The 115,343-nt window shown below is 53.8% G+C and carries 98 protein-coding genes and 4 pseudogenes (2 of these 102 only partly in view); 50 read left to right on the plus strand and 52 right to left on the minus strand.

The features are described 5' to 3' along the window. A protein-coding gene (locus tag CMR03_RS01370; RefSeq protein ID WP_063879758.1) for a crotonase/enoyl-CoA hydratase family protein crosses the window boundary here: on the plus strand, positions 1-459 show its 3' portion. It extends 408 nt beyond the left edge of the window; 459 of the gene's 867 nt are visible here — the last part of the coding sequence; the start codon falls outside the window, past its left edge; its stop codon occupies positions 457-459. A gap of 4 nt (positions 460-463) precedes the next feature. On the opposite strand, the gene pdeR is transcribed toward CMR03_RS01370, so the two are convergent. From pdeR to CMR03_RS01395, 5 genes are all read right to left on the minus strand, one after another. Continuing rightward, positions 464-2,449, minus strand: coding sequence for a cyclic di-GMP phosphodiesterase (gene pdeR, locus CMR03_RS01375; RefSeq protein ID WP_096010535.1), 1,986 nt, complete (start codon positions 2,447-2,449; stop codon positions 464-466). Between the two features lie 156 nt (positions 2,450-2,605). Then, positions 2,606-2,896 carry a YbdD/YjiX family protein gene (locus tag CMR03_RS01380; protein ID WP_063879756.1) on the minus strand — a complete coding sequence of 97 codons (291 nt, stop codon included), beginning with the start codon at positions 2,894-2,896 and terminating at the stop codon, positions 2,606-2,608. Continuing rightward, positions 2,889-4,955, minus strand: a complete 2,067-nt coding sequence (locus CMR03_RS01385) for a carbon starvation CstA family protein (protein ID WP_096010536.1) — start codon at positions 4,953-4,955, stop codon at positions 2,889-2,891. The genes CMR03_RS01380 and CMR03_RS01385 overlap by 8 nt, the downstream gene beginning before the upstream one ends. A gap of 191 nt (positions 4,956-5,146) precedes the next feature. Then, entirely contained in the window at positions 5,147-7,081 is a 1,935-nt protein-coding gene (locus CMR03_RS01390) for an exoribonuclease II (protein ID WP_096010537.1), read from the minus strand. 111 nt (positions 7,082-7,192) lie between these two features. Next, positions 7,193-9,496, minus strand: a complete 2,304-nt coding sequence (locus CMR03_RS01395; protein WP_063881188.1) for an FdhF/YdeP family oxidoreductase — start codon at positions 9,494-9,496, stop codon at positions 7,193-7,195. Positions 9,497-9,747: 251 nt separating this feature from the next. Here CMR03_RS01395 and CMR03_RS01400 point away from each other — a divergent pair, with 251 nt between their 5' ends. From CMR03_RS01400 to CMR03_RS01405, 3 genes are all read left to right on the plus strand, one after another. Further along, positions 9,748-11,334, plus strand: a complete 1,587-nt coding sequence (locus CMR03_RS01400; RefSeq protein ID WP_063879753.1) for a PTS transporter subunit EIIC — start codon at positions 9,748-9,750, stop codon at positions 11,332-11,334. Between the two features lie 251 nt (positions 11,335-11,585). Beyond that, positions 11,586-11,723: a hypothetical protein gene (locus CMR03_RS25170; RefSeq protein ID WP_164484309.1), complete on the plus strand. Its 138-nt coding sequence runs from the start codon at positions 11,586-11,588 to the stop codon at positions 11,721-11,723. 279 nt (positions 11,724-12,002) lie between these two features. Next, positions 12,003-12,899 carry a LysR family transcriptional regulator gene (locus tag CMR03_RS01405; RefSeq protein ID WP_063881185.1) on the plus strand — a complete coding sequence of 299 codons (897 nt, stop codon included), beginning with the start codon at positions 12,003-12,005 and terminating at the stop codon, positions 12,897-12,899. Here the strand turns inward: CMR03_RS01405 and CMR03_RS01410 are convergent. The 8 genes from CMR03_RS01410 to pspF form a co-directional block, all read right to left on the minus strand. After that, a complete protein-coding gene (locus CMR03_RS01410) occupies positions 12,896-14,011 on the minus strand; it encodes a CMD domain-containing protein (RefSeq protein ID WP_096010538.1) in 1,116 nt (371 codons plus the stop codon). The two genes, CMR03_RS01405 and CMR03_RS01410, sit on opposite strands and share 4 nt — an antisense overlap. Positions 14,012-14,200: 189 nt before the next feature. Continuing rightward, positions 14,201-14,989: an enoyl-ACP reductase FabI gene (gene fabI, locus CMR03_RS01415; protein WP_063879751.1), complete on the minus strand. Its 789-nt coding sequence runs from the start codon at positions 14,987-14,989 to the stop codon at positions 14,201-14,203. Positions 14,990-15,130: 141 nt separating this feature from the next. Further along, the gene (sapF, locus tag CMR03_RS01420) at positions 15,131-15,934 is read right to left on the minus strand and encodes a putrescine export ABC transporter ATP-binding protein SapF (protein WP_096010539.1); all 804 of its coding nucleotides are present in this window, start codon (positions 15,932-15,934) and stop codon (positions 15,131-15,133) included. Between the two features lies 1 nt (position 15,935). Next, positions 15,936-16,931 (minus strand): putrescine export ABC transporter ATP-binding protein SapD, encoded by a 996-nt coding sequence (gene sapD, locus CMR03_RS01425; protein WP_063879749.1) that lies wholly within the window; start codon positions 16,929-16,931, stop codon positions 15,936-15,938. After that, on the minus strand, positions 16,931-17,821 hold the full coding sequence (gene sapC, locus CMR03_RS01430) for a putrescine export ABC transporter permease SapC (RefSeq protein ID WP_063879748.1): 891 nt from the start codon (positions 17,819-17,821) through the stop codon (positions 16,931-16,933). Before sapC ends, sapD begins: the two co-directional genes overlap by 1 nt. After that, the gene (gene sapB, locus CMR03_RS01435; RefSeq protein WP_096010540.1) at positions 17,808-18,773 is read right to left on the minus strand and encodes a putrescine export ABC transporter permease SapB; all 966 of its coding nucleotides are present in this window, start codon (positions 18,771-18,773) and stop codon (positions 17,808-17,810) included. Before sapB ends, sapC begins: the two co-directional genes overlap by 14 nt. Further along, the gene (sapA, locus tag CMR03_RS01440; RefSeq protein WP_096010541.1) at positions 18,774-20,402 is read right to left on the minus strand and encodes an ABC transporter substrate-binding protein SapA; all 1,629 of its coding nucleotides are present in this window, start codon (positions 20,400-20,402) and stop codon (positions 18,774-18,776) included. Positions 20,403-20,951: 549 nt separating this feature from the next. Continuing rightward, positions 20,952-21,965 carry a phage shock protein operon transcriptional activator gene (gene pspF, locus CMR03_RS01445; RefSeq protein ID WP_096010542.1) on the minus strand — a complete coding sequence of 338 codons (1,014 nt, stop codon included), beginning with the start codon at positions 21,963-21,965 and terminating at the stop codon, positions 20,952-20,954. Between the two features lie 163 nt (positions 21,966-22,128). On the opposite strand from pspF, the gene pspA reads away from it, so the two are divergent. From pspA to tyrR, 7 genes are all read left to right on the plus strand, one after another. After that, a complete protein-coding gene (pspA, locus tag CMR03_RS01450) occupies positions 22,129-22,794 on the plus strand; it encodes a phage shock protein PspA (RefSeq protein ID WP_063879744.1) in 666 nt (221 codons plus the stop codon). 37 nt (positions 22,795-22,831) lie between these two features. Continuing rightward, positions 22,832-23,059, plus strand: a complete 228-nt coding sequence (pspB, locus tag CMR03_RS01455) for an envelope stress response membrane protein PspB (protein ID WP_063879743.1) — start codon at positions 22,832-22,834, stop codon at positions 23,057-23,059. After that, positions 23,056-23,406 (plus strand): envelope stress response membrane protein PspC, encoded by a 351-nt coding sequence (gene pspC, locus CMR03_RS01460; protein WP_096010543.1) that lies wholly within the window; start codon positions 23,056-23,058, stop codon positions 23,404-23,406. Before pspB ends, pspC begins: the two co-directional genes overlap by 4 nt. A 54-nt stretch (positions 23,407-23,460) precedes the next feature. Next, the gene (pspD, locus tag CMR03_RS01465; protein WP_063879741.1) at positions 23,461-23,709 is read left to right on the plus strand and encodes a phage shock protein PspD; all 249 of its coding nucleotides are present in this window, start codon (positions 23,461-23,463) and stop codon (positions 23,707-23,709) included. Continuing rightward, entirely contained in the window at positions 23,690-25,093 is a 1,404-nt protein-coding gene (locus CMR03_RS01470; RefSeq protein WP_096010544.1) for a YcjX family GTP-binding protein, read from the plus strand. Before pspD ends, CMR03_RS01470 begins: the two co-directional genes overlap by 20 nt. Then, the gene (locus tag CMR03_RS01475; RefSeq protein WP_096010545.1) at positions 25,090-26,151 is read left to right on the plus strand and encodes a YcjF family protein; all 1,062 of its coding nucleotides are present in this window, start codon (positions 25,090-25,092) and stop codon (positions 26,149-26,151) included. Before CMR03_RS01470 ends, CMR03_RS01475 begins: the two co-directional genes overlap by 4 nt. A 279-nt stretch (positions 26,152-26,430) precedes the next feature. Next, positions 26,431-27,996 carry a transcriptional regulator TyrR gene (tyrR, locus tag CMR03_RS01480; protein WP_063879738.1) on the plus strand — a complete coding sequence of 522 codons (1,566 nt, stop codon included), beginning with the start codon at positions 26,431-26,433 and terminating at the stop codon, positions 27,994-27,996. A gap of 41 nt (positions 27,997-28,037) precedes the next feature. On the opposite strand, the gene tpx is transcribed toward tyrR, so the two are convergent. After that, positions 28,038-28,541 carry a thiol peroxidase gene (gene tpx / locus CMR03_RS01485; RefSeq protein ID WP_063879737.1) on the minus strand — a complete coding sequence of 168 codons (504 nt, stop codon included), beginning with the start codon at positions 28,539-28,541 and terminating at the stop codon, positions 28,038-28,040. A gap of 150 nt (positions 28,542-28,691) precedes the next feature. On the opposite strand from tpx, the gene ycjG reads away from it, so the two are divergent. Further along, complete coding sequence (gene ycjG, locus CMR03_RS01490; protein ID WP_096010546.1) at positions 28,692-29,675, plus strand: L-Ala-D/L-Glu epimerase; 984 nt, start codon at positions 28,692-28,694, stop codon at positions 29,673-29,675. Here ycjG and mpaA read toward each other — a convergent pair. Next, positions 29,650-30,357: a murein tripeptide amidase MpaA gene (mpaA, locus tag CMR03_RS01495; RefSeq protein ID WP_063879735.1), complete on the minus strand. Its 708-nt coding sequence runs from the start codon at positions 30,355-30,357 to the stop codon at positions 29,650-29,652. The two genes, ycjG and mpaA, sit on opposite strands and share 26 nt — an antisense overlap. Positions 30,358-30,511: 154 nt before the next feature. Here mpaA and CMR03_RS01500 point away from each other — a divergent pair, with 154 nt between their 5' ends. Continuing rightward, positions 30,512-32,131, plus strand: coding sequence for a peptide ABC transporter substrate-binding protein (locus CMR03_RS01500; RefSeq protein WP_096010547.1), 1,620 nt, complete (start codon positions 30,512-30,514; stop codon positions 32,129-32,131). A gap of 116 nt (positions 32,132-32,247) precedes the next feature. Then, the gene (gene zntB / locus CMR03_RS01505) at positions 32,248-33,231 is read left to right on the plus strand and encodes a zinc transporter ZntB (protein ID WP_063879733.1); all 984 of its coding nucleotides are present in this window, start codon (positions 32,248-32,250) and stop codon (positions 33,229-33,231) included. Between the two features lie 477 nt (positions 33,232-33,708). Here the strand turns inward: zntB and ttcA are convergent, their stop codons facing one another. The 3 genes and pseudogenes from ttcA to CMR03_RS01525 form a co-directional block, all read right to left on the minus strand. Next, positions 33,709-34,644, minus strand: a complete 936-nt coding sequence (gene ttcA / locus CMR03_RS01510; RefSeq protein WP_063879732.1) for a tRNA 2-thiocytidine(32) synthetase TtcA — start codon at positions 34,642-34,644, stop codon at positions 33,709-33,711. 47 nt (positions 34,645-34,691) lie between these two features. Continuing rightward, positions 34,692-34,943: pseudogene (locus CMR03_RS25445) on the minus strand (site-specific integrase); the annotation flags it as partial. Positions 34,944-35,425: 482 nt separating this feature from the next. Continuing rightward, positions 35,426-36,118, minus strand: a complete 693-nt coding sequence (locus tag CMR03_RS01525; RefSeq protein WP_096010549.1) for a hypothetical protein — start codon at positions 36,116-36,118, stop codon at positions 35,426-35,428. 287 nt (positions 36,119-36,405) lie between these two features. Between CMR03_RS01525 and CMR03_RS01530 the strand changes: the two genes are divergently transcribed. The 4 genes and pseudogenes from CMR03_RS01530 (at position 36,406) to CMR03_RS01540 (ending at position 38,462) form a co-directional block, all read left to right on the plus strand. Beyond that, positions 36,406-36,705 (plus strand): DNA polymerase V, encoded by a 300-nt coding sequence (locus CMR03_RS01530; RefSeq protein ID WP_371874679.1) that lies wholly within the window; start codon positions 36,406-36,408, stop codon positions 36,703-36,705. Next, a pseudogene (locus tag CMR03_RS01535) lies at positions 36,621-36,821 on the plus strand (Y-family DNA polymerase); the annotation flags it as partial. The gene CMR03_RS01530 and the pseudogene CMR03_RS01535, both read left to right, overlap by 85 nt. Then, positions 36,800-36,898, plus strand: a pseudogene (locus CMR03_RS25830) (hypothetical protein); the annotation flags it as partial. The pseudogenes CMR03_RS01535 and CMR03_RS25830, both read left to right, overlap by 22 nt. A gap of 733 nt (positions 36,899-37,631) precedes the next feature. Further along, positions 37,632-38,462 carry a glycosyltransferase gene (locus CMR03_RS01540; protein ID WP_096010550.1) on the plus strand — a complete coding sequence of 277 codons (831 nt, stop codon included), beginning with the start codon at positions 37,632-37,634 and terminating at the stop codon, positions 38,460-38,462. Between the two features lie 637 nt (positions 38,463-39,099). Here CMR03_RS01540 and CMR03_RS01550 read toward each other — a convergent pair. Then, the gene (locus tag CMR03_RS01550) at positions 39,100-39,756 is read right to left on the minus strand and encodes an MgtC/SapB family protein (protein ID WP_063879730.1); all 657 of its coding nucleotides are present in this window, start codon (positions 39,754-39,756) and stop codon (positions 39,100-39,102) included. A gap of 182 nt (positions 39,757-39,938) precedes the next feature. Between CMR03_RS01550 and CMR03_RS01555 the strand changes: the two genes are divergently transcribed. Beyond that, the gene (locus tag CMR03_RS01555; RefSeq protein ID WP_063879729.1) at positions 39,939-40,214 is read left to right on the plus strand and encodes a putative hemolysin; all 276 of its coding nucleotides are present in this window, start codon (positions 39,939-39,941) and stop codon (positions 40,212-40,214) included. Between the two features lie 33 nt (positions 40,215-40,247). On the opposite strand, the gene CMR03_RS01560 is transcribed toward CMR03_RS01555, so the two are convergent. Further along, complete coding sequence (locus CMR03_RS01560) at positions 40,248-41,240, minus strand: 2-hydroxyacid dehydrogenase (RefSeq protein WP_096010552.1); 993 nt, start codon at positions 41,238-41,240, stop codon at positions 40,248-40,250. 155 nt (positions 41,241-41,395) lie between these two features. Between CMR03_RS01560 and CMR03_RS01565 the strand changes: the two genes are divergently transcribed. From CMR03_RS01565 to CMR03_RS01575, 3 genes are read left to right on the plus strand one after another with little or no spacing between them, the layout of a single operon-like run. Beyond that, on the plus strand, positions 41,396-44,017 hold the full coding sequence (locus CMR03_RS01565) for a YdbH family protein (RefSeq protein WP_164484310.1): 2,622 nt from the start codon (positions 41,396-41,398) through the stop codon (positions 44,015-44,017). Next, positions 44,014-44,202 carry a YnbE family lipoprotein gene (locus CMR03_RS01570; RefSeq protein ID WP_063879726.1) on the plus strand — a complete coding sequence of 63 codons (189 nt, stop codon included), beginning with the start codon at positions 44,014-44,016 and terminating at the stop codon, positions 44,200-44,202. Before CMR03_RS01565 ends, CMR03_RS01570 begins: the two co-directional genes overlap by 4 nt. An 11-nt stretch (positions 44,203-44,213) precedes the next feature. Continuing rightward, a complete protein-coding gene (locus CMR03_RS01575) occupies positions 44,214-44,534 on the plus strand; it encodes a YdbL family probable chaperone protein (protein WP_096010553.1) in 321 nt (106 codons plus the stop codon). A gap of 71 nt (positions 44,535-44,605) precedes the next feature. On the opposite strand, the gene azoR is transcribed toward CMR03_RS01575, so the two are convergent. Then, on the minus strand, positions 44,606-45,205 hold the full coding sequence (gene azoR, locus CMR03_RS01580) for an FMN-dependent NADH-azoreductase (RefSeq protein ID WP_063879724.1): 600 nt from the start codon (positions 45,203-45,205) through the stop codon (positions 44,606-44,608). Between the two features lie 247 nt (positions 45,206-45,452). On the opposite strand from azoR, the gene hrpA reads away from it, so the two are divergent. Then, positions 45,453-49,352 (plus strand): ATP-dependent RNA helicase HrpA, encoded by a 3,900-nt coding sequence (gene hrpA / locus CMR03_RS01585; protein ID WP_096010554.1) that lies wholly within the window; start codon positions 45,453-45,455, stop codon positions 49,350-49,352. A gap of 94 nt (positions 49,353-49,446) precedes the next feature. On the opposite strand, the gene CMR03_RS01590 is transcribed toward hrpA, so the two are convergent. From CMR03_RS01590 to rstA, 6 genes are all read right to left on the minus strand, one after another. After that, the gene (locus tag CMR03_RS01590; protein ID WP_096010555.1) at positions 49,447-50,256 is read right to left on the minus strand and encodes a trypsin-like serine peptidase; all 810 of its coding nucleotides are present in this window, start codon (positions 50,254-50,256) and stop codon (positions 49,447-49,449) included. 115 nt (positions 50,257-50,371) lie between these two features. Beyond that, positions 50,372-50,452: a small membrane protein YdgU gene (gene ydgU, locus CMR03_RS25970; protein WP_013025881.1), complete on the minus strand. Its 81-nt coding sequence runs from the start codon at positions 50,450-50,452 to the stop codon at positions 50,372-50,374. Between the two features lie 83 nt (positions 50,453-50,535). Continuing rightward, on the minus strand, positions 50,536-51,033 hold the full coding sequence (gene asr, locus CMR03_RS01595) for an acid resistance repetitive basic protein Asr (RefSeq protein WP_013025879.1): 498 nt from the start codon (positions 51,031-51,033) through the stop codon (positions 50,536-50,538). A 168-nt stretch (positions 51,034-51,201) separates the two neighbouring features. Continuing rightward, complete coding sequence (locus tag CMR03_RS01600; RefSeq protein ID WP_063879721.1) at positions 51,202-52,689, minus strand: carboxypeptidase M32; 1,488 nt, start codon at positions 52,687-52,689, stop codon at positions 51,202-51,204. 18 nt (positions 52,690-52,707) lie between these two features. Beyond that, positions 52,708-54,009 carry a two-component system sensor histidine kinase RstB gene (rstB, locus tag CMR03_RS01605; protein ID WP_063879720.1) on the minus strand — a complete coding sequence of 434 codons (1,302 nt, stop codon included), beginning with the start codon at positions 54,007-54,009 and terminating at the stop codon, positions 52,708-52,710. Next, positions 54,006-54,731, minus strand: a complete 726-nt coding sequence (rstA, locus tag CMR03_RS01610; RefSeq protein WP_063879719.1) for a two-component system response regulator RstA — start codon at positions 54,729-54,731, stop codon at positions 54,006-54,008. Before rstA ends, rstB begins: the two co-directional genes overlap by 4 nt. A gap of 174 nt (positions 54,732-54,905) precedes the next feature. Here rstA and CMR03_RS01615 point away from each other — a divergent pair, with 174 nt between their 5' ends. Continuing rightward, positions 54,906-55,316, plus strand: coding sequence for a hypothetical protein (locus CMR03_RS01615; RefSeq protein ID WP_063879718.1), 411 nt, complete (start codon positions 54,906-54,908; stop codon positions 55,314-55,316). On the opposite strand, the pseudogene CMR03_RS01620 reads toward CMR03_RS01615, so the two are convergent. Together CMR03_RS01620 and ydgH are read right to left on the minus strand one after the other, a co-directional pair. Beyond that, positions 55,313-56,701, minus strand: a pseudogene (locus tag CMR03_RS01620) (basic amino acid/polyamine antiporter). The gene CMR03_RS01615 and the pseudogene CMR03_RS01620 overlap by 4 nt on opposite strands. A gap of 210 nt (positions 56,702-56,911) precedes the next feature. Then, positions 56,912-57,865, minus strand: a complete 954-nt coding sequence (gene ydgH / locus CMR03_RS01625; RefSeq protein ID WP_063879716.1) for a DUF1471 family protein YdgH — start codon at positions 57,863-57,865, stop codon at positions 56,912-56,914. A 534-nt stretch (positions 57,866-58,399) separates the two neighbouring features. Here ydgH and pntA point away from each other — a divergent pair. After that, positions 58,400-59,932 carry a Re/Si-specific NAD(P)(+) transhydrogenase subunit alpha gene (pntA, locus tag CMR03_RS01630; RefSeq protein WP_096010556.1) on the plus strand — a complete coding sequence of 511 codons (1,533 nt, stop codon included), beginning with the start codon at positions 58,400-58,402 and terminating at the stop codon, positions 59,930-59,932. 3 nt (positions 59,933-59,935) lie between these two features. After that, positions 59,936-61,324, plus strand: coding sequence for a Re/Si-specific NAD(P)(+) transhydrogenase subunit beta (gene pntB, locus CMR03_RS01635; RefSeq protein WP_096010557.1), 1,389 nt, complete (start codon positions 59,936-59,938; stop codon positions 61,322-61,324). A 46-nt stretch (positions 61,325-61,370) separates the two neighbouring features. On the opposite strand, the gene uspE is transcribed toward pntB, so the two are convergent. Then, positions 61,371-62,324, minus strand: coding sequence for a universal stress protein UspE (gene uspE, locus CMR03_RS01640; RefSeq protein ID WP_063879713.1), 954 nt, complete (start codon positions 62,322-62,324; stop codon positions 61,371-61,373). Between the two features lie 119 nt (positions 62,325-62,443). Next, positions 62,444-63,184, minus strand: a complete 741-nt coding sequence (locus CMR03_RS01645; RefSeq protein WP_013025869.1) for an FNR family transcription factor — start codon at positions 63,182-63,184, stop codon at positions 62,444-62,446. Between the two features lie 318 nt (positions 63,185-63,502). Here CMR03_RS01645 and smrA point away from each other — a divergent pair, with 318 nt between their 5' ends. Next, positions 63,503-64,069, plus strand: a complete 567-nt coding sequence (gene smrA, locus CMR03_RS01650) for a DNA endonuclease SmrA (protein WP_063879712.1) — start codon at positions 63,503-63,505, stop codon at positions 64,067-64,069. Here the strand turns inward: smrA and CMR03_RS01655 are convergent. Further along, positions 64,066-64,986, minus strand: a complete 921-nt coding sequence (locus CMR03_RS01655; protein ID WP_063879711.1) for a LysR substrate-binding domain-containing protein — start codon at positions 64,984-64,986, stop codon at positions 64,066-64,068. The two genes, smrA and CMR03_RS01655, sit on opposite strands and share 4 nt — an antisense overlap. A 318-nt stretch (positions 64,987-65,304) precedes the next feature. Between CMR03_RS01655 and CMR03_RS01660 the strand changes: the two genes are divergently transcribed. After that, positions 65,305-66,645, plus strand: a complete 1,341-nt coding sequence (locus CMR03_RS01660) for an MFS transporter (RefSeq protein ID WP_096010558.1) — start codon at positions 65,305-65,307, stop codon at positions 66,643-66,645. Positions 66,646-66,712: 67 nt separating this feature from the next. Continuing rightward, complete coding sequence (gene hglS, locus CMR03_RS01665) at positions 66,713-68,053, plus strand: 2-oxoadipate dioxygenase/decarboxylase HglS (RefSeq protein ID WP_096010559.1); 1,341 nt, start codon at positions 66,713-66,715, stop codon at positions 68,051-68,053. A gap of 35 nt (positions 68,054-68,088) precedes the next feature. On the opposite strand, the gene CMR03_RS01670 is transcribed toward hglS, so the two are convergent. Next, positions 68,089-68,523, minus strand: coding sequence for a DoxX family protein (locus CMR03_RS01670; RefSeq protein ID WP_096010560.1), 435 nt, complete (start codon positions 68,521-68,523; stop codon positions 68,089-68,091). Positions 68,524-68,695: 172 nt separating this feature from the next. Here CMR03_RS01670 and CMR03_RS01675 point away from each other — a divergent pair, with 172 nt between their 5' ends. Both CMR03_RS01675 and CMR03_RS01680 read left to right on the plus strand, forming a co-directional pair. After that, positions 68,696-70,216: a carboxylesterase/lipase family protein gene (locus CMR03_RS01675; RefSeq protein WP_096010561.1), complete on the plus strand. Its 1,521-nt coding sequence runs from the start codon at positions 68,696-68,698 to the stop codon at positions 70,214-70,216. Between the two features lie 188 nt (positions 70,217-70,404). Then, entirely contained in the window at positions 70,405-72,075 is a 1,671-nt protein-coding gene (locus tag CMR03_RS01680) for a methyl-accepting chemotaxis protein (protein WP_096010562.1), read from the plus strand. Positions 72,076-72,136: 61 nt separating this feature from the next. Here the strand turns inward: CMR03_RS01680 and pepT are convergent, their stop codons facing one another. Then, complete coding sequence (pepT, locus tag CMR03_RS01685; RefSeq protein WP_063879705.1) at positions 72,137-73,363, minus strand: peptidase T; 1,227 nt, start codon at positions 73,361-73,363, stop codon at positions 72,137-72,139. 127 nt (positions 73,364-73,490) lie between these two features. On the opposite strand from pepT, the gene CMR03_RS01690 reads away from it, so the two are divergent. Beyond that, on the plus strand, positions 73,491-75,086 hold the full coding sequence (locus tag CMR03_RS01690; protein WP_063879704.1) for an ABC transporter substrate-binding protein: 1,596 nt from the start codon (positions 73,491-73,493) through the stop codon (positions 75,084-75,086). A 102-nt stretch (positions 75,087-75,188) separates the two neighbouring features. Beyond that, entirely contained in the window at positions 75,189-75,455 is a 267-nt protein-coding gene (locus CMR03_RS01695) for a DksA/TraR family C4-type zinc finger protein (protein ID WP_063879703.1), read from the plus strand. 2 nt (positions 75,456-75,457) lie between these two features. On the opposite strand, the gene CMR03_RS24915 is transcribed toward CMR03_RS01695, so the two are convergent. From CMR03_RS24915 to CMR03_RS01720, 6 genes are all read right to left on the minus strand, one after another. Next, on the minus strand, positions 75,458-75,556 hold the full coding sequence (locus CMR03_RS24915) for a YoaK family small membrane protein (RefSeq protein WP_015700245.1): 99 nt from the start codon (positions 75,554-75,556) through the stop codon (positions 75,458-75,460). A gap of 56 nt (positions 75,557-75,612) precedes the next feature. Beyond that, on the minus strand, positions 75,613-75,936 hold the full coding sequence (locus tag CMR03_RS01700; protein ID WP_063879702.1) for a hypothetical protein: 324 nt from the start codon (positions 75,934-75,936) through the stop codon (positions 75,613-75,615). A 614-nt stretch (positions 75,937-76,550) separates the two neighbouring features. Next, complete coding sequence (locus CMR03_RS01705; RefSeq protein ID WP_063879701.1) at positions 76,551-77,735, minus strand: sugar transporter; 1,185 nt, start codon at positions 77,733-77,735, stop codon at positions 76,551-76,553. 165 nt (positions 77,736-77,900) lie between these two features. Further along, entirely contained in the window at positions 77,901-78,446 is a 546-nt protein-coding gene (cybB, locus tag CMR03_RS01710; RefSeq protein WP_063879700.1) for a cytochrome b561, read from the minus strand. A gap of 203 nt (positions 78,447-78,649) precedes the next feature. Then, positions 78,650-78,907, minus strand: a complete 258-nt coding sequence (locus CMR03_RS01715; RefSeq protein WP_096010563.1) for a hypothetical protein — start codon at positions 78,905-78,907, stop codon at positions 78,650-78,652. Between the two features lie 165 nt (positions 78,908-79,072). Next, positions 79,073-80,320: an MFS transporter gene (locus CMR03_RS01720; protein WP_096010564.1), complete on the minus strand. Its 1,248-nt coding sequence runs from the start codon at positions 80,318-80,320 to the stop codon at positions 79,073-79,075. Between the two features lie 94 nt (positions 80,321-80,414). On the opposite strand from CMR03_RS01720, the gene CMR03_RS01725 reads away from it, so the two are divergent. The 3 genes from CMR03_RS01725 to bioD all read left to right on the plus strand — a co-directional run bounded on the left by CMR03_RS01725 (position 80,415) and on the right by bioD (position 83,467). Continuing rightward, the gene (locus CMR03_RS01725; RefSeq protein WP_096010565.1) at positions 80,415-81,299 is read left to right on the plus strand and encodes a LysR family transcriptional regulator; all 885 of its coding nucleotides are present in this window, start codon (positions 80,415-80,417) and stop codon (positions 81,297-81,299) included. 136 nt (positions 81,300-81,435) lie between these two features. Continuing rightward, positions 81,436-82,653 (plus strand): sugar metabolism global transcriptional regulator Mlc, encoded by a 1,218-nt coding sequence (gene mlc / locus CMR03_RS01730; protein WP_096010566.1) that lies wholly within the window; start codon positions 81,436-81,438, stop codon positions 82,651-82,653. Between the two features lie 115 nt (positions 82,654-82,768). Then, the gene (gene bioD / locus CMR03_RS01735) at positions 82,769-83,467 is read left to right on the plus strand and encodes a dethiobiotin synthase (RefSeq protein ID WP_063879695.1); all 699 of its coding nucleotides are present in this window, start codon (positions 82,769-82,771) and stop codon (positions 83,465-83,467) included. 148 nt (positions 83,468-83,615) lie between these two features. Here the strand turns inward: bioD and osmV are convergent, their stop codons facing one another. Genes osmV through CMR03_RS01755 form a run of 4 tightly spaced genes read right to left on the minus strand, consistent with a single transcriptional unit; the run spans position 83,616 to position 87,053 of the window. Then, the gene (osmV, locus tag CMR03_RS01740; protein WP_063879694.1) at positions 83,616-84,752 is read right to left on the minus strand and encodes an osmoprotectant ABC transporter ATP-binding protein OsmV; all 1,137 of its coding nucleotides are present in this window, start codon (positions 84,750-84,752) and stop codon (positions 83,616-83,618) included. Beyond that, entirely contained in the window at positions 84,752-85,399 is a 648-nt protein-coding gene (gene osmW, locus CMR03_RS01745) for an osmoprotectant ABC transporter permease OsmW (protein ID WP_096010567.1), read from the minus strand. Before osmW ends, osmV begins: the two co-directional genes overlap by 1 nt. A gap of 9 nt (positions 85,400-85,408) precedes the next feature. Then, positions 85,409-86,320, minus strand: a complete 912-nt coding sequence (locus tag CMR03_RS01750) for a glycine betaine ABC transporter substrate-binding protein (RefSeq protein WP_063879692.1) — start codon at positions 86,318-86,320, stop codon at positions 85,409-85,411. 16 nt (positions 86,321-86,336) lie between these two features. Further along, entirely contained in the window at positions 86,337-87,053 is a 717-nt protein-coding gene (locus tag CMR03_RS01755; RefSeq protein WP_063879691.1) for an ABC transporter permease, read from the minus strand. Between the two features lie 378 nt (positions 87,054-87,431). On the opposite strand from CMR03_RS01755, the gene CMR03_RS01760 reads away from it, so the two are divergent. After that, positions 87,432-88,898 carry an MDR family MFS transporter gene (locus CMR03_RS01760; protein ID WP_063879690.1) on the plus strand — a complete coding sequence of 489 codons (1,467 nt, stop codon included), beginning with the start codon at positions 87,432-87,434 and terminating at the stop codon, positions 88,896-88,898. An 89-nt stretch (positions 88,899-88,987) separates the two neighbouring features. Here CMR03_RS01760 and CMR03_RS01765 read toward each other — a convergent pair whose 3' ends face one another. Continuing rightward, positions 88,988-89,284, minus strand: a complete 297-nt coding sequence (locus CMR03_RS01765) for a DUF1161 domain-containing protein (RefSeq protein ID WP_063879689.1) — start codon at positions 89,282-89,284, stop codon at positions 88,988-88,990. 45 nt (positions 89,285-89,329) lie between these two features. Continuing rightward, positions 89,330-89,653: a DUF1283 family protein gene (locus tag CMR03_RS01770; RefSeq protein ID WP_063879688.1), complete on the minus strand. Its 324-nt coding sequence runs from the start codon at positions 89,651-89,653 to the stop codon at positions 89,330-89,332. Positions 89,654-89,786: 133 nt separating this feature from the next. Here CMR03_RS01770 and CMR03_RS01775 point away from each other — a divergent pair, with 133 nt between their 5' ends. Next, positions 89,787-90,113: a YnfA family protein gene (locus CMR03_RS01775; RefSeq protein ID WP_096010709.1), complete on the plus strand. Its 327-nt coding sequence runs from the start codon at positions 89,787-89,789 to the stop codon at positions 90,111-90,113. A 28-nt stretch (positions 90,114-90,141) separates the two neighbouring features. On the opposite strand, the gene ydfG is transcribed toward CMR03_RS01775, so the two are convergent. Then, positions 90,142-90,888 (minus strand): bifunctional NADP-dependent 3-hydroxy acid dehydrogenase/3-hydroxypropionate dehydrogenase YdfG, encoded by a 747-nt coding sequence (gene ydfG / locus CMR03_RS01780; protein ID WP_063879687.1) that lies wholly within the window; start codon positions 90,886-90,888, stop codon positions 90,142-90,144. Positions 90,889-91,272: 384 nt separating this feature from the next. Between ydfG and guaD the strand changes: the two genes are divergently transcribed. From guaD to dcp, 5 genes are read left to right on the plus strand one after another with little or no spacing between them, the layout of a single operon-like run. Beyond that, positions 91,273-92,601: a guanine deaminase gene (gene guaD / locus CMR03_RS01785; protein ID WP_096010568.1), complete on the plus strand. Its 1,329-nt coding sequence runs from the start codon at positions 91,273-91,275 to the stop codon at positions 92,599-92,601. Next, a complete protein-coding gene (xdhA, locus tag CMR03_RS01790) occupies positions 92,598-94,037 on the plus strand; it encodes a xanthine dehydrogenase small subunit (protein ID WP_096010569.1) in 1,440 nt (479 codons plus the stop codon). Before guaD ends, xdhA begins: the two co-directional genes overlap by 4 nt. Continuing rightward, complete coding sequence (xdhB, locus tag CMR03_RS01795; RefSeq protein ID WP_096010570.1) at positions 94,027-96,393, plus strand: xanthine dehydrogenase molybdopterin binding subunit; 2,367 nt, start codon at positions 94,027-94,029, stop codon at positions 96,391-96,393. The genes xdhA and xdhB overlap by 11 nt, the downstream gene beginning before the upstream one ends. Beyond that, positions 96,380-97,156 (plus strand): xanthine dehydrogenase accessory protein XdhC, encoded by a 777-nt coding sequence (gene xdhC / locus CMR03_RS01800; protein ID WP_096010571.1) that lies wholly within the window; start codon positions 96,380-96,382, stop codon positions 97,154-97,156. Before xdhB ends, xdhC begins: the two co-directional genes overlap by 14 nt. 60 nt (positions 97,157-97,216) lie before the next feature. Beyond that, the gene (gene dcp, locus CMR03_RS01805; RefSeq protein ID WP_096010572.1) at positions 97,217-99,259 is read left to right on the plus strand and encodes a peptidyl-dipeptidase Dcp; all 2,043 of its coding nucleotides are present in this window, start codon (positions 97,217-97,219) and stop codon (positions 99,257-99,259) included. Between the two features lie 37 nt (positions 99,260-99,296). On the opposite strand, the gene hpxO is transcribed toward dcp, so the two are convergent. Beyond that, entirely contained in the window at positions 99,297-100,454 is a 1,158-nt protein-coding gene (hpxO, locus tag CMR03_RS01810) for an FAD-dependent urate hydroxylase HpxO (protein ID WP_096010573.1), read from the minus strand. Positions 100,455-100,714: 260 nt separating this feature from the next. On the opposite strand from hpxO, the gene CMR03_RS01815 reads away from it, so the two are divergent. Together CMR03_RS01815 and ampC are read left to right on the plus strand one after the other, a co-directional pair. After that, positions 100,715-101,896: a glycosyltransferase gene (locus CMR03_RS01815; RefSeq protein WP_096010574.1), complete on the plus strand. Its 1,182-nt coding sequence runs from the start codon at positions 100,715-100,717 to the stop codon at positions 101,894-101,896. A gap of 333 nt (positions 101,897-102,229) precedes the next feature. Continuing rightward, positions 102,230-103,369, plus strand: a complete 1,140-nt coding sequence (ampC, locus tag CMR03_RS01825) for a class C beta-lactamase (RefSeq protein ID WP_279627522.1) — start codon at positions 102,230-102,232, stop codon at positions 103,367-103,369. A gap of 54 nt (positions 103,370-103,423) precedes the next feature. Here ampC and CMR03_RS01830 read toward each other — a convergent pair whose 3' ends face one another. Then, a complete protein-coding gene (locus CMR03_RS01830; protein WP_096010577.1) occupies positions 103,424-104,317 on the minus strand; it encodes an SDR family oxidoreductase in 894 nt (297 codons plus the stop codon). 609 nt (positions 104,318-104,926) lie between these two features. On the opposite strand from CMR03_RS01830, the gene CMR03_RS01835 reads away from it, so the two are divergent. Then, positions 104,927-105,676, plus strand: a complete 750-nt coding sequence (locus CMR03_RS01835; protein ID WP_096010578.1) for a helix-turn-helix transcriptional regulator — start codon at positions 104,927-104,929, stop codon at positions 105,674-105,676. Here CMR03_RS01835 and CMR03_RS01840 read toward each other — a convergent pair. Continuing rightward, the gene (locus CMR03_RS01840) at positions 105,648-106,280 is read right to left on the minus strand and encodes an acyl-homoserine-lactone synthase (protein ID WP_096010579.1); all 633 of its coding nucleotides are present in this window, start codon (positions 106,278-106,280) and stop codon (positions 105,648-105,650) included. The two genes, CMR03_RS01835 and CMR03_RS01840, sit on opposite strands and share 29 nt — an antisense overlap. Before the next feature lie 525 nt (positions 106,281-106,805). Between CMR03_RS01840 and CMR03_RS01845 the strand changes: the two genes are divergently transcribed. The 4 genes from CMR03_RS01845 (at position 106,806) to CMR03_RS01865 (ending at position 112,541) form a co-directional block, all read left to right on the plus strand. Then, entirely contained in the window at positions 106,806-108,185 is a 1,380-nt protein-coding gene (locus tag CMR03_RS01845; RefSeq protein WP_063879675.1) for an MFS transporter, read from the plus strand. A 22-nt stretch (positions 108,186-108,207) separates the two neighbouring features. Next, positions 108,208-110,583, plus strand: a complete 2,376-nt coding sequence (locus tag CMR03_RS01850) for a glycoside hydrolase family 3 N-terminal domain-containing protein (protein ID WP_096010580.1) — start codon at positions 108,208-108,210, stop codon at positions 110,581-110,583. Between the two features lie 603 nt (positions 110,584-111,186). Beyond that, positions 111,187-111,426 carry a type II toxin-antitoxin system antitoxin HipB gene (hipB, locus tag CMR03_RS01860; protein ID WP_063879673.1) on the plus strand — a complete coding sequence of 80 codons (240 nt, stop codon included), beginning with the start codon at positions 111,187-111,189 and terminating at the stop codon, positions 111,424-111,426. Continuing rightward, the gene (locus tag CMR03_RS01865) at positions 111,426-112,541 is read left to right on the plus strand and encodes a HipA domain-containing protein (RefSeq protein WP_096010581.1); all 1,116 of its coding nucleotides are present in this window, start codon (positions 111,426-111,428) and stop codon (positions 112,539-112,541) included. The genes hipB and CMR03_RS01865 overlap by 1 nt, the downstream gene beginning before the upstream one ends. 11 nt (positions 112,542-112,552) lie before the next feature. On the opposite strand, the gene CMR03_RS01870 is transcribed toward CMR03_RS01865, so the two are convergent. Continuing rightward, the gene (locus CMR03_RS01870; RefSeq protein ID WP_096010582.1) at positions 112,553-112,969 is read right to left on the minus strand and encodes a GFA family protein; all 417 of its coding nucleotides are present in this window, start codon (positions 112,967-112,969) and stop codon (positions 112,553-112,555) included. 599 nt (positions 112,970-113,568) lie between these two features. After that, positions 113,569-115,343 carry the 3' portion of a low affinity potassium transporter Kup gene (gene kup / locus CMR03_RS01875; RefSeq protein ID WP_096010583.1) on the minus strand. The gene runs 94 nt beyond the window's last position, so only the last 1,775 of its 1,869 coding nucleotides appear in the window; its start codon lies beyond the right edge, outside the window; the stop codon is at positions 113,569-113,571.

Genomic DNA, 115,343 nt, shown 5'->3' on the forward strand with positions numbered 1-115,343 from the left:
TTTGAAGCCGCGCTGGCGCATCACTTTATCCTGGCCCAGAACAATGCCCGGATGGGCTTTCCTGAAATCGCCTTTAACCTGTTTCCGGGAATGGGGGGCTACTCGTTAGTGGCGCGGCGTTCGGGCATGAAACTGGCTGAAGAGCTGATTATGGAAGGTGAGTCCCACAGTGCTGAATGGTACGAAACGCGCGGCTTAGTGGATAAGGTATTTCAACCGGGCGACAGTTACCGGGCTACCCGCACGTTTATCGATACATTGCGGCCAAAACTCAATGGCGTTCGTGCCATGTTAAAGGCGCGCCAGCGGGTATTACAGCTGTCACGCGCTGAATTAATGGATATTACCGAGGACTGGGTAGATTACGCATTTACGCTCGAAGCGAAAGATATTGCCTATATGGAACGTTTAGTACAGTTACAAAACCGCCACAGCGCATCACTGCGTAAAGCGGGTTAGCGATCTAGACGCGGGCAGGATGCTGAGCCAGCCAGTGCCCAAACTGATCTGCGGGCATTGGTTTTGCGTAAAAATAGCCTTGTCGCCCATCGACGCCGCTTTTCACGACAAACTCTTCTTCATCGACAGTTTCAATGCCTTCGGCAATCACCTGCAAATCCAGCGCTTTCGCCACCGCGACAATGGCCCTGACGAGAGACTGCGATACCGGCCGTTTGTTCACATTTCGGATAAAGCTTTGATCCAGCTTAATGGCATTAATGGGCACGCGCGCCAGCTGCGACAAAGAGGAGTAGCCGGTGCCAAAGTCATCAAGGTGAATCTGCGCGCCCAGTTCCTGGAATTTACGCATCAGCTTCAACGCTTCGGCTTCATTCTCTATCAGGCAGCTTTCCGTCAGTTCAATATCTACTGGCGACTCGGTCAAACCCGCATCCGTCAGGGCTTGCTTCAGGTCACTGTAGATCGATTGATCGAGCAACTGACGCGCAGAGACGTTCACCGCGACACGCAGGTGAATATTCTGCTGCCGCCAGGCAAGAATCTGCTTCAACACATTGAGCATGACCCAGCGACCAAGCGGCACAATCAGGCCGGACTCTTCCGCATAGGGGATAAATTCGCCGGGTGATACCAGCCCGCGCTCTGGCGAATTCCAGCGGACCAGCGCTTCCGCACTGCGTACTTTACCGTCAGAATCGACTTTGGGCTGGTAATGCACTAATAAATGGTCCTGCTCCAGCGCTTTACGCAAATTGGTATCGAGCCAAAGGTATTCAAAAACCCGCCGGTTCATCTCTTCAGCAAAAACACAATATCGACCGCGGTTATTCTCTTTGGCGTGATACATCGCCGTATCGGCGTTACGAATCAGACATTCACGGTCTTCCCCATGCAGCGGGGCAAGGGCGATGCCCACTGAACAGCCGCTGTAAACTTCGATCAGGCCAATGCGAAACGGCTGACGCAGGCGATCGAGAATACGCGTGGCCATCGCCTCCAGCGCCGCCTGGCTGGTGTGTTCCGCCAACACGACAAATTCATCACCGCCCAGCCGTCCGAGTGTCTGGTTTTTGCTCAGACAGCTCAGGATAGCCAGAGAAACGGCCTGTAACAGCTGATCGCCAAACATATGACCGTAGGCATCATTAACTTTCTTAAAGTTATCTAAATCCAGATAGACCACGCCGGTTTCGCTGCCTTCTGCACGCTCCAGCGCCTGGCTAATCTGCTGATGAATCGCATGACGATTGGGCAGGCCAGTTATACCATCGGTATTGGCCATAACGCGCAGTCGTTCCTGCGCGCGGCGTTCTTCCGTGATATCCGTTCCTGAACAGATGAGGAAAATTTCATTTTTACCGCTGCCGCTGTGAACAAACTTATTACGAAACAGAAACAGTCGCTGTCCCTTCATCGTTTTGATCCAGCGTTCGACTTCGTAGGAGTTACCGTCGCGGAAGAAACCCGCAATGTTACGACGTGAGGCGGCAGCTTCCTGTTTGGTCATAAACAGTTGAAAAACATTCCGACCGATCACGTCCTGTTCATACAGGCCGGTGTACTCTTCACTGAGTCGGTTAAAGCGTTGAATGTTGCCGCGCTGGTCCAGGATCACAATGACGGAATTGGCTTCCGAAACGACCTGTTCAGCAAAAGACAGACCTAGCGTCAGGTCGCGAGCCACGGCCGAGGTATCGCCCCATGCCGACGCGGTACCGGCCCAGACGGATTTATTGATCCTGCGACCGACAAAATGCATGGCGACCTGCTCGCCGTGTATTGTTAACGTCAGATTTATACTGGAAGTGATAACCGGCATCGCGCGAAGCAAACTGCATTGACCCGGCGTCAGGGGAACAGCCACGCTGGTGTTCGATGATTCATCTAAGGCAAATAGCAGCGCATCACTGTCCGCGTTTAATCGCCAATGAGGGCTGGTTGTACCAAACAAGGTATACAACAATGATTGCCCTTGTTCATCGGTCATGGTCACTCCCTCCAGGAAGTACATTGCTGGCGTTATCTCGTTATTTTAGCAACAGTATTCATCAACTGATGCCAGCACAAGATGAAACTGTATTTATTTTACTTTCCAGAAAAAACGGGCATAAAAAACCCCGCCGAAGCGGGGCTCAGTTTATGTTCAGCACGGACATTTACCCAGCTTTCCGGCCTGACTGGGAAAGCGGGCATCCAGACAATAACGATGAAACTCCCGCTCGCTCATCGGTGTCATTTCAGGATGCCGCCGCCGCATGTGCTGCAGGTATTTTTGATAATCCTGCACGCCAACCATCAAACGAAAACTTTGCTGAAGTCCCTGCCACAGTGCGCGCCAGCGAAAGCCGGTGCGAACAGGGGTGGAAAGTAAATCGCAACGCATAATATGCCAGCTCCCCTGGGGCCGCGCTACGCGATGGATGCTGTCATACATGGCGCACCTCCTTACGCAATTCCACATCTGACTCATGCGTGGTAGGCACGTTGCTGCTTAGCGCACGGCGAATCACAAAGAAGGCGGCAATCAGCATCGTGACGGCAACCAGCATAAAGAACCCGCACAGGGCAGCATTAATCTGGTTACTGAATACGATGGTTTGCATATCGGCCACGGTTTTAGCTGGCGCGATGATAACGCCTTCATCCAGACCTTTTCGGAATTTATTGGCTTGAGCAAGGAAACCAATTGACGGTTTTTCGTGAAAAATCTTTTGCCATCCCGCTGTCATCGAGGTAATAAACAGCCAGATGGTGGGCAGAATCGTCACCCATGCATAGCGCTGCTTTTTCATCTTGAACAGCACCACCGTGCCCAGGATTAGCGCCATAGAGGCCAGCATCTGGTTACCAATCCCAAACAGTGGCCACAAGGTGTTGATACCGCCCAGTGGATCGATAACGCCCTGATAAACGAAGAAACCCCAGCCGGCGACGGCGACGGTGGTCCCTGACATATTGCCCAGCCATGAACGGTTGTTCGCCATAGACGGCACGACCGTGCCAACCAGATCCTGCACCATAAAGCGGCAGGCGCGGGTACCGGCATCCACGGCGGTCAAAATAAACAGGGCTTCAAATAAGATGGCGAAGTGGTACCAGAAGGCCATCATGGCGCGGCTGTTAAACACCTCAGTAATGATATGTGCCATGCCGACTGCAAAGGTCGGCGCACCCCCGGCACGTGACAGGATGGAGGCTTCGCCCACATCCCGGGCGATACCGCTTAACATCTCAGGCGTGACCACAAATCCCCAGCCATTAATCACCTGAGAGGCATTTTCTACCGTAGTACCAATCAGTGCCGCGGGCGAGTTCATCGCAAAGTACACACCCGGGTCCAGTACCGAGGCGCAAATCAGCGCCATGATGGCCACGAACGACTCCATCAGCATGGCACCGTAACCAATAAAACGAATATGGCTTTCGCGCTCAATCAGCTTAGGTGTGGTTCCGCTGGATACCAGCGCATGGAAGCCGGAGATAGCGCCACAGGCAATAGTGATAAACAGGAACGGGAACAGGGCGCCAGAGAAGACCGGCCCCGAGCCGTCAATAAATCGTGTCACCGCAGGCATTTTCATTTCTGGCATGGCAAAGACGATGCCCACAGCCAGCCCGACAATGACGCCGATTTTCAGAAAGGTAGAAAGGTAATCCCTCGGGGCCAGCAGCAGCCAGACCGGTAACACTGAGGCGATAAAACCATAGATGACCAGCACCCAGGTCAGCGAGGTGCCTTTCAGCGTAAAGAACGGGCCCCAGTAAGGATGCTGTGCGACATCACCACCGTAAATAATGGCCGCCATCATCAGCACAAAGCCGATCAACGAGACTTCGGCGATTTTTCCCGGGCGCAGAAAGCGCATATAGATGCCCATAAACAGCGCAATCGGAATGGTCGCCGCGATGGTAAACAGTCCCCACGGACTGTTCGCCAGGGCTTTCACCACCACCAGCGCCAGCGCAGAGAGAATAATGATCATCACGCCCAGCGCACCCAGCATAGTAATCACACCGGCAAAAGCGCCCAGCTCCTGACGCGCCATTTCGCCTAACGAACGGCCATCACGTCGCGTAGAGATAAACAGAATCAGGAAATCCTGAACGGCGCCCGCCATCATCACCCCGATCAGAATCCAGATAGTGCCAGGCAGAAAACCCATCTGTGCCGCCAGAATCGGGCCGACCAGCGGGCCAGCACCGGCGATAGCCGCAAAGTGGTGACCAAACAGCACCCACTTATTGGTGGGAACATAGTCAAGACCATCGCTGAGGCGCTCAGCTGGCGTCAGACGGCGGTCGTCCAGTTCAAAAATATTGCGGGCGATAAACAGGCTGTAAAAACGATAAGCGATGCTGTAAAAGGCAACTGCGGCAACCACCAGCCAGACTGCGTTGACGTGCTCGCCGCGGTTAAGCGCCAGCATCGCGAACGCACCCGCGCCAATTAACGCCACTGCTAACCAAAGCACGCCGTTTTTGACGTTCTTCATAACTCACTCCTTGTAGAGACCGAATGGAAGGCGATCGAAGACAACGAGCTAACGTTAATGTAATGGAATGTAAGTGGAAGTTAATAAAGATAAAACTGTGAAGCGCGGAGCAAATTTAGCACGCACATGCAGAGGGAAGGCGAGGTGGAATGTGTCGGCGGGACAGACAAGGCTGTCCCACCGGTTTAGTCTCAGGCTGCGGGGCGTGCAACGACGCTGCGCGTTTCCATGCGGACTTCAGCAATGGTCACGTCAATCACGTCGGATACGCGGTAAACCACGTCACCTTTAATCTGTACTGTACCGCTTTCCTGGCTGCAAACCAGTTCGTCACGCACAGCATGCAGGAACGGCGCTGGAATGAACGCCACGGCACCATTTTCCAGCAGGCGGACGCGCATGCCACCACGAGAAACATCGATGATTTCCGCGCTGAACTTACGATCCGTAGCCGCAAAGGGCGACAGGTAACGGGCATAGAGCCAGTCGCCCACGTCACGCTCTGCCATGCGGTTAAGACGACGACGTTCACTCATGGTGACCGTCAGCGCATCATCCGGACGACCGATTTGCTCACCGCGCACGATGGCCTTCAGCAGACGATGGTTGATCATGTCGCCAAACTTACGGATCGGGGAGGTCCAGGTGGCGTAAGCGTCCAGCCCCAGGCCAAAGTGCGGGCCCGGTTCGGTGGTGATCTCCGCATAGGTCTGGAAACGACGAATACGGCTGTCGAGGAACTGAGTAGGCTGTGCATCCAGTTCACGGCGCAGTACGCGGAACCCCTCCAGCGTGGTGATAGCCTGCGGATCGGCGGTAATGCCGTGAGTCGCCAGCACAGCGGCGGCCTGCTCGGCATTCGCCGTATCGAAACCCGCGTGAACGTTGTAGATACCAAAGCCCAGCTTTTCGCGCAGCACATTGGCGGCACAGATGTTCGCCAGGATCATGGCTTCCTCAACAATCCGGTTCGCGATACGACGCGGTTCGGCGATGATTTCCAGCACTTCCCCTTTTTCGCCCAGCAGAAAACGGTAGTCAGGACGATCTTTAAACACCAGCGCATGGTTTTGACGCCATTCAGCACGGGACTGACACAAGCGATGCAGCAGGCGAATCTGGTTAGCGATAGCCTCGTTTTGCGGTTGCCATTCGCCACTGTTTTCCAGCCAGTCGGAAACCTCGTCGTACACCAGTTTGGCTTTTGACTCGATCCAGGCTGCAAAGAACTGAACATCGTCAGCCAGGCTACCATCCTGAGCAACGGTCACGCGGCACGCCAGAACCGGACGACGCACGTCAGGGCGCAGCGAGCAGACATCGTCTGACAGCTCGCGGGGCAGCATCGGGATATTAAAGCCCGGCAGATAGTTCGTGAACGCACGTTGCGCCGCCAGCTTATCCAGCTCGCTACCTTCTGCGACATAGGCAGTGGGATCGGCAATGGCGATGGTCAGACGCAGTGCGCCATCGTCCAGTGCTTCGGCATACAGCGCATCGTCCATATCTTCAGTGCTGGCGCTGTCGATAGTCACGAAATCCAGGGCGGTCAGATCTTCACGCGTCAGGTTTTCGTCCAGCATGTCGCCAAAGCCGATTTCTGGCGCTTCACGCTCCAGATTATGACGTGACAGTGTCACCCACCATGGGGCGAGGTGGTCGTCGGCTTTGACAATGAATTCGGTGAGTTCGGCATAAAAGCCACGGTCGCCTTTCAACGGATGACGACGCATTTCAGCGACGGCCCAGTCGCCATTCTGGAAATCATGGGTCAGTCCGCGCACCGGACGACACTGAATGGCCTCTTTCAGCAGCGGATGATCGGGCACGATAGAAAGACGGTCGTCTTTTTTCTGCACGCGGCCAACAAAGCGGCCCAGAAAAGGCTCAACCAACGTTTCTGGCTCTGCGCTTTCACGATCTTTATCGCTGTGGATGACGGCAACAATGCGGTCGCCATGCATCACTTTTTTCATCTGCGGCGGCGGGATGAAATAACTTTTTTGTGCATCGACTTCCAGAAAGCCGAATCCCTTTTCGGTGCCTTTTACAACGCCTTCTGCACGCGGCGTTTGCGAATGAAGCTTCTCTTTAAGCTGCGCAAGCAGCGGATTATCCTGGAACATGATTTTTACGTTTCGTGGCCTAATAGCGGCTGACAGTTTTACGCGAATCGGGGTCTCGCGGCAAGGCAAAAAGCCGGACGAACCGGCTTTTTGCCTGGAGAAAAGCCTGAATCAGGCGATTCGTTGGGTGGTCAACGCCTGCGACAATTCCAGCTTAACCGGCACCGATTTCGAGGTCGGTGTGCCGCTGATATCGCCATAGCTGTTTAACGGGACCAGCGGGTTTGTTTCAGGATAGTAGGCCGCCAGATTGCCACGCGGAATGTTGTAAGGCACCAGTTTGAAGCCGCTCACGCGACGGGTGATGCCATCATTCCACAGGGTTTCAATATCCACATTCTGGCCTTCACTAAACCCTAACTCAGCCATGTCGTCGGGGTTAATAAAGACGACTTCACGCTGGCCGTACACGCCGCGATAACGATCGTCGAGACCGTAAATCGTGGTGTTGTACTGGTCATGCGAGCGCAGGGTTTGCAGCGTGAAAGGCACTTCCTGATCAAGCTTCGGAAACAGCGACTCGGGCAGCGCTGCCGGGTTAAACTCGGCCTTACCGGTCGGCGTATTAAAACGCAGCTCTGCCGCGGCATTGCCAAGATAGAAGCCACCAGGCTGATCGCATTTGGTATTGAAGTCGGCAAAACCGGGAATGGTTGCCGCAATATGATTGCGAATCAGGTTGTAATCAGCCGCCAGATCTAACCACTTCACCTTGTCATCACCGAGAACCGCATGGGCAATACTGGCAACAATCGACGTTTCAGAACGCTGTGTTTCTGCCAGAGGAATACCGACACCTTCTGACGCATGCACCATGCTGAACGAATCTTCCACGGTAATGAACTGGTTACCTGTCGCCTGCAAATCGCGTTCGGTACGACCCAATGTCGGCAGGATCAACCCTTCATGACCCGGCACCAGATGGCTACGGTTGAGCTTGGTGCTGATGTGCACAGTCAGACCACAGCGTGATAAAGCTTCTTCAGTACGCGGAGAATCCGGTGCTGCGGCGGCCAGATTACCGCCCAGGGCGATAAGAACCTTAATTTCATCACGCAGCATCGCGTTCAGGGCTTCAACGGTGTTATGGCCTGCCGCACGCGGAGGCTCAAAGTCAAAGTGCTGACCCAGCGCATCCAGGAAAGGTTTGGACGGCTTTTCATCAATGCCCATGGTGCGGTTACCCTGAACGTTACTGTGACCACGCACAGGACAGAGGCCGGCCCCTTTTTTACCTAACTGACCAAACAGCAGCTGGAGGTTGGTGATTTCACGCACCGTATCAACCGAATGCTTGTGCTGCGTAATGCCCATTGCCCAGGTGCAGATCACCCGATCGGCGCTCTGATAGATCGCTGCCGCTTCGCGGATTTGTGCTTCTGTCAGGCCCGACTGCGCCACAATCTGCATCCAGTCTGTGTTATCTACGGCGTCGAAGTACGCCTCAACGCCGTGCGTTTTGGCGTTCAGGAAGGCCTGATCGAATAAGCCGCTTTCGCCCGCTGCAATACGCGCGCGATGGGTTTCCAGCAGGGCTTTCACCATGCCGCGCACGGCCGCCATATCACCGCCAAGATGGGGTTGATAATAGGCAGAACTGATGGTGCCCGCTTTGGAGGTGACAATTTCGAGCGGCTTTTGCGGATCGGCAAAACGCTCCAGACCGCGCTCACGTAGCGTGTTAAAGGTAACGATTTTAGCACCATGGTCGGCCGCGTGACGCAGGCTGTGCAGCATGCGTGGGTGGTTAGTGCCTGGGTTTTGCCCAAAGACAAAAATGGCATCGGCATGATCAAAATCGTCAAGACGAATGGTGCCTTTACCCACGCCGATGCTGCGTTTCAGCCCAGCACCGCTGGCCTCGTGACACATATTGGAGCAGTCCGGGAAGTTATTGGTGCCTGACATGCGGCCAAACAGTTGATAAAGCCAGGAGGCTTCATTACTGGCGCGACCCGAGGTGTAAAGCTCCATCTGATCCGGATTATCCATCGCCTTAATGTGTTTCGCGATGAGCGCATAAGCGTCATCCCAACTGATGGGTTCGTAATGGTCGCTTTCAGCGTTGTAGCGTAACGGATGCGTCAGACGGCCCTGATATTCCAGGAAGTAGTCACTTTGCGCATACAGGGTCGTAACGCTGTGTTTCGCGAAAAAGTCGGTATCGACCACGCGGCGCGTCGCTTCCCAGGTCACGGCTTTCGCCCCGTTTTCGCAAAAGCTAAATGTACTTTTATTGTCATCACCCCAGGCGCAGCCTGGGCAGTCGAAGCCACGAGCTTTGTTCATGCGCATTAAATTGCGCAGATTTTTCAGGGCAGCTTTACTGTCGAAAACAAAACGTGTGGTAGCTTCCAGTGAACCCCAGCCGCCCGCTGCGGCACGGTATGGTTTAATTTGACGCTTGAATTTCATCATAGGTGCAGGCTTATTTTTATGTTGGACGAATGTTGCAAGGATATATCCTGATGGTAAATATTAGTGTGCTATCGACGACAAAGCTTGTCTAATTGATTGGCTTAATGGTGCGATAGCTGGCGTTTATCGTGGTGGCGCGCCAACTGTGATGATGTTCATGTTTTACCTTCTCGTAACCTCTCCATAACGGGTGTTATCGGCACATCGCGCTAATACTTGCTGTTTAAAACAGAAAAGGGCGCGACACCATGAAACAACTCACCAGCCAGATCCATGCGTTTGGCAAGGCGTTGATGATGCCAATTTCGGTGATTGCAGCGGCCGGTATCTTTCTGGGGCTGGCGGCGGCAATGCAGAATCCTGCCGTCACCGGCGAAGCTTTCGCACACATGCAGGTTGCCCAGCTCATCATCGGGTTTATTCGTAAAGTGGCCGGCGCGCTGTTTGCTAATCTGCCGCTATTCTTTGCCGTCGCCAGCGCCATTGGACTGGCGAAAGCAGAAAAGCCTACCGCAGCCTTTGCCGCCGTTATCGGCTATATCGCCATGAATGTCGGTATCAATGCCACGCTGGCGGCGAAGGGCATTACCGCAGCCACAACCACGCCGCAGGCGCTGCAACAGGCCGGGCTGGATCAGACCACAGCCATGATGACCTCGGCTGAGTACATTCAGATGCTGGGTATTTTTACCTACAATATGAGCGTACTGGGCGGTGTAATTGCCGGGCTGATCACCGTGATGCTGCATAACCGCTTCTATACGCAGCAGTTACCCACGGCGATCAGTTTCTTTGGCGGGCGTCGCTTTGTGCCGATTGTGACGGTGGTGTTCCTGCCGCTGATCGGCATCTTACTGGCGCTGGTCTGGCCGACCATTGGCGAAGGCATTGCCTGGGTGGGACAGATGATCGGCCGGAGCGGGCAGTACGGGGCATTTCTGTTGGGTGCTTCGGAACGCATTCTGATCCCCACGGGCCTGCATCACATCCTGAACGAAACCGTGCGTTTCACGCCCATTGGCGGCATGGCTATCGTGGACGGACAGACGATTGTCGGTGCGTTAAACATCTTTAATGCCTCGCTCACCCATCCCGGACTTATCCCGGACGCGACGCTTCGCACCGCCACCCAGTTCCTGGCTCAGGGAAAAATACCGGTCATGATGTTTGGTCTGCCTGCTGCTGCCCTGGCGATTTATCACACCGCGCGGCCTGAACACAAACAGCGCGTCAGGGCGCTGGTGATGGCTGGAGCACTGACGTCATTCACTACTGGCATCACCGAACCGCTGGAGTTTTGCTTTATCTTCGTTTCGCCGGTGCTCTACCTGCTGCATGCATTTTTAACCGGCCTGTCATTTATGCTGATGTCGATGCTGCATTTGATGATTGGAAATGTGCAGGGCGGTGTGATCGATCTGGTGGTCTTTGGCATGCTTGGCGGCAGTAAAACCCACTGGTGGTGGACGCTGGCGCTTGGGGTGATTTACGCCCCGGTTTATTACTATTCTTTCCGCTTTATTATTACGCGTATGCATGTCGAAACGCCGGGACGTGAAACGGATGATGAAAAACCACAGCTGGTTGAAGGCAGCGAGCGCACCAACGTGATCATCAGTGGTCTGGGTGGCGCAGCCAATATAGAGGATGTCGATTGCTGCTTCACGCGTTTGCGGGTTCGGGTCAAAGACATGAAAGAAGTGGTGGATCAGACGCTAATGAGCACCGGTGCCAATGGCATCAACCGCGTTAGTGAACATGATGTGCAGGTGATTTACGGCCCGCAGGTAGAGAAAATTGCACAAGAGGTGAAAGCGGCCCTGGGCGTCGGGTAAACCTCTTCACACTTGCGAAGGCGCGAGTGATGCGCCTTCGCCATTTCTGCATCGTTATAGCGCCTTGCGCCTGAAGAAAAAATCCACGTTGAATCCGCTTCCTGCAGTTGGCTTTCTCTGTCTACGATAAATCCATTAAATATATAAGTAATACTTTATGTTTCATTTTGTGATCAGGACTTGTACTTTACCGGTAACACTCTAAGGTAAGAGGTGAACGTCAAATACACGCAATGAGCAGGGGGTTATTTATGGCTAAACACAGTCTGATTAAAATCTTTGAAATATCAGCAATTGTTATCTTCGCTTTGGTGGTGATCTACTTATTGGTCACGGGCGTTCTCTCTTCCACCGGCGTTGAACACGCCTGGCCTTATCCGCACAAGTAAGCACCTGCAACACCAGGGAAACACCAATAAAAATTACAAATTAACGCGTTTATAAGATCATCAACACCGGTATTCACCTGTGAATGCTGACAACGCTTCCACGATTATCTGACCTGCTATTGTGACAGCCACCTTCATAACCTTATTGCGCCCTGAATATGTTGCGTCCGTTTAAGGCCTTCGCGGTATTGGTTATGGCACTATCTCTGACTGGCATTCTGTTAATCCATCGGCACATAATAGGTATTCATAAAACCGGTGTTACGGCGGGTAAAGAAAATCGACATCAAACAGCTCATCTACCTTTGCAATCTCGAACGCGAGCGCCATTTTGGTCGTGCCGCCGAAGCCAGCTTTGTCAGCCAGCCTACCTTATCGATGCGGTTAAAAAACCTGGAGCGTGAGCTGGGTCTGTCGCTGATCAACCGCAGCAACAATTTTGCGGGTTTTACGCCGGAAGGCGACAGGGTACTGGCCTGGGCGCGGGAAATCGTTTCGGTTTATCAGGGACTCAAGCTGGAGGTCGAGTCGTTAAAACACGGGGTGAACGGTACGCTTCGTCTTGGTGTTGTTCCGCAGTGCAGCGTCTCGCTGGCGCAGTTGTTAAAAGCGGTGCAGGCGCGCTATCCACAGCTGGATTATCGTATTGCCGTATTAAGCGCCGATCAACTGCTGGAAGCGCTGAACAGCCACACGGTCGATGTCGGCATTGGCTTTTTTGAAATGGCGACGTTGCGGGAACTGCATTTTCAGGCATCCCTGCTGCCGGATAGTGGCGTGGAAGCCGTTTTTCATCCCGACCATTTTCAGCACTTATGCGCGCATGAAACGCTTGACCTGCCAACGCTGGCACAGCAGCCGCTGTGTCTGGCGGAGCCAACCCGCTATTTTCGCCGCTATCTGGATATGACGTTTCGCGACGTCGCGCTGGTGCCGCGCGTGGTGGTCGAAAGCGCGTCCATCATGCAGCTGTTACAGTGCACCCAGGTCGGTCTTGGCGTGCTGATCTCACCACGAGGACATTTACTGCCCGCCTCATTACACGGACTGGAAAAACGGACCATTGCAATGCCTAAAATGGCGCGCCAGGCGGCGCTGGTCGTCGCCGAACCTGGCAGGGCGACGCCGCTGGCGCAACATTTTTACGATGAAGCGCGCAGTCATCTCGATAGCTAGCGGGCTTCACCGCAGGCATAAAATAAACGACTGTTCCAGTTGGCCAGCGCGATGGACTGAATCACGCTGAACCGCGCGGCATGTGACCAGCCTGCGTCAGCCAGCGGCTGAAGATCGCGCGCGTTAAAGCGCTCCGGCTGGCGGGTCAACTGCGCGGCCAGGGTCATAATGACTTGCTGTTCACCCGGCCGCTGCGCCGCATCCACCTCATCCAGCAGATTTTTAGCGTCTGCAGCCTGCTGACAGAGCCAGCGGCTGCCCAGAATCCTTGCCGCAGTGGCCTCTACAGATGAGGTCAGCGTATTTTCAAGCTGATGACGCAGGGCAAACCAGCTCTGCAATAACCCGGCAGCGTGCGCCAGCAGCCAGACCGCATCCTGAAGTGCGGGCGAGCCCTGGCACTGCGTGACCGCAGCATGTTGCTCCTCACTGGCATAACGCGGCTCCAGCGGCGTCAGGACCGGCTGCCACTGCCAGGGCTGATCAAACGTCGCTGCCTCGGCATCCGGGGCAGGTGACATCCCCGGCATCCAGCGTACCGGTAATTCCAGCAGAGCATGAATACCGGCAATGACACGCGCCTGATAGCAGACAAAGCCCACTAAATGGTTAAGGGTGACGATATCGGCTTCACTCAGCCCGGCCGCATGTAGCGCACGAACACTTTCAGCCGTGATTAGCGCAGGCTGCATCGCCAGCAAGCGTGCATATTGCGTAATTTGTGTCAGGCGATTGTTGCTTTCACGGGAGGAATCTGGACCCGGCAGGGGGTTCAGTCGGGCGGAATAGTGATTACACAGGCGCTGAATGCCTGTCACCTGGGCGACGGTCAGCGCGGTACTTAACCGATCATACAGCGTGAGCGTATGCGTCAGCGTGGTATTCACCTGGTCGGGAAACAGCTGGAGAACGACGTTGTGGGCGATCTGTATCGCGGGCTGGTCTGTCTGGAGTAAAGGCTGAATAACGGAGGCTTCCTGTGCTAACCCCAGTAAAAACCGGTCATCGACATGGGCGGCTTCAGGAAAAAGTGGGGCAGCCTGTACGGTCCGCGGGCGGGTCTGACTTTCGTAAAACCAGTGATCCTGGCCGGGATAGCGGCGTTGTTGCATCATCCGTCCTTTTGCAAAATCTGATGCGGCGCAGGCGGTGATTTAGTCGCAGGCCGCAGGGCTGACTTATCGTCGCCCACGGGCAGGTCAGGGCAAAAGACCAATCGGTGATAAATAATAGCGATAAGGAATAACGAGGCAATCGGGCGGGTACAGCACAGGGCGAGCAAGGCTCGCCCGTGAGGAAACTTATTTCAGTTCCAGTTCGTTCATGGCGGCGATACTGAAGCCACCGTCAACGTGAACGATTTCACCGGTGATACCACCCGCCAGATCGGAACACAGGAAGGCAGCGGAGTTACCCACGTCTTCGATAGTTACCGTACGGCGAATAGGGGTTACCGCTTCACAGTGGGCCAGCATCTTACGGAAATCTTTGATGCCTGACGCTGCCAGCGTACGAATCGGACCCGCAGAAACGGCATTAACACGCACGCCTTCTGGACCCATCGCGTTAGCCATATAACGCACGTTAGCTTCCAGAGACGCTTTTGCCAGGCCCATAACGTTGTAGTTAGGGATAGCGCGTTCTGCACCCAGGTAAGAGAGGGTCAGCAGAGCAGCGTTCGGGTTCAGCATGGCACGGCACTCTTTAGCCATTGCAACAAAGCTGTAGGCGCTGATGTCGTGCGCGATTTTGAAACCTTCGCGGGTTACGGCATTAACGTAATCGCCATCCAACTGGTCGCCAGGCGCGAAACCGATGGAGTGCACGAAACCGTCAAATTTTGGCCAGGTCTTTGCCAGCTCAGTGAACAGGGATTGGATGCTTTCATCTTCTGCAACATCACAGGGCAGCACGATGTCGGAACCCAAATCTTTGGCAAACTCTTCCACACGACCTTTCAGTTTGTCGTTTTGGTAGGTGAAAGCCAGTTCTGCGCCCTGTTTGCGCATCGCCTGTGCAATACCGTAGGCGATGGAAAGTTTACTGGCAACACCAGTAATCAGAATGCGCTTACCGGAAAGAAAACCCATAGCTGTAATCCTTATGGTCATGGTAGTTGGCGGTCGTGTTGTTTAAATAATAGACGACCGACGTTAATCGACGTGCGGATTCTAGCACGTCTGCTTGAAATCAGGAAAAACGCACAGCGTTTTCCACTATATGCCGCAAAATCAACGCTCCCGCCGCCAGGCTTCAGCCGTTAAGGCCTCACCAAAATGGCTGTTGATCAGACGTTTTGTCATCTCATGCAGTGGCGACGCAAGCACGTCTGCCGTGCCGCCGCGCTCCACCACTTCGCCGTGATGCATGACCAGCACTTTATCGCTGATATGCTTCATCATACCAAGATGTTGGGTCACATAAATGTAAGCGATACCGTGCTTTTCTTGTAGCTCCAGCATCAGATTGACCAGTTGTGAACGCATGGTCATATCCAGCGAGGCAAGGGCCTCATCGGCCACAATCACTTTAGGTTGCAGGATTAACGCACGGGCCAGGCCAAGACGCTGCTTTTGGCCCGGTGCCAACATATGCGGATAATAACCGGCGTGATCGCGCAGCAATCCCACCTGGCGCAGGGTGGTAATAATGCGCTTTTCCCGCGCCTCAGCATCCAGAACGGTATTCAGGCGCAGCGGCAGGTCCAGAATCTGGCTCACGCGCTGGCGTGGATTCAGCGAGGTTGATGGGTCCTGGAAGATCATACGAATGCGCTGGCTGCGATAGCCGTAATCGCCAAAGCTCAGCGGGTGATCGTCGATAATAATCTGGCCGTCGCTGGGCGCAACGGTGCCGCTGAGCATTTTTGCCAGCGTGGATTTGCCTGAACCGTTTTCGCCAATAATCGCCAGAGTCTGCTTTTCACGCAGCGTAAAGCTGACGGATTTCACCGCCTCAACATGCTGACGACGAAACAGGCCGGTGCGGTAACGAAAGGTTTTGCTGAGATTGCGGACTTCCAGCAACGTTTCCATCTTATTGGCCCTCAACGTTGAGCGGGAAGTGGCAGGCATACAGGTGCGATCGCGTGCCGGTGAGCCGTGGCGCTTCTACACATTTGCGTTGTGCGTAGGGGCAGCGCGGCCCCAGACGGCAACCGATAGGCAGGCTTTCCAGCGATGGAATCGCACCGGATAAGGTATTGAGACGGCTCTTATGCGGAAGCGGACGACCAAAGTCAGGCATGGCACGAATCAATGCCTGCGTGTAAGGATGATGCGGTGTGCTCATCAGGTCTTCGCTTTGCGCCGTTTCTACGGTCTGACCGCAGTACATCACGTTAATGCGGTTTGCCCACTGGCTCATGGTTCGCAGGTCATGGCTAATCAGCAAAATGGTGGTGTTATTGTTCTGGTTAAGCCGGCTCAGCAGGCGGAATATCTGCGCCTGCGTGGTCGGCTCCATCGCGTTAGTCGGCTCGTCAGCAATCAGCAGGCGGGGTTGATTCGCCAGGGCGATGGCGATCATCACTTTTTGGCATTCGCCCTCGGTTAACTCGTAAGGAAAACTGCGCATAATGTCGGTGTGATCTTTAATGCCCACCCGATGCAGCAACTCAATAGCCCGGCTTTTACGCCAGAACCAAAAGCGCTTCATCCACGCGCCTTTATAGGTCCAGCGCGGAATCGCCTGCATCAGTTGACGTCCGACACTTTCCGACGGATCGAGACAGGATTGCGGCTCCTGAAAAATCATCGAAACGTTATGACCCACGATGCGACGTCGCTCGCGCGGGGACAGGCGCAGCAGATCGACGTCATCAAATACCATACGGTCTGCGGTAACACGCCAGTTATCGTTGGTCACGCCACAGATGGCTTTGGCGACCAGACTTTTGCCCGAACCGGACTCACCGACCAGACCGCGGATTTCCCCTTCACTGAGCGACAGGTTAATGCGGTCCACCGCTTTAACCGGGCCATCAGCGGTCATGAACTCAATCGTCAGATTACGAATATCCAGTAACGGCATTATTCTACTCCCGCCTCAACGGCCCGACGAATGCCATCACCGAGCAGGTTAACGACTAAGACGCTGACCATCAGGGCGGCACCGGGCAACATCACCGTCCAGGGAGCCACATAAACCAGTTCCAGCGAATCACCCAGCATCGCCCCCCATTCCGGCGAGGGCAACTGGGCACCAAGGTCAAGAAAACCCAGAGCGGCAATATCAAGAATAGCCATAGAGAGCGCGCGCGTAATCTCACTAATCAACATCGGTAATACATTAGGCAAAATCGCGTGCCACATAATATTGATGCTGGTCGCGCCGTCGAGACGGGCCGCCACCACATACTCTTTTTCCAGTTCGTCGTGGACGGCGCTGTAAATTTCGCGCACCAGCCGTGGCATCAGCGCCAGCCAGACCGCCAGCAGCGCATGTTCAAGGCGCGGGCCGAGAAAGGCCACCACAATGATGGCCAGCAGCAGAGAAGGTATCGACAGTAACGTGTCCAGCACGTGGTTCAGCACCGCAGAGCGCACGCCGTGCGTCATACCCGCCACAATGCCCAGCACCAGCGCCCAAAAGGTGGCAAACAGCGTCACCAGAATGGCAGAACCTACCGTCGGGGCAACGCCATTGAGTAAGCGGCTCAGTAAATCACGCCCCAGGTCGTCAGTGCCGAGAAAGAATGAGACTTCACCGTAGCGCGACCAGGAGGGCGGCAGCAGCTGATAACCCAGAAATTGCTGGTCGATGGGATAGGGTGCCAGGAAATGCCCAAACAGGCAGAGCAGCAGCAGTGCGCCAAAGCCGTACAGGCCAATCATCGCCGGCATATCGCCATAAAAATGGTGCCAGCTTTGACGAAACGCGCTGGGCAGGCGCTTTTCGGCGTAGATGTTATCGTACGGCATACCATTCCTTATGTTTCAGCGGATTCAGCGCCGCACCGACAATGTCAGAGAGGACGTTCACCACGATCACTACGCCACCGGTCACCATCACACCGGCGGATATTGCCGCATAGTCCTGCTGGCGAATCGCGTTAATCAGCCAGCGCCCCAATCCGGGCCAGTTAAACACCATTTCCGTAATCATCGCCAGGGTTAACATGCTGGAAAACTGTAAGCCAAGACGCGGAATCACAGGGGGAAGCGCGTTGTGTAACACGTGGCGGCGAATCACAGTAAAGCGGGACAATCCGCGGGTGGCGGCCGCCTTCACATAGTTCTTATCGACGACGTCGCTGGTGCTGATGCGCAGCAAACGCACGATCTCGGTGGTGGGGGCCATCGCCAGAACGGTAACCGGTAAAATCAGATGCATCACTACGCTAATCATCATCTCATGTCGCCATGGCGAGTGACTGAGCCAGGCATCAATCAACGCAAATCCGGTAATGTTTTGAACAGGATACAGCAGGTCATAGCGCCCGGATACGGGCAACCAGCCCAGCGTCAGTGAGAAGAACAGGGTAAACAGCAGCGCGAGCCAGAACACCGGAATAGAAAATCCCAGCAGGGCCAGCGCGCTGATGACCTTATCCTGCCATTTATGCCGCATGGCACCGGCACAAATTCCCAACGGAATGCCGACGATCAGAGCCAGGGTGAACGCCATCAGGCACAGCTCCATCGTAGCGGGGAAGACTTCGCGCAGCTGTACGCCAATCTCCTGACCATTGGTGCTGGACACGCCAAAATCCAGTTGCAGCATGCCTTTAAACCAGAACCACCAGGCGTCAAACAGCGATGCGCCTTCCAGCGGTGCATTCGGCGTGAAATAGCTCAGGCTGAAACTCACCAGGGAAAGAAAAAACAGGGTAATGACCAGCAACACCAGGCGACGCAGAATATAGATGATCACTTAACGATCCTCTCGCTCATCACGATAAACGCCGGCAAACGAAGCGTTGCCAAACGGACTTAATACCAGACCTTTAATATCATGCCGATAGGCTTGCAGGCGCAGGGATGAAGCCAGCGGCAGTACGGGCAGCTCGCGCGCCAGAATCTGCTGCGCCTTATCGTAGTTGTCAATGCGGCCAGACAGCTGCTGTGACAGCAAGGCATTTTTTAACGTGTCGTCAAACGCGGGCGAACACCAGTGAGCATAGTTGGTCTGGGAACTGATGGCCGCACAGCTCAGTAGGGGGCGAAAGAAGCTGTCAGGATCGTTACTGTCGGTTGCCCAGCCTGCCAGCGTCAGATCGTGGTTCATCGCCATCAGCTGCGCCTCCTGAAAACGGCCTTCAACCGGAACGATAGTGACGCGCACGCCAATTTGCGCAAGGTCAGCCTGAATAAGTTCGGCCGTTTTAAGCGGTGCAGGGTTCCAGGACTGCGAGGCGGAAGGCACAACCAGACGCAGATGAAGATCTTTTACTCCCGCCGCCTCAAGCGCTTCTCTGGCTTTTTTGGGATCGAAACCCGTAATGCTGGCATCGGTATCATAAGCCCAGGACGCGCGAGGTAAAATCGAGGCGGCCGTCTCAGCGGTGCCGTAGTAGATGGATTCCATCAGGCGCTCATTATTGATCGCCAGCGCCAGCGCGTGACGAACGTCCGGCCGGTCGAGCGGCGGCTTGCGGGTGTTAAATGCCAGATAAGCGATGTTCATGCCGGGGCGCAGGGTCATGCGCAGCCGGGGATCGTCGCGCAGAATCGAGATTTGGCTGGCGGCGGGATAGGCGAGAACGTCGCATTCGCCCGTGAGCAACTTCGATAACCGTCCTGTTCCCCCGGCACCAAGATCGATAACCACCTGCTGCAGGCGCGGCACGCCTTTCCAGTAATGCGGGTTCCGCGCCAGACGAATATATTGCCCGCTGCGGTATTCGCTCAGCTGGAACGGGCCTGTTCCCACCGGTAGCCGGTCCAGCTCTTCCTGATGGCCCACTTTATCCAGACTGTCGGCGTACTCTTTCGACAGAACGGGCGCGTAATGTGTCGCCAGATGCCAGAGAAACGAGGCGTCCGGGCTGTTAAGGCGGAACTCGACAGTGTCGTTATCGATTTTTTTAATGCTCTGAACCGAATCGGCAAACTGCAGGCTGTCGAAATAGGGGTAATAGCCGCCGTTAACATTATGCCAGGGATGTTTGCGATCAAACATGCGGGCAAAGCTGAAAACGACGTCATCGGCATTCATCGCGCGCGTGGGTGCAAAGTTTGAGGTGTGCTGAAACTGTACCCCGTGGCGCAGGTGAAAACGGTAGGTCGCGCCGTTATCACGCACTTCCCAACTGGCGGCCAGATCGGACTGCAAACGGTAGGTGTAAGGATCGACATCCAACAGGCGGTCATATAACTGGACAGCCAGCGTATCCACCGTTAAGCCACTGCTGGCCATCTGCGGATTAAACGTGTTCAGCGTGCCATTAACGCAATAGACGAATCCGCTTTGACGAATATCTCCAGCCGGTGTTGGCGCAGACCAGGCAGGCGCGCTTAACACGCTGAGACTCAGTAACAGCGAAGGAATTAGTTTTAACATAGAACTCAACGATTCTCAGGCATTAGGCAGAGTGTATCGCAAAGCGGGCGCGGCCCCAAATACGCATCGTCGATTGCCGGTTTTTCGCGCACCTGAGCGTAGAAAGAAGCGGCTAATGCTTCCTGGCCCGATTCCGATGGGGTTGTACCCGGGCGGGTTCGGCCAGGTTGGCGGCGTGAAAGGTATCCCCGTCGTCACCTTGTTAAATTCAATGCAAAGTCAAGCGCGACCAGCCCGTTGCAGCAGGGTAAAGGCGACGGGGGCGTTGTAATAAAGGCGCAGCATTGGTGTGGAAATGAGAAAAATTCTCAACAACCCCTTTACAGATGCGAACAGGAATGATTATTATTCAGTTGCGCTTCGACGGTGGCTCTACCGAAGAAGAGCACGACATTGCTCACATTGCTTCCAGTTGCCCGCTTCGGCGGGCCCTTTTTTCCCGCCCCCATCCTTTTGACTCCACCCGCCCGGTCTCAGCCGTACAATGATCATTGTTTACCACAGCAACAACTCAGCGTTTATCTGCAATTTAATCCGGTCGATCGTCCGTTATGCCTGGACGTCCCGCGCCTGGATACCGTGCTTTTTCATAATGGCTCTGAGCTGGTGGTAGGTGACGCCAAGTAAGCTGGCAGCGCGGCGTTGATTATATTTCGCCTGTTGCAGACTGATTTCCACCACATCGCGCTCCTGCTGGTTTTGCCACTGGCGCAGGTCGAGCGGCAGAGACGGCAGGGCAGCGGGTACATCTGGCGTGCTGGCAGGAAGCGGAGCTTCTTCAGGGGCCGTACGACGCGCAAACGGGTTGATGATAATCTCATCCAGCGGTTCATCGCTGGTGTTGTGGCGGTACACCGACCGCTCAACGACGTTTTTAAGTTCACGCACATTACCCGGCCAGTGATGATCAAGTAAGGTGTTTTGCGCCTGCTGTGTAAAGCCTGGAAACAGGGGCAGCCCCAGTTCACGACACATCTGGATAGCGAAATGATCGGCCATGACCAAAATATCGCTACGGCGCTCGCGTAACGGCGGCAGTTGAACGACATCAAACGCCAGGCGGTCCAGCAGGTCTGCGCGAAACTGCCCTGCGGCCGCGAGCGCCGGTAAGTCTTCATTGGTGGCGCAGATCAGGCGCACATTGACCTGAAAGACGTGGTTGCCGCCGACGCGCTCCAACTGACCATATTCAATGACCCTCAGGAGTTTTTCCTGCACCAGCATTGGCGCGGTAGCCAGCTCATCAAGAAACAGCGTGCCGCCGTCTGCACGCTCAAAACGGCCCAGATGACGCTTCTGCGCACCGGTAAATGCTCCGGCTTCGTGGCCAAAAAGCTCAGAATCCAGCAAGTTTTCATTCAGCGCAGCACAGTTGAGTGAGATGAAAGGGCCTTGCCAGCGGTCTGAAAGATAGTGCAGACGGCTGGCGATCAGCTCTTTACCTGTACCGCGTTCGCCCACTACCAACACGGGTTTTTCCAGCGGAGCGAGTTTCGACACCTGTTCCAGTACTTCCAGAAAGTTGTTCGATTCCCCCAGCAGGTTGTCGTTATTAACGGACATGATGAATTTCGCCACGGATTAATCAATTTAACTATCTTAGAACAGTTTAAAAAAACTGCAAAGCCACCAATGCAAATAAAATCAATAAGATAAAAGTTGGCACGCATCTTGAATCAGGTATCACCAGCAAGATGAAACCATGACAAATAAGAGGAACATCATTATGGGTATTTTTTCTCGTTTCACTGACATCGTTAATGCCAACATTAATTCACTGCTTGAGCGTGCAGAAGATCCGCAGAAGCTGGTGCGCCTGATGATTCAGGAAATGGAAGACACGCTGGTTGAAGTCCGTTCCACCTCTGCCCGCGCCCTGGCTGAAAAGAAACAGCTGTCACGCCGCATCGAACAGGCCGAGATTCAGCAGGTGGAATGGCAGGACAAAGCCGAACTGGCCCTGCGTAAAGATAAAGAGGATCTGGCCCGTTCAGCGTTAATCGAAAAACAGAAACTGACCGATCTGATTGCCTCGCTGAAGCAGGAAGTTGCGCAGGTAGAAGAGACGCTGGCGCGTATGAAAGGTGAAATCACCGAGCTGGAGAAAAAGCTGAGCGAAACCCGTGCACGTCAGCAGGCCCTTACGCTGCGTCATCAGGCCGCGTCTTCTTCACGTGATGTGCGTCGCCAACTGGACAGCGGTAAAATTGATGAGGCGATGGCCCGCTTCGAATCATTTGAACGTCGCATCGACCACATGGAAGCGGAAGCAGAGAGCCACGGTTTTGGTAAACCTAAAACGCTGGATCAGCAGTTCACCGACCTGAAAGCGGATGATGAAATCAGTCAACAACTCAACGCGCTGAAAGCCAAAATGAACCGCAGCGAATAATAAGCCGCTTTCTGCTGGAAAGGATTAAGGAGAGTCAATGAGCGCACTATTTTTAGCCATACCTTTAACAATATTTGTGCTGTTTGTGGCACCTGTCTGGCTATGGCTACATTACAGTAACAAGCGCAACGGCGGGGCAGATCTGTCGCAAAGCCAGATGCAGCGCCTGCAACAGGTGACCAAAGATGCACAGCGCATGCGGGATCGTATTGATGCCCTTGAAGCCATCCTTGATGCTGAACATCCTAACTGGAGGCAACCATGATGAAAGGCCGCACGCTATGGCGCAAGCCTGACGAAGGGAAACTGATGGGGGTTTGTGCCGGCTTAGCCGAATACCTTGATGTGCCGGTGCGACTGCTTCGTGTCATTGTCGTATTGTCGCTGTTCTTTGGTCTGTTCGTGTTTACGGTGATTGCCTATTTCGTGTTGGGTTTTGTCCTGGACGTCAAACCGCCAGGCGCAGACAACGGGGAACATCAACCCAGCCCCGGCGAATTGCTGGACCAACTGGAAACTGCACTGCAGCAGGACGAACGTAATGTCCGGGATATCGAACGTTACGTCACCTCTGAAACCTTTAGCGTGCGCAGTCGTTTCCGTCAGATTTAACCGTTGTCCTGCGGCGGGCCAGACTGGCCCTCTGCGGACCGTCAGGAGGAAGTGATGACTGTTTCACGCACTGCGGCTTTTCGTCATCGTGCAACACCTGCATTGAAGTCAGCCGCCAAATTTATCATTATCAATGCGGTAACCTATGGTCCTGCTGGCGTGACCGGCTGGGCCGTAAAATCGGTGGCGCGCCGTCCACTTCGTCTTCTGTTAGGACTGGCGCTTGAGCCGCTGCTGAAACGCGTGATGAGCCGGGTTGCATCACGCTTCATCAAGGAGAAAGATGAAAAGACTGCAAACTGAGTTGCTGGCATTGATGAACCGCGGCGTCGATCGACACCTTCGTCTGGCGGTGACGGGACTGAGCCGCAGTGGTAAAACGGCCTTCATTACCTCGCTGGTTAACCAGCTCCTTTCTGTACACAGCGGCGCACGACTGCCGCTGTTTTCTGTGGTGCGCGATGAGCGCCTGTTGGGCGTGAAACGTGTGCCGCAACGGGATATGGGCACCGCCCGTTTCACCTATGATGAAGGGCTGGCGCAGCTGTACAGTACGCCGCCCGCCTGGCCCACGCCCACGCGAGGCGTCAGTGAAATGCGGCTGGCACTCCGTTACCGTCCCAATGATTCATTGCTCCGCCATCTCAAAGATACCGCCACGCTCTATCTTGAAATTGTTGACTACCCAGGTGAGTGGCTGCTCGATCTGCCTATGCTGGCACAGGATTACCTCACCTGGACCTGGTCGCGGCAGATGAACGGCTTAATGCAGGGCGATCGCGCAGACTGGGCCGCACCCTGGCGCGAACATTGTCAAAAACTCGATCCGCTTGCCCCCGCCGATGAAAACCGCCTGGCCGGGATCGCCGCAGCCTGGACTGATTACCTGCATCGGTGTAAAGCGGAAGGGCTGCACTTTATTCAGCCGGGGCGTTTTGTGCTGCCCGGCGAGATGGCGGGCGCGCCAGCGCTGCAGTTTTTTCCGTGGCCGACAGCTGATGAAGCCCAGGCGGCTAAGCTGGCGCAGGCGGACAAAGGCAGTAACTTTGCCATGCTGCAGCAGCGATTTAATTACTACTGCCAGCACGTGGTGAAAGGGTTCTATAAAAATCATTTTCTGCGCTTTGACCGCCAGATCGTACTGGTGGATTGTCTGCAGCCGCTCAACAGCGGGCCGCAGGCGTTTAACGATATGCGCCTGGCGCTAACCCAGTTGATGCAGAGCTTCCATTACGGACAGCGTACGCTGTTTCGGCGGCTGTTTTCACCCGTGATTGATAAGCTGTTATTTGCCGCCACGAAAGCCGATCACATCACCAGCGATCAGCATGGCAATATGGTTTCGCTGTTGCAGCAGCTGGTGCAGGATGCCTGGCAAAACGCGGCGTTCGAAGGCATCAGCATGGACTGCATCGGCCTGGCCTCGGTTCAGGCCACGCAAAGCGGGCTGGTCGATCATCGTGGCGAAAAAATTCCGGCACTACGAGGTCATCGCCTGCAGGACGGCGAGGCATTAACCGTTTATCCGGGTGAGGTTCCGCCGCGGCTGCCAGGCAGCGCGTTCTGGCAGCAGCAAGGCTTTCAGTTTGAGCAGTTTCGCCCGCAGCAGCTGGATATCGATCGCCCCGTACCGCATATCCGCATGGATGCGGCACTGGAATTTTTACTGGGAGATAAATTGCGATGAGCGATCCGTTGAAACCGCGCATTGATTTTGCCCGGCCTCTGGACGATAAGCCCGACGCGGTGTTGCGTCCGGCTCAGACGTTTGAAGCCGATTCACAGGCCGCCTTTTTAGCCGTGCAGGATAACGAGGCGGCGGTTGAAGAAGAAAGTGCAGGCGAGCGGGCGGTCGAGGCGGCCTTAAAACCCAAACGCAGCCTGTGGCGTAAAATGGTGGGCGCTGGCCTGGCGCTGTTTGGCGTCAGCGTGGTGGCGCAGGGCGTGCAATGGAGCCACAATGCCTGGCTGGCTCAGGACTGGTTTGCACTGGGCAGCGGCATGGCGGGCGGGCTGATTGTGCTTGCTGGCGTCGGCGCGCTGACCAGCGAGTGGCGTCGTTTGTATCAGCTCCGTCAGCGGGCCGAAGAGCGCGATCTGGGCCGGGAACTGCTCAACAGTCACGGCATTGGGAAAGGACGTGCCTTTTGTGAAAAGCTGGCGCGCCAGGCCGAACTCGATCAGGCGCATCCTGCCTTGCAGCGCTGGCATGCTGCGCGCCATGAAACCCACAATGACGGGGAAACGGTCCGGCTTTATGCCCAGATGGTGCAGCCTGTTCTTGACCGCCAGGCGCGGCGGGAAATCAGCCGTCATGCGGCCGAATCCGCGCTGATGATCGCGGTTAGTCCCCTGGCACTGGTCGATATGGCGTTTATCGCCTGGCGTAACTTACGACTGGTCAACCGGATTGCCGCCATCTACGGCATTGAGCTGGGGTATTTTAGTCGGCTGCGTTTGTTCCGACTGGTGCTGCTGAACATGGCCTTTGCCGGGGCTTCCGAGCTGGTGCGTGAAGTTGGGATGGACTGGATGTCGCAGGACATCGCCGCCAGGCTTTCGACGCGTGCTGCGCAGGGCATCGGCGCGGGATTGCTGACGGCGCGTCTGGGCATTAAAGCGATGGAGTTATGCCGCCCCTTACCCTGGCTCGAAAACGATAAACCGCGCCTGGGTGATTACCGTCGTGAGCTGTTGGGGCAGTTAAAAGACGCGCTACAAAAGGGCGGCGACAAACGCCAGTAAATGAAACAGGATGACGAGCGCAGTGGCCCAACGGCGCGGTCATGTCGTTCTGCGGTACGTGAACGAAGGCGCATCAGCCGTATTGTGACATGCCTGCCGGTGCGTGTTTATTCCCAACCAACTCAGCACGCGTAAGGCCGTCATCCTGGCTGATGCCGTTTACGCATTTAAAAAAACGCGTGTGCGTTAGCGCTGTCAACTTTTCCTGACAGCCCTCTTTCTGCGGGCGGGTTATTTAGCGTATTATCGCCAAATATCAAACGGATTAAGGCCTACGCAATGCGTTTAGAAGTGTTTTGTCAGGACCGTATCGGGCTGGCGCGCGAATTGCTCGACCTGCTGGTGGCGCGCAGCATCGATCTTCGCGGCATTGAAGTCGCCGCCTCAGGCCGCATCTATCTTAATTTCTCTACGCTGGAATTCGAACAGTTCAGTAATCTGATGGCGGAAATCCGCCGTACGCCGGGCGTGACTGATGTCCGCACTGTGCCCTATATGCCTTCCGAACGTGAGCACCGGGTTCTGAGCGCCTTACTGGTGGCCATGCCGGAGCCGGTGTTTTCGGTGGACCTGAGAAGTAAGGTTGAGCTGGCGAACCCGGCGGCACAAAACCTGTTTAATCTTGATGAAAACAAGATCCGCAACGTGACGGCCGATCATCTGATCAACGGCTTCAACTTTATGCGCTGGCTGGAAAGCGACCGCGTTCAGGCTCAGGCACAACATGTGGTGATAGAAGGGCGCGATTTCCTGATGGAAGCGCATCCGATCTACCTGTCAGAAGAAAATGACCAGGCAGAACAGCTTGTCGGTGCGATGGTGATGCTGAAGTCCACCGCTCGCATGGGCCGCCAGTTGCAGAGTCTGGTCGTCACCGACGAAACCGAGTTCGATCATATCGTTGCGGTCACGCCCAAAATGCGTCAGGTCGTGGAACAGGCGCGCAAGCTGGCGATGCATGATGCGCCGCTCCTGATCATCGGTGACACCGGTACGGGCAAAGATATGCTGGCGCGGGCCTGCCACTTACGCAGCGCTCGCGGGAAAATGCCTTTTCTGGCCCTCAACTGCGCATCCCTGCCGGATGATGTGGCGGAAAGTGAGCTTTTTGGTCACGCGGCGGGTGCCTATCCTAATGCGCTAGAGGGAAAAAAAGGCTTTTTCGAGCAGGCTAACGGCGGGTCGGTACTGCTGGATGAGATTGGTGAGATGTCGCCGACCATGCAGACCAAACTGCTGCGCTTTCTCAACGACGGCACGTTCCGGCGGGTGGGTGAAGAGCACGAAGTTCACGTCAATGTCCGCGTGATTTGCGCGACCCAGAAGAATCTGTTTGAGCTGGTGCAACGTGGTGAGTTCAGGGAAGACCTTTTTTACCGGCTCAACGTGCTGACGCTAAACCTGCCGCCCCTGCGCGAGCGGGTTCAGGACATTATGCCGTTAACGGACATGTTTGTGGCGCGCTTCGCCGATGAACAGGGCATTCCGCGTCCACGGTTGTCCTCACAGCTGAATGCTTTTCTGATGCGCTATAACTGGCCCGGAAACGTGCGTCAGCTCAAAAACGCGCTGTATCGTGCCTTAACGCAACTGGAAGGCCACGAATTACGGCCTCAGGATATCGTTTTACCTGAACAGGCACTGGATGTGTCACTCGGGGAAGAGGCGATGGAAGGAACGCTGGACCAGATCACCAGCCGCTTTGAGCGGTCAATTCTGACGCGTTTATACCTTTCTTATCCCAGCACGCGCAAACTGGCAAAACGCCTGGGCGTTTCCCATACGGCCATTGCCAATAAATTGCGAGAGTACGGTTTAGGTCAAAAACGCGGCGACAGCGAATAAAACAAACGCAGCGGATAAGTCTGGCTTATCCGCTGTGGTCATTATTTCAGCGCAGCGAGTGCGGAGTCATAATCGGGTTCAGTGGTGATTTCATTCACCAACTGACTGTAAAGCACTTTGTCATGCTCATCCAGAACGATCACTGCACGTGCGGTCAGGCCTTGCAGGGCGCCATCGGCAATTTCCACACCAAAATCACGTTTGAATTCACCCCCGCGCAGCGTGGAGAGCGTAACCACATTATTCAGGTTGTCCGCGCCACAAAAACGCGACTGGGCAAAGGGCAGATCAGCGGAAATACATAACACCACGGTATTACTCAGTTCACCCGCCAGCTGGTTAAACTTACGTACCGAAGAGGCGCACACGCCGGTATCGACGCTGGGAAAAATATTCAGAATCTTGCGTTTTCCTGCATACTCAGAGAGTGAGACGTTAGCCAGGTTTTTAGCCACCAGAGTAAACGATTTAACGCTGTCGCCCGGCTGCGGGAACTGACCTGCAACCGCGACCGGGTTGCCCTGAAAGTGAACAGTCTGAGACATAAGCATTCCTTCTAATGATGTGATCTGACAAAAATAACGCGTCAGTACAGGTATAGCCATTGTTTATGACATAAATTTTAAGGGTTTACGAGAGCATTTGTTGCCTAAAGTTAAATGACAGTGATGAATCACCGACAATAAGGAGAGGTAATGAGAACGGTAAAATGTTATCCCGAAGCATGGCCGCTGCACACGCCGTTTGTCATTGCTCGTGGCACTCGCACCGAAGCTAAAGTCGTCGTCGTGGAAATTGAAGAAGATGGCGTGAAAGGCATTGGTGAGGCCACACCTTACACGCGCTATGGCGAAAGCGAAGCGCTGGTGCTGGAGCAAATTGCGACCGTCATGCCACAACTGCAGCAGGGGTTGTCACGTGATGACTTACAGAACCTGTTGCCGGCAGGCGCGGCAAGAAATGCCATCGACAGCGCGCTCTGGGATCTTGCTGCACGCCAGCAGCATCGGAGTCTGGAGCAGTTAGTTGGCGTCGAACCGACCCGTTCTGTGATCACTGCCCACACGGTGAGCATTGATACACCGGAGGCGATGGCCAGTAGTGCGCAGGCTTTATGGCAACATGGCGCAACCCTGCTCAAAATCAAAATGGATAATAACTTTATTACCGAGCGGCTGATGGCGATTCGTGCCGCCGTACCAGAGGCGACATTACTCATCGATGCTAATGAATCCTGGCACGCTGAGGGCCTGGCCGCGCGTTGCCAGCTATTAGCCGATCTTGAGGTTGCTATGCTCGAACAGCCCTTACCGGCAGGGGAAGACGAGGCGCTGGCCAACTTTATTCATCCTCTCCCCATTTGTGCCGACGAGAGCTGTCACACGCGTGAAAGCCTGCCTGCACTGCGTGGGCGCTATGAGATGGTGAATATTAAACTCGATAAAGCGGGCGGACTGACCGAAGCGCTAGCCCTGGCACATGCTGCACGACAGCAGGGCTTTACGCTCATGGCGGGCTGTATGATCTGCACATCAAGGGCGATTCGCGCCGCACTGCCGCTGGTGCCGCTGGTGCGTTTTGCCGATTTAGACGGTGCAACCTGGCTGGCTGTCGATGCCGAACCGGCCCTTAAGGTGCAGGACGGTGCGTTGATTACGGCTGCCAGCGCAGCAGAGTGAGCATCGTCTCCAGATAGGTTTCAGTGGCTTCATCCACCGAAATGACAGGCATCTCGGCAGTTACGCACGGCAAACTCAGGTCGTGACACCAACTGCCAAAGGAACCCGGCGTGGCGTAGCCCACGCTGCTGACGCGAGGTAAACCGGTCTGTGCCGCCAGCCAGGCGCCGATTTCCGTCTGATCGGGATCATCAATGCAGGCCAGCGGTTCGTGCCAGGAAACCACCCAGGCCGGTTTAAGCTGATGAATCAGCGCACACAGCGCCTGGGTTTCTGGCTCGGATGCCGGATGTGTGCCCGTCGACAGCGTTACGTCCCGTTCGTCTGCGGCGCTATTCCAGCGATAAACCGTATCGCCTGACTGCCAGTTGGCGGCTGGAAAATTGCGGTTCAGATCGACACCTTTCGCATTGGCTCGCAAACCCAACTGACAGCCGTCAGGATTCATCGCCAGCACCACATGATGGCGACGCTGCGCCTCCGGCAACGTCCGCAGCGCAGCGGAAAGGGCCGCTATTGCCGCGTTTTCATCGCCGTGCGTACCGGCCAGAATCAGGCCACTGTCGCTGTCTGCCTGCACGGCCGGAAACCAGAGCAGTGGGGCGCCCAGAACCGATCGGCCATACTGCTGCCAGGAAATAGCCAGTTTGCCGCGTAGCGGTCGCGGGTGAAGGGATGACATAGTGACTTTCTCCTGAGGGTTTATGTCAAAGTAGCGGAAAAGCGGGTCAGGGAAAATAGCTATTTATCAATCAGCGATTTGCGATAAAGTGACCGTTAACAGGCTGAGTCAGTAATATGCTGATTCAGCGCTTCTTTATTATAAAGGGGTGATAATGGTAATCCGCTTTTCGTTGACGCTAACGGCCCTGAGCCTGCTTAGCGCGTCCATGCCGATCTTCGCAGCCGATGTTCCCGCCGGTGCCCAACTTGCCGCTAAACAAGAAATTGTCCGCCATATTAAAGATGAGCCCGCCTCGCTCGATCCCGCTAAAGCCGTAGGTCTGCCTGAAATACAGGTAATGCGCGATCTGTATGAAGGGCTGACCAGCCAGGATGCGCACGGCAAAATTGTGCCTGGCGTGGCACAGAGCTGGAGCAGCAGTGACAACAAAGTCTGGATCGTTACCCTGCGAAATAATGCCCGCTGGTCTGATGGCGAACCGGTGACGGCGCAGGACTTTGTCTACAGTTGGCAGCGCGTCGTCGATCCTAAAACCTCTTCTTCTCAGGCGTCCTTTATTGCGCTGAGCGGCCTGAGCAATGCGGCAGCAATCACCAAAGGCGACATGCCGCCGGATAAGCTGGGAGTGACTGCGCTGGATAAAAATCGCCTCAGGATTACGCTGACGCGTCCGGTTCCCTGGTTTCCTGCCATGCTCTCCAACGTTGCTTTTTATCCTGTGCCGCAAGCTGTGGTTGAAAAAGAGGGTGCGCAGTGGACGTTGCCGGGCAAACTGGTGGGCAACGGCGCTTACCAACTCAGCCAACGGGTTGTGAATGAAAAAATTGTCCTGGAGCGTAATCCGCATTACTGGGACAACGCCCACTCCGTCTTAACCAAAGTGACCTTTGTGCCCATCAATGAAGAGTCCAGCGCCACCAAACGCTATCGTGCCGATGATGTGGATATCACGGAATCTTTCCCTAAGAACATGTATGCGCTGTTGAAAAAGACGCTGCCGGGCCAGGTCTTTACGCCCGATCAGCTGGGAACGTACTATTACGCCTTTAATACCCAGAAAGGGCCAACCGCCGATGTTCGTGTCCGCAAAGCGCTGTCGTGGAGTATCGATCGCGCCGTCATCGCCGAAAAAGTCTTAGGCACGGGGGAAAAACCGGCATGGCATTTCACGCCGGACGTGACGGCAGGCTTTAAACCGCTGCCCACGCTGCAGCAACAGCACAACCAAAAAGAAATGGATGCCCAGGCCAGAGCATTGCTGGCTGCCGCCGGTTACGGCCCCGGGAAGCCGCTCAAGCTGACGTTGCTGTACAACACCTCTGAAAGCCACCAGAAAATAGCGATTGCGGTGGCCTCAATGTGGAAGAAGAATCTCGGCGTGGACGTGAAACTGCAAAACCAGGAGTGGAAAACCTACATAGACAGCCGTAACAGTGGCAACTTTGACGTTATTCGCGCCTCCTGGGTAGGGGATTACAATGAACCCTCGACTTTCCTGAATCTCCTTACCTCAGGCAACAGCAGCAATATTCCGCGTTTCAGCAATGCCGAATATGATGCGGTACTTGCAAAAGCGAGCATGGAAACCAGTGAGCAGGCACGTAACGCTGACTACAACCGGGCAGAACAGATCATCGCTGATCAGGCACCCATCGCGCCACTTTATCAGTACACCAATGGTCGTCTGATTAAGCCGTGGGTGAAGGGTTATCCGATTACCAATCCCGAAGACGTTGCCTATAGCCGCGAGCTGTGGATAGAGAAGCATTAAGAGATAGCGGCCAACATGCGGCCGCCTTTTGACATCTTTGTATACAGGCTGAAGATTGCAACTCAATCCCGTCACGCTAGACTGTATCGTATTGATTTTGATAGTGGGGTGACGTTGTGGATGTGATTCAAGGAAAAGCGCTGAAGGTGACCGATGCCATCATTTCCTGCCAGTTGGATGGCAAGGGCGGCATGGTGCCGATTGACGAAACGCAGTTGCTGCACGACGAGCATCCGTGCTGGTTACACCTCAACTATACGCATCCGCGTAGCGCAGAATGGTTGCAGTCAACGCCCCAGATTCCGGATGCCGTGCGCGATGCGCTTGCCGGTGAAAGCATGCGCCCGCGGGTTAACCGCCTGGGCGATGGTTTTATGATCGTTCTGCGCAGCGTGAACCACAACAGTGACGCGCGTCCCGACCAGCTGGTGGCGATGCGGGTTTTTATCAACGATCAGCTGATTGTATCTACCCGCCGCCGCAAAGTGTTTGCCGTGGACGAAGTGCTGACCGATCTGCAAAACGGCAACGGGCCGGTTAACTGTGGCAGCTGGCTGGTGGAGGTTTGCGATGCCTTAACCGGTCACACCAGCGAATTTATCGAAGATTTACATGACAAAATCATTGAGCTGGAAGATGCCTTACTGGACCAGCGTATTCCACCGCGCGGTGAGCTGGGCCTGTTACGCAAGCAGCTGATCGTGATGCGACGTTATATGGCACCGCAGCGCGATGTCTTCTCCCGTCTGGCAAGTGAAAAACTGCCCTGGATGGACGACAGCGAACGCCGTCGAATGCAGGAAATTGCCGACAGGCTGGGACGCGGCCTGGACGATCTTGATGCTGGCGTAGCCAGAACCGCCGTACTGGCAGATGAAGTCGCCTCGGTAATGGCAGAATCCATGAACCGCCGAACCTATACTATGTCGCTGATGGCGATGATCTTTCTGCCTGCTACCTTTTTGACCGGCCTGTTTGGTGTCAACCTGGGCGGCATTCCCGGCGGAGCATGGCGCTATGGCTTTAGTGTCTTTTGTCTTTTACTCGTGCTGCTGGCGTTGGGTGTAGCAGGCTATCTGCGTAAGCGACGTTGGCTATAAGGCCATGGGAAGAGGTGCAGGGGGCGTTGCGCAGGAAAATCACATTAACAGGGCTAAAGCTGATCGACATCAATATCTGCGATGCGCAAAGCGCGCAAAATCTCTCCCGCAGGTGAATGCAACGTCAAGCGATGGGCGTTGCGCTCCATATTGTCTTACTTCCTTTTTTAGAATTATTGCATAGCATTTTTAATTCGAAATACGCCGGCTAACTCGCCGGCTTTTTTTTGTCCGCTGGCTGAGATGTCAATTCTTTCCTAAGCTTAAAATCCATTCGCTACAGAGGAGAACGGCATAATGGCGATACACAGCAGCGAGCCAATTCCGACCGATCCGCCCCCCATTCCGCAGCCGCAACCCGATCCGCCACCGGATCCTGAGTTTCCGCCGGTAATGGACCCGCCCCCTCACCGCAACGTATAAAAAAAGGGCACGCGACATGACGCGTGCCCTTTGCTTTTAACGAATAGATAAACGTTACTTAATTTCCAGCACGTTAAGACGATCGCTGACAGCCGGGGTTTCTTCCTCATCGGCACGCCAGCCAACCGGGTTGACCGGTAGCGTTTCACGATCAAATGCCAGATCGCCACCGTCGACTACCGCATCACCGTGTTGAATGCCTTTGAAATCAAACAGGTTGATATCGGCAAGGTGAGAAGGCACGACGTTTTGCATGGCGCTGAACATCGTTTCAATACGTCCAGGATAGCGCTTGTCCCAGTCGCGCAGCATATCGGCGATAACCTGGCGTTGCAGATTAGGCTGTGAACCGCAAAGGTTGCACGGGATAATCGGGAACTGACGGGCTTCTGAGAAACGAATGATATCTTTCTCACGGCAGTAAGCCAGAGGACGGATCACGATGTGCTTACCGTCGTCGCTCATCAGTTTCGGCGGCATACCTTTCATCTTGCCACCGTAAAACATGTTCAAAAACAGCGTTTGCAGAATGTCATCACGATGGTGACCTAGAGCAATTTTGGTACAACCCAGCTCCGTGGCGGTGCGATACAAAATTCCACGGCGCAGACGTGAGCATAGAGAGCAGGTCGTTTTACCCTCGGGAATTTTATCTTTAACGATAGAGTAGGTGTCTTCTTCAACGATCTTGTACTCAACACCTTGCGCTTCAAGATACTCGGGCAGGATATGACCTGGAAATCCTGGCTGTTTTTGATCCAGATTAACCGCCACCAGGCTGAATTTCACCGGCGCACTTTTTTGCAGGTTACGCAGGATTTCCAGCATGGTGTAGCTGTCTTTACCGCCCGACAGGCACACCATGATGCGATCGCCTTCCTCAATCATATTAAAATCAGCAATAGCCTCGCCGACGTTACGACGCAAACGCTTCTGAAGTTTGTTGAGGTTGTACTGCTCTTTCTTATTAATTTCCTGATCTTGTTGCATTTTATTCAATCTCTAAAACCAAAAGGGGCATGCAGGGGGCAACGTTTTTAAAGGGCAAGCTGACTGTTGAGCATCTGCACCTGATCGGCGTCCAGTTCATGTATCCACGAAGTATCGACTTCATAAACCCTTAGCGCGTTTTCATGCCCCAGCTGACTCGTAATAAATGATGGATTTGCGCTAGCGGCAGTAAACAGCCAGCAGGCAAAAGTATGCCGCGTATGGTACGGATTCCGGCGACGAATGCCAGCACGTTTTACTGCTGCGTTCCAAAGATGAGCGATGCGTGTTACGCCATAAGTGAGATGGCCTGAAACAGGAATCGGTTAACGATGACAGGGAAATGACTGCCTACAGCACTGAAACAGCTGAGGCAGTTCAGACAGACTACATCGTGCCCGTTCGCGATGGCTGGATTCTCCTCAGCCCTGGAACAGACTTTGATAAAGGGAATGGGGCACGTGGGAACGGATAATGAAGCGCAAAAGAAATCGGCCACTTTATGCTGCTTTTTTAAAAACTCAGTAAACACTTAACACAGCCACAACTGCCGCCGACAGACTTACCCACTAAAGCGCTCATGCATAACATTACCATTTTAAATATTTTACAAATATAAACATGATGAATATAGCAAATATACCAACAGGCCATAGAGGCCCATCAGGGAATACCTGAAAAAAAGCAACTGCAAATATTAAAACGCAAATTGGTGGCGCATAAAGCGAAAATAGCTGTTGAAACAGCCACAAAAAAGCTTTCTTAATAAATGACATCATGGCTACCTAATCATTCTTTCAATGATTTTAGCAATATCTGCATCTGATGCCCATTGAGCCCGGAACGCGTCGGCACGAATAAATATGGGCTCAACCAGGAAATAAAGCATTTCAAGTTCATTAGCATATAGCGTTGAAAAGAATGCTGGATAGCTAGTTCGAAGACGATCAGCGCTATCTGCGGCCTTCTGCACAATGCCATACATTCCCGCATATGCAACTGCTACTCTCGCTGTACGACCAGCAATAGAACCCATATTAAGGCTAAGATTCAAGCCGATTGAAACACATGTTGCCGTTGCCAAAGCAAACCCGGATTTAGTTAAAGCGTTTGCAGCAATGTAAATATTAACAGCCATCAGGTTTTTTTTAATGTATTCTAATTGATCTGATGTTTTTTTCTTGAATATTTCTTCAAAATAAATATGCAATATCTCATAAACAATATCTTTGCGCTGTAAGAAATGGTAGAGACCTTTAGTAAATCTTACATCTTCATTCAGCTGTTTTTTACACACGTCTTGGTATTCTTGAGTAAAGCACGATGTATAATAAATTGCACGTTTTGCACCTGCACTAATCGTATCTATCTGGTCTGAAACTAAATCCATGACACCTGTTAACGCACGATCTAATTTAGAAGCCAATATGTTATTGGTTTGCAAATAATTTATTATTTCATCCCTGTAATACATTTTCTTATCCTTTTCGTTGTCCTTAATGTTCGTGCTATCGATCCGCCGTTACTAAATGAAAGCCATAGTAATGAGAAAAATTTAACCATGTATAATTTATGGTTATTGAGTTTTTAAGTAAACAGTAAAATTGCTCATAGAAGAGTATTCACGCTAAAAATTATTGGAATTCATAGGCTCCACAAATCTCTCAACCGTAAAGCTTGATCAAAATCATGAATTGATATTGCAGTATTTATATACAGATAAAATTGGAGCGCAAAAAAATGCACCGTGAGTACGAAATCATGATTGCTTTTCGCCAGGCTATTAAGCGCGACTGCAAAGGGCGCTCCACACTCAGCACGATTGATTTTGTTCGGGAACTTGATCGCCTAAACTGGTCTTACACGCTACACGCTGCAAACAAATGGATTGAAACGCACACTACAACCTTTCGCGATATTTCAACGTTAGCGGGTGAGGAAAGGGTGTTCCAGGTTTTCAACCCTAATGGTGGCGACTGTGGTTCGCCCTGGTTGACGTTAATTCGTTTTATGCCAGCTGTCAGACAGTATCTAGACCAGACCTGCGCAGAAAACCCATAGCTGTACTGAGTCATAACGATGAGTGTGTAATTGCCCGTTCTGCAGAAGCAAAGGCGGTAAAAATCTCAATGAGTGCACCATATTTCAAGCTTGAGAACGAATTGTTAGGGAGTTGCGCGGCAAACCCTGTTTAGAGCTTGAGGAATTCGCACCAACCAAACAGCAGATTATGGGTTCACGGTCAGTTACTGAATCAGCTTTGCCGGTTGCGGATAATAAAAAGCCCGGTATTACGGGCTGATAGTCATTTGATTTAGTCGTAGCCGCCTTCCTGATATTGCGGACTATCGCCTGGTCGATCCTTTAACCAAAATATAATCCCTACAGCTATAAGAATGGCCAGAATTATAATTATATAAGTCATCATACATTCCCTCGTGTCAGCAACCATTCAATCTTATAGGCTTACAGTTTGTGTGTGTAATCGTATGTGCAGATCAATTATGCAAAAACGATCGGTAAAAACGATCAATCACAGATGCTTTAACCAAAAAAAATCACTTATACATCATAGAGGTTACAATTCTCACAATTGATGTGTATTGATTAATACAGATGATGGCTGATGCTGGGTATCAGCAGAGAAAGAAAGGGATACAGGAAAATGCTCCGTGACTACAAAACGATGATTACCTTTCGTCAGATCTTGAACGCGACAGCGGGGCAATACACCGTCAGCTTTCATTAAAGTAAAAAACCACAAATAAAAAGTTAATATAAGCGAAGATTTTTAACCAAGGTTATGTGAGCGTTAACAGTATCCAGTATTTTTTGTTGGAGCCAATCTTAATTTATGTCAAGTAATTAATTCTTTTCAGGGTGCTGTGATTAATTATTGAGTTTAGTTTTTTTTGCTTTATCTTTCTTCGCTGTAATATACATATGAAGTTGATTAGCTTCCTTGTTGCAACGAACTGAAAACAAATATGGCAAATAGAATAACAGATAAGCAGCATATAAAACTTACTTACATAACACATTTTTATTGCAATCAAGATAATATTGATTCTGTAATAAGCCTTCTCAGGAAATACGAAAAGATGCCTGAAGAAGTATTGCAGGTCACAGAGTTTGTAATAGTAGACGACTGCTCTCCTTTAAAGTATGAAGTACCTGAGTTTAGACTGAATCTGACCTGGCTGTGTATAGACAGTGATATTAAGTGGAATCAGGGTGGCGCAAGAAATTTAGGGGTCACTTATGCCAAATCAGACAAAGTATTAATAACTGATCTCGATCATGAGTTACCGGAAAAAACGTTCCGTTATCTCATCAATCATAAAAATCCAGATCGAAATTTTTACAAGATTTATCGAAAAAATCAGCGAGGTTTTTACAAAGGCCACAGTAATTTGTTCTTTATTTCTCGCGCAAGATTTATGCGTTTTTGGGGTTATGATGAAGAGTTTTCAGGACACTATGGCGCTGAGGATTACAGGTTTGTAAAATTTCATAAATATCATGGTTCACGTCAGCGTTACCTTCCGAAGGCTTATTTTTGTCTTGAGCGGAACCTCGACAGGAATGATTCATATCATTCACTTATCAGGGATTTAAGCACTAACACACCTGTAGACAGCCAGAAACATTACGAGGTTTGCACATATGGCTATGAGCACGGCCACAGTAGATGTTTTCTTAACTTCACATGGCACATTGTAAAATCGACATCAATTCCTGCTCCAGATTTTAAAAGAGATGTTGTCTGGCAAAAGTTGTGGTGGCTTCGTTTCTTATTTAAAGCGCTAGCGAGATAACATTTTATAACTAAGTAAAGCCCGGCAAGCGGGCAATGACTCAACAGCGTCTGCCTAAGTTGCACTCCGGGGGAGTGCGATTAAACTCTGGTCATACTCCCCCGTTTTGGCTTACGTCATTGGAGTTTTTATCATCTTTTGAAGACAGCGATGAGCTTTCTACAAGCGGCATAGAGTATGAATGAATAAACGAGAAGGACCGCGACCAACGTTGCAAAAGTAATCGGATCTGATCCGCTTTCATAAGTATCTGTTATAAGGCCATGAAGGTGCGAATATGACCAGCCGACTATTGTCTGGGTTAACGCGTTCAGAGGCATTTTGTATGCTGAAAGCCAGAAGGCTAATAAGAAGCACACGATAAACAGCGCAGTGTTTTTAATGAATCTGGCATTTTTCAAAATCATATTTCCCTAATACAACTATGCTTCCATATACAGACAGTGGCAGACGTCGACGATGAATAGTGGTTTTGCGTCCGCCCAGCAGAGATCGCACATATTGAACCTCATGAGTACTTTCAGAGTCTATCAATCTATGCGACACCTGAGCAAAGTTATCCCGTCAATGTGGCTGGGTCACTCAACGTTGTTTGCACAGGTGTCAAGGGTAATGATCTGACGCCAGCCTTCACCGATTACATCATTTCCAGCGACTGCACGCCTTTAACTTCCATAATTTTGTCATACAGATGCGCATCGCTGGATTTGCGGGACAAGGTCACCTGCACGCTTAATTCACACTGGCCGCTTTCTTCATCCCGGTTAATCACCGAAATATTACCGTAGCGAATGCCTTCGCGTTGCATTACCAGCAGGACCAGTGGCACGCTCTTGGCCTTAAGATAAACAATCAGCGTGTGATGTTTGCCAATCAATAAATGGCTCAGGCGGCGGAACACCTCCAGCACCACCAGGGCCAGTACCGTACCGTAAATCCCAATCTCATACATGCCGCTCCCGATTACCAGTCCGATAGCGGCGGTAACCCACAGTCCGGCCGCCGTGGTCAGGCCTTTTACCACCTGTTTTTGAATCAGGATGGTGCCTGCGCCAAGAAAGCCCATACCACTCACCACCTGTGCCGCGACGCGGCTGGGATCGAGGGCGACGTGATCTTTTATCAACATATCCGCAAAGCCATATTTGGACACCAGCATAAACATGGCGCTGCCGATCCCGACCAGGATGTGGGTCCGCAATCCGGCTTCTTTGGCGCGCATCTGGCGTTCCAGGCCAATCAGACCGCCCAGAATCCCAGCCAAAGCGATACGAATCAGCATATCCATTAACATTGTTTTTCTCCGGTAATCATCATGCTTAGATAAGTGCAGTTACGTGACAGTGTGATAACAGGATAATTCTGCTTGCAATTAGCCGTCATATTTTTTGTAAAAAGCTGTTTCTTCTATCGACCCCGCGTCAGGCCTGACATATTCTTGCTTAGCCTTTAACTCACCTTCCCGGAGTCTGATTGATGAAAGCCGCTACTTTTCTGCTGGCTGGTGCCGCGTTGCTACTGTCTGCCTGTAGCAGCAACAGCGACGACAACGAGCCACCACAGCAAGCTACTGCCGCCCATGTTCAGCCACACGTGGTGATGTCGTCTATGGCAGAGGCAAACTGTGCCAATGCAGGAGGTACCCTGGCGTTTTCAAGTCAACTGGACGGTTCGCGCATCGGGATGTGCCAGTTAGTTAACGGCCGTCGCTGCAGCGAGCAGGCGTTGATCGGTGGCAACTGCGCACGCTAAATGAAGCAGGCCGGATGGTGCCGGCCCACCGCGTCAGGCGGTAACTTGATTTTGACAGGATTCTCCCCGGTTGAGCTGACTGATATTTTCCAGCGTGGTTTCTGAAATCGCGGTCAGGGCTTCGGCTGTCAGAAAAGCCTGATGGCCGGTAAACAGCACATTGTGACAGGCTGACAGACGGCGGAAAACATCATCCTGAATCACATCATTCGATTTATCTTCAAAAAACAGGTCCCGCTCATTTTCATAAACGTCCATGCCGAGCGCACCAATTTTTTGCTGTTTCAGCGCGTCAATTGCGGCCTGAGAATCAATTAATCCTCCCCGGCTGGTATTGATGATCATCACGCCATCGCGCATCTGTGAAAAAGCCTGCGCATTCAGTAAATGGTGATTTTCCGGCGTGAGTGGGCAGTGCAGCGTTATCACGTGCGACTCCGCAAACAGGGTTTTCAGATCGACATACTCCGCGCCGAGCGCTAAAGCCTGCTCGCTCGGATAGGGATCGAAAGCCAGTAAACGCATGCCGAATCCTTTTAATATGCGCAGAGTGGCAATGCCAATTTTGCCGGTGCCGATGATTCCGGCGGTTTTGTTATGCATATTAAAACCGGTCAGGCCATCCAGGGAAAAATTGGCATCGCGGGTGCGTTGGTAAGCGCGATGAATCCGGCGGTTTAACGTCATCATCAATCCCACCGCATGTTCGGCGACGGCTTCCGGGGAATAAGCCGGTACACGCACGACCTGCAGTCCCAGCGCCGCAGCGGCATCAAGGTCGACGTTATTAAATCCCGCACAGCGCAGTGCAATGTATTTGACGCCAAGCGCGGCCAGCTCTTCCAGTACCGGACGGCTACCGTCATCATTCACAAAGATACAAACCGCATCACAGTCTACAGCCGTCTTCGCTGTGGTTTCACTGAGTAAAAAATCAAAGAAGACCAATTCGAAACCATACTGTTGGTTGACCTGTTCAAGATACTTCTGGTCATAGTGTTTAGTGCTGTATACGGCGATTTTCATCGTTGTGCTCCTGAAAAGGGGATGCAACAAGAATAACGTTTTCTGTTACTTTTTGCTGATACCTGTTTACCTTAGGGGGTGAAACCTTCACCTTCCCGGCGTTACGTGCCATCATTATTCTCAGGATATTGAGAAAAAAAAGGATTCTTGTTTTCATGCCGCGGATTTTCCGTCGACGTCTCGCCGCTGTCCTGGCGCTGATAGTGTTGCTGCTGGGATTATTGCTGACCATTACACAGTGGCTGCCGCGTCTGGTTGGCATTTGGCTGCCTGTCGGCACGCGCGTCGAACTGGAAGGCGCGCCGCGCTGGCGCAACGGACAGGTCGTGTTTCCCCAAATCCATTACCAGGTGGGGGACTGTCGTCTGGCAAGTGTCAATCACGCGGCCCTTGGCTGGCAGCACTCGCGTTGGCAACTTAATGCGGAGCAGGTGACGCTACAGAGCGAATGTCTTCAACGGCTTCCTGAAACGGAAAATGCGACGGACGCGCCCAAAACGCTGGCCCAGTGGCAGGCAATGTTACCGGGCGCTGACATCCATATTGGCAAACTCACGCTCTCTCCCTGGCAAGATTATGCCGGGGGGCTGGATCTGACGCTGGATTCATCCCGCCAACAGTTGCACTACCGCGGCACCAACTTGCAGCTCGATGCCACCTTACAGGGCCAGCAGTTGAATATTAGCCAACTGACCTTGACGCATCCGGCTTTACCCGAACCGCTGAGCCTTAATGGTCACTTCGAACTGCCTGAATATGCCAACGGCTTACCCGTTAACGGCGAGATTACCGGCATGCTGGCGCTGGCGGCTTTTCCACAGCCGGTGCAAGCCGCGTTAAGCTGGCAGCATCAGCGTGGTGTGCTCAATATTACTACGGCGGGAACTGACCAGCCCTTGCTCCATCTTCCCTGGCAGGCCAGCCGCGATCGCATAACGATTGAACGCGGGGAATATTACTGGCCACTTGCGGCGCAACCGCTGTCTGGCTTTGTGAATCTGACGCTGAACAACTGGCAAGCCGGCCTGGATGCCACCGAGATCAGGGGGCGTCTTAATATGTTAACCCAGGGACGCGGCGGCAAAGGTAATGTGGTACTGGGAATAGGGCCGGGCCATCTCAGCCTCACGCAAAGCCAACTACCTTTACAGCTGACGGGTGAAAGCAAATTCTCTGCGATGCAGCTTTTTGGCACTATTCCTGGCGAGCTGAACGGCTCGTTACTCAACCCGCAACTGACGGTAAAACCCAAAGCGCTTTTACGCCTGCGCGGGCGTTTACTCTCCACGCTGGAAGTCGATGAAGCGCGCTGGCCGCTGGCAGGTATACGTTTATCCTCACAAGGGATCTCCGGACGCCTGCAGGCAATTCTGCGTGCCCACGATCCCAGCTTTGGCCGGTTTACTCTGCATCTTGATGGTGGCGCGCATAACTTTTGGCCCGATTCGGGTGTGTGGAACTGGCGCTATTGGGGTGAGGGCGAAATGCGCCCCTTGCAGGCGAGGTGGGATGTGAACGGCACCGGCGGCTGGCGCGATACGCTGATTCATCTTGATCGCTTGTCTACAGGGTTTAACCAACTTGAATACGGTGGTGTTCGGGTTGAAAAGCCCCGCTTAACGCTGACGGCACCGGTCAACTGGCAGCGTGATGAGCGCCATCCATCATTTAACGGTAAGTTCCAGATGCAGGCAGGGGAAACGCGCTTTAGCTACGGCGGCTGGCTGGCAGATTCCACCCTCGACTTTGCGGCAACAGGCCGCGATCCAGGTCATTTCGTCTGGGGCGGACAGCTGAAAGCGGGCAAGGTCGGACCGGTGCGTGTTAACGGTCGCTGGGACGGCGAGCGTTTACGTGGACAGGCCTGGTGGCCAACTCAGTCGCTGACGGTGTTCCAGCCGCTGCTCAGTCCTGAACTGAAAATGAAGATTCAGTCAGGTGAGTTGCGCGCCCAGGTAGCATTTTCTGCCGCGGCTAAGCAGGGCTTTCAGGCTGGCGGACACTGGACCGTGAAAAACGGCAGCGTCTGGACACCCGACAGCCAGGTCAACGGTATCGATTTTTCCCTGCCTTTCCGTCTACAACATCAGCAGTGGCATTTTGGACGTCGCGGGCCGGTTTCATTACGTATCGCTGAAGTCAAAAACCAGTTTGCCATGCAGAATATTCGGGTCGATTTACAAGGTGCTTATCCTTGGCGTGAAAGCGATCCGCTATGGTTACAGGATGTCAGCATGGATCTGCTGGACGGCCAGATCACGATGCCGTCATTACGGCTGCCGCAGCACAGCCCGGCGCGCGTTTCGCTGCGAAACATCAGCCTGAGCAAGCTTGTCAGTGCTATTGATCCCAAACAGTTTGCCATGTCAGGAAGCGTGAACGGCGAATTACCGCTGTGGATCAACAATCCTCGCTGGATCGTTGAAAACGGCTGGATAGCCAACAGCGGGCCACTAACCTTCCGCCTGGATAAAGACATGGCCGATGCCATTACCCGGAATAACATCGCCGCTGGTGCGGCAATGGACTGGCTGCGCTATATGGAGATTTCGCGTTCGTGGGCCACCCTTAATCTGGATAATCTCGGGGAGCTAACCATGGAGTCGCAAGTGAAAGGCACCAGCCGTTTCAGTAATCGCACTCAGACCGTGAATTTAAACTATCGTCATCAGGAAAACCTGTTCCAGCTGTGGCGCAGCCTGCGTTTTGGCGATAATTTGCAATCCTGGGTGGAGCAAAATGCCACCTTGCCGTCGAAAAAGGATCAATCACCATGAGCCTCAGGGCTGTACTGCTGATGGTAGCCTGGCTACCGCTAACGGGTTGCGTGCCGCGCATTGAAGTGACCGCACCGAAAGAGCCCATCACCATTAATATGAATGTGAAAATTGAGCATGAGATCCACATTAAAGTAGACAAGGATGTCGAAGCCTTACTGAAAAATCAGAGCGGCCTGTTCTGAGGAGAGCCAGCATGAAACGCATCGGTATTGCACTTTTACTGGCGACGACGATGAGCCAGCCCGCCTGGGCTTTAACGCTTGATGAGGCGCGTCAGTCAGGTCGGGTGGGCGAAACCCTGTCGGGCTATATTGCGCCGCGATCAGACGACAGTGAAACGCTGGCGCTGGTTAAACGCATTAATGACGGACGAAACGCCGAGTACCAACGTCTTGCCGAGCAGAACAACCTGAAAACAGACGACGTGGCCCGAATTGCGGGACAAAAGCTGGTCACGCGTGCGGCTGCGGGTGAATACGTGCGCGGCATTAACGGTCAATGGCTGAAGAAATAACCTGGCCGGGCGATACATTTCAGGCATAAAAAAACCGGGCGGGTGCCCGGTTCTGGATCAAAACAGCATAATTACGCCGTGACGATCTGCTTAATCGCGTCTTTGGCTTCGCTGGTTGCTTTGGTGGCGACTTCAGGGCCGTAAGCGATGCCTTCAGCAAACACGAACTCGACATCGGTGATACCGATAAAGCCCAGGAACAGCTTAACGTAAGGGGTCAGCAGGTCAGATGCGGTGTCTTTGTGAATACCGCCACGGCTGGACAGAATCACAGCACGCTTACCTTTCACCAGGCCTTCAGGGCCCGCTTCGGTATAACGGAACGTAACGCCAGCACGGGCGATCAGATCGAAATAGTTTTTCAGCTGGGTAGGAATGTTGAAGTTGTACATCGGGGCTGCAATCACTACGACGTCGTGCGCCTGCAGTTCTGCAATCAGTTCATCAGACAGCGCCAGTGCATCCTGCTGGCGGGGTGACAGTGGGGCATCAGAAGGGCGTAACGCACCGACTAACTCACCGTCGAGTACCGGAACCGGGTTTGCTGCCAGATCGCGAACGGTGATCTGGTCGCCTTTAGCCTGAGCCTGCTCAATGTAGAAGTCAGCCAGCTGGCTTGACTGAGAATAACCCGCAAGAATGCTTGATTTCAGAACTAATACTTTGCTCATGGTAGTTTCCTGTCTGTTATGCGGAAGGCTTTCCGCTCAATGATTTACACTCTACAAACATCAGGCCGAGGGTGAAAGCGCAATATTTCGAGAGCTATATTCGAATTAATTGAACAAGCTGGTTTTGCCGACGGCCACGACGCGAAAGGGAATGTGCTATGCTAGGCGCAATTATTATCGTTAATCAGCCGGTTATCTTAGCGCCGTGCGCTGAGTCCACCCCGTCTGAGTAGGGTACGTCATCACTATGTCTTCTCCGGTTTCATCGCCATTAACGCCGCTCTGGTCGCGGCTTGATGGGTTAATGCTGCGCGACCGTCAACGCTTACAGCGTCGGCTACACGGCGCTAAAAAAATCAAAAATCCTGAGGCACAGCAAAGTCTTGCTGCCGAGCTAGAGCAGGATATCATCGCTGCAGAACAGCGTGTGACACATCGTGTTGCGGCGACGCCGCGTATTACGTTTCCGGAAAACCTGCCGGTCAGCCAGAAGCAGCAGGCCATCGCTGACGCGATTCGTGACCATCAGGTGGTCATCGTGGCGGGTGAAACCGGCTCGGGTAAAACCACCCAGTTACCGAAAATTTGCCTGACGCTGGGGCGCGGTATTACCGGTTTAATCGGTCATACCCAACCGCGTCGGCTGGCGGCACGAACCGTTGCCAACCGCATCGCCGACGAGCTCGAAACGTCGCTCGGTGGCTGTGTGGGTTACAAGGTGCGTTTTAACGACCAGGTCAGCGAAACCACCCAGATTAAACTCATGACAGACGGCATCCTGCTGGCGGAGATCCAGCAGGACCGGTTGCTGATGCAATATGACACCATCATCATTGATGAAGCCCATGAACGCAGCCTGAATATCGACTTCCTGCTGGGCTATTTGCGTGAATTGTTGCCCCGTCGTCCCGATCTCAAAGTTATCATCACCTCAGCGACCATCGATCCACAGCGCTTCTCGCGGCATTTTAATAACGCGCCGGTGATTGAGGTGTCGGGCCGCACCTATCCGGTAGAAGTGCGTTATCGCCCGGTAGTAGAAGAGGCTGAAGATGTTGACCGCGATCAGCTTCAGGCTATCTTCGATGCGGTGGATGAGCTTGGGCGTGAAAGCCGGGGTGACATCCTGATTTTTATGAGCGGGGAGCGTGAAATCCGTGATACCGCCGACGCGCTGATGAAGCGCGATCTGCCCCATACCGAAGTGTTGCCGCTGTATGCCCGTCTTTCTAACAGCGAGCAGAACCGGGTGTTTCAGTCGCACAGCGGGCGGCGTATTGTGCTGGCGACCAATGTCGCCGAAACCTCGCTCACCGTACCGGGAATTAAATACGTTATCGATCCCGGCACCGCGCGTATTAGCCGCTACAGCTACCGGACAAAAGTCCAGCGTTTGCCGATAGAGCCGATTTCTCAGGCATCGGCTAACCAGCGTAAAGGACGGTGCGGGCGCGTATCCGAAGGGATCTGTATCCGGCTTTACGCCGAAGATGATTTTCTCAGCCGCCCGGCATTTACCGATCCTGAAATTCTGCGCACCAATCTGGCGTCCGTTATTTTGCAGATGACGGCGCTGGGGCTGGGTGATATCGCCGCTTTCCCGTTTGTGGAAGCGCCGGATAAACGTCACATCCAGGACGGCGTAAGGCTGCTGGAGGAACTGGGAGCATTAACCCTCAGTGACGACGGGCAGTATAAGCTTACCGGATCGGGCCGCCAGCTGGCGCAGTTGCCCGTGGACCCGCGCCTGGCACGCATGGTGCTGGCCGCGCAGCAGTATGGCTGCGTCCGGGAAGTGATGATTATCGTCGCTGGTTTATCCATTCAGGACCCCCGCGAACGTCCCGCAGACAAGAAGCAGGCCTCGGATGAAAAACACCGTCGCTTTGCGGATAAAGAGTCAGATTTTGTCGGGTTTGTGAATCTGTGGAACTACCTCGGCGAGCAGCAAAAAGCGCTGTCCGGTAACGTATTCCGTCGCCAGTGCAAAACAGACTTTTTAAACTATCTGCGGGTACGGGAATGGCAGGATATTTATACCCAGCTTCGCCAGGTCGTGCGTGAACTGGGCATTCCCGTTAACAGCGAGCCAGCGGAGTACAGAGAGATTCACTGTGCCTTGCTGACCGGATTGCTGTCACACATCGGTCAGAAAGATGCCGACAAACAGGAGTTTACGGGCGCGCGCAATGCTCGCTTTGCCATCTTCCCAGGGTCCGGTCTGTTTAAAAAGCCGCCTAAGTGGACAATGGTGGCAGAACTGGTTGAAACCAGCCGCCTCTGGGGCCGCATCGCGGCGCGTATCGATCCCGAGTGGATTGAGCCGCTGGCTCAGCACCTGATTAAACGCAGCTACAGTGAACCCCACTGGGAGAAATCGCAGGGCGCCGTTATGGCCAGCGAAAAGGTTACCCTGTACGGTTTGCCGATTGTGGCCGCGCGCAAGGTGAACTACGGCACCATCGATCCGACCCTCAGCCGCGAGCTGTTTATTCGCCATGCGTTGGTTGAAGGCGACTGGCAAACGCGCCACGCATTCTTCCGTGCCAATCAGAAACTGCGCAGTGAAGTCGAGGATCTGGAACATAAATCCCGTCGCCGCGATATCCTGGTGGATGACGAAACTCTGTTTGCGTTCTACGACCAGCGCATTGGCAAAGACGTTGTTTCAGCCCGCCATTTTGATAGCTGGTGGAAACAGGCCAGCAAAACCAATCCTGAGCTGCTGAATTTTGACAAGCAGATGCTGATCAAAGAGGGCGCAGATAAGGTTAGTCAGCTCGATTATCCCAACGTCTGGCATCAGGGAAACCTCAAACTTAAACTGAGTTACCAGTTTGAGCCGGGCGCGGATGCTGATGGCGTCACGGTCCATATTCCGTTACCGCTGCTTAACCAGGTGGATGAAGCCGGCTTTGAGTGGCAGATCCCCGGCGTGCGGCGTGAGCTTATCATCGCACTGATCAAATCCTTACCTAAGCCGCTGCGGCGCAACCTGGTGCCTGCACCTAACTATGCTGAAGCCTTCTTAGGCCGGGTTACTGCAATGGAGATGCCATTGCTCGATGCGCTGTCGCGGGAATTCCGCCGGATGACCGGCGTGACGCTGGAACGGGACAACTGGCAATGGGAACAGGTGCCCGATCATCTGAAAATGACGTTTCGTGTTGTCGATGAACACAACCGCAAACTGCAGGAAGGTAAAGATCTGGCCGCGCTGAAAGTGCTGTTAAAAGGCAAGGTACAGGAAACGCTGTCCCAGGTGGCGGACGATGGCCTGGAGCAGAGCGGTTTACATCTCTGGAGCTTCGGCGATTTACCCCGGAGTTACGAGCAAAAACGCGGCAACTATCAGGTTAAAGCCTGGCCAGCCCTGGTGGACGAGAAGGACAGCGTCGGCATCCGTTTGTTTGACAGTGAGCATGAGCAGCAGAAAATGATGTGGCGCGGTCAGCGTCGTTTACTGTTACTGAATATCCCGTCACCAGTGAAGTATCTGCACGAAAAATTACCCAACAAAGCCAAACTGGGGCTGTATTTTAACCCTTACGGCAAGGTGATGGAGTTGATCGATGACTGCATCGCCTGCGGCGTGGATAAGTTAATCGCAGAGGCCGGTGGTCCGGCATGGGAACAAACGCAGTTTGAAGCGCTGCGTGAGAAAGTGCGCGCCGAGCTGAATGACACCGTGGTCGCGATTGCGAAGCAGGTTGAGCAGATTCTTACAGCGGTGTTTAACATCAATAAGCGTCTTAAAGGACGCGTTGATATGACGCTGGCACTGGCGTTGTCGGATATTAAAGCGCAGATGAATGGCTTGGTTTACCGGGGTTTTGTCACCCAGAACGGCTGGCAGCATCTGGCAGATACGTTACGTTATTTACAGGGCATTGAGCGTCGGCTGGAGAAGGTGCCGGTCGATCCTCACAGCGATCGTGCCCGTATGCTCAAAGTGCAGGCCATTGAGCAAGCATGGCAGGCCTGGCGTAACAAACTGCCGCCACAGCGTCAGGATGATGAAGACGTGCAGCATATCCGTTGGATGATAGAAGAGTTACGTATCAGCCAGTTTGCTCAGCAGCTTGGCACGCCTTATCCGATCTCGGATAAACGTATCTTACAGGCGATGGAGCAAATTGCAGGGTAGCCATTGATGCCTGATGTGATGAGCGAAAAAAAGCCCGCACCTTGATGGATGCGGGCTTTTTTATGCGTTCAGAGCGTGTAACCCCTCAGGCAAGCTACTGGGCCAGCGCTTCAAGCCGGTCTTTAAACGAGGTCACGGCAATGGCCCGGTTGTCGGCAAGATAGCGGTCTTTTGCTGCCGGTGCCGAACTCTGTACGGCAATGAGCTGCCAGCCTTTATCGCCTTTCAACAGTAAAGGCGAACCGCTGTCGCCTGGCAAGGTATCACACTGGTGCGATAATACGGCGCGTTGCGCCCAACCTGTTATCAGGCAGTCGCTATGCGAATACAAGGTGTCCAGATGATCGGCCGGATAGCCAGCCTGCGTGACTTTACGTCCAGCGTCTTTCAGCGCTTCCGTTAAGTCACTGCGTGAACCGTCAAACAGGGGAATAGGGGTGATGGCTGAGGGCGGATTACGCAGAATAACCAGACCGTAGTCGAACGGTGCCGCGCTGCTGGGCACGATCCATCCCTCGCCATCGGCCTTCAGTTTGTTAACCAAAGAGGGTTCAACGCGGGCATCAATATCATGAATTTCGTAGCGCCACCCTTTTTTGGTGGACATAAAACGCAGCGCAACCGGCTTATCAAACTTGCCCGGTGGCGTCAGTAAACAGTGACCCGCCGTCAGGGCCAGATGGGGAGAGATCAGCGTGGCGGTGCACAGGTTACCGCTTTCGGTTTCCAGTTGGCCTATCGCATCCCAGGGCGCGGAACTGACGTCGGTAATTGCCTGACGGTGATCTTTACCGAAAAACAGCATTTTTATTTCGGCAGGCGTCGGCGAGTCGTCATCATCATCGGCATGAACACAAGCGGTGAAACTGAAAAGTCCAACGATTAACAGGGTAGCCAGGCGCATAGAACTCTCAATAGCGAGAAAAAGAAAACGTTTTTGTTATAGCTGAAGTGACATAACTATAGTCAGTGAGCGGTAAAAAAGGGAGTTTTTTCAGTTAATCAGTACGCTACAGCGACTAAATAAAAAAACTGGCCGCGATAACGCCACATAAGATCATCACAATCAGAATAATTTCGAAGCGATAGCGACGGACCATATTAGCCACTCCAGTAAAGAAACACCCGGCAGAACCGGGTGTTTTTAATGATTAACGCTTACTCGGAACCCGAAGGGGTAGCCTTATTTTTTAGCGGCTTTTTTGTGGTGTTTTTTAGCAGCCTGGGCTTTCTGAGCTGGTTTAGCTTTGTGGTGTTTTTTAGCGGCCTGAGCTTTCTGGGCTGCTTTAGCTTTGTGGTGTTTTTTAGCAGCCTGAGCTTTCTGGGCTGGTTTAGCTTTGTGGTGCTTTTTAGCAGCCTGGGCTTTCTGAGCTGGTTTAGCTTTATGGTGTTTTTTAGCAGCCTGCGCTTTCTGAGCGGTATCTTTCTTAGCTACTTTCTTTTTAGCAGCCTGAGCTTTCTGCGCGGTGTCTTTCTTAACGGCTTTCTTCTTAGCAGCCTGTGCTTTCTGTGCAGCTTTGTGATGCTTCTTGTGAGCAGCAGCTTTGTGTTCAGTTTTAGCAGGTGCAGCGGTAGTAGTAGTGGTTGCAGCTGCTGCTGGAGCAGCAGTTGTCTCGGCAGCGAAAGCAACTGAAGACAGACCCATAGCAGCGGCGATTACCAGTGCAAATAATTTTTTCATTGCAAAACCCTCGGACTATTTTTTCATGTGTAGCCCACTGCGGGGCCGGTGAAATGACTATATGAGAAAATAATCAGCGCGTCCGTGGGTCATTGGTATCGCCGTGTAACCGATTGTACAACATGTGGAAGGGGACAGAGAAAGGCGACCCTCAGGTCGCCTGCTACCTTAACTGTTCAGGTAACGCTGCTCAAGATGTTTGCGGAAATAGTGCGGATTAAGCGCTTCGCCCGTGGCGTTAAGCATCAACTGCTCGGTAGAGAACCGGCTACCGTGTTGCCAGATATTCTGTTGCAGCCAGTTAAAGATGGGCTGTAACTCGCCATGTTGAATCAGCTCGGCCGACTGCGGAATGGCTTTTTGCAAGGCCTGAAACAGCTGTGCGGCGTACATCGCGCCTAACGTGTAGGTCGGGAAATAGCCAAATGCACCGTCAGTCCAGTGAATATCCTGCATACAGCCGTTGCGATAGTTTCCGCGCGTATCAATACCAAGGGACTGTTGCATCTTCTCATCCCACAGGGCGGGAATATCCTCAACCTCAATATCGCCTTCGATCAAGGCACGTTCGATTTCATAACGCAGAATAACGTGCGCGGGGTAGCTGAGTTCGTCAGCATCAACGCGTATTAAACCGGGTTTAACCTGTTGAGTCAGGCGCACGAAGTTATCGGCCTGCAGTGCCGGCTGGTCACCCATTTTGCTGATAACCTGCGGCAGGATGCGCTGCAGGAACTGGCTGCTGCGGCCCAGCTGCATTTCCATAAACAGGCTCTGCGACTCGTGGATCGCCGTGGATCGCGCCAGCGCGACCGGCTGGCCACGCCACTGTTTTGGCAGGTTTTGCTCGTAACGGGCATGACCTGTTTCATGAATCACACCCATCATCGCGCTCAGGAACTCATCCTGATTGTAACGCGTAGTAATGCGCACATCTTCCGGTACACCGCCGCAGAACGGATGTGCGCTGATATCGAGCCGACCATGGTTAAAATCGAATCCCAGCTCCGCCATAATGCTAAGCCCCAGCTCGCGCTGCGCATCAATAGCGAACGGTCCCTGAGGTTTTACCACCGGCTGCTGCGCCTGTTTTTCCACGACCTGTTGTAACAGCTGGGGCAACCAGGTTTTTAACTGCCCAAAGGTTTCATCCAGCCGGGCGCTGGTCATCCCCGGCTCAAACACGTCAAGCAGGGCATCATAACGGGAACAGCCATTGGCCTGCGCGCGTAGCTGCGCTTCTTCACGGCTTAAGCGCACCACCTCTTTTAAATTCGGGGCAAAACCCTGCCAGTCATTCGCCGGACGCTGGCTGCGCCAGGCATGTTCGCAACGGGAACCGGCGATGGATTTCGCCTCGACCAGTTCAGCGGGCAGCAAGGTGGCCTGCGTCCAGGCGCGACGCATCTCAAACAGGTTGGCGCGCTCTACATCATTCAGCGGTTGCTGCTCGGCCTGTTCCAGCCACTCGCCCAGACGTTTGTCCGTCAGAATCTGGTGTTGCAAAACACTCATCTCTGCCAGCGCTTCGCCACGTGCGGCGCTGCCACCGGCGGGCATCATGGTTTGCATATCCCATCCGGCGATGGCGCTGACGTGACTGAAGCGCGACAGGCGCTGAAAAGTGGCACAAAGTTGTTGATAAGCTGAAGTCACACAAAGCTCCTGAATGCGTTAATGTCGTGGGAGTTCCCGAAAGGGAAGATCCAGTGGCCAGCAGAGACGGACGCTGGCCCCGCCAAGCGGGCTGGTTTCAATGGAAACCCTGCCGCTGAGCGCGTGGGCGATAGAGTGAACGATGGCAAGGCCAAGTCCACAGCCGCCTGTTGCGCGATCACGGCTCGGGTCGAGCCGTACAAAAGGTTCGAATACGCGTTCACGTTCGTCAAGGGGAATGCCTGGGCCGTCATCCTCAACCTGCAGATTTCCCTGGGCACCATCAAACCACAGGCTGACCCGTAACCGCTGACTGGCATAGCGCAGGGCGTTATTCACCAGATTATCCAGCACACGCTCCATGAGCCGGGTGTCCGAGATGCCGTAGTTTTCACGCTGGGGCAAATCCAGGTCAATTTGCGTCTCCGGGTTGATTGCCCGGAAGTCTTCCATGCGTTCACGTAACCAGTTCGCCAGATCAAGCGATTGCAAATTAAGATCGACGCGCGGCCGGTCAAGGCGAGCATAGGTCAGCAGCTCTTCAATCAGGCTCTCTAACTGACTGACGTCGCGGTTTAATGCCGCCGACTCCGCTTCCGTCAGGTTATCGCTCATCTCCAGGCGATAACGCAGGCGCACCAGCGGGGTACGTAATTCGTGGGCAATACCGTCAATCAGCTGCTTTTTACTGGCGACCAGTGTATTGATGTTCTCTGCCATTTGGTTAAACGCCACCCCAACCCTGAACAGGCTGGAGGTGCTGTCAAAGTGGGTTCGGACATCCAACTGCCCCTGGCCGAAACGCTGGGCGGCGTGTTCCAGTCGTAGCATCTCTTTCCAGTGCGGGCGCAGCCAGATAAAGACCGGCAGCCCCAGCGACATGCCGATAAACACCACCAGCGCCATATCCAGCAGTCGCATCTGATGCAGGTAGAAGAGATAAGGGATTGGCCCCACGGTCAGAACGTAGTGACTGCGCGGAATGTGCTGCAGGAAGGTGTACTTATCATCCAGTGCGACGATTTCGCCTGCGCGCAGTCGACGAAGTTCGTTTTCATCCAGTTCAAATTTACTCATTGGCTCGATATGCAGCTCAAACGACAAGCCGAGATCCAGACTTTTAATGGTCTTATTCCAGTCGCGCGGGGGGATTTCACGCAGCTCACTGCGGATCAGATAGAGCGAACTGGCCATTAAGTCGTTCATCGACTGGCGACCGGCGCGCTCGGCGGTAAATTTGTATACCAGCCCGACCATCAGCGACATCACCAGGAAACAGACAAACAGCAGCAGGTAGAACTGAATAAAAAGTTTTTTCATACCGAACGCGTGTCCCAGGCCTGCGGCGCAAACAGATAGCCTTTGTTACGGATAGTTTTAATACGAAAGGGTTCAGTGGCGCTGTCGTGTAGCTTTTTACGCAGGCGCGAAATCGCCACGTCAATACTGCGATCCATCCCGTCATAGCTGACGCCGCGCAGGGTTTTCAGCAGGGCGTCACGATTCAGAATTTGCCCGGCATGACTTGCCAGTACCCAAAGCAAATCGAAATCCGCCGTAGAGAGGGCAATGTTTTCATCAAACAGCACGACCTGGCGATTGAGCGCATCAATCGTCAGTGAACCAAAGCGCAACATGCGATTGTTTTTCGCCGGCGCAGGGGCTTCTTCACTCTGTCCCTGTTGGGACTGCCGCAGATGCAGCCGCAGCCGAGCCAGCAACACCGCTGGGGGAGCCGTTTTGAGGATATAATCCTGCGCGCCCATCTCCAGCGCCAGAATATGGTTCATGTCGCTGTCGAGAGAGGTCAGCAGCACAATCGGCCCCTGCCATTCTGCGCGCAAATCACGACAGATGGACATGCCATCCTTACCGGGCAGCATAATATCCAGCATGACCAGGTCGGGTTGCTGTTCGGCAATGGTCGCTTCCGCCCGATCGCCGCGCGTCTCCACAATCACTTCAATATCATGCCGTCCAAGATAAGCGGCAATCAACGAACCGACTTCGGGTTCATCTTCTACGTAAACGATTTTGTGCATGATTCTTTCTAACGTAAAAAGGAGGAGTAAAGCATAACTTTTCCTGGCGCAGAGCTCTATGCAATCACACGAAATATCCTTGAGTAACTGGGATATATTCCGCAAAATATGCAATCATTAACCCTGCGTTTAACGTGAGTTCCGGATTCATTGTGATCACCTTGAGGAGCCAAAGTGTTTGATAAAGAGCTGGCATCAGCGGTATACCGCGATCGCATCTGCTTTAATTACAGTGATTTCCTGTCGGCATCCTGTAAAAAACGATGGAGCTTTGTGGATGCGATCTACGGCGTACTGCCTATATTCGGCATGGTGACACGCAAATCTGCGCACAGCTTGCAGGCGAGTGAAGATCAGCTTAAAGAATTAGCATTACAAATCATTTCAACCCAGGTCAGCGATGAAATTAACATCGCCCGTCTGATTACGCTCGCTGAGCAGCAACAGATTTGCCGCTTCGATATCCAGCTGCCGTATCCGTTGTCGGATAAACAGCTGGAGGCGATTCATGAAGAATACCGCAAGCCTGTTGCGCTGACACAGCAGGATGACCTGCTGTGTGTGGTTCTGGGGCAGTCTCACTAAGCCAGCAATTCCCACATCGCAGGAAGGGTTGCCGCTACGATTAGCATCATGGCAACCCGTTCTACCGGCTTCAACGCCACCTCATGTCCGCCACGTCGCGCAAAAATAAACAGTAAAATACCTGGAGCATACAGCACCACCGACATAAACAGATGCAGTGGGCCTGATGCATACAACAGCCAGATACCATACAGGCTGGCACCGACACCCACGGCCAGTGCCCAGGGCTTTTGCTGTCCTTTAACGACCTTAATCAAATACAGGCCGACCAGCAGATAGGGCACCAGAATCATTTCAGACGCAATGGTTAACAGGGTGTTGTAATCCGCACCGGTCAGGGCGATAAGGATCAGGCAAACCTGAATGCTGCCGTTGGTCAGCCACAATGAGGCGGCAGGCGCGTTACGTGCGTTCTGGCGGGCAATGCTGCGTGGAAACGCACCTTGCTGTGCCGCGATCAGGGGCACTTCAGCCGCCATAATGGTCCAGCTAAGATAGGCACCACAAACAGAAATAATCAGGCCCACCACGATAATGGCGTTGCCCCAGCTCCCCGTCAGCCGCGTCATTAAGCCTGCCATGGAGGGATTGCGCATTTCCGCCAGCTCAGCGCGGGGAACCACACCCAGTGACAGCAGGGTAACCAGTAAATAGACCAGCAGGGCAGCCAGCACGGCCAGCAGCGTGGCGCGTCCGACATCTTTTTTATGACGGGCGCGTGATGACACAACCACCGCACCTTCAACGCCGATAAACACCCACAGGGTAATCAGCATTGTCTGTTTAACCTGTTCCCACAGCGGTACGCCCAGACTGAGCCCGGAAAAATCAAACTGGAAGCGGTCATAATTAAAGGCGATCACGGCCAGCACAATAAACAGCAGCAACGGGACCAGTTTGCCCAGGGTCGCCAGCAGATTAATGCTGGCTGCGGTTTGCACGCCGCGCAGCACCAGCCAGTGCACCAGCCACAGCAATACCGATGCGCCCAGCATGGCCTGCCAGGTATTACCATTGCCAAAGAGGATTCTGTCAGGCGTGTCGGTGAAGAAACTCAGCGCAGAAAAAACAATGACTAAATACGAAACGTTAGCGATAACCGCGCACAGCCAATAACCCTAGGCGGAACAAAAACCAGTGAGTTCACCAAATCCGGCGCGGGCATAGGTAAAAATGCCACCGTCCAGTTCGGGTTTCAGTCGCGTCAGTAACAGCATGGCCAGCGACAGAAAAATAATGCCCGCGCCGGTGATCAGCCAGCCGATTAACAGGGCCGCCGGACCTGCAACTGCCGCCATGTTTTGCGGCAGGCTGAAAACACCGGCCCCCAGCATTGAGCTGAGTACCAGCGCTGTCAGGGCACTGAGGCCTAATTTTTTCTCCAAAACGTTCTTCCTGCTAGTATAAGTGGCTGGATAACCAGCATAAACACAACGTTATATCGTGATTGTGTTACGTATAACGCGTTTAATACTCTGAAAAACAGGCGGAGGATTTTACGGAGTGCGGTGCGGGATGGCAATGCGTGGTTATGCAAAATCGAGCAGGAATTATGCAAACAGACAGCAGGGCGGCGATCGCCGCCCTGGCGCGTGTTACTTAAACAGGTCAGCCGTTACGGTCAGGTTACCACCGCTCTGGTTCTGCCACTGACGCGTCACATGGTAGAATTTAGCCCCTTTCGCGCCTGCGCGCTTGGCGGTTTCCTGTGAGACTTCAGTCGGCGAACCGAAATGTCCACTGAAGGTCACGGTATCAAACGGCTGCATCTGCGCCGCGGTCACCGCATTCACTTCCTGAATTTCCTTGCCGTCCGGCAAAGTCACCGAATAACGCTTACCGGTTGAGCTTTGGGTCTCAAAGAAACGGCCCACGGCGTTGCTTGGGGTTTCGGATGAAGCCACGCCCGGAATTTCAACTTTCTTCGCTTCGGCTCCGCCTGCGGCCAGAGCCGCTTTACCTGCCTGAGAGTCGGCCGGGATAGTGTCCGGGCTCTGTACCACACGTTGCTTGGCATCGGCCTTATAGATGTAGGCCGTCACAAACTGATTGCCGCCAGTATTGGCATCAACCTGACGCACAATAAAGAAGGAGGCTGCGCCTTTTTCTTTCGCGGCTTTGGAAATGGCTTCATTTACCTCAGGCTGGCTTGGGAAAAAGCCGCTGACGGTAACGGTATCGAAAGGCTCCAGACGATAAGCTTCCGCCTTCGGCAGCTCTTTCAGGCCATTGAACATCCGATAGTCGGTTTCCTGGCTGGCTTTAGGGGCATTAGCCTTGTACAGATCGGCGGTCACACGCCAGTTACCGCTGTTACCGTTGCTGTCGTTAATGCCTTGAATGTAATAGGAATCTGCATTCATTTCATCAGCACGCTTTGATACAGCATCAGCCGCATCGCCAATTGCATTAAAACGACCGGTGATATTAATACGTTCGAATGGCTTCAACGCGGCCGCTTGTTCTGGCGTCAGCTCTTTAGCCGCAAACGCATTTGCTGCCAGCAGAGATAACAGGGTAGATGCCAGAATAGTGTTCTTCAGCTTCATAAAAATGATCCTTCGCCTTACGCAAAATGAGTACGAAAACGTGCTGGACTCTTGATGTATAACAGATTAGCCGCTGATTATTACATGTTATAAACACGCTGTCGCAGCCATTTTTTGCGATATCTCTCTTGTTGTGAACCAGATTATTTAATCACAGCGTCACGCTACGCTATTTTGCCTTACGCTTACGACAATAAGATGAATTGACCAGTAAATGTATCGATAAAGTGGTTAATACATTGTTAATTTTGGCTTTTTCCAAAAGGAATATCAGGGCGGAACAGGTGATATTTAGCAGATTATCTGCTGCGAGAGTCTTCGTGCAGTGCGGACAGGCGGAATTGCCGTGCTTCAACTGGATATTACGGCAAATGTGACAGATGTGGGTCTGTGTAGTAGATCGTCCGTAACAATTTCAGTAGGTTTAGATACGATTAGGTTATTGCATTTCATTCACAACGCCTGAAAGCGGGTGTCGTCACGGCATTGTGTACCACAAGGATCATCCTCCTTTAATCGATGAAAGGGAAAACTATGTTAATTGGAATACCCAAAGAGCGATTGGCTAACGAGTCGCGCGTGGCAGCCACGCCCAAGACCGTTGAACAGCTCATCAAGCTGGGTTTCAGCGTGACCATTGAACATGATGCAGGCAAGCGCGCCAGCTTTGATGATGACAGTTACAGGGCCGCTGGCGCTGCGGTGAGTGACAGCCAGCAGGTCTGGCAGGCCGATATCGTGCTAAAGGTCAATGCACCGGATGACGAAGAGATCGCGTTCACCCGCGAGGGCAGTACCCTGGTAAGCTTTATCTGGCCCGCCCAACATCCTGAGCTGCTTGAAAAGCTGGCTGCGCGTCATGTCACCGTCATGGCCATGGATGCGGTGCCACGCATTTCTCGCGCCCAGTCGCTCGACGCGCTCAGTTCCATGGCAAATATTGCCGGTTATCGCGCCATCGTCGAGGCCGCTCATGAGTTTGGCCGCTTCTTTACCGGGCAAATCACGGCGGCGGGGAAAGTCCCACCGGCTAAAGTCATGGTGATTGGTGCAGGCGTTGCCGGCCTGGCGGCGATTGGTGCGGCAGGCAGCCTTGGTGCCATCGTGCGCGCCTTTGATACGCGCCCTGAAGTCAAAGAGCAGGTCCAGAGTATGGGAGCGGAATTTCTCGAACTGGATTTTGCAGAGGAGGCAGGCAGCGGCGATGGCTACGCCAAAGTAATGTCCGATGCCTTTATTAAAGCTGAAATGGCGTTGTTTGCTCAGCAGGCTCAAGAGGTGGATATCATCGTCACCACGGCGCTGATTCCAGGTAAGCCGGCGCCAACGCTGATTACCGAAGAGATGGTTGCCAGCATGAAGCCGGGCAGCGTTATTGTTGACCTCGCGGCGCAAACCGGCGGCAACTGCGCACTCACCGTTGCCGATCGGGTGACGGTCACAGAGAACGGCGTGAAAATTATTGGCTACACCGATTTACCCAGCCGTTTGCCGACCCAGTCCTCACAGCTTTACGGCACCAACCTCGTCAATTTGATGAAACTGCTGTGTAAAGAGAAAAACGGTGAGATCGATATTGATTTCGATGACGTAGTTATTCGTGGCGTAACGGTCGTGCGTGAAGGCGATGTCACCTGGCCTGCACCACCAATTCAGGTGTCAGCCGCTCCGAAAGCCACCACCACCGCTGCACCTGTGCAGAAAAAGAGCGAGGCTACGGCCGCATCACCACGGCGTAAGTATCTGCTGCTGGCCGTGTTTATCGTGCTGTTTGGCTGCCTGGCCAATGTGGCACCCAGTGAATTTCTCTCGCATTTTACGGTGTTCGCGCTCGCCTGCGTGGTGGGTTACTACGTGGTGTGGAACGTGAGCCATGCGTTGCATACACCGTTGATGTCAGTCACCAATGCCATTTCCGGCATTATCGTGGTGGGGGCCGTACTGCAAATGGGTCATGGCGGCTGGGTCAGTTTCCTTTCTTTTATTGCCGTATTGATCGCCAGTATCAATATCTTCGGTGGCTTCACCGTCACGCAGCGTATGCTGAAAATGTTTCGTAAGGGGTAACCGATGTCTGGCGGATTAGTGACTGCAGCATACATTGTTGCCGCAATACTTTTTATTATGAGCCTTGCGGGTCTTTCAAAACATGAAAGCTCAAGACAAGGAAATATCTTTGGCATCAGCGGCATGGCAATTGCCTTGTTCGCCTCCATCTTCGGCCCGGACAGCAGCAATGTCGTCTGGATTTTGCTGGCAATGATCATCGGCGGCGCCATCGGCATCCGGCTGGCAAAACGGGTTGAAATGACTGAAATGCCCGAACTGGTCGCAATACTGCACAGTTTTGTCGGCCTGGCCGCGGTGCTGGTGGGGATTAACAGTTATATCGATCATGCGCCAGGTCTGCCTGCGGTGATGGAAAACATCCACCTCAGTGAAGTGTTTATCGGCATTTTTATTGGCGCGGTCACCTTTACCGGTTCCCTGGTCGCCTTCGGTAAGCTGTGTGGCAAACTGTCGTCGCGGCCGCTGATGCTGCCACACCGCCATAAGCTGAATCTGCTGGCGTTGGTGGTGTCGTTCCTGCTGTTGGTCTGGTTCGTTAACACTGACAGTCCCGGCGCGCAGGGATTTGCCCTGTTTGTCATGATGGTGATCGCACTGGCGTTTGGCTGGCATCTGGTCGCTTCCATCGGCGGGGCAGATATGCCGGTGGTGGTGTCCATGCTGAACTCCTATTCCGGGTGGGCGGCGGCGGCGGCTGGTTTTATGCTCAGCAACGATCTGTTGATCGTGACAGGCGCGCTGGTGGGATCGTCGGGGGCGATTCTCTCTTACATTATGTGTAAGGCCATGAACCGGTCGTTTATTAGCGTGATTGCAGGCGGTTTCGGCAGCGACAGCAGCGCGGTAGCGGACAGTGGAGAGGCTGGAGAGCACCGTGAAATCAGCGCGGAAGACACGGCTGAAATGCTTAAAGCGTCCAGTAGCGTCATTATCACGCCCGGCTACGGCATGGCGGTGGCGCAGGCGCAATATCCGGTGGCGGAGATCACGGAAAAGCTGCGTGCCCGTGGCATAAAAGTACGATTTGGTATTCATCCGGTCGCCGGGCGTTTACCCGGTCATATGAATGTGCTGCTGGCAGAGGCAAAAGTGCCTTATGACGTGGTACTGGAGATGGACGAAATCAATGATGATTTCAGCGACACGGATACGGTGCTGGTCATCGGGGCCAACGACACAGTCAATCCCGCCGCTCAGGACGATCCCGGTAGCCCGATTGCCGGTATGCCGGTGCTTGAAGTCTGGAAGGCGCAGAATGTGATTGTGTTTAAGCGCTCGATGAATACCGGCTATGCCGGCGTCCAGAATCCCCTGTTCTTTAAAGAAAACACCCATATGCTGTTTGGTGATGCCAAAGCCAGCGTGGAAAATATCCTGAAAGCGCTGTAATAAAAAAGGGCGACTCACCGGGTCGCCCTTTTTGCAGTAAGAAGGATCAGTCGTTCTCGTCTTCGTCATCCAGCGTAATCGGTGAAACAAAATCATCCGGTTTTATCGCCAGCAGGTCACAGCGCAGATGATCGATGACCTGTTCAGCCGTGTTACCCAGAAACGCCGCAGACAACCCGGTACGGCCGATAGTGCCCAAGACAACAATTCCCGCGTCCAGATGTAACGATAATTCGGGGATCACTTCTTCCGGTAAGCCTTTTTCAACATGCGTAAATTCTTCACTGATGGAGAATTTCTGCCGCAAGGCTTTCATCGCCACCAGGTGCTGACCGCGGATGGCGTCGTTGTACACGCTGGGATCAAAGTCGGGCAGCTCAATGGCGATATTGATAGGCGTAATGGGATAGGCACCGACCAGGTGAACTTCGGTATGGTTTACGCTTTCTGCCAGTTTGACGGTTTCGCGGATTAATTTCTGATTCAGTGCATCATGGTGAGGTTCTTCACTGGCAAGGTTAACCGCCACCAGTGCTTTGCCGCCTTCGGGCCAGGGCTGATCTTTAACCATCCACACCGGGCAAGGGCACTTGCGTAACAAATGCCAGTCCGTGGGGGTAAAAATTACCGCCTCCAGCCGATCGTGTTGATGTGCCATCTTAAGCACTAAATCATGCTGGTGCGCCAACACTTCCTGGATAATGGCCTCATAAGGGCGATTGTGCCAGATCACTTTGATATCGATATCCACGCCAGCATCCAGATAGGCTTTGGCCTGTTCACGTATCCACTCTGAGCGCTGGCTAATCACGCCCTGACGCATGGAGGTACGCTCATCCGGTGAGAGCAGGGTAGTCATTTCATATGAGAAGTCGTAGATAGGCAGAAAAGCTTTGATTTTGCCGCCGATAAGCTGGTTGAGATATACCGCACGTCGCAGCGCGGGCTGGTCATCCTGTTGCGGATCGATGGCGACCAGAATATTTTGATACTGGGACATAGGCTACTCTCCTTAAACCAAAGCGACTGGATTAAAGATAGCCTATGTTAAGTGCACTAAGAAAGTGAAAAAGATGTAGCCGGATCAATAAAATAAGATTTATTAACCCGGCTTATCTGTCAGGCGGCCTGGTGACTTTGACCCGCCAGACCTTCCAGCATGGCGTGGTTCTCAATGGTGATATATTTGCCTTTCACGGCCAGCATGCCGGATTTCTGAAAGCGGCCCAGTAAACGGCTAATGGTTTCAACGGTTAAACCCAGATAGTTGCCGATATCGCCACGCGTCATGGTCAGACGGAACTCACGCTGGGAGAAACCACGCTGGCCGTAACGGCGGGATAAGTTCCAGATAAAGGCCGCCAGGCGCTCCTCTGCGTTTTTCTTCGACAGCAACAGGATCATGTCCTGATCGCCTTTGATTTCGCCACTCATCAAACGCATCATCTGCTGACGCAGAGCAGGCATTTTGCCCGACAAATCATCCAGCGTATCAAAGGGGATTTCACAGACCATCGCCGTTTCCAGCGCCTGGGCAAAGCTGGGATGGCTGGCATTCATAATGGCATCAAAGCCGACCAGATCGCCGGCGAGGTGGAAGCCGGTAATTTGCTCATCGCCCTGTTCGGTAATGGTATAGCTTTTAATGGTGCCGGAACGAATAGCATAAAGCGATCGTAGGTCGTCACCCGCTTTGAACAGCGTATGGCCTTTTTGAATGGGTTTCTTTCGCTCAATAATGTTATCAAGCTGGTCCAGCTCATGTTCGTTAAGTGTGAAAGGGATGCATAACTGGCTGATGCTGCAATCCTGGCAGTGAATCGCACAACCGCCTGACTGTATACGTTTTTCAGGGAACATAATGGTTTGCTCGACGATAATTGACTGTGGTCAATTTTACCATTTTTTGGTCGTAAAGGAACTCATCCGAGCAGTTTTTAGGCCTACAGAAAGTGTGGTTTGTTAACGGCGGCTAAAGGCTGTTCTGACGGGCTTTTTTGATGTCAAAGTGTAACATCCGTAAATAAATGTTTACGCTTTTTTGATCTCAAACAGAATCCATCTTCACTGTCATGCCTGGCGAAAACGTTAAAAACGGGATTAGCGCAGACTTTCCCGATTTTGCTACTATTCGGGTTATATACAATTTTGCGTCATATCATTTAACAGGGGCGAGCCATGAACCTTGACGATGACAATCTGTTCCGTGACGCGATGAATGACGTTACGCCACTGAAGGATGCGGATAATACGCTGTGGAATAATCTCTCCGCCAGCAAGAAAACCCGCCAGCCGCCGCCAGAACAGGAAGATGAAAATTTTTTAACCCGCGGCTATCTGGACATTATCCCGCTGGATCAGCCGCTGGAATACAAAGCTGAAGGTATTCAGCAGGGTGTGCTAGATAAATTACGCAAAGGCCAGTATGCGCTGGACGCCAGCCTTAATTTACTGCGTCAACCCGTGGAAGCCTGTCGACAGAACCTGTTTACGTTTATTCGGGACGTGCGACAAGCCGGGTTTCGCAACCTGCTAATCATTCATGGTAAAGGGCGCGACAGCGAATCCCACGCCAATATCGTGCGCAGTTATCTTGATCGCTGGCTGCGCGAACTGGATGAGGTACAGACGTTTTGTGTGGCGCAAAAGCAGCATGGCGGGGCTGGCGCGCTTTACGTCGGATTGCGTAAGACCGAAAAAGCGCGCCAGGAAAACTGGGAGCGACATGCAAAACGCAGTCGCTAGCTGTGAAACTTACGAATGGTGCTCATAAGCACTTCAGCGCTCAGGCTTAAAGTATCGCCAGTGCGGGTGATAATACCGACCGGTTCGCCAGGCCCGGGAGAGGTAATCGGCAGCGAGAACAGGGCATTGTGGCTGAGATCTTCCTTAATGGCACCTGAAGGCACAAACCAGATGTAGTCATAGCGCAGCGCCAGCTGGCGTGCCAGTGAGGTTGAGGATGTCTCAACGCAGTGCGGCGGCAAACAACAGCCTTGTTCATCCAGCATCTGCTGCGCAAGACGGCGCGGTGCAGTTCCTTCGGGAGAGATGACCACCGGCCACTGCATCGCGCGCGACAACGTGACATTGTCACTTAACAGAGGATGTTCGGGCCTGACGACCAGCTTTAACGACTCTAGAAACAGAAGCTCATATGTTAAGCCGGTCATCATCTCTTTGTCGGCCATGCGACCAATACCAATGTCAAATTCACCGGCTCTCAGCCCGGCCAGCAACACATTGTTATGTAAGGTGGCCACCTGAATGGTGGTATTGGGGCGCAGCTGATGAAAGCGATCGAGAATCTGTGGCAGCATGCCCATGGCGGCCGTGGTCAGCGCGCCAAGGCGGATAATCACCGGACGCTCATTAATCTGTTCGTTAAAGCTCTGACCGGCATGGTTCAGTGCATCCAGCACTTTTACCGCATGGGTCAGAAACTGCTCCCCCATGGTGGTGAGCTGTGCGCCCAGTCGGCCACGTTCAAACAGCCTGACGCCTGTCAGTTCCTCTAATTCGTTAAGGGTTTTAGAGAGTGCAGGCTGGCTGAGACTCAACGTCTCGGCTGCACGCCCCAGCGTTCCCTGCTGCGCAACGGCAACAAAGGCATGTAAATGACGCAAGCGAATGCGCTGATTGAAAAGGATATTTTTTTCCATTTCCCAAACTTAATGACATTGCCAGGTGACTGGCAACTATTTAAACCGGATTTTGTTAACTTTGCTGCAAATATTTATTAACAAAGTGTACTTTTTGACGGTAATCCCAGTAAGTTATTGATAATAAATACCTGCGCTACGATTCCTTTCGTCATGGCCTGCGCGCAGTCGCTGTAAAATCATCGACTTAATTATCCGCTTGTTGAATGATTATTATTTGCATGCAAAATTCTGCGTTTTATCATTAACGATCGGCTATTATAAGCGCCGTTTTTTCTACCAAAACTGATGGTTTATTTCGTTAAGGAGAGGTTGCCCGTGAGCAGCGTTGAGGCGGTAGATGTTCGCCGGTTAATCAATCAGGGTAGCCTGAGCGGTGGCCAAATTCGATTGATTGTCCTCTGTTTTATCGTGGTCGCCCTCGATGGCATGGATATCGCCATTATGGGATTCATCGCCCCCTCGCTGAAAACGGCCTGGAACGTGACCAATTCGCAGTTGGGCGTGGTGATCAGCGCGGCACTCATCGGCCTGGCGCTGGGCGCAATGGTTGCCGGGCCGCTGGCTGACCGTTTTGGCCGTCGCTTAATGATTATTTTCAGCGTGCTTTTTTTCGGCCTGTGGACGCTGGCCACCGCGTTTTCCCATTCCATTGAACAGATGGTACTGTTCCGCTTTTTGACCGGGCTGGGGCTGGGCGCAGCCATGCCGAACGTCAGCACGCTGGTTGCTGAATATGCCCCTGAACGCCGACGCTCGTTTATTATCACCGTGGTATTCTGCGGCTTCACCTTTGGTGCAGCCAGTGGCGGATTTGCCGCGTCCTGGCTGTTGCCGCGCTACAACTGGCATTCCGTCCTGTTATTAGGCGGCATTCTGCCGCTGTTGGTGCTGCCGGTATTAGTAAAGCAGCTTCCTGAATCCGTGCGTTTCCTCATTAGCCGGGGTGCGCCAGCAGAACGCATCCGAACCATTCTGGAACGTATTATCCCCGGCAGCACCCACTCGCATAGCCAGTTTCACGCCTCTGAAGCGGACGCTGCGCTGCCTGAAAAGAATGCCATCGCGACGGTGATTTCCCCTCGTTATCGCACCGGCAGCCTGATGCTGTGGGGCGGCTATTTTATGGGGCTGTTTCTGGTCTATTTGATAGGCAGCTGGCTGCCTTCTTTGGTGAGCAAGCAGGGGATGACCGTTACCCAGGCCGCGATTATTACTGCGATGTATCAAGCGGGCGGCACGCTGGGTTCCTTATTTGCCGGATGGTTGATGGACCGGTTCAATGCCAACCTGGCGTTGGCCGTCATCTACTTTTGCGGTGGCATTGCCATTGTGGCGTTAGGGTTCTCACCGGCACAGGTCACCATAATGAGTAGCATTGCCTTTTTTAGCGGCTTCTGTTTTAACGGGGCCAACACCGGCATGAATGCCTTATCAGCCAGCTATTATCCCACTCATGCCCGCGCGACCGGCTGCAGCTGGATGCACGGTGTTGGACGACTTGGTGCCATCCTGAGCGCGTTTGTGGGAGCCGAAATGCTGACGCTGGGCTGGTCTTTCAACCTGATCTTTTTACTGCTGGCGATTCCGGCCGTGCTCACGACGATAATGCTGGTGATTAAAAACCGTTATGGTTTTAAGCCGATCACAAATTCATGATATTTTCCGCTGGCGACAACGCGTTGGATTACAGTAGCTGCAACGCTCACGCTGTCAGGTGGTTATTATGGATAACTTTTTAAGTGCGGATGCCATCCGTACCGGCTTTTCAAGGGCAATGTCGGACATGTATCAGCAAGAGGTGCCGCTCTACGGCACGCTGATGCAGTTAGTCAAAGAGGTTAATCAGGATACGCTGGCGGCAGATAGTGCATTGCAGCAACGCTTAACCCAGGCTGATGAGATGAGCCGTTTAAACCTGGAACGTCACGGCGCGATTCGCGTCGGCAGTGCTGAAGAGCTGGCCATGTTGCGCCAGATGTTCGCTGTGATGGGCATGCTCCCGGTAGGCTATTACGACCTTTCTCAGGCGGGCGTGCCGGTTCACTCAACCGCTTTTCGTCCCATTGATGACGAGGCACTGCGGCGCAATCCCTTCCGTATCTTCACCTCATTACTGCGACTGGAACTCATCGAGGATCAGGCGCTGCGCGACGAAGCCACAACTATTCTGGCTTCGCGGGATATTTTCACCGCAGGCTGCCGCGCGTTGATTAAACAGCATCAGCAGCAGGGCGGACTGACCGAGGCGCAGGCGCAGCAGTTTATCGACGAGGCGTTAGAAACCTTTCGCTGGCACTCACACAGCCTCGTTGAGAGTAAAACCTATCAGGCGCTCAATCAGCAACACCGGTTGATTGCCGACGTGGTGTGTTTCCCTGCCTGTCATATCAACCATCTTACGCCACGCACGCTGGACATTGACCGCGTCCAGGCGTTAATGCCGACACGCGGTATCGATCCCAAAGCGGTTATTGAAGGCCCACCACGGCGCAGCGTCCCCATTTTACTGCGTCAGACCAGTTTTAAAGCGCTGGAAGAACCTGTGGTTTTCAAAGATGGCTATCAGGGCACCCACACTGCGCGTTTTGGTGAGATTGAACAGCGCGGTGCCGCCTTAACGCCGCAAGGGCGCGCGCTTTACGATCGGCTGCTGAATGAGGCCGGTAGCGGGGCTGACAATCAACAGCATCAGCAGCAGTTGACCGCCGTATTTCAGGCTTTCCCGGATAACGAAACGCAACTGCGCCAGGCGGGACTCGCCTGGTTTCATTATCGCCTCAGTGACAAGGGGCAGGCGGAACCGCCTCGGCACGGTGAATCACTGGATAGCCTGATCGACCAGGGCCGGGTGCTGGCCGATCCCATTATTTATGAGGATTTTCTGCCGGTGAGTGCGGCAGGTATTTTTCAGTCTAACCTTGGGGATAAAACGCAGGCGCGTTCTGCGGGTCAGGCAAGCCGCAGCAGCTTTGAAACCGCACTGGGTTGTGCCGTACTGGACGAAATGGCGCTGTACGCCGCACGACAACAAGCCTCACTACAGCTGTGTGGTATACAGGCATAACAATATCGGGGCGGCTATCGCCCCGATTTACTCAGCTACTGCAACCGGGAATCGCGTATCAGCGTATATTTCCCCGGGCCCAGCAACATAATGATAAAGGCTCCCAGCAGGAATAGCGCTTCGGTTTCCAGCGCCCAGGCTCCCACGTCCGTGCGGTGCCAGACCGCCCCGGTTTTTACCAGCAGCGTCGCCACCACCATATTTACCGCAATAATAAACGCCGCAGGCCGCGTCATGAATCCCACAATCAGCATGAGCGGAGCAACTATTTCACCCAGCCATGCGCCCCAGGCAAGAAAGCCCGGCAGGCCGTGCTGTCGCAGCAGGTGAGCAATCCAGCCCACGCCGTGTACCAGCTTGAACTCACCGTGAAACAGCAGTAATCCACCTAACGTCAAACGTAACAACAGCTTGCCAAAATCAGGATGATCGGTCATTCGAACAAAAAGTTGATTGATACCACTGAACATTTTCCGTTCCTCTAACGGGTTAAACGATACGCTGTACTAAACACACGTTCGCGGGTAGCGGTCAACGACGGCGTGCGTAACCGGTGCGTTTTAGGCGTATTTACCGTTCCCCTTTCTGGACAACGGCAAATTGCCTGAAATAATGACAGCGGACGCAGACAAGGAACAACGCATGAAAAATGAAAAGAGCCTGAAGATCACCCTCGCTGACGGAGAGCTGCAGGGCGGCATTGATGAGGGCATCTTCGTGTTTAAAGGCATTCCCTACGCTGCACCGCCAGTGGGGGAACAACGCTGGCGTGCGCCCCAGCCGGTGCTACCCTGGCAGGGCGTACGACGCGCGCTGCACTTTTCTGCCGCGAGCTGGCAGAACCGCGACTATTGTCTTGCCATGGGCGGGGGCGATCCCGGTGATTTCAGCGAGGACTGTCTTTACCTGAATGTCTGGACGCCAGAGCTGCGACCAGAAAAACCCTTGCCGGTGATGGTGTGGCTGCACGGTGGCGGTTTCACGATCGGTTCGGGTGGTCTGGCACCCTATAATGGCAAACCGCTGGCCTCACGCGGGGCGGTGATCGTCACGATTAACTACCGACTGGGCCATCTGGGCTTTTTTGCGCATCCGGCGATGGAAAAGGAGCAGGCGGCGAGCGGCACACTTCATAATTTTGCCCTGCTGGATCAGATCGCGGCATTAAAATGGGTACAGCAGCACATTCACGCCTTTGGCGGCGATGCCAGTAACGTTACGCTATTCGGTGAATCCTCGGGCGCACGTAGCGTGTTATCACTCTGCTGCTCACCGCTGGCGGCTGGTCTTTTCCACAAAGGGATAGTGCAAAGTGCCTACAGCCTGCCTGACGTTCCCCGCGCTGCGGCGCTTAAGAAAGGGGTGAAGGTCGCCACCGGTTTGGGTTTACCCGCTGATGCCAGCATGGAACAGCTCCGCGCGCTGCCTGCCGATGCCTTTTGGGCCCTGGACAGCCGCTATGGACTCGGCCCGGTTGCTATCGCGGGCGATGCGGTTCTGCCTGCCCCTGTGCTGGAGACCTTTATGGCCGGACGCCAGCATCCCCTGCCGCTGATGGCAGGGAGCAACAGCGACGAGGCCAGTGTGCTGGAGTATTTCGGCGTCGATGCCGCCACCGTGGTAGATCGGATTCGCCGCCAAAACCGGTTGAGCTATCGTGTGCTGAAGTGGATTTACCGTGTTGAGCAGGATGCGCTGCTCGGGCGTGCCGCAGCACGCGATATGACCTTTACGCTTCTTCCCTGGCTGGTGATGCGGGCACAGCAAAAAGTCGCTATGCCGGGCTGGCGTTACTGGTTTGATTACGTCTCTGAAAATGCCCGGGATCTCTATCCGCACGGCACCTGGCACGGTAATGAAATTCCCTACGTGATGAATACCCTTGAGAACATGCCCGTAATCAGTGAAGACCGCTGCTTCACGGCTGCAGACCGCGCCTTTGCGCAGCAGGTTAGCGACTACTGGTTCCGCTTCGCCCGCGACGTTAACAGTAAGACGACGCAGCTTGAAGGAGAACGCTCATGGCCCATCTGGCGTGCAGACAGTGACATGACAATGTCACTTGGTGGCGAGGGTAAGGCGTCATTCAGGCTGCTGCGGGGCTTTATGCGTCGCCGCCTGTCTCTGTTTCGCCTGATGATGGCGCGAATGGTGCGGCTGTAGGGCCAGATTCGTCAGTACCGGATGCACTTGCGCCCACCGCCGGGCCTGATTTTCACAGCACGCTATGATTTCTTGCCACGCAGCCGTGACCGCATAAAAAAGTATAACAATACCGTTACATTTTCGGCTTTTCTGCCGATATATCCCATACGCCCGGTTTTACGGGTTAACGTTTAAGGGATTTCAGTATGGGTATGCTTAAAAATTTCACTATTCGCGCGGTAATGCTGACGATACTCGGGCTGTTTTGCCTGCTGTGGAGCGGTATCGGTCTGTTCACCATTCATTCACTTACGTCATTAAGTGACGGCAATGATGTCGACCGCCATATCGTTGAGCAGATGACCGCGTTGAGTAAAGGTAACGATCAGTATTTTCGTATGATCACGCGTTTGTCGCGCGTAATGGAGAAAAAAACGGCCGGTGTGGCGCAAAACGATGAGGCTTTTGCACCCGTACAACAGGCATTAGACAGCATGTCTCAGCAGTTAACCCTGTTTAAACAGCTTTCTCCTGGCCCGATGGACCCTGCCGTTGCCAATGACGTGATTGATAAATGGCAAAAATTGCTCGACCAGGGCGTTACTGTTCAGCTTCAGCGTGCCCGTCAGGATTCGCTGGATGTTTATCGCCAACAGGCGAATGACGTCACGCCCGCCCTGAGCCGTGCCTTCGGTGCCAGCACTGAAAACTTCAATAAAGTGGCCAGCGTAAAACTGGGGCAAACGCGCGTCGAAGTCGATCGTCTGACCGCGATGACGAAAACAATGATTTCAGTCACGGTGGTGATTGGCTTGCTGATTCTGCTGTTTACCGACCGTTATCTGGTCAAAATGCTGGTCAAGCCGCTGGAAAAAATCCGCGAACATTTTTCAGTGATTGCCAAAGGCGACCTGAGCAAACCCGTCGAGGATATGGGCCGTAACTGCGTCGGTAAACTGGTGCCGCTGTTGAGCGCCATGCAGGACAGTCTGCGCGAAGCCGTCAGTGCTATTCGCAGCGGTACGGAAAATATTTCACGCGGTGCCGCCGAGATTTCGATTGGTAATAACGATCTGTCATCCCGCACCGAAGAGCAGGCCGCCGCGCTGGAGCAAACCGCAGCCAGTATGGAACAACTGACGGCGACCGTGAAATTTAATGCGGAAAATGCGCGCCAGGCCAGCACGCTGACCGAAGCGGCAACGGTAACGGCGAAACAGGGCGGCAGCCTGGTGGGTGAAGTGGTGACCACCATGAACGGCATCTCTGACAGTTCGAAGAAAATTGCAGAGATCACCAACGTCATCAACAGCATTGCTTTCCAGACCAATATTCTGGCGCTCAACGCCGCAGTGGAAGCTGCCCGTGCCGGCGAACAGGGCCGTGGCTTTGCGGTAGTAGCCAGTGAAGTCAGAAACCTGGCGCAACGCAGCGCCGGTGCAGCGAAAGAGATCGCCAGCCTGATTGCCGATTCGGTTGAGCGCGTGGAAAAGGGCGCCCAATTGGTCAGCACCACCGGCGGCACCATGAGCGGTATCCTGAAGTCGGTTCAGGATGTAGATGCGATCATGAAGCAAATCGCCGAGGCCTCAGAAGAACAAAGCAAAGGCATTTCGCAGGTCGGCACGGCGGTGACCGAAATGGACAGCGTGACGCAGCAAAACGCCGCGCTGGTCGAAGAAGTGTCTGCCGCTGCCAGTGCGCTGGCCCTGCAAACGGAAGCCCTGCAGGCCTCGGTGGCGCAGTTCCGTTTGTCCAGTGATGCGCCAGCGGCACTCGTGACCAGCCGAAAACCGCCATCAACACCGGCCAGCCCATCGGCACCTCTTCAGCCGAAAACCGCCACCGCGGATAACGGCGACTGGGTAACCTTCTAAGCGAAACCTGTGCACCGCCTTCATCGCGAAGGCGGTGTTTTACAACGGCCTTCCTGATGAACTATTCCGCTGCCAGATAGCACAGCTTCTCTGCCACCTGATAGGACTTCACAAACGAGGTGACGGGCAGAAACTCGAAGCGTGAATGAAAGTTATGCGCGCCCGTAAAGAAGTTCGGTGTTAATAATCCTTTGGCAGAAAGCGCTGCACCATCGGTACCGCCACGCATAGGGATCACTTTGGGCGCAATATCCAGTTCGCGCAGGGCAGCAAAAATCAGATCAACGGCCCGACGATCGTCACCAATAGCGTTGCTAATGTTGCTGTAAATATCGCGAACGGTCATCTCTACCTTGCCCGTGGGATAGCGTGCGGCGATAAGCTCGACAACCTGTTGAAGCTGCTGTTTTCGTGCCGCAAAACTTGTCAGATCGAAATCGCGAATCGATGCGTTAAGCGTTGCAACACTGGCGTTGGCCTGCATTTCGTTAAACCAGATATAGCCTTCACGGCCCTCTGTATGTTCCGGCGTCGCCTGTCTGTCGAAGTGGCTGATAAAATCGTGGGCCATCAGCAAGGGGTTAACCAGCACGCCTTTCCCCGACATCGGATGCGCCGGTACGCCGGTAAAGCGGATTTCCGCTGCGGCCGCGTTGAAGTTCTCATACACCACTTCTCCCAGTTCACAGCAGTCAATCGTCCAGGCAAAATCCACGTTAAAGCGGGCTTCAAGATCCAGCGCTTTAGCCCCGCGCAGGCCGATCTCCTCGTCCGGGACGAACGCCACCACCACATCGCCATGTTTGCCCTGTAAATTCTCCATCAGCGTCATGACGACGCTCACCGCCGCTTTATTATCCGCCCCTAATACGCTGGTGCCGTCGCTGAAAATGATCGGCTGACCGGTGTAGGGCGCGATCTCCGGATGCGCATCCCGACGCAGCCAGATGTCCTGTTGCGGGTTCAGGCAGAGATCTTCTCCTTGCCAGGTCAGGATCTGTGGATGAATGTCAGGGGACAGCCCGACGTCAACCGTATCGATGTGCGTAATAAACCCAATGCGAGGCGCGCCGGGGCAGTTGCCCGGTTTTACCGCGGTCACTGTGGCATGTTCATCAATCACAACCTGCTCAAGGCCCAGCTCGCGCAATTCGTCCGCCAGGAGCTTCGCCATCGCGTGCTGACTCGGGGTACTCGGCAATGTGCTCGACCTGGCATCACTTTGGCTGCTTACCGCCAGGTAACGAAAAAAACGCGTGATCAGTTGCGTCTGAAGTTTGTCGGTCATCACTAATCCTTATTAGTTGACGTACTGCGGGGTTCGCTATGGTGGAGATTCATGCTATCTATCAAACATCTAAATAATTCATTTAGATATTCTGACTAACGGAAGTCAACAGAAAGCGAGGACAATAATGAGAAACAGGCTAACGACCCTGGCACTGCTTACTGCGGGTATTGCTCTGGCGAGCGGCGTCAATGCGAAAACGTTGGTGTACTGCTCAGAAGGCTCCCCGGAGAACTTTAATCCGCAACTTTACACCTCGGGAACCAGCGTGGATGCCAGCGCAGTGCCGGTATTCAACCGCCTGGTAGATTTTAAGCCTGGCACAACGGAACTGATTCCGAGCCTGGCAGAGCGGTGGGACATCAGTCCCGACGGTAAGGTTTATACCTTCCATCTGCGTCATAACGTCAAATTCCAGAGTAATAAGCTGTTTACGCCCAGCCGCGCGTTTAACGCGGATGATGTGATCTTCTCTTTTATGCGCCAGATGGACAGTAAAAATCCCTATCATGCGGTATCGGGTGGCAACTATTCCAACTTTGACAGCCTGGAGTTGGCGACGCTCATCACCCACATCGATCGCGTAGATGACCATACCGTGCGTTTTACGCTGGCTCATCCTGAAGCCCCTTTTCTTGCCGATCTGGCCTGGTATTTTGCCTCCATCCACTCTGCTGAATACGCTGACAAAATGCTGAAGGCGGGCACGCCTGAGAAGGTCGATATGGACCCGATCGGTACCGGGCCTTTCCAGTTGGTTCAGTATCAAAAAGACTCACGCATTCTGTATAAGGCGTTTCCTGACTACTGGCAGGGAAAAGCCAAACTTGATCGGCTGATTTTCAGCATCACGCCTGATGCGGCGGTCCGTTATGCCAAGCTGGAAAAAAATGAGTGTCAGGTGATGCCGTTCCCGAATCCGGCCGATCTCGAAAAAATGCGGCAGAACAAGGACATTACCCTGAAGCAGGCGGCAGGATTGAACACGGGGTTCCTGGCGTTTAATACCACCAAAGCGCCGACAGATAATGTGAAAGTCCGCCAGGCGCTGGCTATGGCGATAAACAAGCCGGCCATCATTGAGGCGATTTTTAAAGGCACAGGTACGGTTGCCAAAAACATCCTTCCGCCGGGTGTATGGAGCGCGGACAAGGATCTTAAGGATTATGACTACGATCCAGAAAAGGCAAAAGCACTGCTGGCAGAGGCCGGCGTAAAGCCGGGTACGGAAATCGCGCTGTGGGCAATGCCGGTTCAGCGCCCTTACAATCCCAACGCGCGCAGGATGGCGGAGATGATTCAGGCTGACTGGGCCAAAGTTGGCATTAAAGCCAATATCGTCAGTTATGAATGGGGTGAATACCTTAAACGCGTGCGCAGCGGCGAACATCAGGCCGCGCTGATGGGCTGGACCACTGCGACGGGCGATCCTGATAACTTTTTCGGGCCGCTCTACAGCTGTACCTCGGCGAAAGGCGGTTCAAACTCTTCAAAATGGTGCTATCAGCCGTTTGAAACGCTGATCACCCAGGCGCGGGCCGAACCGGATCAAAGTAAAAGGACCAGCATGTACCTGCAGGCACAGCAGATGATGCATGATCAAATGCCTGCCGTCATGATTGCGCACTCGACCATTTACGAGCCAGTCCGTAATACGGTCAGCGGCTATGAAGTCGATCCTTTTGGCAAACACATCTTTTATCAGGTCGATATTAAACAGTAACCCATGCTGAGCAGGCTCACAGGGACGTGCGCCGTTTTGCCTGCAAAATATCAGATATGTTGTACATTTAAGAGGTGTTTGATACGAAGTAAGGAAATGGCAATGGCAAACGGTTGGGCTTCAGAAGGGGCGGTACAGGAACAGATCGACAGTACGGTCAACGACGGTATTGAACGCGTACGTCAGTCGCTTGGCCAGGGAGAAAGCGCGACAGAGTGTGAACTTTGCGGTGAGCCGATTCCGGCTGCGCGTCGTCAGGCACTGAAAGGCGTGCGCTACTGTGTCGCCTGTCAGGAAAAAATCGATAAGCAACAAAAAGACAGCAGTCTGTATAACCGTCGCGGCAGTAAAGACAGCCAGCTACGTTAAGCTCAGGAGCCCGGCATGGCCAGGCCACTGCCAATAAACCAGGCGAGAAAACCGATACCGGCCACGATGATAGCGATGGGGAACAACAGACCAATTCTCATGTTTATCCTGTCAGGGTTGTTAGGGATGAATATTCAGGGACACTGTTATTCCTGAGCTACGCCAGCCGTAGCACGGCGCGATGGTTCTTCAGCAACGTAAACAGCTCAAACTGGGTCGCTTCATTAACCGAACGCTGCAGCTCGCCTTTGGTGTACATCATCGTGTGGATATGGCCCAGTTGACGCCACACGACAACGGCAGAGGCGATGAGTGCGCATGAATCCTCGGCCTGAACACATTCTACTGTGGCATGGTGTGTGTCGTCTAAGTCATTAACAAAAATTTTCAACCCATCCGCGGGTAAAATTGCCCGAAAGTCTTCCAGCATCACCTGGCTGACGTTGCGCGATAAATAGAGCGTTAACCATTTTCTCGTCATCATGACACCTGACGTTAATTATTTTCTCTGTTATACGGGGTAAACAGATGTAATGGAAGTGTTGAGATTATTGATGTGATATTAAGTTCTGCGTAGTAACCGACGGGCTTTATAACCCGCAGGTTAAATTCTATTGGCCTAAATCAATGCGCGATACGTTCCTTGATCAATGAGCGATGCATTTTAATTAAGCATTTAATACAACACGTTTAAACCTGTTGATCCTGCACCGCTGGGCGTAACGACCATAAAAAGGGCTAAGAATATAAGCTTAAGGATTGCAGGTATTTTCAGGGGGCATTTTATCGTCGATGGGCGGGTAAACAGGGCCGGGGACTTACTTCCGCCAGACGCGTTACTTCAGCCAGACCGGTGTCCGGTACGTCAGGCTGGACGGTGCATGACTGTTCAGCAACTGAGCGTTTTCGGTGAGGCGGAACCCAGCGCTATTTCGCGGGACGTCAGAATGATTCACCCTGATAAGCGGCTATTTAGCAGGGCATAGAAGGGGACCGGAGTTTTACGTCGCGCGGTCTGTGATCTTATTTGAGACGAGCGTGACGGGGAGCAGTAAATAACATCAGGCTCCAGATAAAATCTGAAGCCTGTTATTATCAGCCATTAGAACGTAACTGCGGATAACGTTTGAAAATATAGACACACCATAATAGTGCGGCCAGACCAATCATCGCCCCCACATTACCCACATCAGACAGACTCATATAAGCGCTAACCTGACTGCCTAACAGCGCACCCGCGCCGATGCCGATATTATAAATACCGGACATTAATGACATCGCCACATCCGTGGCATCAGGGGCCAGAGACAGCACGCGGATTTGCATCCCCAGGCCGATCATCATCATGGCCATTCCCCAAATCACGCACAGGGTAATGATAGCCCCAGGGCGGACAGCCGCGAAGATTAACAGCCCCATGCACAGGGTCACCAGGGCAATAGCGGCAATCAGCAGTGCAGAGGGGAATTTTTTACCCAGCGAGCTGAACAACAGGCTGCCGACAATGCCCGCCGAACCAAACAGCAGCAGCAGTAACGTCGTGAACCCCTCGCTGGCGTTGGCGACGAGCTGCATAAAGGGCTCAATGTAGCTGTAAGCGGTGTAGTGCGCGGTCACCACCAACGTCACCAGCAGATACATTCCCACCAGCGCCGGACGGCGGAACAGCAGCGGAACGCTGCTGAGCGATCCCGTGTGCTCGCTGGGCAGTCGGGGCAATATGCGGACAAGCATAATCATCAGCACCAATCCAGACAGTCCGATCACGCCGAATGTGGTACGCCAGCCCAGTGCCTGGCCCACAATGCGGCCGATAGGCACGCCCAGCACCATCGCCAGCGCAGTCCCGGTCGCCAGCATGCTCAGCGCCTGGGTCTTTTTACCTGCAGGCGCAACGCGAATGGCCAGCGAAGCCGTAATGGACCAGAACACGGCGTGGGATAGCGCAATGCCAATACGTGACACGATCAGGGAGCTAAAGCTCCATGCAAACGTCGAGAGCACATGGCTGGCAATAAAGACGCTAAACAGCACCGTTAACAGTAACCGGCGCTCAAAATTTCGCGTCAACAGCATCAAAGGCAGTGACAACAAGGCCACCACCCAGGCATAGATCGTCAGCATAATGCCCACTTCCGATGTTTTCATCGAAAAGCCTGCAGCAATATCTGAAAGCAATCCCACCGGCACGAACTCGGTAGTATTAAAAACAAAAGCGGCAATGGCCAGCAGCACCACGCGTAGCCAGGCCGTTTTACGGGAAACAGTTGTTGATGGCATGAGAAGTTAAATCAGTCTGTGCGTCAAAAATGGATGAGAGTGCTCACCCCATGAGAGTGACCTGCGTCACAATTTAGCGGTTATTGTGGAGGAATTAAGCGCCGGGTGGAACCACCAGGCGCCGATTAAGATGAAATTTTTTAGCCTGACGCCTGCAGGCGCTGTTTATGGCTGGCGATTACGCTGTCCGGGCATCATGCGCCGCAACGTATTATCTTTCAGGGCATAGTGATGAAACAGCGCCGCTGCCACATGCAAGCCAATCAGCCAGTAGCCTAAGGGAGCGAGCGTCTCGTGCCAGTCGGTCAGTGTGTCCGCCAGATCAAAGTCAGGCTCGCCGGCCATCGGCATCGGAATGCCAAATAACCACCACTCACGTCCTTTCAGATAACGCGACGCCAGACCCAGCACCGGAAGGGTAATGAAAAGCGCATAAATCAGTGTGTGCGTCAGGTGGGCCAGGCCGGTTTGCCAGCGCGGCACCGGGGGAATAATTGCAGGACTGCGATGACGGATTTTCAGCAGCAACCGCGACAACATCACCACCAGAATGGTCGCCCCGGCGCTGAAGTGCGTCACCATCATGGCAAAGCGCTGCCAGGAGCCGCGTTCGACATAGCCGCGCAGTTCCATCGTGGCATAGGCGACGATGAGCAGCAAAACGGTAAGCCAGTGAAGCGCAATTTGAGATGCGGCAAATTTATCACGCATGGTAAATCCCTGTCAGAAAGTAAGGGCTCTAAGATAACGGAAAAAAGCGAAAAAGCTTAACGAATTGACCACTTCTGGCTGGGATAACGAAAGGATGATTGGCCGCGTCAGGCAGCAGAGAGAGGCGATATGAAGGGCAACACGGGAGTGGTTGAGGATGGCGGCCAGGAACCGCCATCGTTACGTCAAACGGGCGCGCGTAATCAGAAATCGACGCCGTGCTTAAGCGCCACACTGTCCTGGGCAGGCTGAGGTTTAGCCGCGGTCACCGGGCAACATTCCTCACAGCCTAAAGAGCCGGGATAATATTTGCGCGCCTGCTGAATGGCGGCGGTCGCCGAATAAAACGTGCCAAGAAACAGCCGACCTTCCAGGTCCGGAAGGTATTTACAGCCATTTGCATGCACAACATGATTATTGTTGTAGCCTGATTGTTTGTTGACGTAATAGTAACGCGCCATTAGGTCTCCCCTTTGCTGTGAATTCAAAGATTACATTAATCTTTGGGATCAAAACGAGTATAGCGGGGAAACGCGTGAAATCAGCAATCACGCTGATAATACGGACAATTCTTGTACAGGAGATATTCCGGGCAGCAAACCACCCGGAATATTTATTAAGATTTGCTAGAGTTTGCGCCTGTGCAACTGCCAGGCAACCCACAGTGCCACCAGCAGTAAAGCGGAGATGAACAGCGTAATACCACCCCAGCCAAACTGATGCCAGAAAAAGCCGCCTGCCGTGCCAGCCACGCTGGAGCCCACGTAATAGCTGAACAAATACAGCGAAGAGGCCTGACCTTTTGCCCGGCGGGCGCGAGGGCCAATCCAGCCGCTGGCAACAGCGTGGGCGGCGAAAAAACCGGCGGTAAACAGCATCATACCGACAAACACCAGCACAATGGCGTTAAAGGCAGTCAGGAGTAAGCCTGTCAGCATAATCAGGGTAGAACCCAACATCACCGGACCGCGACCAAACTTGTTGGTTAATGCCCCGGCCTTCGGCGAACTCCATGAACCCGTCAGATAGACAACCGACAACAATCCCACCACGGCCTGACTTAAATGCCAGGGCGCGCCCAGCAGGCGATAGCCAATGTAGTTGAACAGCGTCACAAAGGCCCCCATCAATAACAAGCCCTCTGCGAACAACAGCGGTAATCCCGCATCCCGCCAGTGCAGTCGAAAATTGATCGCCAGATGGCGTGGGCGCAGCGAGGCCGGACGGAAATGACGGGATTCCGGTAAGATTTTCCAGAACATCAGGGCGGCGGCCAGGGCAAAGCAGCCAATTGCCGCGATAGCCACGCGCCATGAAAAAAAGTCGGTTAACACGCCACTGATTAAACGGCCGCTCATACCGCCAATCGAGTTTCCGCTGATATACAGCCCCATTGAAAAGGCGATTACGCTGGGATGAATCTCTTCACTCAGGTAGGTCATCCCCACGGCGGCCACACCGCTCAGCGACAGGCCGATTAACGCCCGCATCAGCAAAATGCCGTGCCAGCTGGTCATGGTGGCCGACAGCAGGGTGCAGATTGACGCCAGCATTAATGCCGTCACCATCACGGACTTACGTCCTATCGCGTCCGACAGCGGGCCAGTAACCAGCAACCCCAGGGCCATCATCGCGGTTGAAATGGACAAAGAAATGCTGCTCGCGGCGGGTGAAACGCCAAACTGTGTGGAGAGCACCGGCAGAATAGGCTGTACGCAATAGAGCAAGGCAAAGGTCGCCAGCCCGGCAGAGAACAAGGCGAGCGTGACGCGCATAAACGGGCGTGTGCCGCGCACGATGCCGTCAGACGCGGGAACATCAGACTGTTCCGGCACGTTTCTGTCCAGCGGCAGCGCAGGTGAGGAGCGATTCACAATGGGTCCTTATGAGTAAAAACATAGCGTTACTCTAGAAAAGGCAGATTAGGTTGTCTAATATATTAATAATCTCAAATAAGATGTTTAACATATGAATATAGAGCTGCGTCATCTGCGTTATTTCATCGCCGTTGCGGAAGAACTTCATTTTGGCCGCGCAGCCCAACGCTTACACATCTCGCAACCGCCGCTGAGTCAGCAAATTATGCAGCTTGAGGCGGAAACAGGCGCGCAGCTCTTTAACCGCACCAATCGCAGCGTGCAGCTCACGCCCGCCGGACAGCAGTTTTTACAGGACGCGCGGGCCATCCTGCTGCAGGTTGATCAGGCGACGCAGCGCGCTGCGCGTTTGCATCGCGGTGAAGAGGGGGAGCTGCGCATTGGTTTTACCTCTTCTGCTGCTTTTATCGGCGTGATGTCGGATGCGCTTTATCGGTTTCGTCAGCGCTGGCCTGAGGTGCATGTTCAGATGCAGGAAATTAATACCCGCCAGCAATTGGCTCCGCTGCATGAAGGGAAGCTGGACCTTGGGGTGATGCGTAACACGCCGCTTCCGGCGGATCTGCATCATCAGCTTTTGCTGCGTGAGCCGCTGTGTGCCGTGGTGCATAAAGCGCATCCGCTGGCCGCAGCAGGGCAGATTTCGCTACAGGCACTGGCAAACGAACCTTTTGTGTTTTTTGATCCCCAGGTGGGGACAGCGCTTTATAGCGAAATTCTTGATCTCCTGCAGCGCTATCAGATCCGGCCCTATATCACTCAGGAAGTCGGCGAGGCGATGACCATATTAGGACTGGTGGCGACCGGGCTGGGCGTTTCCATCCTGCCTTTGTCATTCAGCCACGCGCGCCTCGCGAATGTGGTATGGCTGCCGCTTAAGGAACCGGATGCGCTCTCGGAGATGTGGCTGGTGTGGTCGGGTGAAAGAGAGATGAGCGCGCAGATGACGCATATGATGGCTTTGCTGCGTCGCTAAAGGGCAGCTATCCCACAATGTCAGAAAAATTATGTGTGATAAATCACATATCTAAGCAAATCTTTGCCGTAACAAGCCAATCTGCCGCACCATAGCGGATATTTATTTAGAAGCGCGAAAATAACCGGAGCAGGGTGTGAGTTCGGACAGTCAACCTGGCCATATTGACCAAATCAAACAAATTAATGCGGGGGTCGTTTACCGGTTAATCGATCAGCATGGGCCCATTTCGCGTATTGAACTGTCAAAACGGGCCCAACTGGCCCCTGCCAGCATCACAAAAATCGTGCGGGAAATGCTTGATGCCCACCTGGTTCAGGAAACCGAGTTTCAGGAGCCGGGTGCCCGTGGACGTCCGGCGATTGGCCTTATCCTTGATACGGATGCCTGGCACTATCTGGCTATCCGTTTGCATCGTGGCATATTGACGCTCACCTTACGCGATCTGAGCAGCAGGGCGCGGGTTGAGGATCATCTGCCTTTGCCCGATGACCCAACACAGCCGTTGCTGACGACCCTGACCGACCATGTCGATGCGTTTTTTATTCGGCATCAGAAGCAGTTAGAAAGGCTCACCGCGATTGCCATCACCTTGCCGGGCTTGATTAATGCCGCCTCCGGCGTCGTGCACCGTTTACCGGGTTACCGTTGTCATGACATGCCTCTGGGCAGCACCCTGGCGGCACGCACCGGTCTGCCGGTATTTATCCAGCATGATATCTCAGCCTGGACGCTGGCTGAGTCGTTGTTTGGTGCGTCTCGTGGCGCACAGGACGTGATACAGATTGTGATCGATGAAACCGTCGGCGCGGGTGTGATCACGGGCGGTCAACTGCTGCACAAAAGCGGACGGGCGCTGGTCGAAGTGGGCCATACTCAGGTCGATCCTTACGGTCAGCAGTGCTACTGCGGCAATCACGGCTGTCTGGAGACGGTTGCCAGCACCGGCAGCCTGCTGGCGCTGGTCGCCCAACGGCTGCCAGGCCAGCCTGACAGCCTGTTACATCATCAGGCGTTAACGCTTTCCGCTCTCTGCGAGGCGGCGCAGGCCGGCGATCGGCTCGCCCGGGATGCGATCGCGACGGTGGGACATCACGTTGGCAGAATCCTGGGCATGATGGTCAACATCTTTAATCCTCAACAAATTCTTATAGGTTCGCCGCTAAATCAGGCGGCAGATATTTTATTTCCCGCCGTACAGAACACGATTCATCAGCAGTCTTTACCTGCTTACAGCGCTGAAATTCAGCTAGCACCGACTGAATTTACTGAGCCTGGCACACTTGGCGCCGCCGCCTTGATCAAGGATTCACTCTACAGTGGTTACCTGTTAGTTAAGTTACTGCAAGGTTAAGCATCACTAACCTTGCGCTAACGCAATCTGCCCGGTCTTTTCCTTCCTTAGAATGTGAATTCGCACGAAAGCCTAATCGTCGATTAGCCCATACCGCTTGTGAAGGAGAAGTCGAGTGAAAACGCTATTTATTACTGGAACCGATACCGAAGTGGGAAAAACCGTAGTCTCACGCGCGCTGCTACAAAGTTTTAGTCAGGCGAACGAGCGGGCAGCGGGTTACAAACCGGTTGCCCGCTGCGGGGTCAGGACAGAAGAGGGCCTGAGAAACAAGGACGGTTTATTTTTGCAAAACGCCTCTTCCCTTGCGCTGCCGTATCATGCCGTCAATCCGGTGATTTTTGAGAAAGAGGAAATTTGCGGCTATCCGCCTGAAAAGGTGGACTATGCGCAAATCACCCAAGGGTTGCAGCACCTCAATCAGCTTGTCGACCGCGTGGTGGTCGAAGGCACCGGTGGCTGGCGCAGCCTGATGAACGATACGCAACCGCTTTCGACCTGGGTGGTCGAGCAGCAACTGCCGGTGATCTTAGTCGTCGGTATTAAGTTAGGCTGCATCAGCCATGCGCTGCTGACGGCCGAGGCGATTCTGGCAGACGGTTTACCGCTTGTGGGTTGGGTCGCAAACCGTATTAATCCCGGACTGGCGCACTATGCCGATATCATTGCCGTCCTGCGTGAACAGATTTCCGCGCCCCTTCTGGGTGAGTTGCCTTATTTACCGCGCGCAGAGCAACGCGACCTGTCGCCATATCTTGATATCTCGCGGCTAAACGCGGATAACCTGCATTTTGCCCGTGCAAAAATAGCCTGATATAAACCGCAATATCAGGGTAGTCCGCTAATCAGAACGCTTTATTTTTTCAGACGTGATGTGTCTGAGAGCACCAACAGACAGTGATATGGGATGAGAAGCAAGGTCAATCATAAAAGGGCCGCAATGCGATTGCGGCCCTGATTCGTTACGGATTCAGACGACGACGAGTCCGCCCTGAGCTGAGATAGTCAGCAATATAATCCTGAGAAATTTCCCCGCTGTAGCGTCCATCCTCATCCACAATTGGCATCCATACGGTGTTGTGCTCATAGAGTTTTGACAGCACCACACGCAGGTTTTCCTCGGCTTTACCGGTGACTTTAAAGGTATGCAGCATCTCTTCGCAGCGACCGCTGGCGTTTCGTGCTTCGCGACGTTTCACAAAACCTAATGGCTTACCGTCGTCGTCCACCACGGTAATGGAACGCATGTCGTTGTCGTCCATGGTGCCAAAGGCCTCCGTTAACGGCGTTGAGCGTTTCACCGTGATCGTTGGCTGCTGGTCGGTGACATCGCCGGCCTGAACTAACAGCAGACGCTTCAGGGTACGGTCCTGACCGACGAACGAGCCAACAAACTCGTTTGCTGGCGTTGCCAGCAACTCATCCGGGCTGGCGCACTGGACAATTTTGCCCTGACCGAAGACCGCGATACGATCGCCAAGCTTTAACGCTTCATCAATATCGTGGCTGACCAGCATCACCGTTTTCTTTAACTGGCGCTGCATATCCAGAAACTCGTTCTGAATCACTTCCCGGTTTATCGGGTCTACTGCGCCGAAAGGTTCATCCATCAGCAGCACCGGTGGATCCGCCGCCAGCGCGCGGATCACCCCGATACGTTGCTGCTGGCCCCCGGACATTTCGCGCGGATAGCGGTGCAGGAACTTGTGCGGATCAAGCGCCACCATGCTCATCAACTCCGTTGCCCGCTCGCGGCACTGCTTCTTATCCCAGCCCAGCATGCGTGGCACGACGGTAATGTTCTCTTCAATCGTCATATTGGGGAACAGGCCGATTTGCTGGATCACGTAACCGATATTGCGGCGCAGGGTGGTGGTGTCCTGCGTACTGGTATCTTCGCCGTTAATTAAAATCCGGCCGCTGGTGGCGGGAATCAACCGGTTAATCATTTTCAGCGTGGTGGTTTTACCACAGCCGGAAGGGCCCAGGAGCACACACATTTCTCCGGCGGGAACTTCCAGACTCACATTGTCCACCGCTTTCATCAGCGTGCCATTTTTCTGGCTGAAGGTTTTCGTCAGATTTTCAAGTTTTATCATTATCGAATTCCCTTAGGAGTCAGCGCCAGCTGCAAACGGTGCAGCAGCCAGTCAAGAACAATAGCCAACAGACAAATCATCAGCGCCCCGGCGATCAGCATACGAATATCACTGCCGCTGATACCATCCAGCAACAGCATGCCCAGGCCGCCCGCGCCAATTACGGCAGCGATAGCCATCACGCCGACGTTCATGACCACAGCGGTACGGATACCACCGAAGATCACCGGGAGCGCCATGGGAATCTCCACCCAACGCAGGCGCTGCCAGAACGTCATGCCAATGCCGCGACCGGCTTCACGCAGGCCATCTGGCAGATTCTCCAGCGCGGTATGGGTATTACGCACGATGGGCAGTAATGAGTAGAGGAACACCGCTGTGATAGCGGGCAAGGCACCAATTCCCTTACCAATAAGGGAGAACAGCGGAATCATCAGGCCAAACAGGGCAATGGTTGGGATGGTCAGTACAATCGTGGCAACCCCAAGCACCGGCGTTGCCAGCCATTTGAACCGCACGATCAAAATGCCAAGCGGCACGCCAATCACAATGGCGCATCCCACCGCGACCAGCACCAGCCAGGTATGTTGCCAGGTGAGCGTGAGCAGGTTATTCCAGTTATCAATGATGTAATGAAGGGTATCCATGATGCCTCCTTACAGCATGTTTTTGGATTGAAGGAAATCGCGCGCCACCTGTTCAGGTGACTGGTGGTCGATGTCCACCCGCTTGTTCATCTCGGTGATGGCCTCGTCGGTAATCAGCGGGGAAAGCTGATTCAGCGCCGCCTCAAGACCGGGATGGCTCTCCAGGACGTCTTTACGCACCACCGGCGTCACGTTGTAGCTGGGGAAGAAGTGTTTATCGTCTTCCAGCACCTTAAGATCGAACCCTTTCACGCGCCCGTCCGTGGTGTAAATCAGCCCGGCATCAACAAAACCATCGCGTACAGCGTTGTAGACCAGGCCCGGGTCCATCTGGCGAATCTGTGGCCTGTCGAGCGTCAGGTTATAGGCCTTCTGCAGGGGCTTCATCCCATCGGAACGGCCATAAAATTCCAGGTCCAGACCGAGACGCCAGTTGTGTTTTGGGTCCGTTTTTCGCACCTGTTCCATTTTTGCAACCAGTTGCGACAGAGTAGAAATGCCTTCTTTTTCAGCCCGGGCGCGCTGCATAGCAAAGGCATAGGTGTTGTTCATCGGGGCCGGTTTGAGCCAGATAAGGCCCAGTTTGGCATCCAGATTTTTAACGGTGTTGTAAGCCTCCTCAGAGGACATCGGTTTGTTGATATGGTTGAAGATAATCAGCGAGGTACCCGTGTATTCCCAGGTCATATCGATCTGCTTATTGATCATGGCATTACGACTGATGGTGGTCGCGATGTTGCGTTTCGGGACAACGTCAAAGCCTTTCTTTTGCAGCCACATCACCGTCATGGCAGACAGAATGTGTTGCTCGGTAAAGCTTTTTGTCGCGAGCACCAGCGGTGTGGCGGCTTGTACGGTCTGGCTGAGTGCCAGCGTGGTCATCAATGCCAGAGTACAGCTCTTAATCCAGCGCGTTAGCATTACAAACCCCTTATTGTTATGCCGCAGCGTGCGGACTGAGATAGCGCCCTAATGACGCCAGTAGCATATCCAGCACCAGTGCAACCAGCGCGGTTGCAACCGCACCCAGAATAAGCACAGGGAAGTCGTTAAGATAAATGCCGGGGAAAATCAGCTCGCCGAAACTGCTGGCGCCAATCAGGAAGGCCAGCGGGGCGGTGCCTACGTTAATGGCCGTGGCGATACGCACGCCAGCCAGAATTACCGGTAAGGCGTTAGGGATTTCAACCTGACGCAGGCGTTGCCACTTGGTCATACCGATGCCGTTTGCCGCCTCGAGCAGGGAAGGCGGCACTGCGCTGAGTCCGGAATAGGTGTTGCGGACAATCGGCAGTAAGGAGGCCAGAAACAGCGCGATCAGGGCAGGCTTGTCACCGATGCCGATGACCACCATGGCCAGCGCCAGTACGGCCAACGGCGGCAGCGTATTGCCGACGTTAAAGATTTGCATCACGTATTCCGCCCAGCGACGTGCAAAAGGGCGGCTGAGCAGGATACCGCTGGGAATACCGACCAGCAGCGCGAACAGCATTGACCAAAACACCAAAAACAGGTGCTGCTGTCCAAGGTAAATCAGATCGACTCTGCGGGCGACCAGTGTATCCCAGCCAAGCCCCCAGACCAGTGCGCCCAACACTGCTACAACAGCAAGCAGCGCAAGACCGGCACGTTTGGCCAGTGAAGCGTTATGCATATGGATTCTCCCTGTTAACAGATCTGTTGTTATAGATACCCAAAACAGCATGACAAAAGCGGCTAAATTGATTGCAGCTTCCAAAACCATGACTGTCGCTAAAGATCGAAAACCGCTGCCATTTTCTGCGTAATTTCAGCAACTGCAGAAAATACAGCTTTATTCCTATAGCAGCGCCAAGCGAAGCGCGCCAGTTTTTATCGGAAAAATCAGGAAGATAGGAATAGCCCAAAAGCGCCTCAGCCCTTATAGCAACTGGTTTAAGGGCGAAACTACCTAAAAACGCATCTATTAGGTGACGGTGTCACATATTGAGCTGAAGTGATTCCTGTCGCGCTAAATTTGCGCTAGCCTTAGAGGACTTAAAAAGGGAGCATCATGACCAACAGCACCTCCGCACCATCGCGCCGTCACTGGATTCTTCTTGCCTGTATGCTGGCGATGTTTATGGCGGCTATTGAAGTCACCATTGTGGCGACCGCGATGCCCACTATTGTGGCTGACCTGGGCGGCTTTTCGCAGTTCGGCTGGGTTTTCTCGGTCTATCTCCTGACGCAGGCGGTAAGCGTGCCGCTCTATGGACGGCTGGCCGACCTGTGGGGACGAAAAAAGATGCTGTTCCTTGGCATCATCCTCTTTCTTATGGGGTCCGTGCTCTGCGGCTTTGCCCAAAGTATGCTTTGGCTGATTATTTTCCGCGCCTTCCAGGGGCTGGGTGCCGGTGCCATCATGCCGCTGAGTTCCACCATCGTGGCCGACGTCTATTCCCCGCGTGAACGGGCCAGCGTGCAGGGCTGGTTGTCCAGCGTGTGGGGCGTCGCCGCCATTATCGGCCCGTTGTCTGGCGCATGGCTGGTTCAGCACTTTAGCTGGTCAGTGATCTTCTGGGTCAACGTACCGATTGGCATGATCAGTATGCTGATGCTGGCGGCGCTGTTGCCCGCTCACCCGCAGAAAGCACAGCCGTCTCAGTCCCTGAATCTGACCGGCAGCGGCTGGCTGACGTTATGCATCAGCGCCGTACTGATTGCGCTGTTGCAGGCGGAGCAGTTGGGATACTGGCTGTTGCTGTTTTTGCTCATTGGCCTGGTGGCGGGTTGGCAGTTAACCCGCCATGAGCAGCGCACCCGGTCGCCATTGTTTCCGTTAGTCATCTGGAAGAGCCGGCTTATCATCGCAGGAAACTTAGGCAATCTGGTGATTGGTGCGACCATGATGGGCGTCAGCGCTTTTCTGCCGACCTGGATTCAGGGCGTGACGGGAGGTTCGCCGCTTCAGGCGGGGACCGCGCTGGCGATGATGTCGATAGGCTGGCCGCTGGCAAGCACCCTGAGTGGCCGGTTGATGCTGGTGACATCCTACCGCTTTACCGCGCTGTTGGGCGCGCTGTTGCTGATTAGCGGCAGCGCCTTGCTGCTGCTGTTACACAGAGAAAGCTCGCTGTTTCAGGCCGGATTTACGGCGTTTGTCATCGGCACCGGCATGGGAATGACCAGCACGACGTTTCTGGTGTCCGTGCAGAATCATGCCGATTATGACGTGCGCGGTATCTGTACCGCGTCGGTCATGTTTAGCCGCATGATCGGTTCGGCGTTGGGTACGGCGGTGATGGGTGCCGTGCTGAATCTGAATCTGCAGTGGCGACTGCCGCAGGCGCAGGACCCGGTTCAGCAAATCATGTCACAGGAAACCCGCGATCGTCTGGCCCCCGATGTCTTGCAACATATGCTGCAGGCCATTGCCGCATCGCTGCACTCGGTATTTATCGTGGCGTTGGTGATTGCGTTACTGACGATGTGGGTAGCATGGAAAATGCCGCGCCAACAGCCACAGCAGGCTGAATAAGGCGGGAGCAGCAGTAACGCGTTGCGTGACAGGCGGTCAGAGGGATAGCGCGGCAAAAGAAAGGGCGACAGTTATCGTCGCCCTGAACGTTATTGTGTCGAGGTATCTTGCGAGCTGCCTGCGCTGTCCGGCACAGATGCACCTTCATCGCGGCCCAGCTTTTTATAGACGATTTTCTGGCTGTCGTTGTCGCAATGGCCGACCACCTGACCGCCCGCCTGATCAACCTGATCATTGGCGACCACGTCAAGGCTAAAGCCAGATTCGGGCACACCGTTTTGAATGATTTTCTGGCTGATATCCGCTTTTACAGATTCGCAGGATGCCTGAGCCAGCAAGGGGAATGCCAAAAACGTCGCGGTCAGTAATGCAGTCTTGATCTTCATAACCCTTTCCTTTTGTCATGCGTCAGTCATTACTATAGCTGAAATTTACGGCAATACCGGGCGGCCTGTGCGGCGATCTAAACAGCGCAGCGTGTTCGGTTCCCAGTAAGCATTCAGGTTAGCACTTTGTTCGCACTTATCCCGTGTGTCGAAGGCGCGATCGGCCTTATCGAACTCTTTTTCCACCCGATTGTTCACTTTATTACGCAGCATATGCGTATCATTCCACTGCTCTTTACTCTGGCGTGCCGCTTCGTTATTTAGCGCGCTGCTGCCGTTTTCAATAATCAGGTGATCGGTAGCTGCACTCACAGACAGGGCGGTCGCAGAAAGCAGGGCCACCATCAGAACCGGAACCAATTTTTTCATCGTAATATCCTTCGATTAACTCTGCTTTTACCTATGGGTAAAACTATTGCATCAAATGAGGATAGTATACCATTGACGATTACTTGCTCACCAGTTGTGTGCATGTTGTTTACCTGTCAGAGAGATTATCGTGCTGCTCAAAACCACCTTCCTGTTTTTTATAACCGCACTGGCGGAAATTATTGGCTGTTTTCTGCCGTGGCTCTGGTTGAAGAAGGGCGCCTCTGTCTGGTTGTTATTTCCTGCTGCATTAAGCCTGGCGCTGTTTGTCTGGCTGCTCACCTTACATCCTGCCGCCAGCGGACGTGTTTATGCGGCTTACGGCGGCGTTTATGTGCTGACGGCGTTGCTGTGGCTGCGCGTGGTCGACGGGATCAGGCTGAGCGTATGGGACTGGAGTGGCGCACTCATTGCTCTGAGCGGCATGGTAATTATCGTGGTGGGTTGGGGCAAAGCGTAAACGCCAGCCCGGGCGGCTGGCGCTGCGATCAGGGTTTGTGGACTTTCAGTCCCGCCAGGGTCTGACTGACAGGCATCATTTCCAGAGTGTTAATGTTGACGTGCTTCGGCAGTGTCGCCACCCAGTAAACGGCTTCGGTGACATCTTCCGGCGTCAGGGCTGTCGCGCCTTCATAAACCCGATCGGCCTTGTCATCGTCGCCTTTAAAGCGCACGTTGGAAAACTCGGTACCGCCGACCAGGCCCGGCTCAATATCGGTCACGCGCAGTGCGGTGCCGTGTAAGTCGGTACGTAAGTTGAGGCTGAACTGGCGCACAAAAGCCTTGGTTGCCCCATAGACATTGCCCCCGGCATAAGGCCAACTCCCGGCAATGGAACCAATATTAATAATGTGGCCGACGTTACGCTCTACCATGGCAGGCAAGACGGCGCGCGTCATATAGACCAGCCCTTTGGTATTGGTGTCGATCATATTTTCCCAGTCATTCACATCTGCCCGGTGCGCCGGTTCGATGCCCAGCGCCAGGCCAGCGTTATTCACCAGAACATCAATATGACGCCACGCATCAGGCAACTGCGTGATGGCTTCTTCAATGGATGCCCGGTTACGCACATCTAACTGAACGGTATACAGATTGTCGCCCAATTCCGCTTTTAGCGCCTTCAGCCGTTCTGCACGACGTCCACTGGCGATGACCTTATGACCGGTTTCGATGAACCGGCGGGTAATGCTTTGGCCAAATCCTGCGGTGGCCCCCGTAACAAATATAATCATCTCGCTTTTCCCTTATCCCGTTTCGTGGTGTTTGCATCACCTTAGCATGTCAGTTTTGCGTATGCCCGTTGAATTCTGAGGCAATGATGACCGCGACGTTGCGCTGTTTTAGCGCAGGATGCACTGAAACCGTGCAGTGCCCGACGCTGCCGGGGAAGCATTCAGGCGGCTGATGGGTTAGCAACCGATTGCCTTGGGTGAGCAATCGGTTGCGTGGTGATTTTGTCAGCATAAAAGTTGCGCAACAAAGAAATCCATCTATCTTTATGAAAATAAAGGATTTTAATTAAATCGCTGCTGGCACGACTCTTGCAAAGTGATTACATATAGACAGTGTTAAATGAACAGGACGAGGAGATGATGCGTCCGGTAAGAGGAAACCCTATGTTTACAAGCCCGGACACAGCGATTCGCGCCAGCTTTTTCGATTTCGTCGACGTGGCAAAAGATCCTGAGGCTATTTTAGCCCAGGCGCGTTATATCGACGATGGCCTGCTCATTTTACGTGAGGGCCGCGTCGTGGCGCTGCATGACTGGCATGAGGTGAGCGACAGCCTGCGTCCAGACGCCGTCATCGATTTGCGCGGTAAGTTGATCATGCCGGGTTTTGTCGACTGCCATATCCACTATCCCCAAACGGAAATGATCGGTGCCTTTGGTGAACAGCTTCTCGAATGGCTGAATCAGTATACGTTCCCGGTGGAAGGCCAGTACCGCTGCCCGGAACATGCCGCGCAAATGTCGGCATTTTTTCTTCACCAACTGCTGGCCAACGGCACCACCAGCGCGTTGATCTTTGGCACGGTTCATCCTCAGTCGGTAGAGGCTTTATTCAGCGCGGCTGAAGCGCTGAATATGCGCATCATTGCCGGAAAAGTGATGATGGATCGCAACGCGCCCGATTACCTCGTCGAAACGCCGGAAGAAAGCTATCAGCAAACCCGTGCGCTGATTGAACGCTGGCACCAGCGGGGCCGCCTGGGCTATGCCCTTACGCCGCGTTTTGCGCCTACGTCTTCGCCCGCCTTGCTGGAAAAAGTGCAGACGCTTCGTACGGCCTATCCTGATGTCTGGCTCCATACGCACCTCAGCGAAAACCCGCAGGAGGTGGCCTGGGTGAGAGCGCTGTTCCCCGACCACAATGGCTATCTCGACGTTTACCACCAATACCAGCTGACCGGTCGTCGCAGTGTGTTTGCGCACTGCCTGCATCTGGAAAATCATGAATGGCAGTGCCTGCATGATACCGATTCCGCCATTGCCTTTTGTCCGACCTCAAACCTGTTTCTGGGAAGCGGCCTGTTTAATATCAAACGCAGCTGGCAGCAGGGCATTAACGTCGGCATGGGCACCGATGTGGGGGCGGGAACCACCTTTAATATGTTGCAAACGCTGGGGGAAGCCTACAAGGTCGGCCAGCTGCAACAATACAGGCTGAGTGCGGCAGAAGCCTTTTATCATGCCACGCTGGGCGGTGCTCATGCCCTGGATCTTGACCAGCACATTGGTAATTTTTTACCAGGTAAAGAAGCCGATTTTGTCGTGCTGGATATGGCCGTTTCCCCGTTGCAAAAGCTGCGCATGAGTAACTGCAAGGATATCTGGGAGAAACTGTTTGTGCTGATGACCCTGGGCGATGACAGAAACATCGTTCAGACCTGGGTTAACGGTCAGCCAGTCTGGCAATCCGCCACAAGGGAGAATGCCGCATGATTCAGTTCCTACTTAACGATTTACCGATTACCGAAGAACAGATCGATCCTAATCTGACAGTGCTGTCTTATCTGCGCACCCACAAGCGCCGCTGTGGAACCAAAGAAGGCTGTGCTTCTGGTGATTGTGGTGCCTGCAGCGTGACGCTGGGCAGTGTGGTAGACGGAAAATTACAGTATCAGACCGTTAACAGCTGCCTGATGCTGGTGAGTGGATTACAGGGCAAACAGCTTATTACGGTTGAAGATTTACGTCAGGGCAAAACCCTGCATCCCGCTCAGCAGGCCATGGTGGACTGCCACGGTTCACAGTGTGGCTTCTGCACACCGGGTTTTGTGATGTCGTTGTTCAGTTTGCAGAAAAACAATCATGGCTGGGATCGTCAGCAGGCAGAGCACGCGCTGGCCGGCAACCTGTGCCGCTGCACCGGCTATCGTTCCATCATGGCGGCAGCCGAGCAGGTGGTGACGCAGCCGCAGCCTGACCGCTTTGATCGGCAGGAAGAGAAGGTGGTTGAGCGCCTGACCGCGCTGAATAGCCAGGAAGTCCAGGTGGTGCAGGACAAAGGCCGCTACTGCTATATCCCCAAAACCGTTGAACAGCTCGCCACGCTCTACGCGGCGCAGCCCGACGCCGCGTTGCTGGCAGGGGGCACCGATCTCAGCCTGCTGATCACCCAGCGTTACCAGAGCATTCCGTTAATGATTGCGCTAGGACAGGTTGATGCGCTGAAAGTGTGCCATGAGGATGACGCGTATTATCGGCTGGGAGCCGCGGCCTCGCTGGAAAAAATCGCCGATTTTATGGCGACGCGCATACCGGGTTTGACCGAGATGCTGACGCGTTTTGCCTCACTGCAAATTCGTCAGCTCGGCACGCTGGGCGGTAATCTTGCGAATGCGTCCCCGATTGGCGATGCTTCACCTACGCTGCTGGCGTTAAATGCTTCCTTGCTTCTGCAGAAAGGCAACACGCAACGCACCTTGTCACTCGACGACTTTTTTACCGATTACCGCCAAACCGTGCTGGAGGCAGGGGAATTTATTCATAGCATCATCATTCCAAAAGTGACGGTGTCACCTGATTTTGTGGCCTGGAAGGTGTCAAAACGTCTGGATGATGATATTTCGGCCGTGTTTGCCGCCTTTAACATCCAGACCGAGAACGGCGTTGTCACCGCGGCGCGCATCGCCTTTGGCGGTATGGCAGCAACGCCAGTGCGCGCGGCGGGCTGTGAGCAGGCCATCGTCGGATTACCCTTAACCGCAGAAACGATGGCAAAGGCCTGCCAGGCGCTGGCAGAAACCTTCCAGCCGCTCAGCGACTTCCGCGCCAGTGCCGATTACCGCCTGCAGGTGGCGGGCAACCTACTGCGCCGTTATTTCTACCGCCTGAATGGATTATCCATTACCGAGGTAAGCCGCTATGTCTCATAACCGTCCGGCATTGCCCGATTCCGCCTTACCCATTGCCCATGCGCGTGACATCAGCAGCGGCGTGGGGCGCAGCAATAAACATGAAAGCGCCGATAAACATGTGTCTGGCGAAGCGATGTATATCGATGATAAAGCGGAGCAGCCCGGCCTGCTGCATCTCTGTCCTCGCCTGAGTGAACATGCACATGCCCGCATCACGCAGGTTGACGTGCAGCCGTGCTATGCCATTCCCGGCGTGGTGCGCGTCCTGACCTGGCAAGAGGTGCCCGGGGTAAACGACGTCGGGCCGCTGCAGCCCGGCGATCCGCTGCTGGCGCAGGAAAAAGTCGAATACGTTGGGCAGATCATTCTTGCCGTCCTGGCCGAAACGCCAGACGCGGCCAGGCAGGGCGCGATGGCGGCCATCATCGAGTATGAGGTTCTGCCCGCATTACTGGACGTGGAACAGGCGCTGCAACAGGGCAGCTTTGTCCAGGAACCCCACATCCACCAGCGCGGTGACGTCGAGGCGGCGCTGGCGCGTGCCCCGCACCGCGTTCAGGGCGCATTTCATATCGGCGGACAAGAGCACTTTTATCTGGAAACCCAGACGGCAATGGTCATCCCCGGTGAAGACGATGCGCTGCAGGTCTTTTGCTCCACGCAAAATCCAACGGAAATTCAAAAGCTGGTGGCGGAGGTCATGGGCATCAGCATGAACAAAGTGACGATTGATATGCGGCGCATGGGCGGGGGATTTGGCGGCAAAGAAACCCAGGCGGCGAGCGTTGCCTGCCTGTGTGCGGTTGCGGCGAACCTGACCGGGCGCGCGGTTAAAATGCGCCTGGCCCGGCGTGATGACATGCGTATTACCGGCAAACGGCATCCTTTTTATGTGCGTTACGATGTGGGCGTGGACGACGACGGACGGCTGTGCGGTGTAAAAATCGATCTTGCCGGGAACTGCGGCTACTCGCTCGATCTGAGCGGATCGATAGTGGATCGGGCCATGTTTCATGCGGATAACGCCTATTACCTTGGGGATGCGTTGATCACGGGCTACCGTTGTCGTACCAATACCGCATCCAATACGGCTTTTCGCGGCTTCGGCGGTCCGCAGGGCATGGTCGCCATCGAACAAATCATGGACCACATCGCCCGTGAACGGGGGCTGGACCCGCTCACACTGCGCAAACGCAACTATTACGGCAAACATGAGCGCAATATCACCCATTACCACCAGCAGGTGAAAGACAATCTGCTGGATGAGATCACGGCGCAGCTGGAAACCAGCAGTGACTATTATGCCCGGCGCGAAGCCATCGCAGCGTTTAACGCGACGCATCCCGTGCTGAAACGCGGACTGGCGCTGACGCCGGTTAAATTCGGTATTTCCTTTACCTCCAGTTTCCTTAATCAGGCCGGGGCGCTGATTCTGATCTATACCGACGGTACGGTGCAGCTCAACCATGGCGGGACGGAAATGGGTCAGGGACTCAACACCAAAGTGGCGCAGATTGTCGCCCAGGTGCTGCAAATTGAGGTCGATCGCATTCAAATCACCGCCACCGATACGGGTAAAGTACCCAACACCTCGCCGACGGCGGCGTCCAGTGGCACAGATCTTAACGGCAAAGCGGCACAGAACGCCGCCGAAATCCTGCGTGAGCGCATGACGAACATGTTGTGCACGCTGCACGCGTGCGCGCCAGATGCGGTGAATTTCAGCAACGGCATCGTTCGGGCGGCAGATCACTATTACACCTTTGCTCAGGTCGCCCAGCTTGCCTGGCTGAACCAGGTGCCGCTTTCGGCTACCGGCTATTATCGCGTGCCCGGCATTCATTACGATCGCCAGGCCGGTCGCGGCGAACCTTTTTACTACTTCGCCTACGGTGCGGCCTGCTGTGAGGTGATTATTGATACGCTGACGGGTGAATACCGGCTGCTACGGGCGGATATTCTGCACGATGTGGGCGCGTCGCTGAATCCGGCTATCGACATCGGACAGGTTGAAGGCGGATTTGTACAGGGGCTGGGCTGGCTGACCTGTGAAGAACTGGTCTGGAATGACCAGGGCCAGTTGATGACTGACGGCCCCGCGAGCTACAAAATTCCTGCCATCAGTGATGTACCGGCCGACATGCGCGTCACCCTGGTGGAAAACCGCAAGAACCCGCAGGACACGGTTTTTCATTCGAAAGCCGTGGGCGAACCGCCTTTCATGCTGGGGATCGCCGCCTGGTGTGCATTGCAGGATGCGGTGGCCAGCGTGGCCGGTTATCGCCTGCATCCCGGGCTGGATGCGCCCGCCACGCCGGAGCGGGTATTCTGGGGCGTACAGCGCATGACCGGAGGTGCGGATGATTTATCATGACTGGATTGCCATTCTGCACGACCTGCGCCAGAAGCGGCAACACTGCGTACTGATCACCGTGCTGAAAGACCGAGGCTCAGTACCGCGTGACGGTGGTGCCAAGATGGTGGTGACGGACAGTGAAACCTTTCTCACCATCGGTGGCGGTCACCTGGAGTTTCAGTGCATCGCTCAGGCACGGGCGCTGTTAGAAGGTGGAGAGCGGCGCCCCCATACCGAAGAGTTCAGCCTGGGCGCGCGACTGGGGCAGTGCTGCGGCGGAATGACCACGATTCTGTTTGAACCGCTCATGCAGGCGCAGCCAGAAATCCTGGTGTTTGGTGCCGGTCATGTCGGTCAGGCGCTGGTTAGCCTGCTGGCGACGTTACCCTGTCACGTTAACTGGATTGACAGTCGGGATAACCAGTTTGTGTCGGTGCCGCCTGGCGTCAACGTCCAGCAGCCCGACGATCCCCTGGACTGCGTGGCCGGGGCGGCCCCCGGAAGCTATTATATCGTTATGACCCACCATCATCCGCTGGATCTTGCCCTGTGCGAGGCTATCCTGCGGCGGGGTGATTTTCGCTATGCCGGCGTCATCGGTTCGCAAAGCAAAAGTCAGCGCTTTCGCTACCGGCTGGAAGGCAAAGGGATTAGTGAAGACCGGCTGGCGCGCCTGCGCTGTCCCATGGGCTTACCCGATGTCAAAGGGAAGCTGCCCGCCGAAATCGCCGTCGCGATTGCGGGGGAAATTATCGCGGTGTATCAACAACCACGCGGGTAGGTTGTTCTGTCAAAGGCAACCTGCCACTATGAGACTCTGTGTTGTTCTCCAGGAGCGCCTATGAACGCCCGTCAAAATCCTTTTTTTAGCGTCAGCAGTTTGCCTTATCACACGCCACCCTTTGATCAGATTCAGGAAACCGACTTTCTCCCTGCGCTGCAGGCCGGTATTGAAGAAAAGCGCCAGGAAGTGCAGGCCATCGCCACCGATCCTGATACGCCGACCTTTATTAACACCTGCGAGGCGCTGGAGAAAAGCGGCCAACTGCTGACCCGCGTAAGCCTGGTGTTCAACGCGATGACCTCCGCCCATACCAGCCCCTATCTTCAGCAGATTGACGAGGACATCGCGCCACAGCTCACCGCACTAAACGATGAGATCATGCTGAACCGGCCGCTGTTCTCACGCATCGATCAGGTCTATTTGCAGCGCAACCAACTTGATGCCGAATCGAAACGCCTGGTCGACGTGCTATGGCAGCGCTTTCAGCTGGCGGGGGCGAACCTGCCGGAAGCGCAAAAGCAGCAGTTAAAGGCGCTGAACCAGGAAGCGGCCCGACTCAGCACGCAGTTTACCAACAAGCTGCTGGCCGCTACCAAGGCGGGCGGGTTGATGGTGAATGATGTCCAGCAACTCGCGGGGCTGAGCCCGTCCGATCTGGCCGTCGCCCAGGCGGCTGCCCGCGCGCGTGGCCTGGAGAATGCCTGGTGGCTGGTACTGCAAAATACCACGCAACAGCCTGCGCTTCAGTCTCTGGAAGACCGCGCGACGCGGCAGGCCTTGTTCCATGCCGCCATGACGCGCAGTGAGAAAGGCGATGACAACGACACGCGAGCGCTGGTGTTGCGTCTGGCACAGGTGCGCGCTGAGCAGGCGAAACTACTGGGATTTGCCAGCTTTGCCGCCTGGCAGTTACAGGATCAGATGGCAAAAACCCCGGATGCTGCCTTCGCCTTTATGCGTAATATCGTTCCCGCCGCCCGAGCCCGTGCGGAGCGGGAAGCCTCGGCCATTCAGCAAACCATCGACAGCCAGCAGGGCAACTTCACGCTCAGCGCATGGGACTGGAATTTTTATGCAGAACAGGTGCGGCGGGCACAGTACGATCTGGATGAAAGCCAGATCAAACCCTATTTTGAACTCAACACGGTGCTCGAAAATGGCGTGTTTTGGGCTGCGACCCAGCTCTATGGTATTCAGTTTGCCCCGCGTCACGATCTGCCGGTTTACCATCCAGACGTACAGGTATATGAAATTTTTGATGTTGACGGCAGTGGGTTGGCGCTGTTTTATACCGATTTCTTCAAGCGTGACAGTAAAGGCGGCGGCGCATGGATGAGCAACTTTGTTAACCAGTCCACGCTGCTCGACGCCAAACCGGTGATCTACAACGTCTGTAACTACACCAAACCCGCCGACGGTGAGCCCGCACTCCTGAGCTGGGATGAGGTTATTACCCTGTTCCATGAGTTCGGTCATACGTTGCATGGCCTGTTTGCCAGTCAGCGTTATCCCAGCCTGTCAGGAACGGAAACGCCGCGTGATTTCGTCGAGTTCCCCTCGCAGATTAACGAGCACTGGGCAAGTGAGCCGCAGGTGTTTCGCCATTTCGCCCGGCATTACCAGACCGGCGAACCCATGCCGGTGGCGCTGCATGAAAAAATCATCAGGGCAGGTAAATTCAACAAAGGTTATGAGATGACCGAGCTGCTGGCTGCCGCACTACTGGACCTTCACTGGCACAGCCTTGACGGTCGAACGCCGGTGCAGTCCGTTGACGGATTCGAGCAGCAGGCGTTACGCAGCGACGATATTGATTTGGCTGCCGTTCCCCCACGCTATCGCTCCAGCTATTTTCAGCATATCTGGGGCGGCGGCTATTCTGCGGGTTATTATGCCTATATCTGGACCCAGATGCTGGCCGACGACGGCTACCAGTGGTTTGTCGAACAGGGTGGCTTGACGCGGGAAAATGGCGATATCTTTCGACAAAAGATTTTGTCACGCGGCAACAGCAGCGATCTTAAAGCGTTGTATGAAGCCTGGCGCGGCGGTGAGCCGCAGCTCGAACCTATGTTGAAAAACCGCGGCTTAGCGGAATAAGCGAGAAGCGAAAGGGCGGCGATGCCGCCCTGTTTTATTAACCCAACGGGCCGCCTTCAATGGTTTCGCACAACCCAGCCAGTACCCGTTCACCGGTTTCCGTCTTCAGCGACTGATACCACGCCGAGGTCATCTGGGGATCTTTAGCATGGGTGATGTCACAGCGTTTACGCGCTTTCAACACCAAATCCTTAACGCGCTCGACACGGCGCATCTGGTAACGCAGTAGCGCATCCTCGATGCCAAGCGAATGCGCAGACAGCGCGGACGCCAGCACAATGGCATCTTCCATGGCAGCACAACCGCCCTGGCCGATATCGGGCGTGGTGCTGTGTGCCGCGTCGCCAAGCAATACCACCCGGCCTTTAACAAAACGCTGAAAAGGTTCAATGTCGTGAATTTCGACCCGGTTGGTGGTGTCCACGTCAATTGCCGAAATAAGCTTTTGCACGGGTTCAGACCAGTCGCTGAAATAGTGGCGCAAATCGTCCCGCATCGTTGAACGATCCTGCTCCAGACCGGCGGGCAGCGGGACATCGAAGAAGAAGTAAAAACGATTACCACTTACCGGCATCAGTGAAACGCGCTTGCCATCACCCACAAAGGTTGTCCATTGATCAGCGGGCGCGATGGACTCATCAATCCTGACCAGACCGTTCCAGTTCACATAGCCCGCGTAGCGGCGTGGCAATTTTTCATCCAGTACATAATCGCGGATCACCGAATGCGTCCCGTCAGCCGCGACCAGAAAGTCGCCTTGCGCCTGGCTGTTATCGTCAAAGGTGGCGATAACGCCGCTGGCGTACTGCTCCACCTGGACGATACGTTTGCCAAAATTCACCCGACTGCGGCCATAAGCATCCAGCAGCATCGCCTGAAGCTCCGCGCGGGCGATGGGGTAGGGAAATTCGCCCACCTGTTGCACCAGCGGTGCCAGGCTAAAGCGGGTCAGCGTGTCACCCGAAAACGCGTCTTGATAGGCCATAAACGCCATGTTACCGCCCAGAGCGCGGACTTTTTCTTTCAGTCCCAGTGCATTAAGGCACTTCACGCCGTTTGGCCAGACAGAAATCGCCGCGCCAACAGGCCGTATCGTTTTGACCGCCTCATAAACTTCAGTTTCGAAACCGGCCTGTTCCAGAGCCAGTGCGGCGGTCATCCCACCCATTCCGCCACCAATGACGATCGCTTTCATATGTTATCTCCTGTGTACATATCAGTAATTTGCAACTTTTGTACCAGAAGCGAAAAGGGCCGGATGCCTGAATCTGTCGGGATAACACAACAGATAACCTCAGTCGATGCACGGTAGCTGTGCAACGATCTGCACCTGGCCGGTGCAGAGAAATCTGTAAACCACAGTAACCCTGCGTTTTTAAGATGTTACCTATAATCCGTTTCATATTTAGCGTGATATAGATCACGTTCGCCCTCACAATGACTTCGGAATCCTCCATGAAAATCGGAATAAGTAACAATCACTATCCGGAGCAGCGCAATATTTTGGTCAATCCGGAAAACGACTATATCAACCTGAAAAAACGTAACGTTTTCTATTTCCTCAATCCGCTGCGTACCCGTTTATTGAAAAAAAATAAAAGCTTTGTCTTTTTACCTGTGCCATTTGCAATGGGGCAGAAGCCCGATATTTTGCATCTGTTTAATGAAGTGGCGATCACCCAGATGAACTGGGTGGCGACATTTGAAACAGAACTGCCGCGCGTGCTGCCGGTGGCGGGGGTTGCCAAACAGGACAACCCAGAATTAAAGCGCCTGATTCCGTATTTACTGAAAGACAACTGTTTCGGCCTGATTGCCATTTCAGAGGCCACGCTTCATATTCAGATGAAGCTGTTTAAACCCGATGTCGCCGCAAAAATTCGTGCCAAAACCCTGGTGATGCATCCGCCGCAAACGTTGTTTACCCCAGAAAAAACTGCACACCAGAGTGACAACATCCGTCTGGTGTTTGTCGGCAACGAGTTTTATCGCAAAGGTGGCGCAGAAATTGTGCTGGCGCTGAGCGAACTGGTCGAAGCCGGCCAGATTGATGCGTCGCAGCTAGACGTTCAGCTTATTGGTGACCTGAATAAGCGGCATAATGTGGCACACCGTCAGTTCCAGGACGATGACGCCTTTTATCGCACGATTCAGGATCGCATTTCCCGCCTCAGCTTTATTACCCATCACTCTCAGATGGCGAATCCGGAACTGTTGAAACTGTTCCAGCGCAGCGATCTTGGCTTATTACCCACCTGGCAGGAAACCTACGGCTTTTCGGTACTGGAAATGCAGGCGAGCGGGTGCCCGGTATTAACCAGTAATGTGCGCGCGCTGCCGGAAATTAATCCTGCCAGTGCAGGCTGGACGATTGGCGGTACGCTGAATGACGATCGCGAATATCAGGTCAACAGCGAAGCTGATAAACACCGTCTGCGCCGGGCGTTAATTGACGGCCTAAAATCAACACTGCTGGATATCCTGGCGCATCCACAGGTATTAACGGAAAAGGCTGAAGGATCGATTTTACGCATTAAACAGCAGCACGATCCGCGCCAGTATTGCGCGCGCCTTAACGAAATTTATCGTCGTGGCGTCGTCGATGTTGTTGAACATCCACCCGCGATCTCAATTTAGTAAGATTTATCAGACGTTACGCGCCAGAGTCACCATACTTAACTGACGCGTTTCTCTGGAGATCGGTTATGAAATATCTGCTTGCTTTGCTGCTGTCCGGCCTGATGGTCAGCAGCGCATTGTCACAACCCGCACCCACGTTTCCCCCACGCGCGCCGTTACCTCAGTTGACGCTCGCCGCTGCAAAATGTGATCTCTCCAGCTGTCAGACGCGTTGTTATGTTGAGCAATCGCATTGTAATACGCGTAATTCCGGTGCCTGCAGTACCCAGGCACAGCTTTGCGTGCAATCATGCGCGGCTCAATGTAAATAACCTGCCACCTGAATGAGTGCTGATGAAACGATACCTTACTGCATTACTTGTCGCCCTTAGCGCCAGCAGCAGCGCTGCAGATTTATCCTCGCAGGACATTGCCTCGCGGGTGAAGAACATCATTACGCCGCTGATGGAGCAGGAGGGGATACCTGGCATGTCGGTCGCAGTGCTGTATAAAGGCCGCCCGCAGTACCTGAACTTTGGTGTAGCCGATACCGCATCCGATCGACGCGTAACCGAAAACACGTTGTTTGAACTGGGTTCTGTGAGCAAAACGTTTACCGGCGTACTGGCGGGCGTGATGATGCGTAACAGCCAACTTCATCTCAACGACCCGGTACAAAAGTACTGGCCCGCCCTGAAAGGCCCCCAGTGGCAGGCGATTAAAATGGTGCACCTTGCCACCTACAGTGCTGGCGGCATGCCATTACAGCTTCCCGCCAGCGTGACCGACCAGGATACGTTGCTGACTTACCTGCAACAGTGGCAGCCTGACGCCGCGCCCGGCACGCAGCGCCGCTATTCCAATATCAGCCTGGGGTTGCTGGGATATTTGATGATAAAAGGTGAGTTTGAAGAGGCGATGCAGAAGAACGTCTTTACGCCATTGCGGCTGACGCGCACCTTTTACAGGGTTCCGGCTTCCATGATGTTTGACTATGCGTGGGGATATAAAGACGGACAGCCGGTGCGCGTCTCGCCCGGTATGCTGTCAGCAGAAACCTATGGCGTGAAGTCTACCGCGCGCGACATGATGACCTTTATGCAGGCCAATGCAAATCCGAACGGATTATCGTCCGGTAATACCGTTTTGCGAAATGGCATGATCACGGCACAGTCGCGCTACTTAACGGCAGGCAAGCTGTCTCAGGGGCTGGGTTGGGAAATCTATCCCTGGCCGATGGCTACCCAAACGATCGTTGACGCCAGCGACAACAACATGGCACTACAGGCACAACCGGCAACGCTGTTGAACCCGCCCAAACTGGCGAATCGTGCCAGCTGGATTCATAAGACCGGCTCCACAAACGGATTCGGTGCCTACATTGTCTTTATCCCACAGTTGAACAGCGGCGTTGTGATGCTGGCGAATAAAAACTACCCCAACCCGGCGCGGATAAAAGCGGCTGCCGCCATCCTGGAGGCCATTCAGTAACGCAGAGACTAAAAAAATGGCCGCTGTGCGCGGCCATTAGGGGATCAATGCGGATTAGAGCGTACCGGTACCGCCGTCAGAGCACCATACCTGTCCAGATGCAAAGCTGCATTCATCTGAAGCCAGGGTAACGTAGAGCGGGGCGATCTCTACCGGCTGGCCTGGACGGCCTAGCGGTGCATCGGCACCAAACTGCTCCACTTTCTCCTGTGGCTGACCGCCGCTCGGCTGCAGAGGCGTCCAGTAAGGGCCAGGGGCGACCGCGTTAACGCGAATCCCTTCCGGGCCGAGCTGTTTGGCCAGCGCCTTAGTAAAGGCCACGTTACAGGCTTTTGTCTGGGCATAATCCAGCAGGATATCGCTGGGCTTAAAGGCCTGAACAGAAGAGGTGTTAATAATAGATGCACCGCGCGGCAGATAAGCCAGTGCCGCTTTCGTGACCCAGAATGGCGCATAGACATTGGTTTTGAAGGTGGCATCAAAGTCTTCTGTGCTCAGCGTCCGAATGGATTCATTAAACTGCTGACGTCCGGCGTTGTTAACCAGAATATCCAGCCCGCCCAGTTTCTCAGCCGCTTCTTTAACCAGCTTCTGACAAAAAGCTTCGGAACGCAGATCGCCGGGAATCGCCACCGCTTTACGGCCTTCGGCCTCGATCAGTTTAACCACTTCAACCGCATCTGACTCTTCTTCCGGCAGGTAGTTAATGGCTACGTCCGCCCCTTCACGTGCATAGGCAATGGCGACGGCGCGACCAATACCTGAATCGCCGCCGGTAATCAGCGCTTTACGTCCGGCAAGACGACCGTGGCCGCGATAGCTTTTTTCACCATGATCGGGAGCAGGGTCCATTTCGCTGGCCAGTCCGGGTGCCTGTTGCGGCTGCTGCCTGAATGGCGGCTTCGGAAAGCGATCTGGGTCGAGAATTGCGTTATTTGACGTCGTCATAGTGAGCTCCTTGAACTGTTGTCAGGTACTTAAGCCTGGCACAGATGTGATGTTTGTCACATTCAACTGCTTATTTAATGCACGAAGCCAGTTAAAAAAGGACTTTATCAGACAAATTCCCCGACATAATGTCCGCTAAGCGCAGCGGTAATAGCAGAATATATCGATTATGTGTTTTGGCGGCAGGCGCAGGCACGAAACGGAAGAGAACAGCAGCGACGAATAATCGCGGGTTGCTTACGCTAAGCTATTGAGAACAGGGCAGTTATGACGAGTATGAATAAGCGATTGTATTAAAGGAGATTAAGGAGGAGAATAAAGCAATGCGGAGTGATGTTAAATGTTTGTACAAATGTTTCTAAGATGTTACTATGAGTGTCCCGGCCAGCACCACTTTATAGTTTGTGACGTCTGGCCGGAAAGTTTTTCCCTGGTGTTGGCTGTTTTAGCGACCTGGCCTTGCAGGTCAGGTTTTTTTTTACCGCTAAACAACTTGAAGCCATTGTAACCTCTGGATGAATCATTGTAAGTTATTCTTAAGTATTATCTTACCTGTACTAAAGTGCAGGTTATGTCATCATTAAGTAAAAGAAGCAGCATGGAGCCTGAATGTTTTCTTTTTTTCTTGAAAATCAAACAATAATGGATACGCTTCAGACTTACATACAGAGAAAGTTATCTCCGCTTGGCAGTCCTGAGTACGCTTACACGGTGGTGAGCAAAAAAAATCCTTCAAATGTTCTGATTATTTCCAGTTATCCTGACGAATGGATCAGGTTATACCGTGCCAACAATTTTCAGTTAACCGATCCGGTCATCCTCACCGCCTTCAAACGGACCTCGCCGTTTGCCTGGGATGAAAACATTACCCTGATGTCCGATCTGCGGTTTACCAAAATTTTCTCATTATCAAAGCAGTACAACATCGTTAATGGCTTTACCTACGTGCTCCATGACCATATGAACAACCTCGCGTTGCTCTCCGTCATTATTAAGGGCAACGATCAGGCAGCCCTGGAGCAGCGCCTTGCGTCTGAGCAGGGCACCATGCAGATGCTGTTGATTGATTTTAATGAGCAGATGTATCGACTGGCCGGGACAGAAGCCGAAAGAGCACCGACGGTGAATCAGAACGCCGACAAAACGATTTTTTCGTCGCGTGAAAATGAAGTGTTGTACTGGGCGAGCATGGGTAAAACCTATTCTGAAATTGCCGCCATTACTGGTATTTCCGTCAGTACCGTGAAGTTCCACATCAAAAACGTCGTGGTTAAATTGGGCGTCAGTAACGCCCGACAGGCTATAAGACTGGGTGTGGAGTTAGACCTTATCAGACCGGCAGCGTCAGCGGCCAGGTAGTTACCGCGACGGGCGCACAGCCCGTACGTGAGACAATATCGCCACCCAGTTGTTGTTTATCCTCTTCTCCGGCTGGCAGAGTCAGCAGATAAATCCGTTCCTTTTCAGTCAGAAAAGCTTCTTTGACGACGCTGATTTGCCATCCGGACCGTTTCAAAATTTTCAGCATTGCCCGGCTGACTATCGTATAGATATGGTTGTACGCGTTATCCTGCGCCCAGTTCACCATCGCTAAAAACAATACCTGACTAATAGGATAGTGTTCACCCAGCAGTTCGCGTGCGCGTGCTTTATCCACGAAAAAGCGGCTTGACTCCGTGCCACAGGCGGGCAGGGGGACGTCGTTAAAACAGTGCTGGAAGGTGTGAGTGATCATATTGGGCCGATCCAGGCAGGTAAAGCGCACGCTGCACACTAATTGCCCTTCACAGATCCCCAGAATATAGCGCGTCCCTGGCCCATCAAACTCATCCGACTCCATGCCCTGGCTGCATACCACTTCCCATCCCAGGCGGTCGCTAAAAGTTTTTTTTCTGAGCTTATAAAGTTCTTCTGAACGTGTGGTTTGCAGCTCTTCGTAACTGACGTCAAACAGTTCAAGCATTCCATTTCCTCTAAAAAGTTACTGCGGCCCTCACGGCTATCCTGTACTGATTTTACTAACTTTTCGCGCTGACGTTCAGCTAAATAACACTTTATTCGACTGAAATAGGGATTCTCTGTCTGTCAGTGGGCAGGATAACGCATCTCAAGCGGTAAAATTCTCCCTGAGGGGATATTATTTGCCATAACGCAACAGAAAACAATACAAATAGTCACCGCCCTGTACTATTTCAATAGTGCATATTCCCGTGTCATACCAATTTTATATGGGACGCCTGCCGGTTTTTAACAAAGTAACCCCGCCGAATGTCATAAATATGTCGCTCAACATTAATTGATTTATTGGTTATCTATATGGCCTGCATCACAAAGCGGTAAAAAAACCAAATATCATAAATTGGCTGTTAATTTCTGGAATTGTTGGCACAGGGCCGTATTACTAATACTTGAGCCGGACCTGTCTGTCCATACAGGCCGTGGATAGCTGACTGATCAAGGTGTTTACCTAATTATAAGGCTCATAACAATGACTATATCCTCTGTGCTTAAAACAAAAGATAAAATTGGTTACGGCATCGGTGATGCCGCCAGTTCCATGGTATGGCAAACCGCTACCTTGTTTCTGGCCTACTTCTATACAGACGTATTTGGTTTACCCGCCGCGATTATGGGGACGATGTTTTTGATGGTGCGCCTGGCGGATGCCTTTGTCGATCCCTGTATCGGGGCGTTAGTTGACCGAACCCGAACCCGACATGGACGTTTTCGCCCCTGGCTAATGTGGTTCGCGATTCCGTTTGGCGTGAGTTGCCTGATAACCTTCTATGTTCCTGATGTGGGTCCGACCGCGAAAATCGTCTATGCCTGTGTCACCTATACCATCCTCAGCTTCATATACTCTGCAGTAAATGTCCCTTATTGCGCCATGCCCGGTGCGCTGACGCTCGATCCGCGGGAACGCCATTCTCTGCAATCCTGGCGTTTTGCCTGTGCCTTTATCGGCGGACTGGTGGTCACGGTCATCGGGCTACCGCTGGTGGATCTGTTAGGTCAGGGCGACAAGGCGAAAGGGTACCTGTTTGCCATGGGGTTCATGGGTTTTTTAGGGGTGATTTTAATCTACTGTTGCTTCTTTATGACCCGGGAACGTTATTTACCGCGCGGCGATAGTGCAAGCTCGATGTGGTCCGACCTGAAGCTGTTAAGTAAAAACAGCCAGTGGCTCATCATTGTTATTTTCAACATCCTGTTGCTGACTGCGGTAGTAACGCGTGGCTCGTCCACAATATATTACATGAACTATGTTTTATTGCGGCCTGACCTGGTATTCACCTTTATTATTACCGGCATGATAGCGGCATTGTGCGGTGCATTTTTTTCAGAGCGGTTATTGGGGAAATTTGACCGCGTGCGTGCTTATCAGATTTGCCTGGTCAGTTTTGTTTTTTTCGTCACGACCATTTATTTTATTCCGCCTTCACAGGTTTGGCTGATCATCGGCATAAATATCGTTTTTGGCTTTGTTCAAAACCTGACCACACCCATTCAGTGGAATATGTTCTCCGATGTCGTGGATTTCGAAGAACACCGCAGCGGGAGAAGGCTGGACGGCCTGGTCTTCTCCACCGCTTTATTTGCCATCAAATTTGGCCTCGCCATGGGCGGTGCCGTCGTGGGCTGGATTCTGGGGCTGGTGCACTACCAGCCTGGCGTGGCGGCACAAACGCCTCACGTGATTACCACTATCAATCTGATGCACAACCTTATTCCCGGCGTTTTATTTATTGCCATGCTGCTGCTGCTTTGCCTCTACAAGCTTAACAGCACCCGCGTCAATGCGATTGCCCTTGAGCTGGCCGCAAAGCGTGCCGCTGAAGAGAAAATGGACGCCCAAAACGCTATCTGAAATCAGTACGAAGGAGTGAAACATGACCGTAATCTACAAGGACCCTCAGCGTTCTGTTAGTGAACGTGTTGCCGACCTGCTGCCACGCATGACGGCAGAGGAAAAGTTCGCGCAGATGCATGCTTACTGGCTTATCCTGGATGAAAAGGGCAACCATCAGGAACGGACAGATTTAAGCGACACCTTTACCGGTGTGAGTGCCCAGAATGCCCTTAAAGAGAGATTAACCCGCAGCATCGGCCAGATTACCCGCCCGTTGGGAACACATATTGTTGACGCCGCAACCGGCGTACGGGCGGCGAATCGCCTGCAACGTGATGTGATGGAAGGATCGCGCCTGGGGATTCCAGCGCTGTTTCACGAAGAGTGCCTGGTCGGCCTGCTGTGCAAAGGGGCAACGCTTTTTCCCTCATCGCTGAACTACGGATCAACCTGGGCGCCTGAACTGATCAGGCGAGCGGCTCAGCACATTGGCGACGAAGCCCGCTCAATTGGCTGCAAACAGGGACTGGCCCCCGTGCTGGATGTTTCCCGCGATGTCCGCTGGGGCCGGACAGAAGAAACCTTTGGCGAAGATCCCTGGCTGGTGGGGGTGATGGCAACCGCCTATGTCGAAGGCCTGCAAGGCGATAAGCGCGATCTGCTGGCCACGCTTAAGCATTACGTTGGTCACTCATTCAGCGAAGGCGCACGAAATCACGCGCCCGTTCATCTCGGCTTCAGCGAATTAAACGATATCTTTCTGCTGCCGTTTGAAATGGCGGTAAAGCTGGCGAACGCAGGATCGGTGATGCCGGCCTACCATGACATTGATAATCAACCCGGCCACAGCGATCGCTTTTTGCTGACCGAGGTGTTGCGTGAACAGTGGGGATTTGACGGCATCATCGTGGCTGATTATGGCGGTGTCAGTCTGCTTCACCAGCATCATGGCGTGGCGCAGGATGCGGCAACGTCGGCTGCGCTGGCGTTTAATGCCGGGCTGGACGTGGAGTTGCCGAAGGATGACTGCGCTCGCCATCTGGCCGACGCCGTGTCGCGTAATCTGCTGTCGATGGATAAGGTTGACGAGATCGTGGCACGCATCCTGACCGAGAAGTTCCGCCTGGGCTTATTTGAGCATCCTTATATCAATGAAGCGGCGATTTCTCTGCAGCACGATGCCACCCGTCAGGTTGCACGTGATGTGGCAACCCAGTCGATCACCTTGCTGGAAAATAACGGTATTCTGCCGCTGAAAACCGGCGGGCACGTTGCGGTAGTGGGGCCCTGTGCGGACGATCCGCTTGCGCTACTGAGCGGTTACAGCTTTCCCGTTCACCTGATTATCAGCGATATGCTGGAGGAAACGTCACAGGTCACCACGCCGCTCGCCGCGCTGCAGCATTACCTGGGGCAGGAAAACGTCGGCTATGCCAAAGGCTGTCATATTATTGAAAAACGCACTGCAGGTGCCCCTGTTTTCCCCGGCGACAGTGCGGCGAAACCCATGCAGCAATCGCCTGTGTCACAGGATACCCACCTGATTGCCGATGCCGTTCGCGTGGCGCAAGACAGCGATGTGGTGATTGCCTGCGTGGGCGATCTGGCGGGCCTGTTCCAGAGCGGCACTGTGGGTGAGGGTTCTGACACCGACAGCCTGAATTTGCCCGGCGTACAACAAGCATTGCTTGAGGCCCTTGCCGCAACCGGAAAACCCTTGATCGTCGTGATGACCGGGGGACGGCCTTATAGCCTGCAAGGTCTGGAAGACAAGGTTGCCGCCTTTATGCTGGCCTGGGCACCGGGGCAGGAGGGCGGCTGGGCGATAGCGGATATTCTGACCGGCCGCGCGGAACCCCAGGGCCGCCTGGTGGTGAGCGTACCGAAAAACGTCGGTGCGATGCCGTTTTATTACAATCACAAACTGAAAAGCGGCGGTACGCCGATCGCCTTCCATTTTGGCGCGCGCTATCCGTTTGGGTTTGGCCGCGGCTGGACGACCTTTGACTGGGGCCAGCCGCAGCCAGAACAGGACAACGTGGCGATTGATGGGGAGATTCAACTCCGGGTCACGCTCACCAACACCGGCGAACGGCAGGGCAGTGAAGTGGTGCAGCTTTATGTCCGGGACAAGGTGGCCAGCATGGTGCGACCGCTTCAGGAGCTTAAAGCTTTCCAGCGCGTCACGCTGCAGCCGGGTAAAACCGCTGAACTGTGCTTTAGGCTTCCGGTGGATATGCTCAACTTCACGCGCCGCGATGGTCAGCGCATCGTAGAACCCGGCGAGTTTGAGCTGCAGGTCGGTTCTTCCTGTCGCGATATCCACGGCGTCAGTACAGTAACGGTGACGGGTGAAACACGCGTTCTGCCTTGCCACTGGCGCATGTTAAGCGACTGCACGATAAACATTGCCTGACCTTTAACCCTGCCCATCATGGAATGGGCAGGGCATCATCCTTGTGTCTTTCATGGCTAATAGTCAGCTCACCTTGTTTAACGCGCGCATCAGATAATGAAGCAGTATGCCGACATCGGGGAAATCCGTCAGTGACATCTGCAATACATTAAGCAGAAGGGCAACGCCTGAAAACTGAAGCTATCTGGCAAGGGCACCACGGCCATCCGCCGCGATAGCTGTTCTGCTGCAATAACCCAGCGTTAATCCAGGCCTGAACCGCAGGGATTCGCTGCCCAGCGAAACGCAACACACAGCCCGTTTCCTTTTTGGCTGCCAGTCAGCCCGACCTGTAATTTCCCCTGCTTATCGCGGCAACATCCCGCCAGCGGGCGATATGTCGCGGTATCGATAAACGGATTATGGTCAGCGAGCAAATCTTGCCTGTCCTGCTCTGTAGTGGAATACGTTACCCTCAGGGAGAAACGCGTGCGGAGAAAGCGAGGCGATGCTTTCTCTCAAATATCCGCTACAGAGGATATTTTTGCTTTTCGGGTTACGTTGCAGTTAGTCTGATAATATCCTCTGGCGGGGATAAAACTCACTTATTACGGAGCGTGCCACATGATCTACAGCCCCAGGCAATTGGCGAACCAGGTAAAGCTATTGCGTCAACAAGATGGCTTGACGCAGGCTGAACTGGCGAAGACCGTGGGCCTTAAACAGGCAACTTTGTCTCACTTCGAAAACAACCCGGAGACGACGTCGCTGGCTACCCTGTTCAAAATCTTGCAGGCGCTCAATCTCGCCGTCGTGCTTCAGGGGAATCCACCCGCGTCAGCCTCATCTGAGGATGCCTGGTAATGGCGAAGCTGATTGCCTGGATGAACGGGGCGCGGACGGGCACGCTGACGCGGCATCACAGCGGCGCACTCCGTTTCCAGTATGACGAGGAGTGGCTCAGGCACCCGCTTGCCAGGCCGCTGTCGCTTTCATTGCCCTTGCAGCATGCCGCGATACATTCTGCGAAGGTAGCTTATTTTTTTGAAAACCTTCTCTCACCCAGCACGTTGATTAAAAGCGATATTTACGCTGAGCACCCGATAAAATCCTGCGATGTCTTTGCACTGTTGCAAAAAGTGGGACACAAACTGCCCGGCGCGATCACGCTGCTGCCGGTGAAGCAGCAATCCCTTGCGCCGGATAACGCGACCTACCGCGTGGTCAGCGCTGCAGACGAGGCACAGCAGTCTGATATCGACAATGCCTATCTGTGTATGGCCCTTGCCCGCGAGCTAAGGCTCCCGGTAGCGGATGCCAGGCTGTTTCATGAGGATGGCCGCCGGAAATTACGCATCGAAAGCTACGATCGCCGCTGGAGCCGCGACGGAAAACATCTTTATTATCTTCCTGAAGAGGATGTGTGCCAGGCGCTGGGATTACCGGCGTCAAGCCGTTATGAACAGCAGGGTGGACCGGGGCTTCAGGATGTGATGGCCTTGCTGATGGGGTCGAGCTGCGCCATGAAAGACCGTGAAGAGATGATGCGCTATCTGGTTTTTCAGTGGCTGATTGGGGCTACCGGCGGGCACGCCAAACAGATCAGGATACTCATCGCCCGTGGCGGCAGTTTCCGACTGGCCCCCTTTAGCCCAATCCTGTCTGCCTGTCCCGGGCTTTCACAGCGCAGGACAGACAGGCAAGATTTTCAGCTGGCGATTGGCGTGCCCGGCCCTGAGGGGAAACGGCATCACATTGACGCGATCTGGCCAGCGCATTTTGTCGCCAGCGCGGGCAGCGTCGGATTGAGTCAGGCGAAGATGCAGCAGATACTGACGGCCTTTATTGCGGGCTTACCGGCTGCGATCGTTAAGCTGCGCGACAGCCTGTCGGACGATTATCCTCTGGCGATGGCTGACGCGGTGTTCAGCCATGCGATGATCATGCTGGAAAGGGTACGCCAGCCTGACTGGCTTTGACGGACTGACCGTCAGGGCTTTTCTGCCACATAGTGGAGATAACCGGCCACACCGCCTTTACCGCCATCTTTGGGATGATGATTACCATCTGTCACAGGAATGGAGGCAAAATCGAAAGGAGAAACCCCCGCCAGACAGGCGGCATTCACGCCGTACTGTTCAGGGTTGGAACGGCTCTGGTGAAAGGTGTAAATGCCGCAGACAGAGCAAAAGTAATGAACCGCCTCACCCGTATTAAACCGATACTCGCTTAGCTTGTCCTTACCTTTGACCACCTCAAGCCCGGAAACGGGGGCGAATACCACGACCGCACCGCGCATACGACAAAACGAACAGTTACAGCGCCGGGCGGTTTTCAGGCCATCCAGCAGTTCAACGTTAAACGCAACAGCGCCGCAGTGGCACTGACCCGATGTAGCATCAGACATGGCTTGCTCCTTTTTTCATCCTGCAACCTTGCGTCGCGCGACAGGGATGAAGTGTTAGTGGCATCAACAAAACAGGTGAACCGGTAAGGTTATTGTGAAGGGTTAACGTCAAAGACACCAGCATGTCGCCCGAAGCGTGCAGCGATTTTCTTTAGCATGACGTGCCCGTCAGGGTGAAAGGCGTCAGCACGCCGATGACTCGTGAGCCGCTTGTGCTGTTCCCGAGCAGGATATTCGCCGTGTGTCAGTCCGGCCTGATGGCAATAATCCACGGCTTCCCGATGACAAGAAACAGAGACGCCTGCACAGCATTATGGCGCTGCGCTAAAACAGGCGAACTCAGCAGAAAGTGAACGCCAAAGCAACGAAAGGTTTTTTAGCCACGAGAAGAGCAAGCCTGTCCCTGGGCTGACGTCGCACAGCCTGCGCACATGCGGCTGACGCAGAGTGAAGCCAGCGAGTTTGAAAAAAGCCTGACGAGGCGCAGCGAAGGATTGTGGGCTGGCAGCAGAAGGTTGAACGCGGTGCGCTGGCAGTTAAGATTCATCACGCAAGCGGAAAGCGGCAAAGCCCCTCAGGGACTCTGCCGCAATCCCTTATCAGAACTCTTTTTGCCCACCCAGTTCAATCACCCGATTGGCCGGTATCCTGAACTGTTCATGCGCGCGTAATGCATTACGCTGGAAGAAGTGGAATATCGCCCCTTTAGCATGGGCCAGGCCGCGACGTTTTTTCATTACCAGCGTGTCGTGAGAGGTAAAAAACGACGCTTCATTCAAGGTACAGCCAAATCCTTCCAGCCCGCAAAGGTGCAACACATCTTTCATTGACGGGCGTTCATGCCAGCCGTACGCGGCGGTAACCTGCCAGAACGAAGGCGACAGCTGGCGCAGCGCGATGCGTTTCTGATTGTGCACGCGGGGCAGATCGACCGTTTTGATGTGCAGTAACACGGTACGCTCGTGCAGCACCCGGTTGTGTTTCAGGTTATGCAGCAGGGCCTGCGGAATTTCATACTCTTTGCGCGTCAGGAAGATGGCTGTTCCCCCCACGCGCATGGGCGGAGAGGCTTCCAGAGAGCTGATTAACGCTTTCAGCCTGACTGGATCGTCGGTGAGACGGCGGATAAGCCGGGAGCGTTCACTGCTCCAGATAAGCATCAGCACCAGCATCATCATCGCCAGCAGCACCGGCACCCAACCTCCCGACAGCAGCTTCATCAGGTTTGCCGCAAACAGCGGTACATCGATTAACAACATGCAGAGCAGGAAAAACAGCGCAACAGGTAATGGCCACTTCCAGTTTTTAAAGGCAACAATACCGGCCAGGCAGGCCGTCAGCACCATGGTTCCCGTCACCACAATACCGTAAGCAGAAGAGAGCGCAGAAGACTGACGGAAAGCCAGGATTACCACCGTAACAGCCGCAAACAGAAGCCAGTTTACGACCGGAATATAAATCTGCCCCGATTCTGTAGCAGACGTAAATATCACGCGCATCGGCGGCAGAAAGCCCTGGCGGATAGCCTGATGCGTCAGCGTATACACGCCGCTGATAATCGACTGGGCAGCGATAACCGTGGCCAGCGTTGACAGCACAATCAGGGGAATCTGTGCCCAGACCGGGGCCAGGATATAAAACGGATTTTTGACTGCGCTGGGGTCGGCCAGCACCAGCGCACCCTGACCAAAATAGTTCAGCACCAGTGCGGGCAGGGCAATGATCAGCCAGGCGAGGCGGATAGGGGTTTTGCCTAAATGTCCCATATCCGCATACAGGGCTTCAGCCCCGGTAACGGCCAGCACCACCATGCCTAAGGCAGCAAAGGACAGGGCTTCATGATTGAGTAAAAAGGTCAGGGCAAACGCCGGATTAAGCGCATGTAAAACGTGGGGATTCATAATAATGCCGCGTACCCCAAGGACTGCCAGGGTAATAAACCACACCAGCATGATTGGCCCAAAGATGCGGCTGACGCGTTCAGTACCGTGCTTTTGAATCACAAACAGCAACGTCAGGATCACCACGGACAGCGGCACGATATAACGATCCAGGGCCGGGGCCACCACCTCAATCCCCTCAACGGCGGAAAGCACAGAAATAGCGGGAGTAATAATACCGTCACCGTAAAAAAAGGCCCCGCCCGTCAGGCCAGCAAGAACGATAATGCGACTGAGCCGTGCGCCAACATTTTGTCGGGCCAGCGACATTAACGTCAGTATTCCGCCTTCGCCATCGTGGTCTGCGCGCATGATAAAGATGACGTATTTAACCGTCACAATCAGCGTCAGCCCCCAGAATATCAGGGACAGAAAACCCATCACGGCTTCTTCTGTCACCGCCCCAGAGGGAAGAATAGAAAGACACTCTTTTA

This window comes from Pantoea allii, assembly GCF_002307475.1.
GTDB lineage: Bacteria > Pseudomonadota > Gammaproteobacteria > Enterobacterales > Enterobacteriaceae > Pantoea > Pantoea allii.

Bases quoted from the DNA above. Each gene is read 5' to 3' on its own strand.
- pdeR (WP_096010535.1), bottom strand. From the start codon at position 2,449: ATGACCGATGAACAAGGGCAATCATTGTTGTATACCTTGTTTGGTACA.
- CMR03_RS01380 (WP_063879756.1), bottom strand. From the start codon at position 2,896: ATGTATGACAGCATCCATCGCGTAGCGCGGCCCCAGGGGAGCTGGCAT.
- CMR03_RS01385 (WP_096010536.1), bottom strand. From the start codon at position 4,955: ATGAAGAACGTCAAAAACGGCGTGCTTTGGTTAGCAGTGGCGTTAATT.
- CMR03_RS01390 (WP_096010537.1), bottom strand. From the start codon at position 7,081: ATGTTCCAGGATAATCCGCTGCTTGCGCAGCTTAAAGAGAAGCTTCAT.
- CMR03_RS01395 (WP_063881188.1), bottom strand. From the start codon at position 9,496: ATGAAATTCAAGCGTCAAATTAAACCATACCGTGCCGCAGCGGGCGGC.
- CMR03_RS01400 (WP_063879753.1), top strand. From the start codon at position 9,748: ATGAAACAACTCACCAGCCAGATCCATGCGTTTGGCAAGGCGTTGATG.
- CMR03_RS25170 (WP_164484309.1), top strand. From the start codon at position 11,586: ATGGCTAAACACAGTCTGATTAAAATCTTTGAAATATCAGCAATTGTT.
- CMR03_RS01410 (WP_096010538.1), bottom strand. From the start codon at position 14,011: ATGCAACAACGCCGCTATCCCGGCCAGGATCACTGGTTTTACGAAAGT.
- fabI (WP_063879751.1), bottom strand. From the start codon at position 14,989: ATGGGTTTTCTTTCCGGTAAGCGCATTCTGATTACTGGTGTTGCCAGT.
- sapF (WP_096010539.1), bottom strand. From the start codon at position 15,934: ATGGAAACGTTGCTGGAAGTCCGCAATCTCAGCAAAACCTTTCGTTAC.
- sapD (WP_063879749.1), bottom strand. From the start codon at position 16,931: ATGCCGTTACTGGATATTCGTAATCTGACGATTGAGTTCATGACCGCT.
- sapC (WP_063879748.1), bottom strand. From the start codon at position 17,821: ATGCCGTACGATAACATCTACGCCGAAAAGCGCCTGCCCAGCGCGTTT.
- sapA (WP_096010541.1), bottom strand. From the start codon at position 20,402: ATGTTAAAACTAATTCCTTCGCTGTTACTGAGTCTCAGCGTGTTAAGC.
- pspF (WP_096010542.1), bottom strand. From the start codon at position 21,965: ATGTCCGTTAATAACGACAACCTGCTGGGGGAATCGAACAACTTTCTG.
- pspA (WP_063879744.1), top strand. From the start codon at position 22,129: ATGGGTATTTTTTCTCGTTTCACTGACATCGTTAATGCCAACATTAAT.
- pspB (WP_063879743.1), top strand. From the start codon at position 22,832: ATGAGCGCACTATTTTTAGCCATACCTTTAACAATATTTGTGCTGTTT.
- pspC (WP_096010543.1), top strand. From the start codon at position 23,056: ATGATGAAAGGCCGCACGCTATGGCGCAAGCCTGACGAAGGGAAACTG.
- pspD (WP_063879741.1), top strand. From the start codon at position 23,461: ATGACTGTTTCACGCACTGCGGCTTTTCGTCATCGTGCAACACCTGCA.
- CMR03_RS01470 (WP_096010544.1), top strand. From the start codon at position 23,690: ATGAAAAGACTGCAAACTGAGTTGCTGGCATTGATGAACCGCGGCGTC.
- CMR03_RS01475 (WP_096010545.1), top strand. From the start codon at position 25,090: ATGAGCGATCCGTTGAAACCGCGCATTGATTTTGCCCGGCCTCTGGAC.
- tyrR (WP_063879738.1), top strand. From the start codon at position 26,431: ATGCGTTTAGAAGTGTTTTGTCAGGACCGTATCGGGCTGGCGCGCGAA.
- tpx (WP_063879737.1), bottom strand. From the start codon at position 28,541: ATGTCTCAGACTGTTCACTTTCAGGGCAACCCGGTCGCGGTTGCAGGT.
- ycjG (WP_096010546.1), top strand. From the start codon at position 28,692: ATGAGAACGGTAAAATGTTATCCCGAAGCATGGCCGCTGCACACGCCG.
- mpaA (WP_063879735.1), bottom strand. From the start codon at position 30,357: ATGTCATCCCTTCACCCGCGACCGCTACGCGGCAAACTGGCTATTTCC.
- CMR03_RS01500 (WP_096010547.1), top strand. From the start codon at position 30,512: ATGGTAATCCGCTTTTCGTTGACGCTAACGGCCCTGAGCCTGCTTAGC.
- ttcA (WP_063879732.1), bottom strand. From the start codon at position 34,644: ATGCAACAAGATCAGGAAATTAATAAGAAAGAGCAGTACAACCTCAAC.
- CMR03_RS01525 (WP_096010549.1), bottom strand. From the start codon at position 36,118: ATGTATTACAGGGATGAAATAATAAATTATTTGCAAACCAATAACATA.
- CMR03_RS01530 (WP_371874679.1), top strand. From the start codon at position 36,406: ATGATTGCTTTTCGCCAGGCTATTAAGCGCGACTGCAAAGGGCGCTCC.
- CMR03_RS01540 (WP_096010550.1), top strand. From the start codon at position 37,632: ATGGCAAATAGAATAACAGATAAGCAGCATATAAAACTTACTTACATA.
- CMR03_RS01550 (WP_063879730.1), bottom strand. From the start codon at position 39,756: ATGTTAATGGATATGCTGATTCGTATCGCTTTGGCTGGGATTCTGGGC.
- CMR03_RS01555 (WP_063879729.1), top strand. From the start codon at position 39,939: ATGAAAGCCGCTACTTTTCTGCTGGCTGGTGCCGCGTTGCTACTGTCT.
- CMR03_RS01560 (WP_096010552.1), bottom strand. From the start codon at position 41,240: ATGAAAATCGCCGTATACAGCACTAAACACTATGACCAGAAGTATCTT.
- CMR03_RS01565 (WP_164484310.1), top strand. From the start codon at position 41,396: ATGCCGCGGATTTTCCGTCGACGTCTCGCCGCTGTCCTGGCGCTGATA.
- CMR03_RS01570 (WP_063879726.1), top strand. From the start codon at position 44,014: ATGAGCCTCAGGGCTGTACTGCTGATGGTAGCCTGGCTACCGCTAACG.
- CMR03_RS01575 (WP_096010553.1), top strand. From the start codon at position 44,214: ATGAAACGCATCGGTATTGCACTTTTACTGGCGACGACGATGAGCCAG.
- azoR (WP_063879724.1), bottom strand. From the start codon at position 45,205: ATGAGCAAAGTATTAGTTCTGAAATCAAGCATTCTTGCGGGTTATTCT.
- hrpA (WP_096010554.1), top strand. From the start codon at position 45,453: ATGTCTTCTCCGGTTTCATCGCCATTAACGCCGCTCTGGTCGCGGCTT.
- CMR03_RS01590 (WP_096010555.1), bottom strand. From the start codon at position 50,256: ATGCGCCTGGCTACCCTGTTAATCGTTGGACTTTTCAGTTTCACCGCT.
- ydgU (WP_013025881.1), bottom strand. From the start codon at position 50,452: ATGGTCCGTCGCTATCGCTTCGAAATTATTCTGATTGTGATGATCTTA.
- asr (WP_013025879.1), bottom strand. From the start codon at position 51,033: ATGAAAAAATTATTTGCACTGGTAATCGCCGCTGCTATGGGTCTGTCT.
- rstB (WP_063879720.1), bottom strand. From the start codon at position 54,009: ATGAAAAAACTTTTTATTCAGTTCTACCTGCTGCTGTTTGTCTGTTTC.
- rstA (WP_063879719.1), bottom strand. From the start codon at position 54,731: ATGCACAAAATCGTTTACGTAGAAGATGAACCCGAAGTCGGTTCGTTG.
- ydgH (WP_063879716.1), bottom strand. From the start codon at position 57,865: ATGAAGCTGAAGAACACTATTCTGGCATCTACCCTGTTATCTCTGCTG.
- pntA (WP_096010556.1), top strand. From the start codon at position 58,400: ATGTTAATTGGAATACCCAAAGAGCGATTGGCTAACGAGTCGCGCGTG.
- pntB (WP_096010557.1), top strand. From the start codon at position 59,936: ATGTCTGGCGGATTAGTGACTGCAGCATACATTGTTGCCGCAATACTT.
- uspE (WP_063879713.1), bottom strand. From the start codon at position 62,324: ATGTCCCAGTATCAAAATATTCTGGTCGCCATCGATCCGCAACAGGAT.
- CMR03_RS01645 (WP_013025869.1), bottom strand. From the start codon at position 63,184: ATGTTCCCTGAAAAACGTATACAGTCAGGCGGTTGTGCGATTCACTGC.
- smrA (WP_063879712.1), top strand. From the start codon at position 63,503: ATGAACCTTGACGATGACAATCTGTTCCGTGACGCGATGAATGACGTT.
- CMR03_RS01655 (WP_063879711.1), bottom strand. From the start codon at position 64,986: ATGGAAAAAAATATCCTTTTCAATCAGCGCATTCGCTTGCGTCATTTA.
- hglS (WP_096010559.1), top strand. From the start codon at position 66,713: ATGGATAACTTTTTAAGTGCGGATGCCATCCGTACCGGCTTTTCAAGG.
- CMR03_RS01670 (WP_096010560.1), bottom strand. From the start codon at position 68,523: ATGTTCAGTGGTATCAATCAACTTTTTGTTCGAATGACCGATCATCCT.
- CMR03_RS01675 (WP_096010561.1), top strand. From the start codon at position 68,696: ATGAAAAATGAAAAGAGCCTGAAGATCACCCTCGCTGACGGAGAGCTG.
- CMR03_RS01680 (WP_096010562.1), top strand. From the start codon at position 70,405: ATGGGTATGCTTAAAAATTTCACTATTCGCGCGGTAATGCTGACGATA.
- pepT (WP_063879705.1), bottom strand. From the start codon at position 73,363: ATGACCGACAAACTTCAGACGCAACTGATCACGCGTTTTTTTCGTTAC.
- CMR03_RS01690 (WP_063879704.1), top strand. From the start codon at position 73,491: ATGAGAAACAGGCTAACGACCCTGGCACTGCTTACTGCGGGTATTGCT.
- CMR03_RS01695 (WP_063879703.1), top strand. From the start codon at position 75,189: ATGGCAAACGGTTGGGCTTCAGAAGGGGCGGTACAGGAACAGATCGAC.
- CMR03_RS24915 (WP_015700245.1), bottom strand. From the start codon at position 75,556: ATGAGAATTGGTCTGTTGTTCCCCATCGCTATCATCGTGGCCGGTATC.
- CMR03_RS01700 (WP_063879702.1), bottom strand. From the start codon at position 75,936: ATGACGAGAAAATGGTTAACGCTCTATTTATCGCGCAACGTCAGCCAG.
- CMR03_RS01705 (WP_063879701.1), bottom strand. From the start codon at position 77,735: ATGCCATCAACAACTGTTTCCCGTAAAACGGCCTGGCTACGCGTGGTG.
- cybB (WP_063879700.1), bottom strand. From the start codon at position 78,446: ATGCGTGATAAATTTGCCGCATCTCAAATTGCGCTTCACTGGCTTACC.
- CMR03_RS01715 (WP_096010563.1), bottom strand. From the start codon at position 78,907: ATGGCGCGTTACTATTACGTCAACAAACAATCAGGCTACAACAATAAT.
- CMR03_RS01725 (WP_096010565.1), top strand. From the start codon at position 80,415: ATGAATATAGAGCTGCGTCATCTGCGTTATTTCATCGCCGTTGCGGAA.
- osmV (WP_063879694.1), bottom strand. From the start codon at position 84,752: ATGATAAAACTTGAAAATCTGACGAAAACCTTCAGCCAGAAAAATGGC.
- osmW (WP_096010567.1), bottom strand. From the start codon at position 85,399: ATGGATACCCTTCATTACATCATTGATAACTGGAATAACCTGCTCACG.
- CMR03_RS01750 (WP_063879692.1), bottom strand. From the start codon at position 86,320: ATGCTAACGCGCTGGATTAAGAGCTGTACTCTGGCATTGATGACCACG.
- CMR03_RS01755 (WP_063879691.1), bottom strand. From the start codon at position 87,053: ATGCATAACGCTTCACTGGCCAAACGTGCCGGTCTTGCGCTGCTTGCT.
- CMR03_RS01760 (WP_063879690.1), top strand. From the start codon at position 87,432: ATGACCAACAGCACCTCCGCACCATCGCGCCGTCACTGGATTCTTCTT.
- CMR03_RS01765 (WP_063879689.1), bottom strand. From the start codon at position 89,284: ATGAAGATCAAGACTGCATTACTGACCGCGACGTTTTTGGCATTCCCC.
- CMR03_RS01770 (WP_063879688.1), bottom strand. From the start codon at position 89,653: ATGAAAAAATTGGTTCCGGTTCTGATGGTGGCCCTGCTTTCTGCGACC.
- ydfG (WP_063879687.1), bottom strand. From the start codon at position 90,888: ATGATTATATTTGTTACGGGGGCCACCGCAGGATTTGGCCAAAGCATT.
- guaD (WP_096010568.1), top strand. From the start codon at position 91,273: ATGTTTACAAGCCCGGACACAGCGATTCGCGCCAGCTTTTTCGATTTC.
- xdhA (WP_096010569.1), top strand. From the start codon at position 92,598: ATGATTCAGTTCCTACTTAACGATTTACCGATTACCGAAGAACAGATC.
- xdhB (WP_096010570.1), top strand. From the start codon at position 94,027: ATGTCTCATAACCGTCCGGCATTGCCCGATTCCGCCTTACCCATTGCC.
- xdhC (WP_096010571.1), top strand. From the start codon at position 96,380: ATGATTTATCATGACTGGATTGCCATTCTGCACGACCTGCGCCAGAAG.
- dcp (WP_096010572.1), top strand. From the start codon at position 97,217: ATGAACGCCCGTCAAAATCCTTTTTTTAGCGTCAGCAGTTTGCCTTAT.
- hpxO (WP_096010573.1), bottom strand. From the start codon at position 100,454: ATGAAAGCGATCGTCATTGGTGGCGGAATGGGTGGGATGACCGCCGCA.
- CMR03_RS01815 (WP_096010574.1), top strand. From the start codon at position 100,715: ATGAAAATCGGAATAAGTAACAATCACTATCCGGAGCAGCGCAATATT.
- CMR03_RS01830 (WP_096010577.1), bottom strand. From the start codon at position 104,317: ATGACGACGTCAAATAACGCAATTCTCGACCCAGATCGCTTTCCGAAG.
- CMR03_RS01835 (WP_096010578.1), top strand. From the start codon at position 104,927: ATGTTTTCTTTTTTTCTTGAAAATCAAACAATAATGGATACGCTTCAG.
- CMR03_RS01840 (WP_096010579.1), bottom strand. From the start codon at position 106,280: ATGCTTGAACTGTTTGACGTCAGTTACGAAGAGCTGCAAACCACACGT.
- CMR03_RS01845 (WP_063879675.1), top strand. From the start codon at position 106,806: ATGACTATATCCTCTGTGCTTAAAACAAAAGATAAAATTGGTTACGGC.
- CMR03_RS01850 (WP_096010580.1), top strand. From the start codon at position 108,208: ATGACCGTAATCTACAAGGACCCTCAGCGTTCTGTTAGTGAACGTGTT.
- hipB (WP_063879673.1), top strand. From the start codon at position 111,187: ATGATCTACAGCCCCAGGCAATTGGCGAACCAGGTAAAGCTATTGCGT.
- CMR03_RS01865 (WP_096010581.1), top strand. From the start codon at position 111,426: ATGGCGAAGCTGATTGCCTGGATGAACGGGGCGCGGACGGGCACGCTG.
- CMR03_RS01870 (WP_096010582.1), bottom strand. From the start codon at position 112,969: ATGTCTGATGCTACATCGGGTCAGTGCCACTGCGGCGCTGTTGCGTTT.